This is a genomic window from Pseudonocardia sp. OZ21, assembly GCF_059359135.1.
Map to the genome: position 1 here is coordinate 1 of NZ_JCADBN010000022.1, position 106,496 is coordinate 106,496.

The 106,496-nt window shown below is 72.1% G+C and carries 106 protein-coding genes, 1 tRNA gene and 2 pseudogenes; 74 read left to right on the forward strand and 35 right to left on the reverse strand.

Going from position 1 to position 106,496, the window contains the following annotated elements; genetic code table 11:
- Positions 1-178 precede the first annotated feature (178 nt).
- Together hemW and AC5L35_RS33140 are read left to right on the forward strand one after the other, a co-directional pair.
- Positions 179-1,339, forward strand: a complete 1,161-nt coding sequence (hemW, locus tag AC5L35_RS33135) for a radical SAM family heme chaperone HemW (RefSeq protein ID WP_495063692.1) — start codon at positions 179-181, stop codon at positions 1,337-1,339.
- 357 nt (positions 1,340-1,696) lie between these two features.
- On the forward strand, positions 1,697-2,497 hold the full coding sequence (locus tag AC5L35_RS33140; RefSeq protein ID WP_495063693.1) for an esterase/lipase family protein: 801 nt from the start codon (positions 1,697-1,699) through the stop codon (positions 2,495-2,497).
- A 23-nt stretch (positions 2,498-2,520) separates the two neighbouring features.
- Here AC5L35_RS33140 and AC5L35_RS33145 read toward each other — a convergent pair whose 3' ends face one another.
- Complete coding sequence (locus AC5L35_RS33145; RefSeq protein ID WP_495063694.1) at positions 2,521-2,835, reverse strand: hypothetical protein; 315 nt, start codon at positions 2,833-2,835, stop codon at positions 2,521-2,523.
- Positions 2,836-2,921: 86 nt separating this feature from the next.
- On the opposite strand from AC5L35_RS33145, the gene AC5L35_RS33150 reads away from it, so the two are divergent.
- The gene (locus tag AC5L35_RS33150) at positions 2,922-3,110 is read left to right on the forward strand and encodes a helix-turn-helix domain-containing protein (protein ID WP_495063695.1); all 189 of its coding nucleotides are present in this window, start codon (positions 2,922-2,924) and stop codon (positions 3,108-3,110) included.
- Positions 3,111-3,234: 124 nt separating this feature from the next.
- A complete protein-coding gene (locus AC5L35_RS33155; protein WP_495063696.1) occupies positions 3,235-3,957 on the forward strand; it encodes a DUF2306 domain-containing protein in 723 nt (240 codons plus the stop codon).
- Between the two features lie 2 nt (positions 3,958-3,959).
- Here the strand turns inward: AC5L35_RS33155 and AC5L35_RS33160 are convergent, their stop codons facing one another.
- From AC5L35_RS33160 to AC5L35_RS33190, 7 genes are all read right to left on the reverse strand, one after another.
- Positions 3,960-4,742 carry a methyltransferase domain-containing protein gene (locus AC5L35_RS33160; protein WP_495063697.1) on the reverse strand — a complete coding sequence of 261 codons (783 nt, stop codon included), beginning with the start codon at positions 4,740-4,742 and terminating at the stop codon, positions 3,960-3,962.
- 24 nt (positions 4,743-4,766) lie between these two features.
- Entirely contained in the window at positions 4,767-5,597 is an 831-nt protein-coding gene (locus tag AC5L35_RS33165; protein WP_495063698.1) for an ABC transporter permease, read from the reverse strand.
- Positions 5,594-6,523, reverse strand: a complete 930-nt coding sequence (locus tag AC5L35_RS33170) for an ABC transporter ATP-binding protein (protein ID WP_495063699.1) — start codon at positions 6,521-6,523, stop codon at positions 5,594-5,596. Before AC5L35_RS33170 ends, AC5L35_RS33165 begins: the two co-directional genes overlap by 4 nt.
- Entirely contained in the window at positions 6,520-7,629 is a 1,110-nt protein-coding gene (locus AC5L35_RS33175) for a hypothetical protein (RefSeq protein WP_495063700.1), read from the reverse strand. Before AC5L35_RS33175 ends, AC5L35_RS33170 begins: the two co-directional genes overlap by 4 nt.
- Positions 7,630-7,682: 53 nt before the next feature.
- On the reverse strand, positions 7,683-8,285 hold the full coding sequence (locus tag AC5L35_RS33180) for an ASCH domain-containing protein (protein ID WP_495063701.1): 603 nt from the start codon (positions 8,283-8,285) through the stop codon (positions 7,683-7,685).
- A gap of 22 nt (positions 8,286-8,307) precedes the next feature.
- Positions 8,308-9,177 carry an alpha/beta hydrolase gene (locus tag AC5L35_RS33185; protein WP_495063702.1) on the reverse strand — a complete coding sequence of 290 codons (870 nt, stop codon included), beginning with the start codon at positions 9,175-9,177 and terminating at the stop codon, positions 8,308-8,310.
- A 182-nt stretch (positions 9,178-9,359) separates the two neighbouring features.
- Positions 9,360-9,923 carry a hypothetical protein gene (locus tag AC5L35_RS33190; RefSeq protein WP_495063703.1) on the reverse strand — a complete coding sequence of 188 codons (564 nt, stop codon included), beginning with the start codon at positions 9,921-9,923 and terminating at the stop codon, positions 9,360-9,362.
- 317 nt (positions 9,924-10,240) lie between these two features.
- Here AC5L35_RS33190 and AC5L35_RS33195 point away from each other — a divergent pair, with 317 nt between their 5' ends.
- The 6 genes from AC5L35_RS33195 (at position 10,241) to AC5L35_RS33220 (ending at position 16,531) form a co-directional block, all read left to right on the forward strand.
- The gene (locus AC5L35_RS33195) at positions 10,241-10,714 is read left to right on the forward strand and encodes a MarR family winged helix-turn-helix transcriptional regulator (protein WP_495063704.1); all 474 of its coding nucleotides are present in this window, start codon (positions 10,241-10,243) and stop codon (positions 10,712-10,714) included.
- Positions 10,715-10,789: 75 nt separating this feature from the next.
- Positions 10,790-12,226, forward strand: coding sequence for an MFS transporter (locus AC5L35_RS33200; RefSeq protein ID WP_495063705.1), 1,437 nt, complete (start codon positions 10,790-10,792; stop codon positions 12,224-12,226).
- Positions 12,227-12,352: 126 nt separating this feature from the next.
- On the forward strand, positions 12,353-13,372 hold the full coding sequence (gene hrcA / locus AC5L35_RS33205) for a heat-inducible transcriptional repressor HrcA (protein WP_495063706.1): 1,020 nt from the start codon (positions 12,353-12,355) through the stop codon (positions 13,370-13,372).
- A gap of 67 nt (positions 13,373-13,439) precedes the next feature.
- Positions 13,440-14,600: a molecular chaperone DnaJ gene (gene dnaJ / locus AC5L35_RS33210; protein ID WP_495063791.1), complete on the forward strand. Its 1,161-nt coding sequence runs from the start codon at positions 13,440-13,442 to the stop codon at positions 14,598-14,600.
- An 84-nt stretch (positions 14,601-14,684) separates the two neighbouring features.
- Positions 14,685-15,428 (forward strand): 16S rRNA (uracil(1498)-N(3))-methyltransferase, encoded by a 744-nt coding sequence (locus AC5L35_RS33215; protein WP_495063707.1) that lies wholly within the window; start codon positions 14,685-14,687, stop codon positions 15,426-15,428.
- A 296-nt stretch (positions 15,429-15,724) separates the two neighbouring features.
- Positions 15,725-16,531, forward strand: a complete 807-nt coding sequence (locus AC5L35_RS33220; protein ID WP_495063708.1) for an alpha/beta hydrolase family protein — start codon at positions 15,725-15,727, stop codon at positions 16,529-16,531.
- 17 nt (positions 16,532-16,548) lie between these two features.
- Here AC5L35_RS33220 and AC5L35_RS33225 read toward each other — a convergent pair whose 3' ends face one another.
- The gene (locus AC5L35_RS33225) at positions 16,549-16,809 is read right to left on the reverse strand and encodes a hypothetical protein (protein ID WP_495063709.1); all 261 of its coding nucleotides are present in this window, start codon (positions 16,807-16,809) and stop codon (positions 16,549-16,551) included.
- Positions 16,810-17,040: 231 nt separating this feature from the next.
- On the opposite strand from AC5L35_RS33225, the gene AC5L35_RS33230 reads away from it, so the two are divergent.
- Together AC5L35_RS33230 and AC5L35_RS33235 are read left to right on the forward strand one after the other, a co-directional pair.
- Positions 17,041-17,814: a cyclase family protein gene (locus AC5L35_RS33230; RefSeq protein ID WP_495063710.1), complete on the forward strand. Its 774-nt coding sequence runs from the start codon at positions 17,041-17,043 to the stop codon at positions 17,812-17,814.
- Entirely contained in the window at positions 17,811-19,463 is a 1,653-nt protein-coding gene (locus tag AC5L35_RS33235; RefSeq protein WP_495063711.1) for a thiamine pyrophosphate-binding protein, read from the forward strand. The genes AC5L35_RS33230 and AC5L35_RS33235 overlap by 4 nt, the downstream gene beginning before the upstream one ends.
- 15 nt (positions 19,464-19,478) lie before the next feature.
- Here the strand turns inward: AC5L35_RS33235 and AC5L35_RS33240 are convergent, their stop codons facing one another.
- Positions 19,479-21,383 carry a vWA domain-containing protein gene (locus AC5L35_RS33240; RefSeq protein ID WP_495063712.1) on the reverse strand — a complete coding sequence of 635 codons (1,905 nt, stop codon included), beginning with the start codon at positions 21,381-21,383 and terminating at the stop codon, positions 19,479-19,481.
- A 94-nt stretch (positions 21,384-21,477) separates the two neighbouring features.
- The gene (locus AC5L35_RS33245; protein WP_495063713.1) at positions 21,478-24,501 is read right to left on the reverse strand and encodes an alpha-mannosidase; all 3,024 of its coding nucleotides are present in this window, start codon (positions 24,499-24,501) and stop codon (positions 21,478-21,480) included.
- Between the two features lie 174 nt (positions 24,502-24,675).
- Here AC5L35_RS33245 and AC5L35_RS33250 point away from each other — a divergent pair, with 174 nt between their 5' ends.
- Positions 24,676-25,701, forward strand: coding sequence for a PhoH family protein (locus tag AC5L35_RS33250; protein ID WP_169397322.1), 1,026 nt, complete (start codon positions 24,676-24,678; stop codon positions 25,699-25,701).
- Between the two features lie 58 nt (positions 25,702-25,759).
- The gene (locus AC5L35_RS33255) at positions 25,760-27,340 is read left to right on the forward strand and encodes an alpha/beta hydrolase (RefSeq protein ID WP_495063714.1); all 1,581 of its coding nucleotides are present in this window, start codon (positions 25,760-25,762) and stop codon (positions 27,338-27,340) included.
- A gap of 90 nt (positions 27,341-27,430) precedes the next feature.
- Here the strand turns inward: AC5L35_RS33255 and AC5L35_RS33260 are convergent, their stop codons facing one another.
- Entirely contained in the window at positions 27,431-28,678 is a 1,248-nt protein-coding gene (locus tag AC5L35_RS33260) for a D-arabinono-1,4-lactone oxidase (RefSeq protein ID WP_495063715.1), read from the reverse strand.
- 71 nt (positions 28,679-28,749) lie between these two features.
- Here AC5L35_RS33260 and ybeY point away from each other — a divergent pair, with 71 nt between their 5' ends.
- Genes ybeY through era form a run of 5 tightly spaced genes read left to right on the forward strand, consistent with a single transcriptional unit; the run spans position 28,750 to position 33,272 of the window.
- Positions 28,750-29,286 (forward strand): rRNA maturation RNase YbeY, encoded by a 537-nt coding sequence (gene ybeY / locus AC5L35_RS33265; protein ID WP_495063716.1) that lies wholly within the window; start codon positions 28,750-28,752, stop codon positions 29,284-29,286.
- A gap of 48 nt (positions 29,287-29,334) precedes the next feature.
- Entirely contained in the window at positions 29,335-30,726 is a 1,392-nt protein-coding gene (locus tag AC5L35_RS33270) for a hemolysin family protein (protein WP_495063717.1), read from the forward strand.
- Positions 30,710-31,096, forward strand: a complete 387-nt coding sequence (locus AC5L35_RS33275; protein ID WP_495063718.1) for a cytidine deaminase-like protein — start codon at positions 30,710-30,712, stop codon at positions 31,094-31,096. Before AC5L35_RS33270 ends, AC5L35_RS33275 begins: the two co-directional genes overlap by 17 nt.
- Positions 31,093-32,346: an L-2-hydroxyglutarate oxidase gene (gene lhgO / locus AC5L35_RS33280; protein WP_495063719.1), complete on the forward strand. Its 1,254-nt coding sequence runs from the start codon at positions 31,093-31,095 to the stop codon at positions 32,344-32,346. Before AC5L35_RS33275 ends, lhgO begins: the two co-directional genes overlap by 4 nt.
- Positions 32,343-33,272, forward strand: coding sequence for a GTPase Era (gene era, locus AC5L35_RS33285; protein ID WP_495063720.1), 930 nt, complete (start codon positions 32,343-32,345; stop codon positions 33,270-33,272). Before lhgO ends, era begins: the two co-directional genes overlap by 4 nt.
- Positions 33,273-33,350: 78 nt before the next feature.
- Here the strand turns inward: era and AC5L35_RS33290 are convergent, their stop codons facing one another.
- Positions 33,351-34,037 (reverse strand): TetR/AcrR family transcriptional regulator C-terminal domain-containing protein, encoded by a 687-nt coding sequence (locus tag AC5L35_RS33290; RefSeq protein ID WP_495063721.1) that lies wholly within the window; start codon positions 34,035-34,037, stop codon positions 33,351-33,353.
- Positions 34,038-34,114: 77 nt separating this feature from the next.
- On the opposite strand from AC5L35_RS33290, the gene AC5L35_RS33295 reads away from it, so the two are divergent.
- The 3 genes from AC5L35_RS33295 to recO are packed head-to-tail and all read left to right on the forward strand — an operon-like array spanning position 34,115 to position 36,681.
- On the forward strand, positions 34,115-35,071 hold the full coding sequence (locus AC5L35_RS33295) for an ATP-binding cassette domain-containing protein (RefSeq protein WP_495063722.1): 957 nt from the start codon (positions 34,115-34,117) through the stop codon (positions 35,069-35,071).
- Positions 35,068-35,886, forward strand: coding sequence for an ABC transporter permease (locus AC5L35_RS33300; RefSeq protein WP_495063723.1), 819 nt, complete (start codon positions 35,068-35,070; stop codon positions 35,884-35,886). The genes AC5L35_RS33295 and AC5L35_RS33300 overlap by 4 nt, the downstream gene beginning before the upstream one ends.
- 18 nt (positions 35,887-35,904) lie before the next feature.
- Complete coding sequence (gene recO / locus AC5L35_RS33305) at positions 35,905-36,681, forward strand: DNA repair protein RecO (protein WP_495063724.1); 777 nt, start codon at positions 35,905-35,907, stop codon at positions 36,679-36,681.
- A 21-nt stretch (positions 36,682-36,702) separates the two neighbouring features.
- On the opposite strand, the gene AC5L35_RS33310 is transcribed toward recO, so the two are convergent.
- Genes AC5L35_RS33310 through AC5L35_RS33320 form a run of 3 tightly spaced genes read right to left on the reverse strand, consistent with a single transcriptional unit; the run spans position 36,703 to position 39,360 of the window.
- Positions 36,703-37,347 carry a response regulator gene (locus tag AC5L35_RS33310; RefSeq protein ID WP_495063792.1) on the reverse strand — a complete coding sequence of 215 codons (645 nt, stop codon included), beginning with the start codon at positions 37,345-37,347 and terminating at the stop codon, positions 36,703-36,705.
- A gap of 2 nt (positions 37,348-37,349) precedes the next feature.
- A complete protein-coding gene (locus AC5L35_RS33315; protein ID WP_495063725.1) occupies positions 37,350-38,579 on the reverse strand; it encodes a sensor histidine kinase in 1,230 nt (409 codons plus the stop codon).
- A 10-nt stretch (positions 38,580-38,589) separates the two neighbouring features.
- Positions 38,590-39,360 carry a DedA family protein gene (locus AC5L35_RS33320; protein ID WP_495063726.1) on the reverse strand — a complete coding sequence of 257 codons (771 nt, stop codon included), beginning with the start codon at positions 39,358-39,360 and terminating at the stop codon, positions 38,590-38,592.
- Positions 39,361-39,456: 96 nt separating this feature from the next.
- Here AC5L35_RS33320 and AC5L35_RS33325 point away from each other — a divergent pair, with 96 nt between their 5' ends.
- Complete coding sequence (locus AC5L35_RS33325; RefSeq protein WP_495063727.1) at positions 39,457-40,242, forward strand: isoprenyl transferase; 786 nt, start codon at positions 39,457-39,459, stop codon at positions 40,240-40,242.
- Positions 40,239-40,643 (forward strand): hypothetical protein, encoded by a 405-nt coding sequence (locus tag AC5L35_RS33330; protein ID WP_495063728.1) that lies wholly within the window; start codon positions 40,239-40,241, stop codon positions 40,641-40,643. Before AC5L35_RS33325 ends, AC5L35_RS33330 begins: the two co-directional genes overlap by 4 nt.
- Before the next feature lie 21 nt (positions 40,644-40,664).
- Here the strand turns inward: AC5L35_RS33330 and AC5L35_RS33335 are convergent, their stop codons facing one another.
- The 3 genes from AC5L35_RS33335 to AC5L35_RS33345 all read right to left on the reverse strand — a co-directional run bounded on the left by AC5L35_RS33335 (position 40,665) and on the right by AC5L35_RS33345 (position 42,180).
- Positions 40,665-41,276 (reverse strand): hypothetical protein, encoded by a 612-nt coding sequence (locus AC5L35_RS33335; protein ID WP_495063729.1) that lies wholly within the window; start codon positions 41,274-41,276, stop codon positions 40,665-40,667.
- A gap of 74 nt (positions 41,277-41,350) precedes the next feature.
- A complete protein-coding gene (locus tag AC5L35_RS33340) occupies positions 41,351-41,770 on the reverse strand; it encodes a Fur family transcriptional regulator (RefSeq protein ID WP_495063730.1) in 420 nt (139 codons plus the stop codon).
- Entirely contained in the window at positions 41,767-42,180 is a 414-nt protein-coding gene (locus AC5L35_RS33345; RefSeq protein ID WP_495063731.1) for an ArsR/SmtB family transcription factor, read from the reverse strand. Before AC5L35_RS33345 ends, AC5L35_RS33340 begins: the two co-directional genes overlap by 4 nt.
- Before the next feature lie 98 nt (positions 42,181-42,278).
- Here AC5L35_RS33345 and AC5L35_RS33350 point away from each other — a divergent pair, with 98 nt between their 5' ends.
- Positions 42,279-42,605, forward strand: a complete 327-nt coding sequence (locus tag AC5L35_RS33350) for an antibiotic biosynthesis monooxygenase family protein (RefSeq protein ID WP_495063732.1) — start codon at positions 42,279-42,281, stop codon at positions 42,603-42,605.
- 70 nt (positions 42,606-42,675) lie between these two features.
- On the opposite strand, the gene AC5L35_RS33355 is transcribed toward AC5L35_RS33350, so the two are convergent.
- On the reverse strand, positions 42,676-43,596 hold the full coding sequence (locus AC5L35_RS33355) for a type IV toxin-antitoxin system AbiEi family antitoxin domain-containing protein (protein WP_495063733.1): 921 nt from the start codon (positions 43,594-43,596) through the stop codon (positions 42,676-42,678).
- A gap of 241 nt (positions 43,597-43,837) precedes the next feature.
- On the opposite strand from AC5L35_RS33355, the gene AC5L35_RS33360 reads away from it, so the two are divergent.
- From AC5L35_RS33360 to AC5L35_RS33395, 8 genes are all read left to right on the forward strand, one after another.
- Positions 43,838-45,235, forward strand: coding sequence for a glycine--tRNA ligase (locus AC5L35_RS33360; RefSeq protein ID WP_495063734.1), 1,398 nt, complete (start codon positions 43,838-43,840; stop codon positions 45,233-45,235).
- A 139-nt stretch (positions 45,236-45,374) separates the two neighbouring features.
- Positions 45,375-46,307 carry an ABC transporter ATP-binding protein gene (locus AC5L35_RS33365; protein ID WP_495063735.1) on the forward strand — a complete coding sequence of 311 codons (933 nt, stop codon included), beginning with the start codon at positions 45,375-45,377 and terminating at the stop codon, positions 46,305-46,307.
- Positions 46,308-46,309: 2 nt separating this feature from the next.
- Positions 46,310-47,035, forward strand: coding sequence for an ABC transporter permease (locus AC5L35_RS33370; RefSeq protein WP_495063736.1), 726 nt, complete (start codon positions 46,310-46,312; stop codon positions 47,033-47,035).
- Positions 47,036-47,069: 34 nt separating this feature from the next.
- A complete protein-coding gene (locus AC5L35_RS33375) occupies positions 47,070-48,227 on the forward strand; it encodes a sensor histidine kinase (protein WP_495063737.1) in 1,158 nt (385 codons plus the stop codon).
- Positions 48,224-48,829: a response regulator gene (locus tag AC5L35_RS33380; RefSeq protein ID WP_495063738.1), complete on the forward strand. Its 606-nt coding sequence runs from the start codon at positions 48,224-48,226 to the stop codon at positions 48,827-48,829. Before AC5L35_RS33375 ends, AC5L35_RS33380 begins: the two co-directional genes overlap by 4 nt.
- Before the next feature lie 55 nt (positions 48,830-48,884).
- Positions 48,885-49,928, forward strand: coding sequence for an XdhC family protein (locus AC5L35_RS33385; RefSeq protein ID WP_495063739.1), 1,044 nt, complete (start codon positions 48,885-48,887; stop codon positions 49,926-49,928).
- Positions 49,929-49,990: 62 nt separating this feature from the next.
- Positions 49,991-50,644 carry a YdcF family protein gene (locus tag AC5L35_RS33390; protein WP_495063793.1) on the forward strand — a complete coding sequence of 218 codons (654 nt, stop codon included), beginning with the start codon at positions 49,991-49,993 and terminating at the stop codon, positions 50,642-50,644.
- A 3-nt stretch (positions 50,645-50,647) separates the two neighbouring features.
- The gene (locus AC5L35_RS33395) at positions 50,648-51,916 is read left to right on the forward strand and encodes a deoxyguanosinetriphosphate triphosphohydrolase (RefSeq protein ID WP_495063740.1); all 1,269 of its coding nucleotides are present in this window, start codon (positions 50,648-50,650) and stop codon (positions 51,914-51,916) included.
- 4 nt (positions 51,917-51,920) lie between these two features.
- Here the strand turns inward: AC5L35_RS33395 and AC5L35_RS33400 are convergent, their stop codons facing one another.
- The gene (locus AC5L35_RS33400; RefSeq protein WP_495063741.1) at positions 51,921-52,316 is read right to left on the reverse strand and encodes a PPOX class F420-dependent oxidoreductase; all 396 of its coding nucleotides are present in this window, start codon (positions 52,314-52,316) and stop codon (positions 51,921-51,923) included.
- 128 nt (positions 52,317-52,444) lie between these two features.
- On the opposite strand from AC5L35_RS33400, the gene AC5L35_RS33405 reads away from it, so the two are divergent.
- Positions 52,445-53,011, forward strand: a complete 567-nt coding sequence (locus tag AC5L35_RS33405; protein ID WP_495063742.1) for a carboxymuconolactone decarboxylase family protein — start codon at positions 52,445-52,447, stop codon at positions 53,009-53,011.
- 96 nt (positions 53,012-53,107) lie between these two features.
- On the opposite strand, the gene sigJ is transcribed toward AC5L35_RS33405, so the two are convergent.
- Entirely contained in the window at positions 53,108-53,995 is an 888-nt protein-coding gene (sigJ, locus tag AC5L35_RS33410; protein ID WP_495063743.1) for an RNA polymerase sigma factor SigJ, read from the reverse strand.
- 56 nt (positions 53,996-54,051) lie between these two features.
- Here sigJ and AC5L35_RS33415 point away from each other — a divergent pair, with 56 nt between their 5' ends.
- The 8 genes from AC5L35_RS33415 to AC5L35_RS33450 all read left to right on the forward strand — a co-directional run bounded on the left by AC5L35_RS33415 (position 54,052) and on the right by AC5L35_RS33450 (position 62,620).
- The gene (locus AC5L35_RS33415) at positions 54,052-54,735 is read left to right on the forward strand and encodes an ABC transporter ATP-binding protein (protein WP_495063744.1); all 684 of its coding nucleotides are present in this window, start codon (positions 54,052-54,054) and stop codon (positions 54,733-54,735) included.
- Positions 54,732-56,126, forward strand: a complete 1,395-nt coding sequence (locus AC5L35_RS33420) for a DUF6297 family protein (RefSeq protein WP_495063745.1) — start codon at positions 54,732-54,734, stop codon at positions 56,124-56,126. Before AC5L35_RS33415 ends, AC5L35_RS33420 begins: the two co-directional genes overlap by 4 nt.
- Before the next feature lie 259 nt (positions 56,127-56,385).
- The gene (locus AC5L35_RS33425; protein WP_495063746.1) at positions 56,386-56,604 is read left to right on the forward strand and encodes a hypothetical protein; all 219 of its coding nucleotides are present in this window, start codon (positions 56,386-56,388) and stop codon (positions 56,602-56,604) included.
- 97 nt (positions 56,605-56,701) lie between these two features.
- Positions 56,702-58,567 (forward strand): DNA primase, encoded by a 1,866-nt coding sequence (gene dnaG, locus AC5L35_RS33430; protein ID WP_495063747.1) that lies wholly within the window; start codon positions 56,702-56,704, stop codon positions 58,565-58,567.
- Complete coding sequence (locus AC5L35_RS33435) at positions 58,564-59,112, forward strand: hypothetical protein (RefSeq protein ID WP_495063748.1); 549 nt, start codon at positions 58,564-58,566, stop codon at positions 59,110-59,112. Before dnaG ends, AC5L35_RS33435 begins: the two co-directional genes overlap by 4 nt.
- A gap of 10 nt (positions 59,113-59,122) precedes the next feature.
- On the forward strand, positions 59,123-59,890 hold the full coding sequence (locus AC5L35_RS33440) for a trans-aconitate 2-methyltransferase (protein WP_495063794.1): 768 nt from the start codon (positions 59,123-59,125) through the stop codon (positions 59,888-59,890).
- A 73-nt stretch (positions 59,891-59,963) separates the two neighbouring features.
- Positions 59,964-61,571: an SLC13 family permease gene (locus AC5L35_RS33445; protein ID WP_495063749.1), complete on the forward strand. Its 1,608-nt coding sequence runs from the start codon at positions 59,964-59,966 to the stop codon at positions 61,569-61,571.
- The gene (locus AC5L35_RS33450; RefSeq protein WP_495063750.1) at positions 61,568-62,620 is read left to right on the forward strand and encodes a tartrate dehydrogenase; all 1,053 of its coding nucleotides are present in this window, start codon (positions 61,568-61,570) and stop codon (positions 62,618-62,620) included. Before AC5L35_RS33445 ends, AC5L35_RS33450 begins: the two co-directional genes overlap by 4 nt.
- 24 nt (positions 62,621-62,644) lie before the next feature.
- Here AC5L35_RS33450 and AC5L35_RS33455 read toward each other — a convergent pair whose 3' ends face one another.
- Entirely contained in the window at positions 62,645-63,136 is a 492-nt protein-coding gene (locus AC5L35_RS33455; protein ID WP_495063751.1) for a protein-tyrosine phosphatase family protein, read from the reverse strand.
- A 124-nt stretch (positions 63,137-63,260) separates the two neighbouring features.
- On the opposite strand from AC5L35_RS33455, the gene AC5L35_RS33460 reads away from it, so the two are divergent.
- The 6 genes from AC5L35_RS33460 (at position 63,261) to AC5L35_RS33485 (ending at position 70,035) form a co-directional block, all read left to right on the forward strand.
- Entirely contained in the window at positions 63,261-63,734 is a 474-nt protein-coding gene (locus AC5L35_RS33460; protein WP_495063752.1) for a hypothetical protein, read from the forward strand.
- A gap of 181 nt (positions 63,735-63,915) precedes the next feature.
- Complete coding sequence (locus AC5L35_RS33465) at positions 63,916-64,836, forward strand: fumarylacetoacetate hydrolase family protein (protein ID WP_495063753.1); 921 nt, start codon at positions 63,916-63,918, stop codon at positions 64,834-64,836.
- On the forward strand, positions 64,833-66,296 hold the full coding sequence (locus AC5L35_RS33470) for an aldehyde dehydrogenase (NADP(+)) (RefSeq protein WP_495063754.1): 1,464 nt from the start codon (positions 64,833-64,835) through the stop codon (positions 66,294-66,296). The genes AC5L35_RS33465 and AC5L35_RS33470 overlap by 4 nt, the downstream gene beginning before the upstream one ends.
- A 226-nt stretch (positions 66,297-66,522) precedes the next feature.
- On the forward strand, positions 66,523-68,181 hold the full coding sequence (locus AC5L35_RS33475) for an FAD-dependent oxidoreductase (protein WP_495063755.1): 1,659 nt from the start codon (positions 66,523-66,525) through the stop codon (positions 68,179-68,181).
- Positions 68,178-69,608 (forward strand): ATP-binding protein, encoded by a 1,431-nt coding sequence (locus AC5L35_RS33480; RefSeq protein WP_495063756.1) that lies wholly within the window; start codon positions 68,178-68,180, stop codon positions 69,606-69,608. Before AC5L35_RS33475 ends, AC5L35_RS33480 begins: the two co-directional genes overlap by 4 nt.
- Positions 69,609-69,618: 10 nt before the next feature.
- Positions 69,619-70,035 (forward strand): OsmC family protein, encoded by a 417-nt coding sequence (locus AC5L35_RS33485; protein ID WP_495063757.1) that lies wholly within the window; start codon positions 69,619-69,621, stop codon positions 70,033-70,035.
- A 6-nt stretch (positions 70,036-70,041) separates the two neighbouring features.
- On the opposite strand, the gene AC5L35_RS33490 is transcribed toward AC5L35_RS33485, so the two are convergent.
- Positions 70,042-71,046 carry a LacI family DNA-binding transcriptional regulator gene (locus tag AC5L35_RS33490; RefSeq protein ID WP_495063758.1) on the reverse strand — a complete coding sequence of 335 codons (1,005 nt, stop codon included), beginning with the start codon at positions 71,044-71,046 and terminating at the stop codon, positions 70,042-70,044.
- A gap of 151 nt (positions 71,047-71,197) precedes the next feature.
- Between AC5L35_RS33490 and AC5L35_RS33495 the strand changes: the two genes are divergently transcribed.
- The 8 genes from AC5L35_RS33495 to AC5L35_RS33530 are packed head-to-tail and all read left to right on the forward strand — an operon-like array spanning position 71,198 to position 78,207.
- Entirely contained in the window at positions 71,198-72,037 is an 840-nt protein-coding gene (locus AC5L35_RS33495; RefSeq protein ID WP_495063759.1) for a BtpA/SgcQ family protein, read from the forward strand.
- Between the two features lie 13 nt (positions 72,038-72,050).
- Complete coding sequence (locus tag AC5L35_RS33500) at positions 72,051-72,953, forward strand: carbohydrate kinase family protein (RefSeq protein WP_495063760.1); 903 nt, start codon at positions 72,051-72,053, stop codon at positions 72,951-72,953.
- 32 nt (positions 72,954-72,985) lie between these two features.
- Positions 72,986-74,002: a substrate-binding domain-containing protein gene (locus AC5L35_RS33505; protein WP_495063761.1), complete on the forward strand. Its 1,017-nt coding sequence runs from the start codon at positions 72,986-72,988 to the stop codon at positions 74,000-74,002.
- 4 nt (positions 74,003-74,006) lie between these two features.
- A complete protein-coding gene (locus AC5L35_RS33510; protein WP_495063762.1) occupies positions 74,007-74,756 on the forward strand; it encodes an ATP-binding cassette domain-containing protein in 750 nt (249 codons plus the stop codon).
- Complete coding sequence (locus AC5L35_RS33515) at positions 74,753-75,787, forward strand: ABC transporter permease (protein WP_495063763.1); 1,035 nt, start codon at positions 74,753-74,755, stop codon at positions 75,785-75,787. The genes AC5L35_RS33510 and AC5L35_RS33515 overlap by 4 nt, the downstream gene beginning before the upstream one ends.
- Positions 75,784-76,821, forward strand: a complete 1,038-nt coding sequence (locus tag AC5L35_RS33520) for a phosphotriesterase family protein (RefSeq protein WP_495063764.1) — start codon at positions 75,784-75,786, stop codon at positions 76,819-76,821. The genes AC5L35_RS33515 and AC5L35_RS33520 overlap by 4 nt, the downstream gene beginning before the upstream one ends.
- 1 nt (position 76,822) lies before the next feature.
- A complete protein-coding gene (locus tag AC5L35_RS33525) occupies positions 76,823-77,572 on the forward strand; it encodes a glutamine amidotransferase (protein ID WP_495063765.1) in 750 nt (249 codons plus the stop codon).
- The gene (locus tag AC5L35_RS33530) at positions 77,569-78,207 is read left to right on the forward strand and encodes a TenA family protein (RefSeq protein ID WP_495063766.1); all 639 of its coding nucleotides are present in this window, start codon (positions 77,569-77,571) and stop codon (positions 78,205-78,207) included. Before AC5L35_RS33525 ends, AC5L35_RS33530 begins: the two co-directional genes overlap by 4 nt.
- Positions 78,208-78,241: 34 nt before the next feature.
- Here AC5L35_RS33530 and AC5L35_RS33535 read toward each other — a convergent pair whose 3' ends face one another.
- Entirely contained in the window at positions 78,242-78,865 is a 624-nt protein-coding gene (locus tag AC5L35_RS33535; protein WP_495063767.1) for an FMN-binding negative transcriptional regulator, read from the reverse strand.
- Positions 78,866-78,987: 122 nt separating this feature from the next.
- Between AC5L35_RS33535 and AC5L35_RS33540 the strand changes: the two genes are divergently transcribed.
- From AC5L35_RS33540 to AC5L35_RS33595, 12 genes and pseudogenes are all read left to right on the forward strand, one after another.
- Entirely contained in the window at positions 78,988-79,383 is a 396-nt protein-coding gene (locus tag AC5L35_RS33540) for a hypothetical protein (RefSeq protein ID WP_495063768.1), read from the forward strand.
- A 241-nt stretch (positions 79,384-79,624) separates the two neighbouring features.
- On the forward strand, positions 79,625-80,050 hold the full coding sequence (locus tag AC5L35_RS33545; protein WP_495063769.1) for a hypothetical protein: 426 nt from the start codon (positions 79,625-79,627) through the stop codon (positions 80,048-80,050).
- Positions 80,051-80,617: 567 nt separating this feature from the next.
- Entirely contained in the window at positions 80,618-81,277 is a 660-nt protein-coding gene (locus AC5L35_RS33550; RefSeq protein WP_495063770.1) for a hypothetical protein, read from the forward strand.
- Positions 81,270-82,541, forward strand: a complete 1,272-nt coding sequence (locus AC5L35_RS33555; protein WP_495063771.1) for an SRPBCC family protein — start codon at positions 81,270-81,272, stop codon at positions 82,539-82,541. Before AC5L35_RS33550 ends, AC5L35_RS33555 begins: the two co-directional genes overlap by 8 nt.
- Before the next feature lie 3 nt (positions 82,542-82,544).
- Positions 82,545-82,976: a gas vesicle protein GvpJ gene (gene gvpJ, locus AC5L35_RS33560; protein WP_495063772.1), complete on the forward strand. Its 432-nt coding sequence runs from the start codon at positions 82,545-82,547 to the stop codon at positions 82,974-82,976.
- Complete coding sequence (locus tag AC5L35_RS33565) at positions 82,973-83,755, forward strand: GvpL/GvpF family gas vesicle protein (RefSeq protein ID WP_495063773.1); 783 nt, start codon at positions 82,973-82,975, stop codon at positions 83,753-83,755. Before gvpJ ends, AC5L35_RS33565 begins: the two co-directional genes overlap by 4 nt.
- 4 nt (positions 83,756-83,759) lie before the next feature.
- Positions 83,760-83,990: a gas vesicle protein GvpG gene (locus tag AC5L35_RS33570; RefSeq protein WP_495063774.1), complete on the forward strand. Its 231-nt coding sequence runs from the start codon at positions 83,760-83,762 to the stop codon at positions 83,988-83,990.
- Between the two features lie 110 nt (positions 83,991-84,100).
- Positions 84,101-84,586, forward strand: coding sequence for a gas vesicle protein GvpO (gvpO, locus tag AC5L35_RS33575; RefSeq protein WP_495063775.1), 486 nt, complete (start codon positions 84,101-84,103; stop codon positions 84,584-84,586).
- A 17-nt stretch (positions 84,587-84,603) separates the two neighbouring features.
- Positions 84,604-84,927 (forward strand): annotated as a pseudogene (locus tag AC5L35_RS33580) (gas vesicle protein); the annotation flags it as partial.
- 340 nt (positions 84,928-85,267) lie between these two features.
- Positions 85,268-86,029, forward strand: coding sequence for a GvpL/GvpF family gas vesicle protein (locus AC5L35_RS33585; RefSeq protein WP_495063776.1), 762 nt, complete (start codon positions 85,268-85,270; stop codon positions 86,027-86,029).
- 34 nt (positions 86,030-86,063) lie between these two features.
- On the forward strand, positions 86,064-86,237 hold the full coding sequence (locus AC5L35_RS33590; protein ID WP_495063777.1) for a gas vesicle protein: 174 nt from the start codon (positions 86,064-86,066) through the stop codon (positions 86,235-86,237).
- Entirely contained in the window at positions 86,234-86,530 is a 297-nt protein-coding gene (locus AC5L35_RS33595) for a gas vesicle protein K (RefSeq protein WP_495063778.1), read from the forward strand. The genes AC5L35_RS33590 and AC5L35_RS33595 overlap by 4 nt, the downstream gene beginning before the upstream one ends.
- A 74-nt stretch (positions 86,531-86,604) precedes the next feature.
- Here AC5L35_RS33595 and galK read toward each other — a convergent pair whose 3' ends face one another.
- The 7 genes from galK to AC5L35_RS33630 are packed head-to-tail and all read right to left on the reverse strand — an operon-like array spanning position 86,605 to position 94,792.
- Positions 86,605-87,735 carry a galactokinase gene (galK, locus tag AC5L35_RS33600; RefSeq protein WP_495063779.1) on the reverse strand — a complete coding sequence of 377 codons (1,131 nt, stop codon included), beginning with the start codon at positions 87,733-87,735 and terminating at the stop codon, positions 86,605-86,607.
- Positions 87,732-88,820, reverse strand: coding sequence for a galactose-1-phosphate uridylyltransferase (gene galT, locus AC5L35_RS33605; protein WP_495063795.1), 1,089 nt, complete (start codon positions 88,818-88,820; stop codon positions 87,732-87,734). The genes galK and galT overlap by 4 nt, the downstream gene beginning before the upstream one ends.
- 29 nt (positions 88,821-88,849) lie before the next feature.
- Entirely contained in the window at positions 88,850-89,617 is a 768-nt protein-coding gene (locus tag AC5L35_RS33610; protein ID WP_433556146.1) for a DeoR/GlpR family DNA-binding transcription regulator, read from the reverse strand.
- Positions 89,617-91,599 (reverse strand): beta-galactosidase, encoded by a 1,983-nt coding sequence (locus tag AC5L35_RS33615; protein WP_495063780.1) that lies wholly within the window; start codon positions 91,597-91,599, stop codon positions 89,617-89,619. The genes AC5L35_RS33610 and AC5L35_RS33615 overlap by 1 nt, the downstream gene beginning before the upstream one ends.
- A gap of 1 nt (position 91,600) precedes the next feature.
- Positions 91,601-92,518, reverse strand: a complete 918-nt coding sequence (locus tag AC5L35_RS33620) for a carbohydrate ABC transporter permease (protein WP_495063781.1) — start codon at positions 92,516-92,518, stop codon at positions 91,601-91,603.
- The gene (locus AC5L35_RS33625) at positions 92,515-93,438 is read right to left on the reverse strand and encodes a carbohydrate ABC transporter permease (RefSeq protein WP_495063782.1); all 924 of its coding nucleotides are present in this window, start codon (positions 93,436-93,438) and stop codon (positions 92,515-92,517) included. The genes AC5L35_RS33620 and AC5L35_RS33625 overlap by 4 nt, the downstream gene beginning before the upstream one ends.
- A gap of 13 nt (positions 93,439-93,451) precedes the next feature.
- A complete protein-coding gene (locus AC5L35_RS33630) occupies positions 93,452-94,792 on the reverse strand; it encodes an ABC transporter substrate-binding protein (protein WP_495063783.1) in 1,341 nt (446 codons plus the stop codon).
- 301 nt (positions 94,793-95,093) lie between these two features.
- On the opposite strand from AC5L35_RS33630, the gene AC5L35_RS33635 reads away from it, so the two are divergent.
- Both AC5L35_RS33635 and AC5L35_RS33640 read left to right on the forward strand, forming a co-directional pair.
- On the forward strand, positions 95,094-95,309 hold the full coding sequence (locus tag AC5L35_RS33635; RefSeq protein ID WP_495063784.1) for a hypothetical protein: 216 nt from the start codon (positions 95,094-95,096) through the stop codon (positions 95,307-95,309).
- A 93-nt stretch (positions 95,310-95,402) separates the two neighbouring features.
- Positions 95,403-95,475 (forward strand) — tRNA-Asn (locus tag AC5L35_RS33640).
- A gap of 62 nt (positions 95,476-95,537) precedes the next feature.
- Here AC5L35_RS33640 and AC5L35_RS33645 read toward each other — a convergent pair.
- Positions 95,538-96,428 (reverse strand): tyrosine-type recombinase/integrase, encoded by an 891-nt coding sequence (locus AC5L35_RS33645; protein ID WP_495063785.1) that lies wholly within the window; start codon positions 96,426-96,428, stop codon positions 95,538-95,540.
- Positions 96,429-97,260: 832 nt separating this feature from the next.
- On the opposite strand from AC5L35_RS33645, the gene fdh reads away from it, so the two are divergent.
- The 3 genes from fdh (at position 97,261) to nrfD (ending at position 102,576) form a co-directional block, all read left to right on the forward strand.
- Positions 97,261-100,458, forward strand: coding sequence for a formate dehydrogenase (gene fdh / locus AC5L35_RS33650; protein ID WP_495063786.1), 3,198 nt, complete (start codon positions 97,261-97,263; stop codon positions 100,456-100,458).
- Between the two features lie 143 nt (positions 100,459-100,601).
- Positions 100,602-101,465 (forward strand): 4Fe-4S dicluster domain-containing protein, encoded by an 864-nt coding sequence (locus tag AC5L35_RS33655; RefSeq protein ID WP_495063787.1) that lies wholly within the window; start codon positions 100,602-100,604, stop codon positions 101,463-101,465.
- Positions 101,466-101,490: 25 nt separating this feature from the next.
- A complete protein-coding gene (gene nrfD, locus AC5L35_RS33660; protein ID WP_495063788.1) occupies positions 101,491-102,576 on the forward strand; it encodes an NrfD/PsrC family molybdoenzyme membrane anchor subunit in 1,086 nt (361 codons plus the stop codon).
- A 710-nt stretch (positions 102,577-103,286) separates the two neighbouring features.
- Here the strand turns inward: nrfD and AC5L35_RS33665 are convergent.
- A pseudogene (locus AC5L35_RS33665) lies at positions 103,287-103,658 on the reverse strand (transposase); the annotation flags it as partial.
- A 234-nt stretch (positions 103,659-103,892) separates the two neighbouring features.
- Complete coding sequence (locus AC5L35_RS33670; RefSeq protein WP_495063789.1) at positions 103,893-105,629, reverse strand: RecQ family ATP-dependent DNA helicase; 1,737 nt, start codon at positions 105,627-105,629, stop codon at positions 103,893-103,895.
- Between the two features lie 268 nt (positions 105,630-105,897).
- Between AC5L35_RS33670 and AC5L35_RS33675 the strand changes: the two genes are divergently transcribed.
- A complete protein-coding gene (locus AC5L35_RS33675; RefSeq protein ID WP_495063790.1) occupies positions 105,898-106,422 on the forward strand; it encodes a hypothetical protein in 525 nt (174 codons plus the stop codon).
- The last annotated feature ends 74 nt before the right edge of the window (positions 106,423-106,496 follow it).

Genomic DNA, 106,496 nt, shown 5'->3' on the forward strand with positions numbered 1-106,496 from the left:
CCCCCGCCCGCCCCCCACCCGCCCCCCCGCTCCGCGAGTCGCCGTTTCCGCGTGCGCGAGTCGCCCCCTTTTCGTCCGCGAGTCGCCCGTCTCGTGTGCGCGAGTCGCCCTTCTCCGCGGCCCGCGGACGTACCGGGCGAACTCGTGGTCGGGGGCGCGAGTGGCAGACTGGGATGTCGTGTCCCCCCAGTCGCCGTTCGGCATCTATGTCCATGTGCCGTTCTGTGCGTCCAGGTGCGGTTACTGCGACTTCAACACCTACACACCGTCCGAGCTGGCGGGCTCCGGGGCGTCGCCGGACGGCTGGTTCGACGCGGTGCGGCGCGAGCTGGAACTCGCCGCCCGGACGGTAGGAACGCGACCGGTCGACACCGTGTTCGTGGGCGGCGGCACACCGTCGCTGCTCGGGGCCGAGCGGCTCGGCCAGGTGCTCGCCGCCGTCCGGCAGACGTTCGGGCTCGCCCCCGGCGCCGAGGTGACCACCGAGTCCAACCCCGAGTCGACGTCGCCGGAGTTCTTCGCGGGCCTCGCGGAGGCCGGGTTCACCCGGGTGTCGCTGGGCATGCAGTCGGCCGCGCCGCACGTGCTGCGGGTGCTCGATCGCCGGCACACCCCCGGCCGGGCGGTCGCCGCCGCGGGGGAGGCGAGGGCCGCCGGGATCGCGCACGTCAACCTCGACCTCATCTACGCCACGCCGGGCGAGACCGACGACGACCTGCGGGCCTCGCTCGACGCGGTGCTCGCGGCGGGTGTGGACCACGTGTCGGCCTACGCGCTCATCGTCGAGGACGGCACGGCGCTGGCCCGTCGGGTGGCGCGCGGCGAGCTGCCCGCCCCCGACGACGACGTGGCCGCTGCCCGCTACGAGCTGATCGACGACCGCCTGGCGGCTGCCGGGCTGCACTGGTACGAGGTGTCGAACTGGGCCGCGTCGGAGCCTGCGGTCTGCCGCCACAACCTCGGGTACTGGCTCGACGGGGACTGGTGGGGGCTCGGGCCGGGGGCGCACTCGCACCTGGCCGGCGAGCGGTGGTGGAACGTCAAGCACCCGGCGCGGTACGCCACGCTGCTGTCCGAAGGGACGCGGCCGGAGGCGGGCCGCGAGGTGCTGGCGGAGTCCGAGCGCCACATGGAACGCGTGATGCTGCAGCTACGCCTGGCTGTGGGGCTCCCGCTCGACCTGCTCGACGGCGAGGGCCGCACCGCGGCCGCCCGTGCCGCCGAGGACGGCCTGCTCGATCCCACTGCTCTCGCCACGGGCCGCGCGGTGCTGACCCGCCGCGGCCGTCTCCTCGCCGACGGGGTGATCGGGAGCCTGCTCGCAGGAGCCCCGGCGTGACCCTGCACCGCGGGACCGGTCACCCCGGGCCGGTCGACTCATGCGCGTGAATCGGGCGACTCGCGGGTCGTCGGGTGTCCTCGCAGACCGGGTGTGCTCGTCGCAGGGTCTGTGGGGTCTGCGAGGAGCACGGCGGCTCTGCGAGGACGCGGCCGGGGCGGGTGGAGTGCGGGTGCGGCCCGGGCGACTCGCGCGCGTGAACCGGGCGACTCGCGCTCCCGGAACGGGCGACTCGCGGGTGGTTGGGACGGGGGCGACTCGCGCTCCCGGAACGGGCGACTCGCGGGGGGGTCCCTTGCCGTGCGCGAGTCGCCCCTTTTTCGTGCGCGAGTCGCCTGTCGGCGGGGGCTCTCGGTCGTGAGCCCTCGTCGGCGGCTGCTGGTGGCGGTGGTCGGGGTACTCGTGGTGGTGCTCGGCGTGGTTGTCGGGGTGCGGCTGGCCGGCGGGCGCGGCCAGGCCGTCGACCCCGCGGCGCGGCCGTCCCAGGACCGGCTCGGCCCGGTGCTGCTCGTGCCCGGCTACGGCGGGTCCCGCGACAGCCTGCTCACTCTCGCCGGGCGGATCGAGGCCACCGGCCGCACCGCCCAGGTGCTCACCCTCGTCGGCGACGGCACGGGGGACCTGTCGGCACAGGTCGACGTGCTCGACCGCGCCGTCGACGCGGAGCTTGCAGCGGGCGCGCCCTCGGTCGACGTGATCGGGTACTCGGCGGGGGGCGTGGTCACCGGCCTCTGGGTCGCCCGCGACGACGGCGCCGCGAAGGCGCGCCGGGTGGTCACGCTCGGCGCGCCCCTGGCCGGCACGACGCTCGCTGCGGCCGCGGCGGCGGGCGCGCCGGACGCCTGCCCGGAGGCGTGCCGGCAGTTGGCACCGGGCAGCGCCGACCTCTCCGAACTGGCCGGGGCGAACGTCGGTGCCGCCCTGCCGTGGCTCTCGATCTGGACCGTCGACGACGAAACCGTCACCCCGCCGGACTCGGCGCGGCTCGCGGGCGCGGTGAACGTGCCGGTCCAGTCGGTCTGCCCCGGCGCGCAGGTCAGCCACTCCCAGCTACCGACCGATGCCGCCGTCACCGGGCTCGTGCTGGGGGCGATCTCCCGGGGCGCGTTGCCCGCGGGCGGGGACTGCGCCTCGTTGCGCGCCGCGGGAGCGGGCTGAGCCGCCTCCGGTCGGCCGGGAGATCACTCGTCCGCCGGCAGTGACCACCGGAGCCGGCCGCCGATCATCCGGTGCGGAACCGCGCGAGGGCTCTTCGCCAGCGCGATGGCCAGTAGCGCCGCCGGACGCGACTCCGCCCAGCCGTGGTGCGTCTTGCCACCGTCGACGACCAGCGTCCATCGCCACCGCTGCCGCTCCGGATGCCACGACACCGACGCTCGGCCCTGCTCCCGCTCGATCATCCGCCGCGCCTCCGCCTCGTCCGCTGCCTCACCGATCACCTGCCGGCCGTCGGGTAGCTCCGCCATCCACATCGCCACGGTCCCAAGATAGGCCATTCTCGCCATATTTGCCTAGTTCGCCGTTTCGGCCGTGCTCGCCATTGCGGCTGCATCGGCCAACTCGCACGACGTAGCGTCCGGCCATGGCGGCGGAACGACTGCTCTCGACGAAGCAGGCTGCCGATGCTCTCGGGCTGGCTGAGCGGTCCCTGTCCCGGTGGGCGCGCGAGGGGCGGCTGACCCCGACGATCGAGACCCCTGGTGGACAGTTCCGGTGGGACCTCGAGGACCTACGGACGCAGCTCCGGGCACTCCGCAGGAAGAACGACTGATCCAGGCACGCCGCCGCTGCCGGCGGTAGGGGTCGCCCTACCGCCCAGACGGTGGCGCAGCGGCATGTCGGGAGGGTCGGTCCGGGCGAGGGTGATCACACCCGCCCGATCCCGGAGGTTCCCGGTGTCATCCAGCACCCCCGTCGCCCGCCACGTCCGGACGCTCGCCCTGCCGTTGGGCGTGCTGACGATCGCCTTCCTCGCCATCGCGCTCCCGCCCTACCTCGGGCTCGATCCCGCCCAGGCGCGGCTGGCCGTGCCCGAGGACGTCCCGTGGTTCTATCCCGCGCTGGTGACGCACATCGGGTTCGGCTCGATCGCCCTGCTGACGGCGGTGCTGCAGGTCTGGCCGTGGCTGCGGCGGACGCATCCCGCCGTCCACCGCTGGAGCGGCCGCGCCTACCTCGCTCTGGGTGTCCTGCCCGGCGGGGTGGCCGTGCTGGCCATCGCTCCCTTCGCCACCACGGGCGGCGCCACCGGTCAGGTCGGGAACACCATGCTGGCGCTGCTCTGGCTGGGTACGGCGGTGGCCGGCTACCGCGCCGCCCGGGCCCGGCGGTTCGACCAGCACCGCGAGTGGATGGTGCGCAGCGTCGCCCTGACGTTCTCGATCGTCATGAACCGGCCGTGGAGCATGCTCTGCATCGCGGTGTTCGCCCCCGAGGTGATGAGCGGTGGCCCCTTCGACCCGGCAGCGCTGGCCCAGGCCGCCGGGGTGTCCATGTGGCTGAGCTGGGTGGTGAACCTGCTGATCGCCGAGTACTGGCTGAACCGGACCCGGAACCGGCGGGCCGCGCGCCGGGTGCCACCCGCCGGGGACCGGCGACCGGTGCCCGCCACCTCATGACGTCAGGCGGCGGTCGCGAGGAAGACGTACCGGGTGAGGCTGAAGAGGTAGTCGCCCTCGTCGGCGCGAGCGCGCAGGTCGCCGAGCCAGGTCGCGGCATCCTCGGCGGTGACGCCCTGACGGCCGACGGCGAACTCCGCGATCAGCTCCATCATGTTGGCGCTGAACGTCTGCGCGTGCAGCTGGGGGTTGAACAGCACCACCACACGCTGCTCGGGCACGGTGAAGCCGGCGCGGCGCAGCAGGCCCGCCAGCAGGCACGGCAGGTGCGGATGGACGACGTGCTCCTCCCATGCCGCGATGACCCGCCGGTGCAGTTCCCGGTCGGCGGTGTGCCACACGAGCGAGTCCCAGTCGGTGTCCAGGACCAGTGTCCGCCCGCCCGCCCGCAGCACCCGCCGCAGTTCGGCCAGCGCCCGGGGCATGTCGGGCACGTACTCGTACACCTGCGTGGCGACGGCGACGTCGAACGACGAAGCCGGGTAGGGCAGGGCCACCGCGTCGCCGTCCTCGATGCGGATCCAGGGCCTGGTGGCGATGCGGGCCCGGGCGATCGCGTTCATCGCCGGGCTCGGATCCAGCCCGAACACGCTGCCCGTGGGGCCGACGGCGTCGGCCAGCGACACCGCCAGGTAGCCCGGCCCGGACCCGATGTCGAGCACCCGCTCACCGGGTTGGGGTGCGAGCAGCGCGAGCACCTGCGCCCGCTGTGCCACGACGTCAGGCGTCGCGTAGGTCCGTTCGACGCGGCGGGCGCCCTCCTCGTCGAACTCGAGCGTCGCCATCGCGAAAGGTTAGGCCCGGACGGGTCAGCTGGTGACGTCCTTCGTGGCGAAGTTGGCCCACGCTGCTCCGAACGCCACGAGCACGTAGGCCGCCTGGACCTCCGCGCCCTGCCGGACGGCGGTCCACAGGATCGGGACGCGGTAGAGGTCGATCCAGGCCAGCCAGTGCGTGGTCGGGAGGTAGAACCGCAGCGCGGCGGCGGCGTCCAGGGGAAGCAGCGACGCGCTGGTGACGACCACGGCGAGCACCCCCAGCGCGGCGGCGAGCGGGGAGTCGGTGAGCGTGGAGAAGAACAGACCGATCGCCCCCAGCGCGAGCATGCAGAGCGCCAGGTACCCGACGACGGCCGCGGTGCGGACGGCCAGCTCGCCCGGGGTGATCACCGCCCCGGACAGCGACGTGATGCCGCCTGCGCCGCCGAGCGCGGCCCCGGGACCGAACCCGAACGCCGCCACGCCGACGACGTAGCTGGTGAGCGTCACGAGTGCCACGGCGATCAGCACGAACGCCGCCGTCGACACGAGCTTGGCCACCAGCAGCCGCAGGCGGCCGACCGGACGGACCAGCAGGTAGCGCAGCATCCCGCTGCTCGCCTCGCCCGCGACGGCGTCGCCTGCCACCACGGCCACCGTGATCGGCAGGAACACGGGGAGCACCAGGGCCAGCGCGGCCGCCGGGAACAGCTGGCCGTTGCTGACGACGGCCGAGAGGAACGCCGGGCCCTGGCCGGGCGCCGGGGCCAGCCGGGTGGTGGCGAGCAGTACCGCCACGAGCGCGGGCAGCGCGCAGAGCAGCACCCAGCACAGCCACACCCGGCGGCGGCGCAGCATCAACCCCAGCTCGACGCCGATCACCGCGCCCTCCCGTCCATCCGGTCCGAACCCGACCCCGTCAGCCCCAGCACCACCTGTTCCAGGGTGCGGCGCTGCGGAGCCAGTTCGGTGACATGGATCCCGGCGCTCACCAGGCGCGTGTTGAGCGCGGCCGGGTCGTCCTCCCGGACGACCAGCACGTTCCCGGTGCGCTCCACCACCTGCCCGTCGAGCAGCCCGATCACGGCGGTCGGGTCCGGGGTGCGCAGCAGCACCCGGCCGGTCGGGACGCGCAGCGCGTCGAGGTCCTCGGTCAGCACTAGCCGTCCCGCGTCCATCACGCCGACGCGGGTGCACAGCGCCTCGACCTCGGTGAGCAGGTGGCTGGACAGCACCACCGTCGTCCCGCCCTCGTTCAGCGCCACCAACAGGTCCCGCATCTCGCCGATGCCGCGCGGGTCGAGGCCGTTGGTCGGTTCGTCGAGCAGCAGCAACTCGGGGCCGCGCAGCAGCGCCGCCGCGATCCCCAGCCGCTGCCGCATGCCCAGGGAGTAGGCCCGCACCGGCCTGCGGTCGATGCCGCCGAGCCCGACCCGCGCCAGCGCGTCCTCCACCCTGCCACGCCGGCCGCGGCGCCTGCCTCCGCGTCCCGCGGCGTCCAGCAACCGGAGGTTGGTCCGTCCGGACAGGTGCGGCCACGCGGCGGGGTTCTCGACGAGCGCTCCGACGCGGGGGAGCACGGTGGCGGCGTGACGGGGCATCGCGTGCCCCAGCACCTCGGCCGAGCCCGACGTGGGGTGCACCAGGCCGAGCAGCATCCGCACGAGAGTGGTCTTGCCCGAACCGTTGGGGCCGAGCAGCCCGAACCGCGCGCCGGCCGGCACCCGCAGGTCCACCCCGTCGACGGCCCTGACACGGCCGAACCGCTTGGTGAGCCCGGTCGTGCGGATCACGTCACCGGTCGTCATGCCCGCCTCCGCCGTGCGGGGAGCTCACGGACCGCCTGCTCCAGCAACTCGGGCACGACCGTCCCGATCAGCAGCACGCCACTGCGCCTGCTGGTCCGGGCCGCCACCGACACCAGCGGGGTGGCCAGCCGGACCGCGCGACCGGACGGCACCTCCACCGTGGTCCCGCCCGCCACGGCCGCGTTGTCCACCACGCGACCGGCGAGGTCGGCCGTCGCGGGGATGAGCGCGAACGCCGCGAGCCCCGTCCCGTAGATCCCCACGCCGGGCAGGCGGGCGTCCGGCGTGCCGGACAGCGGCATCCGGGTGCGGCCCGCGAGCTGCGCGGGCGGCGGTGGCGCGTCGAGCTGGCGCAGGGCACCGCTGACGTCGGCCGCCGACGTGGACACCGACGACGCCCCTGGCGGGACGGCCGGGGTGAGCTCCGCGGGGTCGGGGGTGCGGTCATCCACCTCGAGCAGCTCGCTGGTGAGCAGGGGTGGCCCGGCGTGCGGGGCGACCTCCACCCGCAGCGGCAACGCGGTGGCCGGGTCGGCCCAGATGTCCACGGTGCCGATGGTGGTGGCCGGGTCGGACGGCGTGAGCCGCAGCCCCGCGGCGGTCCGGCCGGCGATGCGCCTGGCCGGGAGCGTGGTGACGGGATCGGCCGGGGCGAGGCGCAGCAGCCGCCGGGCGAGCTCGGGCGGGAGCAGGTCAGCGGCGCGGGGCAGCCGGATCGGTGCCTCCCCGGCCACCCGGGTGAGCTGGTCGCCCCCGAAGTCCCAGACGTACTCCACCCCGTCGAGGCGGTAGGTGTCGCGTTCCCCGGCAGGCGTCAGCTGATCGATGCGCCAGCGGTCGGTGCCGGCGACGAACGCCCGAATGCGCGTGGTGGAGGTGAACAGCGCGATCGCCGACTCCAGCTGGGGGATCTGGGGCAGACCGAGTCTGCCCGTGCTCTCGGCGTAGCCGACGTGGGGAGGGACGCTGCCGAGGATCCGGCTGCGCAGGGCGGTGGCGTCGACGTCGACCGCGCCCGCCGGCCACGGGACCGCGCCGGCCGCGACCAGACCTGCGGCACCGGCGGCGACGAGGAGCCAGCGCCGGCTGAAGCGTTGCGCGGCCACGTGACGCCACACTGCCATCGCCGAGGTGACCCCGGGGTGAGGACCCCTCGCGGTCAGCCCAGGAGGAACGCCTGCCCGCGCGGAGAGAGCCGGTAGCCGACCGGCAGGCTCTCGGTCAGCCCCAGCTCCTTGAGCTTGCGCACGTCACGCTTGAACGGCAGCGTCTCCCGGCCCAGCCGTTCGGCGAGCTCGGGCGCGCGGGTGCCGGGGTGGACGGCGATCAGGTCCAGTACCACGGCGGTCCACGGACCGTGCCGCGACGCCCGGTCCAACCGGTCGAGGCGCAGGGCCAGGTCCGCGCGTTCCTGGGCGCTCAGCGTGGCCTGCGCCCGCAGAGCCACCCGCGGATCCGGGCCGGCCGGTCGCACCCGGATCCGGTAGAGCTGCCCGTCGCGCTCCTGCGCCTTCCGCAGCGCGGCGAGGTCGGCGAAACCGGCGGCGCGGGCGTCCTCCGATGTGAGAGCGGCGAGGTCGACCGGCTCGACGGCGGTGAACTCCAGCACGCCGACCGAGGTGCGCTGCGTGCCGCCAGGGCGCACGCGGGGCCGGTCCCAGCGCCGGAACACCATCGTGACGGCGCCTGCCGCGATGGCCTCCAGGATGGGCTGCCGGATCAGCACGTACGCATCGTCCCAGCTCCGCGCGTGCGTCGGCACTCCTCCGACCGTGCACGAGCGCTCAGGCGAAGGAGGCTCTCTGGTCCCGGGTGACCGCGTTCAGCGCACGCCGGGACTCCCGGTTGAAGTAGGGGAAGTTCGCGAAGCCGTGCGGCATCGCGGGGTACTCCTCGAGCGTGACCGGCACCCCGGCTGCCTGAAGTGCCCGCGCATAGAGCACCCCGTCGTCGCGCAACGGGTCGTGCGCGGCCACCGCGATGGTCGCCGGGGGCAGCCCGGCGTGGCTGGCTGCGTGCAGGGGGGACACCCGCGGGTCGAGCGGGTCGGCGCCGCCCAGGTAGTAGCGGTAGAAGTCCTTCATGTTCTCTGCGGTGACGATCGGTGCCTCGCTGTTGACGCGGTAGGAGTCGGTCGACATCGAGCCGTCCGTCGCCGGGTACAGCAGGGCCTGGTGCCGGATGGCCGGTCCGGAGCGTTCGCGGGCGAGCAGGGCCGTCACGGCCGCGAGGTTGCCGCCCGCGCTCTCTCCCATCACGCCGATCCGGGTGGCGTCGGCCCCGAGCACAGCGGCGTTCTCGGCCGCCCACAGCAGTGCGGCGTAGCAGTCCTCGAGCCCGGCCGGGAAGGGATGTACCGGAGCCAGGCGGTAGTCCACCGAGACCACCACCGCGTCGACGTCGTGCGCGACGGTGCTGCACATCCAGTCGGTGCCCTGTGCGGTGCCGAACACCCACCCGCCGCCGTGGAACTGCAGCACCAGCGGCCGCAGCCCGTCCCGTCCCGATCTGCTCGGCACGTGGACGCGGACCGTGATCTCGCCGTCCGGCCCCGGGACCTGCTGTTGACGCACCTGCACACCGCGCCGGATCCGGCCGGCGAGCAGGGCCGGAGCCGGCGTCGCCTGGATGCTGACGAGCCGTTCGGGCGTCATCGTCGAGACCGAGGGCGTCCGGTGGACGAGTGCGCTGACGAGCCGCATCCTCAGTGGTATCGGAGTGGTCGTGCCCGGGCCTCGATCGGGCTGTGGGTGGTTCTGCCTCGCCATGATCGACACCTCAGCACACCCGGGTCCGTGCGCGGTGACGGGTGTGGGCGCCCGTCACCGCGCACGCCTCAGAACTCCTCGCCGCCGAAGTCGCCGCCGAAGTCCTCGGCCGGCTCGGGCGCGGCCATCTCCTCGCCGCCGTCGGGCTCGTCGCCTTCGAACATGTCGTCGTCGAACAGTGCATCGGCGATCGCGGTGCCGATGAAGGCGCCCGCCACGCTCGCCAGCAGTGTGCCGGCGATCATGCTGCCCATCCCCGGGCCCTGCCGGCCGCCGAGGCTGCGCTCCATCGTGCCGGGGTGGCGCATCTCCGCACGGGTGGCCATCCGCGCCATGTCGCGCGGGTCGGTGGAGCGGGCCCGCTCGGACTCGGGCACGGAGGTGCTCATCTCGGCGAGAACCTGCTGCCGCTGCTCGGGCGTGAGCTTGGCAAAGGCCTCGGCGTGGGCCTGTTCGATCGTCTCGGGAGGTGCCGTCTTCAGCATGTACCGGTATCGCTCGACGGCGACCTCGTCGGGGTCGCGCTCAGGGGAGGCCGGGTGCCGGGAGCCGGTGTGGGACGACCCGGTGTGGTGAGGCGCGGTGTGCGAGGAGGGAGCGAAGCGCTCCTTCAGCTTGTCGAACAGGCCCATCAGCGCGCCGCTCCCGGTCGGTCTTCGCGAAGTTCGCGAAACGGATGATCACTCACGCTGCTCCAAACGATCACCAGGGTCCCCGGGTTCCGCTCCGTCCGGAGCCGCAACCCGAGCGTGACCAGGCGTCGCGTCCCCGTCGCGGCGTCGGCCGTCCAATCCCGCCGCGGAGCGGTTAGCGGAATTCATGAAATATGGTCGGATTGTTCTCTTTGGTCATTTACGGTTTCTCTGATCAAGCTCTTCCGAGAAGCCGGTCACACCAGTACGCTCACCGTCGGACATCATTTCGGGCACCGGACAGTGCGGATACCAAAGTGATCAATGACGACACCGAGACCTTCGACGAGATCGGCCCCGACGCGGGTATCGGAGAAGTGCTCCTGGCCCTCGGCGGCCGGCTCACCAGGCTGCAGACCGAAATTCTCGCCGGACTGGACCAACCCCTCACCATTCGGCAGTACCGGATCCTGTCCAGGGTCGGGAGCGGGCACACCTCGCTCACGGCACTGTGCAAACTCGCGCACCGCAACCCGTCCACGATGTCGGAGAGCGTCGACAAGATGGTCACCCGCGGATTCCTCTCCCGCGGCACCTCCGACACCAGTCGCCGCACCATGCGGCTCGATCTCACGCCACTGGGCCTGAGCGCCCGGGACGCCGCCCGGCGGGCGCTGGAGAAGTTCGCCGCCGAGCTCACGACCGGACTGCCGCCGGAGATGCGCTCCCCGCTCCTCGCCGCGCTCCGCCGGATCTACTTCGACATCCAGGGCAACCTGGACGACCGGTAATCGCGACGGGCGCGCCCGACAACGGCGGCGCCCCGCGAATCTCCAGTTCTCGAGCCACAAGGAGGTGGTCCTCTCATGCCCCATTACCCGGCGACCGCGCCCGGTGCCAGCCCGCTCCTCGGCCGGCTGGACGACTCGGGATTCACCGCGCGCCATCTGCGGATCTATCTGACGGTACTGGCCGGGCATTTCCTGGACGGTTTCCTCATCAACGTCACCGGGGTGACCCTCCCCGGAATCGTCGGCACGTTCCATCTCGGCAGTGAGCAGGCGGGCTTCTACTCCTCGGTGCTGTTCGCGGGAATGCTGGTGGGTGCGGCGATCGCGGGCACCGTCTCCGACAGGTTCGGCCGCCGGATCCCGCTGGCACTGTGCCTCCTGGTCTTCGCGGTGTTCAGCCTCGCCGCCGTCTTCGCGTGGAGCTACCCCTCGCTGCTGGTCTTCCGGGCGCTGCAGGGCGTCGGACTGGGCGCGGAGATCGCGGTGGTGCTGCCCTACATCGCCGAGTTCGCCCCCACCCGCCACCGCGGCCCGATGGTCACCATGGCGACCTCCGCGTGGCTCATCGGCCTGCCCGTCGCCGCGGCGATCGGTGCGCTGATCGTGCCGGCGCTGTCGTGGCGGGCCATGTTCGTGGTGGGGACGGTGCCCGTCCTCGTCAGCCTGTTCATGCTGGCGTGGCTGCCCGAGTCGGTGCGCTACCTGCTCCGCCGCGGCCGTGTGCACGACGCGAGGAAGATCGTCGACTCGCTCTGCCCGGGAACGCCCGGCGCCCCGGGAGAGCCCGCCGCTGTCGACGGTGCCCCGACCCACTCCGGCGGATCGCTGCAGACCCTGGTGGCCCGGCCCTACCTCCGCTTCACGATCGCCATCTGGCTCATGGAGGTGTGCGCAGGTGCCTTCCTCTACGGCCTCTCGAGTTGGCTGCCCTCCGTGCTCGAAGGCCAGGGCGCCGGCCTGCTCAAGAGCTTCGGCTACACCGCGATCATCACCTCGGTCGGCGTGGTGGGCGCCGTCCTCGCGGGCCAGCTGATCAACCGGATCGGGCGCCGCGTGGTGCTCGGCGTGTCGTTCCTGGCCAGCGGCCTGCTCTGCCTGGTGTGGGGCACCACGTCCGCCGCCGTCGCCGTGGTGGTGCTCGGCTCGGCCGCCACCTTCTTCGGCAGCGGGCTGGGCGGGGCCACGCTCTTCGCCTACGCCAGCGAGCTGTACCCCACGGCGAGCCGCGGCACCGGGATCGGCTGGGCCGCCGCCTGGCAGAAGGTGGGCGGCCTCGTGATGCCGGCACTCGTCGGCTTCGTGCTGGCCATGCACACCTCGGGGTACGCCTTCTTCCTGCTCTTCGGCGTCATCTCGATCATCGCCGGCCTCGTCGCGCTGGTGGGCACCTTCGAGACGAGGGGCAAGACCGTCGAGGAGGTGACCAGCGCGATCGTCGCGGGGCGCGGGGCGCCACTCGTCACGACGCCGTCACTGGCCGGGGCCACCGACGCGGGTTCAGCAGGTAGCTGAGGCGCGTGATCGCCTCCCGTTCTCCTCCGGAGCGCCTGTCCGCCACAAGCGGAGAGACGACGACGGGCTCCTCCCGTGGAGAACACCTAGACTGGTGGGAACACCACGACGGGGGAGGAACGCCGCGTGAACGCCGACGAGCGCCGCTTCGCGGTCCTGCGTGCAATCGTCGCCGACTACGTCGCGACCCACGAGCCGGTGGGCTCGAAGATGATCGTCGAGCGCCACAACCTGGGCGTCTCGAGCGCCACTGTCCGCAACGACATGGCCGTCCTCGAGGAGGACGGTCTCATCGCGCAGCCGCACACCAGCGCGGGCCGGGTGCCCACCGACAAGGGCTACCGCCTGTTCGTCGACCGGCTGGCCCAGGTCAAGCCCCTGTCGGCGGCCGAGCGGCGCGCTCTGCAGGCGTTCCTCGACGGGGCCGTCGACCTCGACGACGTGCTGCGGCGCAGCGTCCGGCTGCTCGCGCAGCTCACCCGCCAGGTGGCTGTCGTGCAGTACCCCACGCTCACCCGTTCCACCGTGCGCCACTGCGAGATCGTGGCGCTCACCCCGGCCCGGCTGATGCTCGTGGTCATCACCGACAGCGGGCGCGTCGACCAGCGGGTCGTCGATCTCGGCGAGGTGCTCTCCGACGACGAGGTCGCCCAGCTGCGCTCCCTGGTCAACGGGGCACTCGCGGGCCGCAGGCTCGCGGCCGCGTCGGTGGCGGTTGCCGACCTGCCCGACTCCGTCCCGCACGAGCTGCGGGAGGTGGCCATCACGATCTCCACCGTGCTCATCGAGACCCTCGTCGAGCACCCCGAGGAGCGGCTGCTGCTCGGAGGCACTGCCAACCTCACGCGCAACGTGGCCGACTTCCCGGGCTCCCTGCGGCAGGTGCTGGAAGCGCTCGAGGAACAGGTGATCGTCCTCAAGCTGCTCGCCTCCGCACAGGACCCCGGCACCGTCACCATCCGGATCGGTGAGGAGAACGAGGCCGAGGAGATGCGCGACACGTCGGTCTTGTCGATCGGTTACGGGCCCGGCACCGTGCTGGGCGGTATGGGCGTGGTGGGACCCACCCGCATGGACTACCCCGGCTCGATCGCGGCGGTCCATGCGGTCGCCCGCTACGTGGGTGAGATCCTGGCAGGGCGCTGACGCGGCATTATCGATCCGGCACGAGTTCATGAACGGCTGAGCGAGAAGGACCATGGGGAACGCCAGGGTGGCACGGGACTACTACGGGATCCTGGGTGTCGACAGCGACGCCGGGCCCGACGACATCAAGCGGGCCTACCGCAGGCTCGCGCGCGAGCTGCATCCCGACGTCAACCCCGACGCGGCGGCGCAGGAGCGGTTCGCCGAGGTCAGCGCGGCGTACGAGGTGCTGTCCGACCCGGAGAAGCGCCGGATCGTCGACCTCGGCGGCGACCCGCTGGGCAACGGCGGCGGGGCGGGTGGACGCGGTGGCGGCGACCCGTTCAGCGCCTTCGGCTTCGGCGACATCATGGATGCCTTCTTCGGCGGCCAGGCAGGCGGCCGCGGGCGCGGCCCGCGCAGCCGGGTGCAGCCGGGAGCCGACGCACTGATCCGGATGCACCTCACGCTGGAGGAGTGCGCCACCGGCATCACGCGCGACCTCGCCGTCGACACCGCCGTGCTCTGCTCCGAGTGCACCGGCTCGGGTTGCGCGCCCGGCAGTGCGCCCACGATGTGCGACATCTGCAACGGCCGCGGCGAGGTGCAGAGCGTGCAGCGCTCGTTCCTCGGCCAGGTCGTCACGTCCCGGCCGTGCCCCAACTGCCGCGGCTTCGGCGAGGTCATCCCGGAGCCCTGCCGGCAGTGTGGCGGCGATGGGCGGGTCCGCTCGCGGCGCTCCGTCGCCGTGCGGATCCCGCCGGGCGTGGCCGACGGCATGCGCGTCCGGCTGGCCGGGCAGGGCGAGGTCGGCCCCGGCGGCGGCCCGGCCGGTGACCTGTACGTGGAGGTCGAGGAGGAGGCGCACGAGCTGTTCACCCGCGACGGCGCCGACCTGCACTGCACCGTGGAGCTGCCGATGACCGCAGCCGCGCTGGGCACCACCCTGCCGCTGCCCACCCTCGACGGTCTCGAGGAGCTCCACGTGGAGCCGGGCACACAGGCAGGCACGGTGCGCACGCTGCGAGGCAAGGGAATGCCACGGCTGCGGTCCTCTGGCCGGGTGGACGGGCACGGTGACCTCATGGTGCACGTCGACGTCGCCGTCCCCACGAAGCTCGACGCCAAGCAGACCGAACTGCTGCGCCAGCTCGCCGAGCTGCGCGGGGAGGAGCAGCCCGACCTCGCGGCGGGCAACCGCAACGGGCACGGCATCTTCTCCCGCCTGCGCGACTCGTTCGGCCGCTGACCGTGCGTCCGCTGATTGCAGCAAAGCCACTTTCATGCCATCTCGTTGCGTGAAAGTGGCTTTGCTGCAACGGGGTGGGCGCTCGTGAGCACCGCACCCCTGTTCCTCGTCGACGCCCTGCCGGCCGGGGACCACGCGCTCCTCGACGGGCCGGAGGGCCGCCACGCCGCCACGGTGAAGCGGCTGCGCGCGGGGGAGCACGTGCTGCTGGCCGACGGCCGCGGTGGGCTCGCACAGGCGGTGGTCACCGCAACCGGCCGGGACACGGTGGAGCTTGCGGTCGGCGAGCGTGACACCGTCGCTCCGCCTGCCCCGCGCGTGGTGCTCGCGCAGGCGCTGGTGAAGGGCGACCGGGGAGAGCTGGCCGTCGAGATGGCCACCGAGGCCGGGGTGGACGTGATCCTGCCGTGGCGGGCGGCGCGGTGCGTGGCGCGGTGGGACGACGGCCCGCGCGGGGAGAAGGCGTTGGCCCGATGGCGCAGCACGGTCCGCGAGGCCGCCAAGCAGGCGCGACGCCCGTGGCTGCCGGTCGTGGAGGAGCCCGTGACGACGGAGGCGTTGGCGCGCCGCGTGGCCGGCGCCGCCGGGGCTCTGGTGCTGCACGAAGGGGCGGCCGCGCGGCTCGCGGAGCTCACCGGTGAGCTGCCGGCGGCCGGGGACCTGCTGCTCGTGGTCGGCCCCGAAGGCGGAGTCAGCGATGCCGAGATCGAGGCCCTCACGGCAGCGGGTGCGCGGCCCGTGCGGCTGGGCCGGGAGGTGCTGCGGGCGTCCACGGCGGCGACCGTGGCCCTCGGGGCACTCGGCGTGCTCACCGACCGCTGGCGCTGAGCTCCTGATAGCACTGCTATCGAGCGTGTCATCCGGGGTAGGGACGGTGCGCCCGCCATCGTCCGGCTGGCCGGACTCGCTCGTCATCCGGGTGAGGTACGCCTCCGTCACGCTCCCGCGGCATTAGTGTCGGAGCGATCCGGTCGTTGACAGGGCCGGGCCGGGCCGTGAGCGTCCGCGTTCACGGGGCCGCCGGAGAGTTCCCCTCTGCCGGCGGAGCCACGTCGCGGTGGGTGTCCCCCCACGTCCGCCGCGACGTGGCAACCTGGCGTCCGGATCGTGTCATGATCCCCCTCGTGTCCCTTCGGCGTTTCGACTACGGCAGCCACCCGAGCCAGTTCGGCGAGCTCACCCTGCCTGCGGGCGGAGCGCCCGTGCGCGGGCTCGTCGTCGTCGTGCACGGCGGGTTCTGGCGGCAGGCGTACGGCCTCGAGCTGGGCAGGCCGTTGGCCGCCGACCTCGCCCGGGCCGGCCTCGCGGCCTGGAACATCGAGTACCGGCGGGTGCCGCCCGACGACGGCAGCGCCCCCGACCCCGCCGCCGCGGGTGGCGGCTGGACGGGCACGTTCGACGACGTCGCCGCCGCGGTGGACCTGCTGGCCGGCCCCGTGCAGGACGCAGTGGGTGGCGTGCTGCCGCTGGACCGGGTGGTCGCGGTCGGCCACTCCGCCGGTGGGCACCTCGCGGCGTGGCTCGCCGCCCGCCCCGGCCTGCCCGCGGGCGCGCCCGGCGCGACCCCCGCGGTGCGGCTGCGTGGCGTGGTGAGCCAGGCCGGCGTGCTGGACCTCGTCGACGCCGCGGAGCGCGGGGTCGGCGGGGGCGCGGTGGAGCGCCTGGTGGGCGGGCCACCGTCCGCCGTCCCGGACCGTTACGCGCTCGCGTCGCCCATCGCCCTCCTGCCGATCGCCGCGCACGTGGTGTGCGTGCACGGCACGGAGGACGTCAACGTGCCGATCCGGCAGAGCGAGCGGTTCGTCGCGGCGGCGGGAGCCGGGGCCGAACTCGTCACGTTGCCGGGTGTGGACCACATGACGCTGGTCGACCCGGCAAGCGACGCGTGGCGCGTGTGCCGCGAGGTACTGGAGCGCCTGCTGGTCGGCTGAGCGAAGCCGGCCACCCTTCAGCGGTCGCGCGACTGCTCCAGGACGCGGCCGACGACGTCGAGGGCCTGGTCGATGTTCTCCGCGATCTCCATCAGGTCCACGAAAACGTGGTCCACAGAGTGGAAGGCGACGGGAATCGTGCTGCCACCGCCGTAGCCGACGGACGGGTGCACCGGGGCGAGCAGCCGGTCGCCCACCCACAGGCTGTCCGCTCCCCGCTGCTCCGCCTGCTGCGCGAAGCGCGCGACCTCCCGCGGGTAGTGCGCGAGGGCGCCCATTTGCGGAAGTGTGAATCCAATACGCACGGAAGCGCCGATTCAGAGGGTTCGGGAGGCCGCGACATTGCGTACCGCAACTTCGTCGATCTTCCGGGCGCATCGGCGCCAGCACCGCTGATTCACCGCGCCGGTGATCGTGTATGGCGAGCTACTGGGCCGGGCATGCGGTCATGCGCAAGGATCAGCGGGAGGACCAGGCCCGCCGATCAACGACTTCCGAGGAGCCTCACCATGCCGGTGCTGCAGGATCTGCTGGACGCGCTGCGCGCCCGCACCATCGAGGTCGTCGACCTCACCGCGCCGCTGCACAGCGGAACGCCGATCCTCCAGCTACCACCCCCGTTCGCCAACGCGTCGCCGTTCGCGCTCACCGAGATCAGCCGCTACGACGAGCGTGGCCCGGCCTGGTACTGGAACGACATCCAGACGTCCGAGCACTCCGGCACGCACTTCGACGCGCCGGTGCACTGGATCTCCGGGAAGGACGGGGAGGACGTCGCGCAGGTGCCGCCGGCCCGGCTGCTCGCCCCGGCCGTGGTGCTGGACTTCTCCGCGGAGAGTGCGAAGGACCCGGACTTCCTGCTCGAGGTGGACCACATCCGGGCCTGGGAGGCCGAGCACGGGTCGCTCCCGGAGGGCGGCTGGCTGCTCTACCGGACGGGCTGGGACGCCCGCAGCGAGTCCGCGGCCGCGTTCCTCAACGCCGACGACACCGGACCGCACACGCCGGGCATCTCCGTCGAGTGTGCGAAGTGGCTCGCCGAGGAGGCCCCGGTGCTGGGGCTCGGCGTCGAGACCGTCGGTACGGACGCGGGTGGGGCGCACTCGTTCGACCCGCCGTTCCCGTGCCACTCCTTCCTGCTCGGCGCGGGCAAGTACGGGCTCACCCAGCTGCAGAACCTGGCCCGGCTGCCCGCCACCGGCGCGGTGGTGATCGCGGGCCCGCTCCCGATCGTCGGGGGGTCGGGCAGCCCCGCGCGGGTGCTGGCGTTGGTGGAGTCGTGACGGCCGGGGAGGTCGGGCCGGTCACCGTGGCGGAACTGGTCGGAGGCGTGCTGGCAGAGCTGGGGGTCGGGCAGGCCTTCGGCGTGGTGGGCAGCGGGAACTTCCACGTGACCAACGCGCTGCGGGCAGGCGGCGTCCCGTTCGTCGCGGCGCGGCACGAGGGCGGTGCCGCCACCATGGCCGACGCGTACAGCCGCACGAGCGGGCGGGTCGGCGTGCTGTCGGTGCACCAGGGCTGCGGGCTCACCAACGCGATGACCGGGATCACGGAGGCGGCGAAGAGCCGCACCCCGATGCTCGTGCTCGCGGCGGACACGGGCGGCGCTGCGGTGCGGTCGAACTTCCGGATCGACCAGGACGCGCTGGTCGGCGCCGTCGGAGCGGTGGCGGAACGCGTGCACTCGCCGTCGTCGGCGGTCGCCGACACCGTGCGGGCCTACCGGACGGCCGTGGAGCAGCGGCGCACGGTGGTGCTCAACCTGCCCCTCGACGTGCAGGCCGCCGAGGCGCCGCAGCAGTGGCAGGTCCCGGTGCTTCCTGCGCTCGTGCCGGTGCGCCCGTCGGCGACGGCGGTGGCGGAGCTCGCGGCGCTGCTGGCGGCGGCCCAGCGCCCGGTGTTCGTGGCCGGTCGGGGTGCGCGCGGAGCGCGGGAGGAGCTGCGGGCGCTGGCCGAGCGGTCCGGCGCGCTGCTGGCCACGTCCGCCGTGGCCAACGGGCTGTTCCACGACGAGCCCTGGTCGCTGGGGATCTCCGGCGGGTTCGCCTCGCCCCTGGCCGCCGAGCTGATCACGGGTGCCGACCTCGTGATCGGGTGGGGCTGCACGCTCAACATGTGGACCATGCGCCACGGCGCGCTGATCGGGCCGGGCGCCCGGGTGGTGCAGGTGGACCTCGAGGCCGACGCGATCGGCGCGAACCGGCCGGTGGACCTCGGCGTGCTCGGCGACGTCGCCACGACCGCCTCCGACGTGCTGGCACTGACAGGCGAGCAGCGCGGCGGTTACCGCACCGCCCAGGTGCGGGCGGCGATCACCGAGCACGGCCGCTGGCACACCGTCGGCTACGACGATCTCAGCGGCCCGGACGGCATCGATCCCCGCACGTTGTCGATCGCGCTCGACGCGCTGTTGCCAGCGGAGCGGACCGTGGCCGTGGACTCCGGGAACTTCATGGGCTACCCGAGCGCCTACCTGCAGGTTCCCGACGAGCACGGGTTCTGCTTCACGCAGGGCTTCCAGTCGATCGGGCTGGGGCTGGCCACGGCGGTCGGCGCCGCGCTCGCCCGCCCGGACCGGCTCGCCGTCGCGGCGCTGGGCGACGGCGGCGTGCTGATGGCGGCGGCGGAGCTGGAGACGGTGGCGCGGCTGGGGCTGGCCATGGTCGTGGTGGTCTACGACGACCGCGGTTACGGCGCCGAGGTGCACCACTTCACCGGCGAGGACCACACCACCGTCGCGTTCCCGGACACCGACATCGCCGCGATCGGACGCGGGTTCGGCTTCGACGCCGTGACGGTCCGCGGGCCGGACGACCTCAAGGCCGTGGCCGAGTGGGTGGACGGCCCGCGCACCGCGCCGCTGCTGATCGACGCCAAGATCGCGTCCGACGGGGGCGCCTGGTGGCTGGCGGAGGCGTTCCGGGGGCACTGACGAACCCGCGACGGCCTACCGGTTCGCCGAGCGCGCGCGGCGGCGGCCCCGGACCACCAGTGCCGTGGCGACGGCCACCACCAGCACGGCCACCGCCCCGGTCACGGTCCAGCCGAGGGGCGAGACCATGGCGACGGTCGTGGCGTGGCCCTGCGCGGCCGCTTCCGGGGCGCCGGCGCCTGGTGCCGGTGTCCCGTCGGACGGCGGGGTGACGACGGTGGCGTAGCGGGGCCCCGCCTCCGGTGTGCCGGTGACGGAGAGGTCCACCTGGATCGGCACGGGTGCGGGACCGATGTCCTCGCGGGACGGGCCCAGCTGCACGGAGATGTAGTACCAGCCGTCCTCGCTCTGCGTGCGGAGCTTCTGGTCCTCGGCCGTGCGGTTGGCGTAGCGCACCGGGACGGTGCTGAAGGCCGGCTGGTTGGCCGGGAAGTGGTAGACGGAGCCGTTGTACATGGAGAAGTCCCCCGCGATCTCCTTGCGCGACGGCGCGTAGAGCCGCGTCGTGGCGAGGGAGAGTCCCGCCACCCCCCGGGACGGGGTCTCCCCGAACCGGACGCGGTAGGCGAGAGCCTGTCCCCAGTCCAGGTGCACCCGGTAGAAGACGAACTCGCCGCGCTGCAAGGTGTCGGTGTAGCGCCCGGACCCGTCGAGGGTGCCTGCCACGTTGAGGGAGCCGCCGCCGACCGCTGGGCCAGGTGCGCCGGTGGGCTCGGTGAGCACGGCGGGCGGCAGGACACCGGCGGGCCCGGCGTCGAGGACCGGCGGCTCGACCTGCACCAGTAGCTCCACCGGCATCCGCGCGGGAACGCCGTCGGACACCCGGTCCCACTGCAGCGCGAAGTAGTAGCGGCCACCGCCCTTGCAGCGGTCGCCGCTGGTGCTGCCGGTCTTCTTCTCGGTGGCGCCGTCCCAGGTGGTGGAGACGGTGAGCGCGGCCCCGTCGCTCGAGTTGGTGGCCTGCTCGAACTCGAACTCGTTGCAGTCCTCGCCACCGGCGTCGTACGTCCGCCACTGGAGGACGTTGTTGTCGTTCTGCGGCTCGATGCTGCGCAGGTGCGGGTAGGAGACGGTGGCGCTGACGTACGCGGTGGCGCCGTCGGGGACGTCCACGGCGTAGTAGCGCTTCTCGTGCTGCCCGATGGTGTCGAGGTGCTGGCCCGGGGCGGCGACGGGCGCCGCATCCGAGGTGGGCGTACCGGTGATCGGTGTTCCGGCGGGTTCGTAGTTGCGCATCGCGGCGGCGGTGACCCGGGGGAGTATCCGCTGCAGCGCCTCGGCGTCCGGGGCGTCGCTGTAGGTGCCACCGGTGGTCTGGGCGATGCAGGACAGCTGGGCGCGGGCGGCGTCGTCGACGCCGAAGCCGACGGCGTGCACGACGAGGTCGACGCCCTGCCCGGCGAGCGTGCGCACCACGTCGCAGGCCGGGGGCGGCGCGCAGGTGTCCTCGCCGTCGGAGACGAGCACGATCGCCCGCGGCCCGGACGGGGGCAGTTGCTCGGCCGCGACCTGCAGCGAGCGGCCGATGGGTGTGTACCCGCGCGGGACGATGCCGTCCACCGCCGAGCCCAGCGCCGCCTTGTCGACGGGGACGGGGCCACGCAGCACGGTGATGTCCTGGCAGCCCCGCTCGCGTTCGGCGGCCGAGTTGCCGGTGGACGTGCCGTACACGGCGAGGCCGATCGACGCCTGTGCGGGCGCGGCGTCCACCAGTGCGTGCACGGCCCGCTTGGCCGCGTCCATCTTCGTGCCGCCCGCGGGGTCGGCGCCGGTCATGGATCCGGACGCGTCGAGCACGACCATGGTGGGCGCGAGCCCCGACGGCGCGGTGGTGCTCTGCGCATGCGCGCTCGGCGCGAGCGGCGCGAGCAACAGGCCGCCGGCCAGAGCAGCGATCATGATCCTGGTCAGCGTGCGCATCTCGCCGCTCGTCCTATCGCCGTGCCGTGCACCGGTCGTCCTGCCGGTTACCGGCGCAGAAGGTAACCCACAAGGGGGACGGTCCCGGCAGCGGTCACGCGCTGCCGAAACGCAGGGTGACGATCTGGAACGGGCGCAGCGTGAGCTGCGCGCCGTCCGCCGAGAGCGCCACCGGCCGGGGCACCGGGCGTTCGAGGAGGTCGGTCTCCACGACCGACCCGTGCCGGAAGTCGGTCGTGATCCGCGCGCTCGCCCGCGTCCCGAGCGCCTCGTAGAGCCGCACGACGACATCCCCGCTGCCGTCCTCGGCGAGCTTCACCGCCTCGACGACGACGGCGGGGTCGTCGACGTGGAGCAGCGGGGCGACGTCGTGGGCGCCGCGGACGGTCCGCAGCGCCACGTTCAGCCGATAGCCCGCCGCCACCGCGTCCCCGATCGTCGAGCCGACGCGCAGCGCGACCGTGAGCCGGTGCTCGCCCTGGTCGGCGGTGGGGTCGGGGAACAGCGGTGCACGCAGCAGGGACAGCCGCACGGTCGTGGTGGTGCCGCCGCCCGGCCGGGTGCTGCGCAGCGTGTCGTGCCCGTAGGTGGAGTCGTTGGCGACGGCCACCCCGTAGCCCGGCTCGCCGACGTGCACCCAGCGGTGGGCGACCGTCTCGAACCGCGCCGCGTCCCACGAGGTGTTGACGTGGGTGGAGCGGTGCACGTGCCCGAACTGGATCTCCGAGGTGGCCCGGTCGGCGTGCACGTCGAGCGGGAACGCGAGCTTCAGCAGCTTCTGCTTCTCGTGCCAGTCGACGTCGGTGACGATGTCGACGTCCGGGGAGCCGGCCGCCACGGTGACGACCTGGGTGATCGTGGACGAGCCGGTCGACCGGACGACGCGCACCGCGCCCCGGGACGGGCCTCGCTCCACCACCGCCAGCTCGTCGACGTCGACGAGGTCGCGCACGGTGCGCCGGTAGTGCTCGTCGATGTCCCAGGCGTCCCACTTCGTCGGGGTGTCGCGGTGCAGCTGCAGCAGGTTCGCCGCGGCGCCGGGGGCGACGAGCTCCCGGTCGGCCACGAGGTCACGGACCGAGGTGAGCAGGCCCCGTCCGTCGACGACCACGCGGACGGCGGCGTTGGCCAGCACCACACCCTCGGCGGTCTCGGTGACGGTGACGTCGCCACCGGGCTGCTCGTCGTCGCGCACGGCCCCGCCGAGGGCCGGGACACCCTCGCGTGCGTACGGGCCGGCGTTGACCATGACCTCCCGCTCGCCCTCGCCCGCCAGCGCCGCGAGCGAGCGCGCGATCACGTCCTCCAGCTCCGCGGCGACCCTCGCGTAGTTGCGCTCCGCCTCCTGGTGCACCCAGGCGATCGAGGTGCCCGGGAGGATGTCGTGGAACTGCTGCAGCAGGACCGTGTGCCAGCAGCGCTGCAGCACGTCGGCGGGATAGGCGGCCCCGGTGCGGACGGCGGCGGTGGTGGCCCACAGCTCGGCCTCGCGCAGCAGGTGCTCACTGCGCCGGTTGCCCCGCTTCGTGCGGGCCTGCGAGGTGTACGTGCCGCGGTGGAACTCCAGGTACAGCTCGCCCGACCACACCGGTGCCTGCGGGTACTCGTCCTGCGCCGTCGCGAAGAACTCGGCAGGCGTGGTGATCCGGACGGTCGGCGAGCCCTCCAGGTCGCGGGTCCGGGCGGCCGCGGCCAGCATCTCCCGGGTCGGCCCGCCGCCGCCGTCACCCCAGCCGAACGGCACCAGCGAGGTGTTGGCCCGGCCCTGCTCCGCGTACTGGCGCTGGGCGCGGGCCAGCTCGGCGCCCGACAGCTCGGCGTTGTAGGTGTCGACCGGCGGGAAGTGGGTGAAGACCTGCGTGCCGTCGATGCCCTCCCAGCGGAAGGTGTGGTGCGGCATCACGTTGGTCTCGTTCCACGAGATCTTCTGCGTGAGGAACCACTGGGCGCCTGCCCCGGCGATGATCTGGGGCAGCGCGGCGGAGTAGCCGAAGGAGTCGGGCAGCCACACCTCCAGCGGGTCCACGCCCAGCTCCTCGCGGAAGAACCGCTTGCCCATGACGAACTGACGCACCAGCGCCTCGCCGCCCGGCATGTTGGTGTCCGACTCCACCCACATCCCGCCGACGGGCACGAACCGGCCGTCGGCCACCCGGGCCTTGACCCGCTCGAACAGCTCCGGGTAGTGCTCCTGCAGCCAGGCGTACTGCTGCGCCGACGAGGCCGCGAACACGAACTCGTCGTCCTGGTCCATCAGGTCGAGCACGTTGGAGAAGGTGCGCGCCACCTTGCGCACGGTCTCGCGGACCGGCCACAGCCAGGCCGAGTCGATGTGCGCATGCCCCACCGCGTGCACCCGGTGTGCGCTGGCGTGGGCCGGAGCGGCCAGCGTCGCCGCGAGCTCGGCCCGGCCGAGATCCGCCGTGCCGGCCACGTCCTCGGGGTCCACCACGTCGACCGTGCGCTCCAGAGCCCGCAGCACCTCGGCACGCCGCGGCAGGCCCACCGGGAGCTCGCCGACCAGCCCGCTGAGCGTCCAGGCGTCCTGCACCAGCTCCCACACCCCGACGTCGAGCAGCCCGATCTCCAGCGCCACGAGCCGGTAGAGCGGGTCGGACCCCGCCGTCGAGAGGTCGCCGAACGGGGTGGGGGCGAACGTCCAGGCGCCCGCGGTACCCGGGTTGGACGCCGCCTCGATGTAGAGGTCGACCGGCGAACCCGGCCCGCCCGGGAGCGGAACGTGGGCGTTGCGTGGCTCGACCGCCGTGACCACGACGCCGTCCGGCGTGAAGGCGAGGCCCTCGGCCTGGAACCCGGGCTGGACGCCGGCGAACCCGAGGTCGACGACGAGCTCGGGTCGCGTCCCCGGATCCGTCCACTCCGGCGGGACCGATCCCTCCGCGTGGAACCAGACGGTGCCCCACGGCCTGCCCCACGGCGCTCCGACCGCGAACGGGCGGAACTCCTGCCGCGCGGCCTCCGCGAAGGGCACCGGCTCGCCGGGCGCCTCCCATGCGGTGATCCGCACGGGCACGCGGGCGCGGTACAGAGCGGGATGGAGGCGCTCACGGACGAAGCGCGCGATCCGCGCGAGGACGAGGTCGGAGTCGTCGTGCACGGGTCCATTGGAGCAACGTGCGCCCGGAGGGGAACCGCCGGGCGGGGATCGCCGACAGCGGAATCAGCGGGCGCACAACGGGGCACGCGCGGTAGCATCGCTGGGTCCCACGAGCAGAGACGTAGGAAGCAGGCGGCACAGCCCTTGACCCATCCGGACCCAGTCCAGTCCCGCATGGCCGTTCCGGACGCCGCTCTGCTCGCGCTGCTGGGTTCGCGCGACGAGAGTCTGCGCGTCGCCGAGGACCTGCTCGAGGCCGACGTCCATGTGCGTGGCAACGAGCTCACCCTGTCCGGCACCCCCGCCGACGTGGCCTTCGCGGAGCGCGTCTTCACCGAGCTGATCACCCTGGCCGAGCGTGGCCAGCAGGTCTCCACCGACGCCGTGCGGCGCACCGTGGAGATGCTCGGCGACGGCGGGGCCGACGAGCGCGCCCGCATCGGTGAGTCGCCCGCCGAGGTGCTGAGCCTCGACATCCTGTCCCGCCGTGGCAAGACCATCCGGCCCAAGACGCTCAACCAGAAGCGCTACGTCGACGCCATCGACGCGCACACGATCGTCTTCGGCATCGGACCGGCCGGTACCGGCAAGACCTACCTCGCCATGGCCAAGGCCGTGCAGGCGCTGCAGGCCAAGATGGTCAACCGGATCATCCTCACCCGGCCGGCCGTCGAGGCGGGGGAGCGGCTCGGGTACCTGCCCGGCACGCTCTTCGAGAAGATCGACCCGTACCTGCGCCCGCTCTACGACGCGCTGCACGACATGATCGACCCCGAGTCGATCCCCAAGCTGATGGCGGCGGGCACCATCGAGGTGGCGCCGCTGGCGTACATGCGAGGGCGCACGCTCAACGACGCGTTCATCATCCTCGACGAGGCCCAGAACACCACGCCGGAACAGATGAAGATGTTCCTGACGCGGCTCGGGTTCGGCTCGAAGATCGTGGTCACCGGTGACGTCACGCAGGTCGACCTGCCGGGCAGCACCCGGTCCGGGCTCACAGTCGTGCGCGACATCCTCGGCGACGTCGACGACGTGCACTTCTCCCAGCTCACGAGCACCGACGTGGTGCGCCACCGCCTGGTGGCCGACATCGTCGACGCCTACGCGCGCTGGGACGCCGACAACGAGCGGCCCAACCTCCGCTCCGCCGCGCCGCGCACCGGCCCGCCGCAGGATCGGCGATCACGCAGGCGTTGATCGACACGGGCCCCGGCCGGTAGTTGCCCGTGAGACGGATCACCGTCACTATCCCTTCGTGAGAGTGTCCCGTCGCGCGGTGGTCGCGAGCTTCATTCCCGTTCTGGCCGCTCTGTCGATCGCTGTGCCGCCCGCGGCGTCGGCGGCGCCTGCCGCGCCGGCCCAGCCGGGACTCGATCGGTTCCTCGACCAACAGCTCTCGTGGGGCTCGTGTGCCGACTTCGCGCGCACCGACGCCGACCGGCAGGCCTACGCCGACCCGAAGTTCGACTGCACCTACCTCGAGGTCCCGCTCGACTACGCGAACCCCGACGGGAAGACCGCGCGGATCGCGATGCTCCGGCAGAAAGCGCTCGACCCGGCCGCCCGGATCGGTTCGCTGTTCACCGACCCCGGCGGTCCCGGTGGTTCCGGCGTCAGCTTCCTGCCGTCGCTCGCCGGCCTGATCGGCACCGGTGAGGTGGCCCAGAAGTTCGACCTCATCGGGTTCGACCCGCGCGGCGTCGGCGTCTCCGAGCCGGCGATCGACTGCTCCGACACGAAGGAGATCGACGAGGAGCGCGCCGACCTCGACATCGACACCTCGCCGGCGGGCGTGGCGCAGACCGAGACCGAGTACAAGGACTTCGCGCAGCGCTGCGCCGACCGCGTGGGCCTCGACGTGCTCGCCAACGTCGGCACCCGGGACGTGGCCCGCGACCTGAACGTCGCCCACCAGGTGGTGGGCGACGAGAAGCTGAGCTACGTCGGCTACTCCTACGGCACCAGCATCGGCGCGGAGTACGCCGAGCAGTTCCCCGGCTCGGTGCGCGCGATGGTGCTCGACGGCGCCGTCGACCCCGCGCTGAACCCGGTGGAGTCGCGGCTGACCCAGGCGCGCGGCTTCCAGCGGGCCTTCGACAACTTCGCCACGTCCTGCGTCGCGCAGCCGGGATGCCCGCTGGGCACCGACGGACAGGGTGCGTCCAAGAGGCTGCAGGAGCTGCTGCGTCCCCTGATCACCACGCCGGTCGCGGTGGGCGACCGCACGCTGGGCTACAACGACGCGATGACCGGCGTGCTCACCGCGCTGTACTCCGAGTCGCTGTGGGGCTTCCTGCAGGACGGGCTCGTGCAGGTCACCCAGGGCAACGGCACCAACCTGCTGCGGCTGGCCGACGCCTACTACGAGCGGGCACCCGACGGCAGCTACAGCAACCTGCTGGAGGCCTTCCCGGTGATCAACTGTGTCGACTCCGACCGGCTCACCGACCGGCAGGTCGCGCTCGAGATCAGCGAGGAGTCGCTGCAGATCGCGCCGTTCTTCGACCCGGGCACCGGTCCGTCGAACGCGCTGGAGCAGTGCTCGTTCTGGCCGGTCCCGCCCACCAGCGAGCCGGGCCCCGTCAAGGCCCCCGGCCTGCCCACGGTGCTGGTCGTCTCCTCGACCGGTGACCCCGCCACCCCGTACGAGGACGGCGTCTCGCTGGCCCGGCAGATGCAGGCCCGGCTGCTCACGGTGGAGAACGACGGGCACACGGTCGCCCTGCAGGCCGCCAACGCCTGCGCAGACACCACCGCCACCCGCTACCTCGTGGACCTGGCGCTCCCGGCCCAGGACACCACCTGCGCCCGCCAGGCGCCCGCCGCGGGCGGCTGAGGCAGGAGGGCACTTCCGCTCGCCGGGTGTGGTCCTCGCAGGGCCTACGGGGTCTGTGAGGAACCCACCCGGCGCGCGTGCCGGCCGGGCTCAGCCCGGGAGGTAGCGGTCGAGCATGTCGTTGCGGAACTTGCCTGCCGGGTCGTGGCGGCGCAGCAGCCGCTCCACGTCGGGCAGGCGCGGCCAGAGCGCCCGGACGGCCTCGGGCCCGGTGGTGAAGACCTTGCCCCAGTGCGGCCGTGCGGCGAACGGCTCCAGCGCGGCCTCCACGGCGGCCACGACCGGGAGCACGGCCTCGGTGTCGGCGACCCAGGTGAAGTGCAGGGCGTGGCTGTCGCGGTCGTGGGCGAGGGAGAGCCACAGGTCGTCGGCGGCGATCGAGCGCACCTCGCAGACCTGCAGGACGGGCGCGATCGTGTCGCGGATCCGGTCGAGCGCGTGCAGTGCGTCCACGAGGGCGGCCCGCGGGATCAGGTACTCCGACTGCAGCTCGTCGCCGCTGCTCGGGGTGAACTCGAGCCGGAAGTGCGGCAGCCGCTCGTGCCACGGCCCGGGCTCCCCGAGCTGCGTCGTGCAGTGCACCGGATCGACCCCCCGCACCATGTGCCGCGGCCCGTCGGCCCGGGTGGCGCCGAGCCAGCGCGCCGGGTGCTCGGGTTCGGTGTCGCGCTGCTTGACCCACACCTGGTCGAATCCGGCACCCGTCCAGTAGGTGAACAGGCTGACGCTGTAGGCGCTCGCGAGCGCCTCCTCGACGTCGTCGAACCCGCGCAGGCCCTCGTACACCCACTGCCGCATCCCGAACGTGGGACGCAGGTCCAGCGTCAGGGCCGTGACGATGCCCAGCGCGCCGAGTGCGACCACCGAACCGGGGAAGTCGGCGTCCCCGCGGCGCACCGTGCGCAGCTCGCCATCGGCGCCCACCAGCTCCACGGCGGACACGGCCGTCGCCAGTGCCCCGTTGCCGACGCCGGAGCCGTGCGTACCGGTGGAGCAGGCGCCCGCGATCGAGATGTGGGGAAGGGAGCCGAGGTTGGGAAGGGCGAACCCCGCCTCGTGCAGCAGCCCGGTGACCTCGCCGTAGCGCAGGCCTGCCGACACCGTGACGGTGGCGGCGTCCTGGTCGATGGCCGTGACCGGCGGGAGACCCGCGAGCGACACCAGGTCGGCCGTGGTGTCGGCGATCGGGCTGAACGAGTGACCGGTGCCGACGGCCCGGATCCGCTCGCTGCCTGCCACCAGTTCCTGTAGCTCCGCCACCGAATCCGGCCGGTGGAACCGGCGAGCCCGGAAGACGATGTTGCCTGCCCAGTTGGTGACGGTTGCCGCAGTGCCCATGCAGCCGAACCTACAGAGGGCCACGGTCTACGCTTGCCCCTGTTCATCATCGGGCGGATCAGGGGTAACAGGTGTCGATCGAGGTCTGCAACGAGTCCGGCGTCACCCTGGACGAGTCGCTCATCGCCTCGGTGGCGCGCTTCGCGCTGGACGCGATGCACGTCAACCCCGCCGCGGAGCTGAGCATCCTGGCCGTCACCACGGAGGTCATGAGCGAGCTGCACGAGCGCTGGATGGACGAGCCGGGGCCCACCGACGTCATGTCCTTCCCGATGGACGAGCTCACCGAGGAGTCCCGCCGCCCTGACGCGCCCGAGATGGGGCCCGCGCTGCTCGGCGACATCGTGCTCTGCCCCGAGTTCGCCACCGAACAGGCCCGTAAGGCCGGCCACCCGCTGTCGGACGAGCTCCACCTGCTCACCGTGCACGGCGTGCTGCACCTGCTCGGCTACGACCACGCCGAACCCGACCAGGAACGCGAGATGTTCGCCCTCCAGAACAAGCTTCTCGGCGACTGGCGTGCCGCGGTGGCGGAGACCGCCGCCCGCGAGGCCCAGCGCCGCAGCGACTCCGCGGTGCTCGGCACCGTCGGTCTCGAAGACAGCTGACCGGACCGTCATGACCGGCACCGCGCGGAGCACGTCGGAACGGACGTCATGAACCTCGAGCTGATCGTCATCGCCGTCCTGCTCGTCCCGCTGGCCGGCCTGTTCGCCGCGGCCGACGCCGCGCTCAACTCGGTCTCCCGGGCCAGGGTCGACGCGCTCGTGCGGGCGGGTCGTCCCGGGGCACGGGCTCTCGCCACGGTGGTGGCCGACCGGCCCCGGCACGTCAACCTGCTGTTGCTGTTGCGGCTCGCCGCCGAGACCGGCGCCACCGTCCTGCTCACCGTGGCACTGGTCGACACGGTCCGGCCGCTGTGGGGTGCGGCGCTCACCGCGGGCGGGATCATGCTCGTGGTCAGCTACGTCCTCATCGGCGTGGGCCCCCGTACCCTCGGCCGCCAGCACCCGTACCGCGTCGGGATGCTGGTCGCCGCGCCGATCCGGGCACTCGCCACGCTGCTGGGCCCGCTCACGAAGCTGCTGATCGTCATCGGTAACGCGATCACTCCCGGCCAGGGTTTCCGCCAGGGCCCGTTCTCCTCCGAGGTCGAGCTGCGCGAGCTGGTCGACATGGCGAGCACCAGCGGTGTGGTCGACGAGGACGAGCGCCAGATGATCCACTCGGTGTTCGAGCTGGGCGACACGCTCGTGCGCGAGGTGATGGTGCCGCGCCCGGACGTGGTGTGGACCGAACGCGACACGGCCGTCGACAAGGTGCTTCGGTTGGCGCTCAAGAGCGGCTACTCCCGCATCCCCGTGCTCGGTGAGAGCGTTGACGACATCGTGGGTGTCGCCTACCTGAAGGATCTCGTCCAGGCGGTGCAGGCCGCCGACTCCGACGAGGCGGACACGGACGAGCCGGTCGCCCCGCTGGAGTCCGTGATGCGGGCCGCTGTCTTCGTGCCGGACACCAAGCGCATCGACGAACTGCTCAAGGAGATGCAGCGCACCCGCAGCCACATGGCGATCGTCGTCGATGAGTACGGCGGCACGGCAGGCGTGGTGACGATCGAGGACATCCTGGAGGAGATCGTCGGCGAGATCACCGACGAGTACGACTCCGAGGAGGTGCCCGACGTCCAGGAGCTCGACGGACGTAGGCTCCGGGTCTCCGCGCGGCTGCCGGTGGAGGACCTGGTGGAGCTGTTCCCCGGGGCCGACGGGGTCGACAGCCTGCTGACCGACGTGCTGGAGGCCGCCGACGTCGACACGGTGGGCGGCCTGCTCGCCCATCGGCTCGGCCGGGTGCCGCTACCGGGTGCCCGTGCCGAGGTGCCCGGGCTGCGGCTGCTGGCCGAGGGCGGCAAGGACGCCCGTGGCCGGATCCGGATCAACACGGTGCTGGTCGAGCCGGTGGAGGCAGGCGAGGACGACGAGGAACGGGACGGTGCTGGCGCCGAGCGCGCCGACCGTCGGGAGGAGAGCGATGTCCGTCCAGGGTGACCCGTCCCCCGAGGCCCTCGCCCCGGAGGACGCCAAGATCGTGACGCTGGCCCGCTCGGCGCGGGCCCGCACGGGTGCCGCCGAGGGTGCCGCCGTCCGCGACACCGACGGGCGCACGTACGCGGCCACGTCCGTCGCGCTCCCGTCGCTGTCGCTCAGCGCGCTGCAGGCCGCTGTCGCCGCCGCGGTGTCCAGCGGGGCTCCAGGGCTCGAGGCGGCCGCGGTCGTCACCGCAGCCGACACGGTGGACGCCGCCTCGCTCGCCGCCGTCCACGACCTCGCCCCCGCCGCCGCCGTCCTGCGCGCCGACGTCACCGGTGCCGTCCAGCAGATCCACTCCCCGATCACCACCACGGAGACGTCCGCATGACCTTCCCCGCCACTCCGAAGTTCGACGTCGTCGTGGTCGGCGGCGGCATCGTCGGCCTCGCCACCGCCCACGCCGTGGTCCGCAGCGGGCGTTCGGTGGCCGTCGTGGAGCGCGAGCAGCGCCTCGCCACCCACCAGACCGGCAACAACTCCAACGTCATCCACTCGGGGCTCTACTACGCGCCCGGTGGCCTCAAGGCGCGCCTCGCGGTGGCCGGTTGCGCGGAGACCGTCGCCTTCTGCCGGGAGCACGACCTCCCGCACGAGGTCACCGGCAAGCTCGTCGTCGCCACCGAGCCGGAGGAGCTGCCCCGGATGGCGGAGCTGGCCCGCCGCGGCGTCGCCAACGGGGTGGAGGCGCACGAGCTCGACCAGGCCGGGATGCGCGAGCACGAGCCGCACGTCCGGGGCATCGCCGCGCTGTACGTGCCGTCCACCGGCATCTGCGACTACCGGCTCGTCGCCGAGAAGATCGGTGAGCTGGTGGCGAAGGAGGGTGGCGAGATCCACCTCGGCACCTCCGTGCTGCGGCTGGTGCGCCGCCGCGAGGACGTGGTGGTGCGCACCGACGGCACCGACCTGCTCGCCAAGCAGGTGGTGGTCTGTGCCGGACTGCGCTGCGACGAGGTGGCCAGGGCGTCCGGCGCCGATCCCGGCATCCGGATCATCCCGTTCCGCGGGGAGTACTCCGGCTTCAGCGACCGGGCCGCCGGTCTGGTCAAGGGCCTGATCTACCCGGTGCCCGACCCCGCGTTCCCGTTCCTGGGCGTGCACGCCACGCGCGGGATCGACGGGCACGTCCACGCCGGCCCCAACGCGGTGCTGGCGCTGGCCCGCGAGGGCTACTCGTGGGGCACGATCAGGCCGAAGGAGCTCGTGCAGTCGCTGGCCTACCCCGGCATGCTGCGGCTGGCCCGGCAGCACTGGAAGTACGGGCTCGGCGAGGTGCACCGGTCCCTGTCGAAGAAGGCCATGGTCGAGCAGATCCAGCGGATGCTGCCGGACGTGCGGGCCGAGGACCTCTCGCCTGCTGGTGCCGGGGTGCGCGCGCAGGCCGTGAAGCCGGACGGCTCACTGGTGGACGACTTCCTGTTCGTCGAGCAGGCCGGGGTGAGCGGCACACGGGGCGCAGGCTCGGTCCTGCACGTGCTGAACGCGCCGTCCCCCGCGGCCACCGCTGCCATGCCGATCGGCCGGGAGATCCTGGAGCGCCTCACGGGCGAGCGGATCGCCCCGCTGAGTGCGGCGTGACCGGCTTCAGCGCGGTCCCCGAGGGGTTCCGGTCCGGGTTCGCCTGCTTCGTCGGGCGGCCCAACGCGGGGAAGTCGACGCTCACCAACGCCCTGATCGGGCAGAAGATCGCGATCACGTCGAGCCGGCCGCAGACCACCCGCCACGCCATCCGAGGCATCCTGCACCGGCCCGACGCCCAGCTCGTGGTGGTCGACACCCCGGGCCTGCACAAGCCGCGCACGCTGCTCGGCAGCAGGCTCAACGACGTCGTCCGCGAGACCTGGGCCGAGGTCGACGTCATCGGCTTCTGCGTGCCGGCCGACGCGCCGGTGGGCCGGGGCGACGAGTTCATCGTCAACGAGCTTCGGTCGGTCGCGGGCCGCACGCCCGTGCTCGGCGTCGTCACGAAGACCGACCTCGCGCAGCCCGAGCAGATCGTCGAGCGGCTCACCCAGCTCACGAACCTCATGGACTTCGCCGAGGTGGTGCCCTGCTCCGCCGTCGACGGGTTCCAGGTCGACCTGCTGTCCAACCTGCTCGTCGACCGGCTGCCGGAGGGCCCCCCGCTCTACCCCGACGGCGAGCTCACCGACGAGCCCGAGGAGACGCTGGTCGCGGAGCTGATCCGCGAGGCAGCGCTCGAGGGCGTGCGCGACGAGATGCCGCACTCGATCGCCGTGGTGATCGAGGAGATGGTGCCGCGCGAGGGCAGGCACGAGAAGGCCGCGCCGATGCTGAACGTGCACGCCAACATCTACGTGGAACGGCAGAGCCAGAAGGGCATCATGATCGGGAAGGGCGGGGAGCGGCTGCGGCAGGTCGGCACCGACTCCCGCCGCCAGATCGAGGCGCTGCTCGGCACGAAGGTGTTCCTCGACCTGCACGTCAAGATCGCGAAGGACTGGCAGCGCGACCCGAAGCAGCTGCGCAAGCTCGGCTTCTGACCCTCCGAACCGCCGCGAGTCGCCCGCTTGCGGCGGTTGAGTCGCCCGAACCGGTCCCGCCGGTGAGGCGCAGTCCACTCACGGACGGTCGCGGCCCGTGTCGAGCAGGCCGGTCAGCACGCGGGGTAGCACGCCGTCGAGCAGGTCGGCCGCGGGCGGTGCCGGGGGAGTGGCGAACGCCGCGGCGAGGTGCGGGTGGCGCCCTGCGGTGACCACCGAGGCGAGGAACTCCGCCTGCGTCTCCTGCCATTCCGTCGTCGCACCACCCATCGCCCTCTCGGTGCGGACGAGGAGCGCGACGAAGCCGTTCATCAATGCGAACGCCTCCATCTTCGTGCCGGGCGGCACGTCCAGGTCCCGCATCACGGCGAGCGCGTACTCCAGGACGTCCACGGTGCTGGGGCCGAAGGCGACCCGTCCCGGTGCGATGTCGAGCATCCACGGGTGGCGCCGGTACACCTCCCGGATGCCGTGCGCGAGCGCGACGAGGTCGGCCCGCCAGTCGCCCGACGGGGCCCGCGAGATGTCGATCTCTCCGGCTGCCGTGTCGGCCATGAGCTCCAGCAGTTCGTCGCGGGTCTCGACGTACCGGTAGAGCGATGCCGCGCCCGCCCCGACGGCAGCGGCCACCTTGCGCATGGACACGGCGTCGAGACCACCGGCGTCGGCCAGTTCCACCGCGGCCGCGGCGATCTGCGCCCTGCTGTGCTCGGGTGCGGGCCCGCGGCCCGACCGTTCCTGGCGCAGCCAGATGCTCCGGGCCATGACGCCTCCTTTGCGAACATTGTACTCAGTCAGCTACTCTTCGAACTGCGAACACTGGTTGCAGTTCGGGAGGGCCGATGACGGATGCAGTGGTAGCAGAAGGACTCGTGCGGGCGTACGGCCCGGTGCGGGCGCTCGACGGGCTCGACCTCGTGGTCCCCCGCGGCAGCGTGTGCGCGGTGCTCGGTCCGAACGGGGCGGGCAAGACCACCGCGATCCGCGTACTGGCCACGCTCACCGTGCCCGACGCCGGACGGGCCACGGTGCTCGGCCACGACGTCGTGCGGGACGCGGCGCTGGTGCGCGGCTCGATCGGCCTCGCCGGGCAGCACGCCGCCGTGGACGACGATCTCACCGGCCGCGAGAACCTGGAGATCCTCGGCCGGATGCTCCACCTGGGCCGGCGCGAGGCCCGCCGCCGTGCGGGGGAACTGCTCGACCGCTTCGACCTCGCCGACGCCGCCGACCGGCTGGTGAAGACGTGGTCGGGCGGCATGCGACGGCGCCTCGACCTGATCGCGAGCGTCGTGGTCGCCCCGCCCGTGCTGTTCCTCGACGAGCCGACCACCGGCCTGGACCCGAGCAGCCGGAGCGAGATCTGGGCGACCGTGCGCGAGCTCGTCGGAGGCGGTACCACGGTGCTGCTCACCACCCAGTACCTGGAGGAGGCCGACCGGCTCGCCGACGACATCGTGATCATCGACGGCGGGAAGTCCGTCGCCACCGGCAGTCCGGACGTCCTCAAGAACTCGATCGGCGCCCGCGTCGACGTCCTCGTGGAGACGTCAGGGGAGCTGCCCGCCGCCGCTGCCGCTCTCGCCGCGTACACCGGCGGCGATCCCGAGATCGACGCGGTGGCCCTGCGGATCAGCGCCCCGGTGGTCGGCACCGCCGTCTCCGTGCCCGCCGTCGTGCGCACGCTCGACGCGGCGGGCGTCGCGGTGATCGACGCCGGGATCCGCCGCCCCACCCTCGACGAGGTGTTCCTCCATCTCGTCGGCCGACGTCCCCGCCACGAGGAGGCAGCAGCGTGACCACCACTGCCATGACCAGCACCGTTCCGGCCCGCAGCCGCCCACTCGTCGACGGCGCCGCCGCGGCGTCCCGCGTGCTCGCGAAGCTGCGGCACGACCCGGCCGGGATCGCCCTCACCCTCGCCGCGCCGGTGATGTTGGTGCTCGTGTTCGGCTACATCTTCGGCAGCGCCATCGCCGTGCCCGGCTCAGGTGACTACCGGGAGTTCCTGGTGCCCGGGCTGTTCGTCACGATCGCGTTCAACCTGATCCCCGCCATGATCACCATGGCGCGCGACTCCGGGCGCGGCGTCGTCGACCGGTTCCGCTCGATGCCCATCTCGCGGGTCGCGGTGCCGTTCGGGCAGGCGGCGGCGACCGCGCTGTACGGGCTGGTGTGCCTGCTCCTCATGGCCGCCTGCGGGCTGCTGGTGGGCTGGCGGATCCGCACCGGGATCGGTCCTGCCTTCGGCGCGCTCGGGCTGCTCGTGGCGTTCCAGTTCGCGGCCACCTGGATCGGCATGTTCCTCGGGCTGGTGATCAGGAACGAGGAGACGGCCGCGCAGCTGTCGGTGCTCGTCTTCCCCGTCGGGATGCTGTCGAACGTGTTCGTCCCGACGGCCGGGATGCCGGCCTGGCTGCGCACGATCGCCGACTGGAACCCGGTGAGCGCCGTGACCGCGGCCGTCCGCGAGCTCTGCGGCAACCCGGTGGCACCCACCAACGGGGCCTGGCCGCTGGAGCACCCCGTGCTCGCCTCGCTGCTGTGGACGGCGCTCCTGCTGGCCGTGTTCGTGCCCCTTTGCACGGCCCGGTACGCGCGGCCGCGCGACTGACCGCCGTAGGCTTGGACGGTGAGCCTCTACCGCGACACCGGACTGGTGCTGCGGGTGCAGAAGCTCGGCGAGGCCGACCGCATCGTCACGCTGCTCACCCGCCGCCGCGGCAAGGTGCGCGCCGTGGCCAAGGGGGTGCGGCGCACGAAGTCGCGCTGGGGCGCTCGGCTGGAGCCGTTCAACCACGTCGACGTGCAGTGCTACACCGGCCGCTCGCTCGACATCATCACCCAGGCCGAGACCGTCGACGCGTTCGGCGTGGGCATCATCGGCGACTACCCCCGCTACACCGCGGGCTGCGCGATCCTCGAGACCGCCGACCGTCTCGTCGCGGAGGAGGGCGAGCCCGCGATGCGGGTGTACCTGCTGCTGGTGGGGGCGATCCGGGCCCTGTCCGGGCGGGAACGCGACCCGTCGCTCGTGCTGGACGCGTTCCTGCTGCGCGCGATGACCCATGCCGGCTGGGCCCCCGCGATCAGCGACTGCGCCCGCTGCGCCGAGCCCGGCCCGCACCCGGCGTTCAACATCGCGGCCGGGGGAGCGGTGTGCCCGCGCTGCCGCCCGCCCGGCTCCGTGACGCCATCACGCGAGACGTTCACCCTGCTCGACGCCCTGCTGCACGGCGACTGGGAGACCGCGGACGCGATGAGCGCCGTCACCCGCCGCGACACGAGCGGGCTGGTGGCCGCGCATCTGCAGTGGCACATGGAGCGCCAGCTGCGGTCCTTGCCGCTGGTGGAGCGGCGTCACTTCGTGCCGGCCGTCGAGCGTGCAACCGATCCGGCGCCGAGCTGAACCGGTGCACGTCCGCGCTCCTCACGAGCCCAGGTAGCGCAGCACCGCCAGCACCCGCCTGCTGTACCCGGCGGCATCACCGATCCCGAGCTTCCCGAAGATCGACGCCACGTGCTTCTCCACGGCGCTCACCGACATCCGCAAGCGCTCCGCCGTGCCCGCGTTCGTCAGCCCCTCGGCCATGGCGTCGAGCACGTCCCGCTCCCGCGGGGTGAGCCGGGTGAGCGGGTCGGCGTGGCTGCCGCGGGCGAGCAACTGCCGCACCACCTCGGGGTCGAAGGCCGCCCCACCCGCCCCCACCCGCTCCAGCGCGTCGAGGAACTCCCCGACCTGCGCCACCCGGTCCTTGAGCAGGTAGCCGACCCGCCCGCCGTCCCCGCCGATGAGCTGAGCGGCGTGCCGGCGCTCGACGTACTGCGAGAGGACGAGCACCCCGACCCCGGGCCAGCGGCGGCGGATCTCCAGGGCCGCGACGATGCCCTCGTCGCTGTGGGTCGGCGGCATCCGGACGTCGGCGACGACGACGTCCGGCTGGTCCTGCTCCACGGCGCCGAGCAGGGCGCGGGCGTCCCCGACGGCGGCGACGACCTCGTGCCCCTCGTCGACGAGCAGCCGGACGAGCCCCTCGCGCAGCAGCGCGGAGTCCTCGGCGATGGTGATCCGCAGGCTCACCCGGGCCTCCGCGGGTGCACCGACCCCATTGCAGCAAAGCCACTTTCATGCAACGTGGTTGCCGCATCGTGGCTTTGCTGCAACTCGGCGTCCGGGAGGTGCGCCCCGACCAGCGTGCCGGCGCCGGGCAGGCTCTCCACCCGCAGCGTGCCGTCGGCGGCCTCGACCCGGCGCGCCAGACCGGCCAGGCCGCCGCCCGTGGGGTCGGCGCCGCCGCGCCCGTCGTCCTGGACCGCGACGTCCAGCGCGCCGTCCGTGGTGCGCACCTCGATCGTCACGCCCGACGCTCCCGAGTGCTTCGCCGCGTTGGTGACGGCCTCGGAGACGACGAACCAGGCGGCGGCCCGCGCCGCCGCGGACGGTTCCCGGTGGATCGAGCACGCGATCCGCACCGGCAGCGGAGCCCGTTCGGCCACGGACTCCAGCGCGGCCTCGAGGCCCTCGGTGTCCAGCGCGGCCGGGTAGACGCGCCACGACACCTCCCGCAGCTCCCCGAGGGCCCGCTGGGCCTCCTCGTGGGCCTGTGCGACGAGCTCGTCGGCGCGGTCGGGATGCCGCCGCGCCCGCCCCAGCAGCATGCCGAGGGCGACGAGCCGCTGCTGCACGCCGTCGTGCAGGTCGCGCTCGATCCGCCTGCGCTCGTCGTCCACGGCGGCGACGACGGCGTCGCGGGTGCCGGCCAGCTCCGTGACGCGGCGGGCGAGCTGCTCCTCGCGGGACGGCGCGAGCAACCGGGCCAGCAGCGTGCGTTCCCACCGGACGACGCCGGTGGCCCCGGCCAGGCCGAGATAGAGCAGCACCGCACCGGAGGCCGCGTAGTAGGCCACGATCTGACCGGTGACCACGGCGGCCGGTTCGTCGTCCAGCAGCCACGGCGTGCCGGTGACCCAGGACCACAGGATCGTGGCCGCGAACCCCGCGCCGAGCACGAGCAGGAGCAGCACGACCCCGCCGAGGAGCCCCACCAGCGCCCGGGCGGCCAGGTAGCGCAGAGCTCGCGGGGTGGAGGGCGCGGCACCAGCCGGGTCGACCTCGCCCAGCAGCGTCGTCACCCGGGCGCGCTCGATGGCGACCAGCCGCCGGCCCGCAGCCGTCACCGCCGGCCGGGCGGCGGGGACGAGCAGGGCCCCGGCGGCCGGCAGCAGGAGAAGCACGTGCGCCGTGGCCGTGAGCGCGCCCGCGGCGAGCCCGGTGGCCCTCCGGGTCGCCCGCACGATCGTCGTCACCGGCCGGAGGCTACTGGTGCGGCCCGCGCCGCGGCGGCGGCCGGAGCGGGCCCGGCTGGACCACCGGGATCCGCTCGGTGGGCGCAGCCGCGGAGACCACGGGGATCTGCTCGGTGGGGCTGTCGTCGGTCAGCGCGGCAGCCTCGTCCTGGCCGCCCTGCTGCCTGCGTCGCGACACCCGTTTCGCGACGAACACGATCACGGCCAGCACGATCGCCACGAGCACCACCTTCGAGGCGATCCCGGCGTAGCTCTCGACGATGTGCCAGTTCTCGCCGAGCGTGTACCCGGCGAGCACGAACGCGGTGTTCCAGATCAGGCTCCCCGCTGCGGTGAGTGCGGCGAACAGCGCGGGGTTCATGCGCTCGACCCCGGCGGGCACCGAGATGAGGCTGCGCACCAGCGGCACCATCCGGCCGAGGAACACGGCCTTCGCGCCGTGCCGGGCGAACCACTCCTCGGCCTTGTCGACGTCGCGCAGGTTCACCAGCGGCATCCGGTCGACGATCGCGCGCAGCCGGTCGCGGCCGAGCGCGGCGCCGATGCCGTACAGCACCAGGGCTCCGGCGAGCGAGCCGAGCGTGGTCCACACGATGGCGGCGACCACGCTCATCTCGCCTCGAGCAGCGGCGAAGCCGGCGAGTGGGAGGAAGACCTCGCTCGGGAGCGGGGGGAAGACGTTCTCGAGGGCGATGGCAAGTCCGACGCCAGGGGCGCCGAGGGCGTCCATCAGAGCGACGACCCAACCGACTATGCCGCCGGACTCAGGGGAGCTGGTCATGGATGAATGGTAGGAAAGTCCGATCCGCCGGTTACTGCGGCAATCGCCGGACGCGCCCTGCGGTGCGCCACACCCCCCGACGTAGGGTTGCCCGCCGTGGCCCGATTCCAGCCTCCGCCGCCGCATCCCTCGGGTGCGCGGCCCCCGGCGATCCCCTCCGAGTTCGTGCCGAACCACGTCGCCCTCGTCATGGACGGCAACGGTCGCTGGGCCAACGCCCGCGGACTACCCAGGATCGAGGGCCACCGGCGCGGCGAGGCATCCCTGATGGACGTCGCCCGCGGAGCGATCGACATCGGTGTCCGCTGGCTCTCGGCCTACGCCTTCTCCACGGAGAACTGGAAGCGCAGCCCCGACGAGGTGCGCTTCCTCATGGGCTTCAACCGCGACGTCATCCACCGTCGCGTCGACGAGATGCACGAGATGGGTGTGCGCGTCCGGTGGGCGGGCCGCCGGCCCCGGCTGTGGCGTTCGGTGGTCAAGGAACTGGAGATCGCCGAGGAGAAGACGAAGGACAACGACGTCCTCACCCTCACCATGTGCGTCAACTACGGCGGCCGCGCCGAGATCGCCGACTCCGTGCGGCAGATCGCCCGGCTCGTCGCCGACGGGCGGATCAAGCCCGACAAGATCGACGAGCGGACGATCGCGCGGTACCTCGACGAGCCGGACATGCCCGACGTCGACCTGTTCGTGCGGTCCTCCGGAGAGCAGCGCACGTCGAACTTCCTGCTCTGGCAGTCGGCCTACGCCGAGATGGTCTTCCTCGACACGCTGTTCCCCGACTTCGACCGCCGGCACCTGTGGGAGGCGATCGAGATCTACGCCCGCCGCGACCGCCGCTTCGGCGGAGCGCTCGACAAGCCGGGCACCGCGTCATGACCAGCGGCGGGATCCCGGAGATGCTCGACATCGCCCGCGCGGCGCTCGAGCGCTTCCACGACGTCACCGTCGACGACGACGGCGCTCTCACGTTCGCGCACGGCGGCGTCGTGTGCGCGCTGCAGGGCCTCGAACTGGAGGAGGGCCTGCCGGTTCTCAACCTCACCTGCGTGGTGGCGTGGGATCTCCCGGCGGAGTCCGACGTCCCGACCCGGGTGGCACTCGGCGCCGGTGAAGGGCTGTTCGGCACCCCGAGGGTGATCCGCGGCCAGAGCGGCTGGGACGTGACCCTGCGCTACGCCTTCCCGGCGAGCGGGCTCGACGAGAAGGCCATGGGCACGCTGTTGATGCTGGTCGTCAGCAGCGCGTCGAGCATGCGCACGGAGCTGACCGCCGACTGACCAGGCTCCCACCGGGATGCGTCAGGTCGACAGGTGCACCAGCGGCAGCGCGCTGAGCTGTGCAGGCGAGAGCTTCCCGGCCGCGCCGAGCACCCGGCTCTGGGCCTCCTGCATCCGCGCGTCGACGAGCCCGCTCAGTGCGTAGGCCACCCGGCCGAGCAGGCGCACCGTGGTGTCGTCGACGAGCGGGCGCGGCGCCGAGACCACCGCGACGCCCGTGGGCCTGCCGTCGTTGGCCTGCGCCGCGCCGATCGTGAACGACTCACGCGGGTTGACGTGCCGCGACGCGTAGTGGTCGCGCAGCTTCTTGACCATCCCGTGGAACTCGCCGACGTCGCCGTCGAGTTCGAGCCTGCCCAGGTCGTCCTCGGTGAGGAGACCCGCCCGGCCGGAGAAGCACCGGACGTAGCCGATCAGCGCTCCCGTCCACAGCGCCTCGACCAGCGCCGGGTCCGGCCGCGGCGCGGCCAGCGCCGAGACCAGGTGCTCGCAGCAGCGCAGCACGTACTGGAGGTCCTCGAACACCGCGGCGAGACCGGCCAGCTCCGCGGACTCCGCACCGTCGAGCCTGCGCACCGTGCTCGGTGCGGTGGCTGTGGCCGTCCCGTTGCCGCCTGCCACGTCGTCCGCCATGAGCGCCTCCTTGCGTCGCCGCGGACGCTAGCGGCCGCGGGACGCGCCGGATGTGTCGTTCTGAGACGAGACGCTCAGCGGGTGCCGCAGTCCTTGCACAGGCCGAAGATCTCCGCCGTGTGGCTGAGCTCCACGAACCCGTGGCTGTCGGCCACGCGCTGCGCCCAGCTCTCCACGTCGGGGCCCTCGATCTCCACCGTGTAGCCACAGCGGCGGCACACCAGGTGGTGGTGGTGGTCGGCGGTGTCGCACCGCCGGTACACGGCCTCGCCGGTGCCGGTGCGCAGCACGTCCACCTCGCCGCCGTCGGCGAGCGTCTGCAGCGTGCGGTAGACGGTGGTGAGCCCGATCCCCTCACCGAGGCGGCGGAGCTCCTCGTGGATCTCCTGGGCCGAGCGGAAGTCGTCGAGCCGGTCGAGCAGCGCCGACACCGCGGCTCGCTGCCTCGTGGCCCGCAGCGCCCGCGTCGTAGGCGCCTGCCCCGTCACACTCATCGGTCCCCCTCCTCGACGTGAGCCACCGCGTCGACGACGATGTGCGCGAGGTGGTCGTCCACGAGCGAGTAGACCACCTCGCGGCCCTGCCGGTCACCCTGCACCACACCGGCCGACTTGAGCACCCGCAGATGCTGACTGATGAGCGGTTGGGTGACCCCCAGCGCGTCGACGAGATCGTGCACGCACCGGTCGGACTCCAGCAGTTGGAGCACGATGGCGATGCGGACGGGAGCGGCGAGCGCCCGCAGCAGGTCGCCTGCTGCCGAGAGGGTGCGCGGGGTGTGCACGGGTGCGGGCGCAGTGGTGCCGTGTGCCGTGGGGTGCACAGCCGACCGGTCACCGACCTGGGCGTACGCGGCCTCATCGGCGGACGCGCCGGCCGGCCCGGCACCAGCGACGATCGACATTGGTCCCCATCCCCGGAAGCGGCGGCCACGCCCCCCGATGGTCCTGCACTCCGGTGGCCGCTGGCTCCATCGTAGGCGTCCGGTGGCATGCTCCGTTCGTGCTGCTCGTCTGCCGGTTCGTGGCCGCTCCCACCGCCGCTCCCGCGCTCCTCGCGCGGGCCGGCCGGGCGCTGGAGCTCCTCACCGCAGCCGACGGCTGTCTGGGCGGGGAGCTGGGTCGCTCGGTGGACGAGCCCGACCAGTGGGTGCTGGTCGTCCGGTTCGCATCGGTGCACGCCTACCGCCGCGCACTGAGCCCGTTCGAGGTGCGCGAGCACGTGGTGCCCCTGCTCTCGGAGGCGGAGACGACCACGGAGTCGACCTTCGAGACACTGCTGGAAGCAAAAGACGGCACCACACAGACCCACAGCAGCCTCCTGGCCTGAGCCGCGCGCTGGGTGTGTTCGTCGCAGAGGCCGTGGGCCCTGCGAGGAACGCAGCGAGCGCGCGTTGCGCTCAGCCTGCGTCGAACGCGAGCCGCAGCCGCTTGGCCACGGGCTCGAAGTGGTCCAGGTCGTCCCAGCCCCACCGCCGCACCCGCAGGTCCTCGTCACGGATGGCGTCCTCGCGCCGCTTCTCCGCCACGACGACCTCGGCCGGAACCTGGCCGGGTTGCAGCAGCCTGCCGTACTTCACCAGCCCGTCGAACTCGCCGACCGTCCTCAGCTTCGGCCACCCGAAGTCGACCCGCGCGATCGCCGTCCCGCCGGCGGACAGGACCACGTACTGCGGAACGGGCGCCGGCAGACCCGCCCGCTGAAGCGCGACGCGGCTGCGCGACTCGCCAGGGCTCTCGCTCCGCCCGTCGGCGAACGCGACGACCCGCCGCGCCGCGGTGTTGCCGCGACGGTGGGACGACCGCTCCACAGCATCGGCCAGAGCCGCCCGCGTGACGAGCCCGCGGTGCAGGGCGGCATCGGCCGACACCACCGCAGGCTCGAACGGCAGGTGGCGGGCGAGGTCGGCGATCGTCCTCGCCACCGAGGTGACGGCGATGCCGTCCACGAGGACGATCTCGTCGGGCTCGAGAGCGGCCGCGTGGAGGTGCAGGAACCGGCTGCGGCGGCCACCGGAGCGGCGGTTGCGGGTGACGTGGACCCGGTCGAGCGGTGCCGACCACAGCGGCAGGCCGTGGAGCACCGCGGCGGACACGTGGCTCATCACCGCACCAGGAGCGATCTGCTGCACCGCAGCCCGGATCGCCAGCTCGTGCCGCGTCGCCGGATCGTCCGGCCCCGCATCGGTGGCCCGTATGTAGACGCCCGGGCGCACGGTGACCAGCCGGCCCTGCGCCCGCCACCGGCGCAGCTCCTCGTCGGTGAAACCGGCCGCCAGCAGGCGGGGCCGGACGACGAGCGCCGGGTTCTCCCTCTGCATGATCCCCAGCTTGGGGCGTCGGCAGCCGGTCCAGAACCCCCACGTGCCCGCCTGTGGACAACCGGCCGGAACGCGCTTCCCGGGGAAAGTCCGCTCCGCGCGCCGGATACGGTCTGCACACGGCCCACGGGCTCTGCGAGGAGCACGCGCCCCCTGCGAAGACCGTGTGGGAAAGCCGCTGGCACTGCCTCGCTACCCTGGAGGCTCGTTCGCCCTTTCCCCCGCCCAGGAGTACAGCCTCGTGGCCAGCAAGCCGAGCTCCGCCAAGATCGACACCATCGTCGCGCTCGCGAAGCGCCGCGGCTTCGTCTTCGCCTCCGGTGAGATCTACGGCGGTACCCGTTCGGCCTGGGACTACGGGCCCCTCGGCGTGGAGCTGAAGGAGAACATCAAGCGGCAGTGGTGGCGGTACATGGTCACCGGCCGCGAGGACGTCGTGGGCCTCGACAGCTCGGTGATCCTGCCGCGCCAGGTGTGGGTGGCGTCCGGCCACGTCGGTGTCTTCACCGACCCGCTGGTGGAGTGCCTGAGCTGCCACCGCCGGTTCCGGGCCGACCAGCTCGCCGAGGAGTACAGCGAGCGCACCGGCAAGGACGTCGCCGAGGACGACCTGTCCGACGTGCCCTGCCCCAACTGTGGCACGCGCGGCCAGTACACCGAGCCCCGCGACTTCAACATGATGCTCAAGACCTACCTCGGCCCGGTGGAGTCCGAGGACGGTCTGCATTATCTGCGGCCGGAGACGGCGCAGGGCATCTTCGTCAACTTCCTCAACGTGCAGACCACGTCGCGCAAGAAGCCGCCGTTCGGCATCGGCCAGATGGGCAAGAGCTTCCGCAACGAGATCACGCCGGGCAACTTCATCTTCCGCACGCGCGAGTTCGAGCAGATGGAGATGGAGTACTTCGTCGAGCCGGGCACCGACGAGGAGCTGCACCAGTACTGGATCGACGAGCGCACCAACTGGTACACCGACCTGGGGATCTCGCCGGACAACCTGCGGCACTACGAGCACCCCAAGGAGAAGCTGTCCCACTACTCGAAGCGCACCGTCGACATCGAGTACCGGTTCGGCTTCACGGGCCAGGAGTGGGGCGAGCTCGAGGGCATCGCCAACCGCACCGACTTCGACCTGACCACGCACTCCAACCACTCCGGCGTCGACCTGTCGTTCTACGACCAGGCGTCGGGCACGCGGTACCGGCCGTACGTGATCGAGCCGGCGGCGGGCGTCGGTCGCTCGATGATGGCGTTCCTCATCGAGGCCTACACCGAGGACGAGGCACCCAACGCCAAGGGTGGCGTCGACAAGCGGGTGGTGCTGCGGCTGGACCGGCGGCTCGCGCCGGTCAAGGCTGCCGTGCTCCCGCTGTCGCGCAACGCCGACCTGTCGCCCAAGGCCCGGGACCTGGCCGCCACCCTGCGCAAGCACTGGAACGTCGAGTTCGACGACGCCGGCGCGATCGGGCGCCGCTACCGCCGCCAGGACGAGATCGGCACGCCGTTCTGCATCACGGTCGACTTCGACACGCTCACCGACCAGGCCGTCACCATCCGCGAGCGCGACTCGATGACGCAGGAACGGGTGGCGCTCGACCAGGTCGAGAGCTACCTGGCCGCCCGCCTGCTGGGCTGCTGACCGGCCTCTGAACCAACGGCGCGCTCGTCCGGCAGGTCCGGGCGGGTGCGCCGTTCGTCGTTCTCCCTGACATTCGTCATGATCAGCTCATGACGGGCGATCCGGGTCCGGGCAGGGACGCGGCGGCAGTCTCATCCGCATGACGAGATCCGCTCCCGCACGACCCCCGACGGCCGTCACCGCCGGTGCGGCCGTGTCGATCCAGGACCTGCACCGCAGCTACGGCGGGGTGCGCGCGGTCGACGGCGTCGACCTCACGATCGCCCCCGGCGAGGTGGTGGCGCTGCTCGGGCCCAACGGTGCCGGCAAGTCGACGACGATCGACATCCTGCTCGGGCTCTCCCGCGCCGACTCCGGCGACGTCCGGCTGTTCGGGCGGACGCCGCGGCAGGCGGTGGTCGACGGGCTGGTCGGGGCGATGCTGCAGTCCGGCGGCATCCCGGACGACGTGACGGTGGCGGAGGTCGTGCGATTGACGGGCGCGCTCTTCCCGAAGCCGCTGTCCGTGGCGGACGCGCTGGGCCGGGCCGGCGTCGCCGACGTGGCCGGCCGGCGCTACGGGCGGCTCTCGGGCGGGCAGAAGCAGCGGGTGCGGTTCGCGGCCGCACTCGTCTGCGATCCGGACCTGCTCGTGCTCGACGAGCCGACCGTCGCGATGGACGTGCAGGCCAGGCGCGAGTTCTGGACGGCCATGCGCAACTACACGCGAACCGGGCGCACCGTGCTGTTCGCCACGCACTACCTCGCTGAGGCGGAGGAGTATGCCGACCGGGTCGTGCTGCTGCGGAAGGGCAAGGTGGTGGCCGACGGCAGCGTGGCGCAGGTCCGGGCGCTCGCCGCCGGCCGGATTATCGCCGCGACCGTGCCCGGGACCGTCCCGGCTGCGCTGGCCGCTCTGCCCGGGGTGACGCAGGTGCATGTCGACGGACCGCGGGCCCGCCTGGAGTGCTCCGACTCCGACACCACGCTCCGCGCACTCATCAGCGCCTACCCGCAGGCCTGTGACATCGAGGTCTCCGCGCGTGGCCTCGAGGACGCGTTCGTCGCCCTGACCACATCGGAGGAGAACTGACCATGGCTGCTCTGTTGCTCTCCGAGGTGCGCAGGCTCCTGCGGTCACCGCGGTTCCTGATCTTCACGGTGGGCTTCCCGGTCGTCTACCTGATCGTCTTCACCGGGATCTTCGCCACCGGGCCGGACGCGGCGGCCGCCACCGTCGTCCTGATGGTCAACATGGCTGCGTTCGGCGCGATCTCGGCGTCGATCAGCACGGGTGGACGGGTGGCGGTGGAGCGCAGCATCGGCTGGAACCGCCAGCTGCGGCTGACCCCGCTGCCCGCATGGGGGTACGTCGCCACCAAGGCGGCTGTCGCGATGCTGGTGGCACTGCCCGCGCTCCTGCTGGTGTTCGCGGTGGCAGGGGTGGCGGAGGGGGTGCACCTCGACGTGCTCACCTGGGTCCGGGTGTTCCTCGCCGCGTGGATCGGGGTGCTGCCGTTCGCCGCGATCGGGCTGCTACTCGGCCTGGTCGCCACGCCGGACTCGGCGCAGGGCATGTCGACGGTGACGATGCTCCTGTTCAGTCTGCTGGGTGGGGTGCTGATCCCGGCGCAGGTGCTGCCGTCGGGGATGCTCACCGTGGCCCACCTGTTGCCCAGCTACTGGCTCACGACGATCGCGCAGGGACAGGCGTCCGGTAGCGCCCTGCCGATCGAGGGCGTGGCCGTCGTGCTGGGGTGGCTCCTGGTCGCGGGGGCTGCTGTCGCGGTCCGGTATCGGCGTGACGCCCTCCGGGTCTGATTCCGGGGCAGGGGACCGGGCTACGGTGATCGGCATGTCCTCGATCACCGGGGACGCGGACGAGCCGGTCCGCGATCCCACCCGGTTGAACCCCAAGCGGTGGTACCTGATGGCAGGCGGGTGGTCGCTCCTGCTCACACCGTGGCTGTACATCGGCGCCACGTCCGACCACTCGCTCCTCGTCCGGGTGCTGCTGGTGGCGACGGTCCTCGCCTACATCGCCTGCTACGTGCAGGGGCTGTTCGTGGCGATGCGCCGCAAGCAGCCGGCTTTCTCGGCAGCGCTCGTGCTCGTGATGGCCGCGCTCTGGGCGGTCATGGCGGCCGAGTTCGGGCCGCAGGACGGTGCGGTCTACACCGTCAGCTTCGTGATCGTGACGGTCATCGCACTGGTCCCGGCTCCGTGGACCGTCGCGGCGGCTGCGCTCGCGCTCGGCTGCGCGGTGGGGTTCGACTGGCTGGTCGGGGAGGGATTGACCGGCCCGGACATCGCCGGCATGGCCGCGATCAGCGTCGCGATGATGGTGCAGTTCCAGCTGATCCGGGCGAACTCCGAGCTGCGCGAGGCGCGTGAGGAGCTGGCCCGGCTGGCTGTGACGACGGAGCGGGAGCGGATGGCTCGGGACCTGCACGACGTGCTCGGGCACAGCCTCACGACGATCACGGTGAAGGCCGGGCTGGCCCGGCGGCTGCTGGAGAGCGGGGACGCCGGGCGGGCCGGTGAGGAGGTGACCGACGTCGAACAGCTCGGCAGGCAGGCACTGGCCGAGGTGCGCTCCACCGTGTCGGCCAACCGCGTGGCGTCGCTCGGTCGTGAGCTGGCCGGCGCCCGGGAGGCCCTGCGCGCCGCAGGAATCGAGGCCGACCTGCCGGCCGCCGTGGACGACGTACCGCCGGACCGGCAGCAGGCCTTCGCGCACGTGGTGCGGGAGGGCGTCACCAACACCATCCGGCACAGCGGGGCAGGCCGCTGCGCGGTGCGTCTCACGCCGACGTCGGTGGAGGTCGTCGACGACGGCGTCGGCAGCCCGCCCGGTACTCCCGAGGGCCACGGGATCAGCGGGCTCACCGAACGGCTCGCCGCTGTCGGCGGCCGCATCGATGCCGGCCCGGGGCCCACCGGCGGCTACCGCCTGCTGGCCGAGGTCCTCCCGCGAACCGCCGCCGTCCGGCTGAAGGAGTTGACCGGATGATCAAGGTGCTCCTCGCCGACGACCAGGCGCTCGTCCGGGGCGCGCTGGCGGCGATGCTCGGCCTGGAGCCCGACATCGAGGTGGTGGCCCAGGTCGGTTCGGGCACCGAGGTGGTGCCCGCCGCGCTGCGGACCGGGCCGGACGTCGCACTGCTCGACGTCCAGATGCCCGGTGGTGACGGCCTCACCGCCGCGGGCGCGCTGGGCTCGGCGCTTCCGGCGTGCCGCGTCGTCGTCCTCACGACCTTCGGCAGGCCCGGCTACCTGGCCCGCGCCATGCGTGCCGGAGCGTCGGGGTTCGTCGTGAAGGACGCCCCGCCCGAGCAGCTCGTGGACGCCGTCCGGCGGGTGCACGCCGGGCTGCGGGTGGTCGACCCGATCCTTGCCGCCGAGTCGCTCTCCAGCGGCACCAGCCCGCTCACCGACCGCGAGCGTGATGTCCTCGTCGCAGCCGCCGACGGATCCACGGTGGCCGCGGTGGCGGCGCGGCTGCACCTCTCGGAGGGCACGGTCCGGAACCACCTGTCCGCCGCCATCGGCAAGACCTCCGCCCGCACCCGCGCCGAGGCGGTGCGGCTCGCCGACGAACGCGGGTGGTTGTGACACGGCGCCTTCACGCGCCGCCGCAGCGTCGGTGCCTGTCGCTACCCTGGCGATCGTGACCGACGTGAGTACGGGCGCTCCGACCGCCTCGACCCGCACTTCCTCGCTCCACGAGCTCGGTGCCGCCCTACAGCGCTGGGCAGCCGACGGTGTCGGTGTCGTACGAGTGCTGGAGCGGCACGGGTTCGGCACCGTCGAAAGCGGTCAGCTGGTGGCCGCCACCGCGGCGGGGTCCGCGGCCGGAGTGGTCTACCGCGGCACGCTCGACGCGGCCGTGGTTCCCCTGGCCGCGGCGGCGGTCGACCGGGCTCACACGCGGGAGGCACACGTCAGCGAGGCCGACGCACTGGGTGCGGGGCTGGCCTGTGCCGGAGGCGCCACGCTGCTGGGCCATCCGCTACCGGCCGAGCAGGCCATCGCGCTGGGCGAGGCGCTGGAGCGTGGCACGTCCGCCGCCCTGATCTCCACCACCGACGGCGTCGGTGCACTCGTGCTCACCGGCCCCGAGCTGGAAGGGGTACACGGCGGCCTCGGCTCGCCCCGGCTCGACGCGGCGGCGGTGGAGGCGGCCCGCGGGCTGGTGCGGCGGGGGGCCACCGTCACCGAGCGGGTGGCGGCCGAGGGCGACGAACTGCTGGTCGACCTGTGGGTGCCGGTTCCCTCGGTGCTGGTGGCCGGGGCAGGCGCGATCGGCGACGCGTTGGTCGCCCAGTCCGAGCTGCTGGGGTGGAGCGCCCGCACCGAGACGGAGCTGTCCGCCGTCCGCGCTGCCGTCGCCGCCTTCACCGACGCCGACGTCCTCGTGCTGCTCGACCACGCCCCGTCGTTCGACGCCGTGCTCATCGACGGGCTGCGCCGCGGGCGCGGTTTCATCGGGGCGCTCGGCTCGCGGCGCACCCAGGCCGCGCGGCGGCAGCGGCTGCTGGCGGCCGGGCTCACCGAGCACGACCTGGCTGCGCTCCACGGACCCGTCGGGCTCGACCTGGGAGCGCGCACCCCGGCCGAGACCGCGGTGTCGATCGTCGCGCAGGTGGTGGCCGCCCGCTCCGGTCGCGCCGGCACGGCTCTCGCCGCCACAGAGAGCCGGATCGGCGGATGACCGAACCCGTCACGAGTCGGGTGCGCTCCCGCTCGGAGGCTCCGACCGAACCGATGCGCGGGATGCGCGATCTCGCGCCGGCCGAACGCGGCAGGCGCGGTCGCTGGGTGGTCCGGCTGCTGGTCGGGGGCCTCCTGATCGGCGGGATGATCATCGGCGGGACCGCGTTCCGCATCTGGCAGGTGGCGCGGGTCGACAACCGGCACCCGGTCGACGCCGTGGTGGTGCTCGGCGCCGCCCAGTACGACGGCGACCCCAGCTCCATCTTCGCGTCGCGGCTGCGGCACGCCGAGACGCTGTACGAGGACGGGCTGGCCCCGCGCATCATCACCACGGGGGGTGGGCGCCCTGGCGACGTCTACACCGAGGCCGAGGCCGGGCGCCGCTTCCTGATCGACCGGGGCGTGCCCCCGCAGGCCGTCATCGCGGTCGGGGAGGGTTCCGACACCCTCCTCAGCCTGCAGGCCGTCGCCGCGCGGGCGAAGCAGGACGGCTGGCACACCGCGGCGATCGTCAGCGACCCGTGGCACTCCCTGCGCGCCCGCATCATGGCCCGCGACAGCGGGCTGCAGGCCGAGACGTCGCCCACCCGCAGCGGACCGGTGGTGCAGACGCGCGAGACGCAGCTGCGCTACATCATCCGCGAGACCGGCGCGCTGCTGTACTACCGGCTCACGCACGCCTCCGCCGACACCCAGACCAGCGGGCTCGGCTGACCTGTGGCCGAGCGTCTACCTGGCTCCGGATGCGGCGGGTACACCGAGCACGACCGGGCCCGGCGCAGCACCGAGTCGCCCAAGGGCACCGGACACACCGAACGCCGCAGCCCGTTCTCGCGCGACCGCGCCCGGGTGCTGCACTCGGCCGCCCTGCGCAGGCTGGCCGGTAAGACGCAGGTCGTGGGCCCGGGGGAGGGGGCGGAGATCACCGGCGTGCCCCGCACCCGGCTGACCCACTCCCTGGAGGTCGCCCAGATCGGCCGCGGGGTCGCCGAGGAGCTGGGCTGCGATCCCGACATCGTCGACACGGCCGGGCTGGCCCACGACATCGGCCATCCGCCGTTCGGGCACAACGGTGAGCGGGCGCTCGACGAGTTCGGCGCGGCCTGCGGCGGGTTCGAGGGCAACGCGCAGACGCTCCGCATCCTCACCCGGCTGGAGCCGAAGATCGGCGGCAGCGGGCTGAACCTCACCCGCGCGTCGCTCGACGCGTCGTGCAAGTACCCGTGGGTGCGGCGGCCGGGCGACCGGAAGTACGGGGCCTACGTCGCCGACGCCGAGGTGTTCGCCTGGGTACGCGACGGCGCCCCGGGCGACCGGCGGTGCCTCGAGGCGCAGGTCATGGACTGGTCCGACGACGTCGCCTACTCCGTGCACGACGTCGAGGACGGCATCGTGAGCGGCCGCATCGACCTCGCCGCCCTCGGGTCACGCACGGAGCGCGCCGCCGTGGTGGAGCTGGCGGCCACCCACTTCGGGGTCTCCACCGCCGCGCTCGCCGAGGCCGCCGACGCGCTGCTCGCCCTCCCCGTGGTGGCCGCGGTGCGCGGCTTCTCGTCGGCCACGGCCACGGGGGTCGCGCACATGGCGCTCAAACGGCTCACCAGCGAGCTGGTCGGCCGGTTCGCTCTGGCCGCCATCGACGCCACCCGAGCGGCGCACGGGGCCGGCGAGCTGTCCCGCTACGGCGCCGACCTGGTGGTCCCGTCCCCCGCCGCGGCGGAGGTGGCTCTGCTCAAGGCCGTGGCGCTGCGGTACGTGATGAGCGACCCCGAGCGGCTCGCGATGCAGGCCCGGCAGCGGGAGCTGCTTGCCGAGCTCGGCTCGGCCCTGCTGGCGAAGGCCCCGGACTCGCTCGACCCGCTGTTCGCCGAGGACTGGGCCGGCGCCGCCGACGACGCCGCGAGGCTGCGCGTGGTGCTGGACCAGATCGCGGTGCTCACCGACCAGCAGGCGGTGGCCCGCCACCTCGCGACGTCCCGCCGCTGACCGCCTACTCGAAGCTCACCGACTCCGGACGGACGACGAGCACCACCCGGGACGGGGCGTCCGCCGGCGGCTCGTCGAACGTCATCGAGTAGCGGTCGGCGAGCTCGCCGAAGAACGCGGCCGTCGGGTCGGGATCGACCCTTTCCACCTGTCCCCGGATCTCCAGGTGACGCGGCGGCCGCTCCGGGTCGTCGATCGAGAAGGCCACCCGCGGGTCGGCCTGCACGTTGCGGTACTTCTGCCGCCGCGAGGTGTGGGTGAACCGCAGGTAGGTCCCGTCCCAGGAGAACCACATCGGGCTCACCTGTGGTGCCCCGTCCGCCCGGACGGTGGCCAGGTGCCCGATCAGCGGGCGTGCCAGCAGGTCGAGGTGGGTCTCGGGAATCACGGAACCGGTCATGACGACAACGCTAGGAGCCTCGACGGCTGGACACCGCGTGGAACTGCGGTGATGCCGCTCTCGTCACGGATCGCGACGCTGCCTCGTCCCACTGCTGACGAGCCGCATCGGACGGTCCAGGAGGACACATGAGCGCACGAATCCCGGGAGTTCCTACCGAGGAGGCCGGACCGGTGGGCCGGCTGCTGTACCGCCTGATGCGACGGCGGTTCGGGGACGTCCCGGAGCCGTTCGCGGTGCTGCGCCACCACCCGCGCCTGTTCCGGGCCTCCCTGGTCGCCGAACTGGCCTACGAGCGGGCGGCGACGGTGCTGCCCGCCCGGCTCCGCGAGCTCGCGGTCTACCGGGTGGCGACCGTCGTAGGCTGCTCGTGGTGCGTCGACTTCGGCACGATGCTGCAGCGGCTGGACGGGCTCGACGTCGAACGGCTCGAGCACATCGACGAGTACCTGACGCACCCGCTCTACGAGCCGGTCGAGCGGCTCGCGCTCGCCTACGCCGACGCGATGACGGCCACCCCGCCGACCGTCACCGACGCGCAGGTCGCCCGCCTGGAGGCCGAGCTGGGGCGGGCCGGGCTGGTGGAGCTCACCCACTCCATCGCGCTGGAGAACATGCGTGCCCGCGCCTACCACGCCCTCGGCATCGTCGACCAGGGGTTCGACACGGCGTGCCAGGTACGCCTGCCCGGCTGACCGCCCCGCCCCGCCCCGCCCCCACCCCCGCGAGTCGCCCGTTCCGTGCCCGCGAGTCGCCCGTTTCGCGTGCGCGAGTCGCCCGTCTCAAGGGGGTCAGGCCGGGAGGCGTTCCAGCTTCTCGGGGTTGAGCATCAGGTAGACGGCCGTGATCAGGCCGTCCTGGATGGTGACGACCGTGATCCCCTGCCCGGTGTCTCCGTAGGCCGGGGTCCGGAACCCGAGGTCGCCGTTGACCTCGACCGGGCTCCAGCCGGTGGCCAGTTCGTCGCCGTAGCGGTCGAGCAGGCCGAGCAGCAGGCGGGTGAGCTTGTCGGCGCCGACGATGGTGCGGCGAGCGGCCTTGGTCTTCCCGTTCGAGTCGGTGACCCACTGGGCGTCGGGGTGCAGCAGGGCGAGCAGCGCGGGGCCGTCGGCGCGGGAGATCGCCTCGGCGAAGCGGCCGAGAACAGCGCGCTGCTCGGCCGTGGCCACCCGTGGCGGCGGGTCGGCCGCGGCCACGAGGCGCCGGGCCCGCGTCGCGTGCTGGCGTGCGGTGGCCTCCGAGCAGCCGAGCACGTCGGCGATCTGGGAGAAGGGCAGCGCGAGCGCGTCGTGCAGCACGAACGCCACCCGCTGCGGCGGTGACAGCCGCTCCAGGACGACCATCGCGGCCATCCGCACGCCCTCGTCGCGCACGACGGCGGCGAGCGGTTCGTCCGAGTCACCGCTGGTCAGGAGGGGCTCGGGCAGCCACGGCCCGACGTAACGCTCACGCCGTACGGCGGCGGAGCGCAACCGGTCGAGGCAGAGCCGCCCGACCACGGTGGTGAGCCACGCACGTTCGTCGCGCAGTTCGGTGCGGACGTCGTCGTCCAGCCCGGCGAGGCGCAGCCACGCCTCCTGCACGGCGTCCTCGGCGTCGGCGAGGCTGCCGGTGATGCGGTACCCCACGCGGATCAGGTGTGCCCGGTGCTGCTCGAAGCTCTCGACCCCCGTGTCCACGCCACGAGAACCTACGCGGGTCCGGCCTCCCGTTGCAGCAAAGCCACGATCATGCAATGACGTTGCCGCAACGTGGCTTTGCTGCAACGAGGGACGCGGCTGCTACCGTCGCGGCCCGGGGGGTGAACCGCGTGCTGGTGGTGGACGGCCTGGTCCGGCAGTTCGGCACAGCCGTGGTGCTGGCGGGTGTCGGCTTCTCGCTCGGCCCCGGCCGGGCGGCTGCGGTCGTCGGCCCGAACGGCGCGGGCAAGACCACGTTGCTGCGCTGTGTCGTCGGCGCCGACCGGCCCGACCACGGCGAGGTGCTCCTGGACGGCAACGAGCTGCGGGAGGACGACCCGCGCTCCAGGGCAGCGGTCGCGAGCGTGCTCGACGACGTCGAGTTCTTCCCGGACCTCTCGGTCGCCGAGCATCTCGACCTGCTCGCGCGGGCGCACGGCGTGGAGCCCGACACCGAGCCGGTGCTCGCCGAGCTGGGTCTGGAGGCGCTGGCCGACCGCACGCCGGTGGGGCTTTCCAGCGGGGAACGCAGGCGGCTGGCCCTGGCCTCCTGCTTCGTCCGCCCGCGCCGGCTGCTCGTGCTGGACGAACCCGAGCAGCGGCTCGACGCCGCGGGCCGGCAGTGGCTGGTGGAGCGGCTCGAGCGGGAGAAGGCCGCCGGCTGTGCGGTGCTGTTCGCCTCGCACGACGCTGCCGTCGTCGAGGCGGTGGCCGACGAGACGGTCGAGCTGGGCGCGTGACAACGGCCCCGCTCGTGCACGTGCCCCCAGCCAGGCAGCTGCGCGCGGAACTGGCCCGTGTCCGGCGCGCCCGGCGGGCGGCCACCAAGGACGGGCCGGGGAGCGACTGGTACACGCCGCTGCTCGCCGTGTTCGTGCTCGGTGGGTTGCTGGTGCAGGGCCTGCGCCGGGTGATGGGGGCCGAGGCATCCCCGCTGCCGCACGCGCCACACGTCGGGCTGCTGCTCGGTGCCGTCGGACTCGTGCTGGCGGGCATGGTGCTGCGGGCGGCCCTGGCCCTCGGCCCGATGCTGGCCGGCCCGGCGGTCCGGCACTGGGTGCTCTCCGGCGTCGTCGACCGCGGGGCGATGCTCAGGCCGCGGCTCGCCGCCGCTGCTGCGGGCGGGGCGGTGGTCGGAGCCGGCGTCGGAGCGCTCGCGGCGATCGTCGTGGCCGGGACGGTGCCGCCGTGGTGGATGGCGGTGTGGTGGTCGGCCACCGGGGCAGGGGTCGCGGTCGCGCTCGTCGCCGCGGCCGTCGTGTGGCAGGCCGGCAGCCCCCGTGCCGGACGCGCCACAGGCGTCGGGCTCGTGGCCGCCGGGGGCGTGCTCGCCGTGATCGCGCTGCTGGTCCCGCGCTCGACCACGGTCCCGTCCGTCCCGGCCACCGACACGGCCGTCGTCGCGTGGGCAGCGGCGGTGGTCCTGTTCGTCGTCGCGCGGCGGCGGCTCACCGTCCTGGACCGCGCGGCACTGGGCGCGGGAAGCGGCCTCGCCGCCGCCGTCCAGGCGGCGGGAACGTTCATCGAGCCGGGGCTGCTGCTCGGCCTGCTGGAGGAGCGGCGGTGGCGGTCCGCCCGCCGCGGCCGTTCACGCCGCGGCCTGGGCCACCGATCCCTCGCGCTGCTGCACTCCGACCTGCGCCGCGCACTGCGCACCCCCGGCGCGCTGACGCTCGGGGCGGGCCTGCTGGTCGTGTCCTACGCCGCGGCCGCGATCCTGCCCCACGTGGCCGTGGGACCCGTCGTCGCCATCGCCGCCTACGCGATCGCCAGCCGGGTGGCCGCGGGGCTGCGTGCCGTCACCCGCTCCGCCGCGCTACGGCGCGCACTCGGCGGCACCGACGGGACGCTGACCCTGCTGCACCTCGTCGCGCCCCTCGTGGTCGCCGCCCTGTGGACCGCGGCCGTACTGCCCGCGCTGCTCCCGGTGAACCCCCTCGCCGTGGTCCTGATCCCCATCGGGGCGGTTGCCGTGGTCGAACGGTCGGCCACCCGGCCGCCGCCCGACTACGGCGCGGCAGTGTTCGACACCGGGTTCGGCGCGGTGCCGATCGACCTGGTGCGGCAGTTGGTGCGTGGCCCCGCGTTGCTGGCAGGACTCGCCGCGATCCAGCTGCTCCTGGCGGTGTGAACGCACCCGGCGGGACCAGCTGGGTGGTCAGCAGGCGCGGCGACCCGGCGAGTCGCCCGTTTCGGGCGCGCGAGTCGCCGTTTCCTGCTGCCGCCCGACCACGGTGACAGCGATGTGGTCCCGTAATGCTGTTTTGTGGCCGCAGCTACCGCGTTATGTGTCCATGACGCGGCGGGGTCGGCCGAAGGGCCGAGGATTCTCGGCGGATCCGTACCTCCGGCCGAGGTGCTTCTCAGGTTCCCCGGCGCAGGGTGGAGGTATGAGCTTCTCGGTCGTCCTCGCCATCATCGGCGTTGTGGCGGGCATCGGGTTGATGCTGGTCATGGCCGTTGTGCCGCTGCTCACCGACCGGCACCGGCCCCACTCCGACCGGCCGGCGGCGGCGAGCACCACCGTCCCGGTCCCGGTCCCGCGTGGGTCGAACGGCTGCATGCCGATCTCCACCCGCCCGGCCGGGTTGCGCGCGGCGCCGCGCTGACCCCGCCCGGGCGCCGTTCGCGGCGCGTGGTGATCTCGGGCGGGGACGGAGCGCGGTGCTCGCGGGACGGTGCGTGGGGCGGGCCTACACTCGGCCCGTGGCAGGGCGGATCCGGGACAGCGACATCGCGGAGGTCCGCGACCGGACCCGGATCGACGAGGTCATCGGCGAGTACGTCGCCCTGCGTCGGGCCGGTGCCGGTTCGCTGAAGGGCCTGTGCCCGTTCCACGACGAGAAGTCGCCGTCGTTCAACGTCCGGCCGAGCCACGGCACGTTCCACTGCTTCGGCTGCGGCGAGGGCGGGGACGCTGTCGCGTTCATCATGAAGATCGAGGTCGTCGGGTTCGTCGAGGCCGTGGAGCGCCTCGCCGACCGTGTCGGCTACCGCCTCACCTACGAGGGCGGCGGCAGCTCCGTGCAGCGCGACCGGGGGACGCGCAGCCGGTTGCTGGAGGCCAACAAGCGGGCCGCGGAGTTCTACGCCGCGCAGCTGCGCACGCCCGAGGCCGCGCCTGCCATCCAGTTCCTCACCAGCCGCGGGTTCGACGCGGCCGCGGCGCAGACGTTCGGCTGCGGCTACGCGCCCGCCGGCTGGGACTCCCTCACCAAGCACCTGATCGCGGCCGGGTTCACCTTCGACGAGCTGGTGAAGGCCGGGCTGTCGAAGGAGGGCCGTCGCGGTCCGATCGACCGGTTCCACCGGCGGCTGCTGTGGCCGATCAAGGACCTCGGTGGGGACGTCGTGGGGTTCGGGGCGCGCCGGCTCTTCGACGACGACGGCATCGAGGCCAAGTACCTCAACACGTCCGACACGTCCGTCTACCACAAGACGAAGGTGCTGTTCGGGCTCGACCTGGCCAAGCGGGAGATCGCGAAGCGGCGCCAGGTGGTGGTCGTCGAGGGCTACACCGACGTGATGGCGATGCATCTGGCCGGGGTGCCCACGGCCGTCGCGTCCTGTGGCACGGCCTTCGGCTCCGACCACGTCGGGGTGATCCGCCGGTTGATCGGCGACGACTCGTTCGACCTCGGCGAGGTGATCTACACCTTCGACGGCGATGCGGCCGGGCAGGCGGCGGCGCTCAAGGCGTTCGAGGGTGACCAGAACTTCGCCGCCCAGACGTTCGTGGCGATCGCGCCCGACGGGCAGGACCCCTGCGAGCTGCGCCAGACCCACGGCGACACGGCCGTTCGCGACCTGGTGGCCCGGCGCGAGCCGCTGTTCGAGTTCGCCATCCGCAGCATGCTGCGTGAGCACAACCTCGACACGGCAGAGGGCCGGGTGGCGGCGTTGCAGCGTTGTGTGCCGCTCGTGGCGCAGATCCGCCGGGAGGACCTGCGCGACGAGTACGCCCGCAGGCTCGCCGGCTGGACCAGCTGGGACGACATCGGGATGGTGGTACGGCGGGTCCGGGAGTCGGCCGGCGCGCCTGCCGAGGCGGCGAAGGGGCGGGGCGGCAACAGGCGCGAGGCACCGACTCCGCCGCGCAAGGACGACCCGCGGCTGCACCGGCAGCGGGAGGCGCTCAAGGCCGCCCTGCAGATGCCCGCGATCGCCGGTCCGAGCTACGACGAGCTGCCCGAGCAGGTCTTCACCCACCCCGCGTTCGCCCTGGTGCACCGCGCGGTGCAGGCAGCGGGCGGGGTGTGCAGCGGGCGCACCGGGCAGGCCTGGTTGGAGGCCGTGCTCGTTGAGTGCACCCCGGAGACGCGTTCGCTGGTCACGGAGCTCGCGGTGGAACCGCTGCAGCTCCCGCGGCGCAACCCGGAGGAGGCCCGCTACGTCGGGAGCATCATCGCCGGGGTGCGGCTGGCGCTGGTGGAGGCGCAGGTGGCGGAGCTGAAGTCACGCCTGCAGCGCATCAACCCCGTGGAGGAGCTCGACGCGTACATGCAGGCGTTCGGCGATCTCGTGCCACTCGAGCAGTACGGAAAGGCACTGCGGGAAAGGGCACAGGTGTGAACCTGCTGAAGGCGGTGCGCCGCCTGCTGGGGCGCGACGAGCTGCCCGAGAGCTTCGCCGGCACCCTCGACGCCGACGAGCAGGTGCTCGGCTCGGCGTCGCTGCAGGGTGGGGGGCATCTGGTCGTCACCTCGCTGGGGATGTGGCTGCCCACCGCGGACGGCGCGCGTCGGCTGGGCTGGCACCTGGTCAGCAAGGCGTCGTGGCAGAACGGCTCGATCGTGCTCGTCGAGGCCGAGGAGCAGGACGTCGTCGACGGTGCGGTGCTGATCGCGGATCTCACCCCGCGGCGGTTGCGCCTAGCCGAGCCGGGCGCGGTGCCGGAGGTGGTGCACGCGCGCGTCACGTCCTCGATCAAGAGCAGGCACCACCGCGACCTGCCCGGGGGCGGCGCGTGGTTCGTGCAGCGCAAGGTGCCGGGACGCGACGGGATCGTGTTGCAGGTGCGTGCCGACCCGGGCACCGACGACGCGGCGGTGCGCCAGGTGGCTGGTGACGTGGCGCGCACGCTGAAGCTGGGCGGGGCCGGTTCGAGGCAGAGTTGAGCGCATGGCGATGAGCACCACCACCTGGGACCCAGCTCTCTACCTGCGTTTCGACGACCATCGCTCCCGTCCGTTCCACGACCTGCTCGCGCGGGTGGGCGCGGTGGACCCGCGCCGGGTGGTGGACCTCGGCTGCGGGCCGGGCCACCTCACCGCCCTGCTGGCCACGCGCTGGCCCGACGCCGAGGTGGTGGCCCTCGACTCGTCGGCGGAGATGGTGGCCGCGGCTCGGGAACGGGGGATCGCGGCGGAGCAGGCCGACGTCGCCGACTGGGTGCCGCCGCCGGACACCGACGTGGTGGTCACCAACGCGGTGCTGCAGTGGGTGCCGTCGCACCGGCAGTTGCTGCCGCGGTGGATCGAGGCCCTGCCGTCCGGTGCGTGGTTCGCGATGCAGGTGCCGGGCAACCTCGGGGCGCCGTCGCACGCCCTGATCCGCGAGCTGGCGGCGCAGGAGCCGTGGCACGGACGGGTCGATGTGCGCGGTGAGCTGGCGGTGGCCGAACCGGCCGAGTACGCCGAGCTGCTGGCCGGCGCGGGCGCCGAGGTCGACGTCTGGGAGACCACCTACCAGCAGCGGCTCACCGGCCCCGACCCCGTGCTGGAGTGGATCAGCGGCACGGCGTTGCGGCCGGTACGGGACGCGCTCTCCGCGGACGGGTACGCCGCGTTCCGGTCGGAGCTGGCCCCGCGCCTGCGCGCCGTCTACCCCGCTCGGCCGGACGGCACCACGTGGTTCCCGTTCCGGCGGATCTTCGCGGTGGCGCGCACCCGCTGAGGTAGCAGGACTGGCGCCACGGCGTGACGGCTGTCACTCTCTGCGAGTTGATCCCGTCGTCGTGGAGGGGACCATGACCGCCGAGAGCCAGCGCACCCGCACCGACGTCGACAAGGCCCTGCTGGGGCATGCGACCTATCGCAGCCTCGGGGAGCAACGGCTCTCCCCGGCGGAGGAACGGTTCGAGAAGGGCCGCCGCACGGTCGGGCTCTTCCTCGCGCCGATCGTGACCATCGTGTTCCTGGCGCTGCCGCTGAATCTCCAGCCTCAGCAACAGGTGCTGGCCGGGATCCTGCTCGGCGTGATCGTGCTGTGGGTGAGCGAGGCGGTGCCCATCCCGATCGCGGGGCTGATCGGCGTGGCGCTGATCGTGATCCTGCAGGTGGCCCCGGCCGACGACGTGCTGGCCAACTTCGGGTCGAGCACGGTGTTCACGTTCATCGGCGCGTTCATCCTCGCCCAGGCGATGCTCAAGCACGGCGTCGCGCGGCGCTTCGCGTTCCGGATACTGGCGCTGCCGCGGGTCGGGCAGTCGAGCGTCGGGGTGATCATCGCGTTCGGTGCGGTGACGTGCCTGCTCTCGGCGTTCGTGTCCAACACCGCCACGGTGGCGATGCTCCTGCCCACCGCGATGGGCATCCTCAGCGTGATCGCGAAGCTGATGCAGGACCGCGGGCTCGTGGCGGAGGACTTCGACCCGCTGCGCCTGCGCGTCGGCGCCGCGCTGATGCTGATGCTGGCGTACGGCGCGAGCGTGGGGGGCCTGCTGACGCCGGTGGGCAGCCCGCCCAACCTGATCGGCCGGGGCCTGATCGAGGAGGCCACCGGGGAGCGCATCAGCTTCGCGCAGTGGGTGGCGGTGGCGGTGCCGATCTGCCTGCTGATGTTCGTGGCGCTGGCCGTGGTGCTGCTACTGCTCAACAAGCCGGAGATCCGCCGCATCGACGGCGTCGCGGAGTACGTGGTGGAGCAGCGCGCCCAACTGGGGCCGCTGTCGCGTGCCGAGAAGAACACGTTGATCGCGTTCGGCGTCACCGTGTCGCTCTGGATCCTGCCCGGCATCGTCGCGCTCGTGGCGGGCAACGACTCGGCCGCCTACGACGCGGTGAGCGAGCGGCTCGACGAGGGCATCGTCGCGGTGTTCGGGGCGGCACTGCTCTACCTGCTCCCGACGGACTGGGGAAACCGCGAGTTCACGCTCCGCTGGAAGGACGCCCAGCAGATCGACTGGGGCACGATCCTGCTGTTCGGCACCGGCATCATCTTCGGTGCGCTGCTGGCGGACACCGGGCTCGCGCGGACGCTGGGTGAGGCCGTGTCGTCGGGGCTGGGGCTCGCGAACGTCGTCACCATCACGGTCTTCGCGGTGCTGCTGGCGATCATCGTGTCGGAGACCACGAGCAACACGGCATCGGCTGCTGTGGTGGTGCCGATCGTCATCCCCATCGCGGTGGCCGCGGGGGTCAACCCCTTCGTGCCCGCGCTGGCCGCCACGTTCGCCGCGTCGTTCGGGTTCATGCTGCCGGTGTCGACGCCGCAGAACGCCATCGTCTACGGGTCCGGCGTTGTGCCGATCACCACGATGATTCGCTCCGGCGCGGCCTTCGACGTCATCGGGGCGATACTCATCGTCGTGTTCCTTCCCGTGATGGTCGCCGTCCTCGGGCTCGGCGTCGCATGACCGCGCAGACGATCGCCGTGATCCCGGGCGACGGCATCGGAACCGAGGTGATCGACGCCGCCCGCACCGTGCTGGACGCCGCCTGCGCCCGGCACGACGTCGCCCTCGATTACACCGAGTTCGACTGGTCGTGTCAGCGCTACGAGCGTGAGGGCGCGATGATGCCGCCCGACGGGATCGACACGCTGCGCCGGTTCGACGCGATCCTGCTCGGCGCCGTGGGCTGGCCGGGCGTGCCGGACCACGTGTCGCTGTGGGGGCTGCTGATCCCGATCCGGCGCGCGTTCCGCCAGTACGTCAACCTGCGCCCGATCCGCGTGTTCGACGGCGTGCAGAGCCCGCTGCGCGGGGCCGAGGACGTCGATTTCGTCGTCGTCCGCGAGAACGTCGAGGGCGAGTACAGCGAGGTCGGTGGCCGGGTGAACCGCGGGTTCCCGGACGAGATGGCCGTGCAGGAGTCGATCTTCACCCGCGTCGGCGTGAGCCGGATCGCCGACTTCGCGTTCGACCTCGCGGCCTCCCGGCGCGGGTATCTCACGTCGGCGACGAAGTCGAACGGGATCGTGCACACCCTCCCGTTCTGGGACGAGGTGGTGGCGGAGCGCGCGGCCCTGCACCCGGACGTGCGGTGGGACAGCGAGCACATCGACGCGCTCGCCGCGAAGTTCGTGCTGCAGCCCGGGCGGTTCGACGTGGTGGTCGGCTCGAACCTGTTCGGCGACATCCTCTCCGACCTCGCCGCGGCCGTCGCCGGCTCGATCGGGATCGCGCCGTCGGCGAACCTGGACCCGACCAAGGAGTTCCCGTCCATGTTCGAGCCGGTGCACGGGTCGGCGCCGGACATCGCGGGGCGGGGCCTGGCCAACCCGGTCGGCGCGGTCTGGTCGGCGGCACTGATGCTGGAGCACCTCGGCCACGCGGCAGCGGCCGCCGACGTGCTCGCCGCGATGGAGGCCACGCTCGCGAAGCCGGAGACCCGCACCGCCGACCTCGGCGGCACGGCCACCACGGCGCAGGTGACGGCGGCGCTGGTGGAGCACCTGAGCTGATCGGTTCTCCGATCGAGGCCGCGGTCAGGGCCGGGCGTCGCCGCGGGCGAGGTACTGCGTGGCGAACCAGGTGATCCAGCGTCGCTGGCCGCGGGTCTCCACCGCGTGACGCCGGTAGTGCTGCCGGACCCACCCGACGGCGTCGTCGACCGGGTGGCCCGCGAGGATCGCCATGCAGGCGATCACCGTGCCGGTGCGCCCCGTGCCGCCGCCGCACGCCACCTCGACGCGTTCCCCGGACCGCGCCACCGAGTAGGCGTGCTCGATCTGTGCGGCCGCCGCCCTGCCGTCCCGGGGGACGCGGAAGTCGGGCCAGTCGATCCAGTCGGCGGCCCAGTCCGGATGCCAGGCGGGCTTGCGGCGCCCGAAGAACCGAAGGTCCGGCGCATCGGGGGAGCGGCCCAGGTAGAGGCCGTACGTGGGAAGCGGGCCGGGCGGAAGGGGCCGCCGACGGCCACGCCCGCGCACCTCGGTCCCGTCGGGGAGCGCGATCGCGCCGGCGAACTGCTCGGTCATCCGGAGCATTCTGCCCATTCCGGCACTTTCGGTGTGATCAACCCCTCAATCCGGTACCGCTAACGGGCGTCCCCCGGTCGCCGAGTTACTGCGCGATCGACTTCGCAACGGGAAGGACGACCGAGTGCACGCCAAGAGACTCGTGGACATCGCCCGGGAGGTCGTCGCCGCCGTGCATCCGGACGAGCTCGACGACTTCGACCGGGCCGCCGAGGCGTACGGCGCCGAACCAGGAGCGGTCGCGTACGCGCGCGGCCCCTCCTCGGAGCGCGCGCCGTCCGGGGTGCGGACGGTGACCGGCTTCTCCGAGCTGGTCCTGGACGTCACCGCCGGTGCGTGCCGCAGCGTGCTCCCGGCCGAGGGTCCCGCCCCCGTCGCGAGGAACCGCGGCTGGCTCGCCCGCAACCGGGGCTGGCTGGTCCGGTCCCGCTGCGTGGGCTCGCACCTCGGCATCGCCACCGTCCTGCCGCCGATCACGGACGCCAAGGCCGCCGAGATCGAGGTGACGGCCTGCGCCGCGGCCGTGGTGCGCGGGGCGTCGGGCGACGATGCCGCAGCGCTGGCGAAGGCGCTGAGCGACCGGTGGACGCGCCGGTAGGAAACCCGGTGCCGGGGGGCGAGGTCGCCCCGAGGGTCGAAGACCGCCGTGCTCACCGGTGATCGTTCCGTCCAGCGGCAGGGCCGAGGCCCGTCGTCGCGATCTGGGGCGGCGCCTGTCGGATCTGCGCCATAGGATCAGTTCCCGTTCGGGGGTCGCCGAGGCCCGCGCCAGGATGGGAGTGCGCACGAACATGGAGATCGTCCGCTACATCGAGCCGGGGGGCCCCGGCCCCCGTGTCGGCCTGCGAAGCGACGCCACTGTGGCGCCGTTGCCGTGGGGCAGTGTCGCCGAGCTGCTCCGCGAGTCCCGCGACGAGCTGCGTGAGCGGCTCGCGTCCGCTGCCGGCAGCGCCGTGGACGCCGCCGACGTCACGTTCCTGCCTCCCGTCGACGGTCGCACCGAGGTGTGGGCGGCCGGCGTCACCTACGAGCGCTCGCGCAGCGGTCGCGTCGAGGAGAGCAGCGAGGCCTCGGTCTACGAGAAGGTGTACGACGCGGAGCGCCCCGAGCTGTTCCTCAAGTCGGTGGCCTGGCGCGTGGTCACCGACGGCGAGCCGGTGGCGCTGCGCTCGGACTCCACCGTGGACGTCCCGGAGCCGGAGCTCGCGCTCGTCGCCAACCGGTTCGGGGAGATCGTCGGCTACACGGTCTGCAACGACATGAGCTCCCGCTCGATCGAGGGCGAGAACCCCCTGTACGTACCGCAGGCCAAGATCTTCAGCGGCTGCTGTGCCCTCGCCACCGGCATCCGGCCCGTCTGGGAGGTGCCCGACGCCACCGACCTGGCCATCACCATCCGGGTGCAGCGTGGCGCGGACACCGTCTTCACCGGCGACACCAGCACCGCTCGCCTGCACCGCACGCCGGAGGAGCTGGTCGCGGCGCTGTTCGCGCCCACCGACTTCCCCGACGGCGCGATCCTCGCCACCGGCACGGGCATCGTGCCGGAGCTGAGCTTCTCCCTCGCCGAGGGCGACCGGGTCGAGATCGAGATCGCCGAGGTCGGCACACTGACCAACCCCGTCGTCCGGGGTCGCGAGCCGATGTCCTGGCTGGTGGACGCCCTCGACCGGCCCGACGCGAGGAAGGTTCAGCTGTGAACGACACCACCCCCGAGGAGCTCGACGCCGTTCTCGCCGCGGCCGCGCGTGCAGCGGGCCCGCTGGCCGCGCTGCGCCCCGCCGAGCGCGCGGCCCTGCTGCGCGCCGCCGCCGACGCGCTCGACGCCGCCGCAGGCGAGCTCGTGCCGATCGCCATCGCCGAGTCGGCGCTGCCGGAGGCCCGGCTGACGGGCGAGGTGGCGCGTTCCAGTGGCCAGCTGCGGCTGTTCGCCGACGCGCTCGAGGAGGGCTCCTACCTCGAGGTGATCATCGATACGGCCGATCAGGACGCCGCGCCCGTCCCGCGCCCCGACCTGCGCCGCATGCTGGTGCCGCTCGGCCCGGTGCTGGTGTTCGCGGCGAGCAACTTCCCGTTCGCGTTCAGCGTGCCCGGTGGCGACACCGCGGCGGCGCTGGCGGCGGGCTCTCCCGTGGTGGTCAAGGCTCACCCCGGGCACCCGGAGCTGTCGCAGCGCACGGGCGAGGTGCTCGCCGACGCGCTGCGCGCCGTCGGCGCACCCGACGGGACGCTCGCGGTGGTGCACGGCATGGATGCCGGCACCTCGGCGATCATCGACCCGAGGATCAAGGCGGCGGCGTTCACCGGCTCGGTCCGTGGCGGGCGGGCCCTGCTCGACATCGCCTCCGCCCGCCCCGAGCCGATCCCCTTCTACGGCGAGCTGGGCAGCCTCAACCCGGTGTTCGTCACGCCTGCCGCGGTGGCCGCGCGGGGCGAGGCCATCGCCGACGGGTACGTGGGCTCGTTCACCCTCGGCACCGGGCAGTTCTGCACGAAGCCCGGGCTGCTGTTCCTCCCCGAGGGTCACAGGCTGGAGGAGCGGCTCGTCGACGCGGTCCGCGGCACGGGAGCCGCCGGGATGCTCAACGACCGTATCCGCGCCGCCCACGCGGAGGAGCGCGACCGGCTCGAAGGGCTCGGCCCGGTGCGCACGCTCGTCCACGGCGACGAGGTCCAGGCGGGGGTGGCCCCCACGCTCCTGGCCACCACCGCCAAGGAACTGCTCGCCGACCCCGATCCGCTGCTGCAGGAGTGCTTCGGGCCCACGTCGATCGTGGTCTCCTACACCGGCCCGGACGAGCTCCACGCCGCAGCGGAGGCGTTCGGCGGCAACCTCACGGCCACCGTCCACGCCGAGGACGCCGACGCGTCCACGTTGCCGCCGCTGCTCGACCTGCTGCGCGAGCGCACCGGCAGGCTCGTCTACAACGGCTGGCCCACCGGGGTGGCCGTGGCCGCGGCGATGCACCACGGCGGCCCGTACCCGGCCACCACCGCCTCGGTGCACACGTCGGTGGGCACCACCGCGGTGCGGCGGTTCCTGCGGCCCGTCTGCTACCAGAACACACCCCAGGTTCTGCTGCCCGAGGCGTTGCGCGACGACAACCCGCTGGGCCTGCCGCGGCGGATCAACGGGACGGTCACCACGGACGCGCTCTGACGCATCGCGGCCCGAGCGGGCCGCGGATCCCTGTGCACCGGCCGTCCGCTCACCCACGTGACGGTCCTGGTGCCGCCGCGCGGAGCAGCCACCGGACCAGAGCCTCGCGGCGGCGGCGGCTCCGGGGTTAGGTTCAACGGGTGTGTTCGCCGTCGGCGGACGACACCGGCACCGCGCATCGTGGCGCGGGCACTATCGAGGGAATGGCACGTCCGGCAGGAGCCTCATGACCAAGCCCGTCCTCATGACCGTCGACGATGACCCGGGAGTGAGCCGATCGGTGGCTCGCGACCTGCGTCGCCGCTACGGCCAGGACTACCGCGTCGTCCGTGCGGAGTCCGGCCGGGAGGCGCTGGAGGCACTGCGCGAGCTGACGCTGCGTGGTGAGCCCGTCGCCGCGATCCTGGCCGACTACCGGATGCCGGAGATGAACGGCATCGAGTTCCTCGAACAGGCGATGGACGTCGCGCCGCATGCGCGGCGGGCGTTGCTCACCGCCTACGCCGACACCGACGCCGCGATCCAGGCGATCAACGTCGTCGACGTCGACCACTACCTCCTGAAGCCGTGGGACCCACCGGAGGAGAAGCTCTATCCGGTGATCGACGCGCTGGTGGAGACGTGGCGTGCGGTCGGTATCCGGCCCGTCGAGGAGATCCGCGTCGTCGGGCACCGGTGGTCGGCGGAGTGTTTCGCGGCGCGCGACTTCCTGGCGCGCAACTCGGTGCCCTACCGCTACTACTCGATCGACGAGCCGGAGGGTGCGCGCCTGCTGGAGGCGGCGGGTGCCTCGCCCGACGACGTGCCCCTGGTGATCACCGCCGACGGCACGGCGTTGCGGTCCCCGTCGGACTCCGAGATCGCCTCGGCCTGCGGGCTCACCACCGACCCCGTGTCGGACTTCTACGACCTGATCGTGATCGGTGGTGGTCCTGCCGGTCTCGGTTCGGCCGTCTACGGGGCCTCGGAAGGGCTGCGCACCGTGCTGGTGGAGCGGCAGGCCACGGGCGGTCAGGCCGGGCAGAGCTCGCGGATCGAGAACTACCTCGGCTTCCCCGACGGTGTCTCCGGCGCGCAGCTCACCGACCGGGCGCGGCGCCAGGCCGCGAAGTTCGGCGCCGAGGTGCTCACCGCGCGCGACGTGGTCGCGCTCGAGGCACGGGGATCGGCCCGCGTCGTGCGGTTCGGCGACGGCAGTGAGATCGCCGCCCACGCCGTGGTGCTGGCCACCGGGGTGTCCTACCGGAACCTGAACGCGCCGGGCATCGCCGACCTCACCGGCCGCGGCGTGTTCTACGGCTCCGCGGCCACCGAGGCGCCCGGCTGCAGCGGCGAGGACGTCTACATCGTCGGCGGCGCCAACTCCGCCGGTCAGGCTGCGGTGTTCTTCTCCAGGCACGCCGCTACCGTCACGGTCCTGGTGCGCGGACCGGACCTGGAGGCGTCGATGTCGACCTACCTGATCAAGCAGCTGGACGCGATCGACAACGTCTCGGTGCGCACCAGGACAGAGGTCGTGGAGGCGCACGGCGACGGCCACCTGCAGTCCCTCACCATTTTCGACCGCCAGAGCGGGGCCGTCGAGGCGGTGAAGGCGGCGTCGATGTTCGTCTTCATCGGGGCGGCACCGCGCACCGAGTGGCTCGACGGCGTCGTCGAACGCGATGAGCGCGGTTTCGTCCGCACCGGCCCCGACCTGGTGGTCGACGGCCAACGGCCGCCGGGCTGGCCGCTGGACCGGGACCCGTACCACCTGGAGTCGAGCGTGCCCGGCGTGTTCGTGGCGGGGGACGTGCGCGCCGACTCGGTGAAGCGCGTGGCCTCAGCCGTCGGGGAGGGCGCCATGGCCGTCACACTCGTTCACCGTTACCTGGCGGAGCAGTGAGCGCGCCGGTTCGGCCGTCGCCCGACGAGCTGCGCGAGCTGTTCCTGTTCGCCGAGCTCGACGCGGACCAGCTCGCCTGGGTGGTCGGGAACAGTGACGTGGTGGAGGTGCCCCGCGGCGAGGACATCGTCGTCGAAGGAGAGCCCGCCCGGTGCTTCCACGTGCTGCTGTCGGGCACGATCGCGATGAGCCGGCTGATCTCCGGCGATGTGGTGGAGACGGGCCGCACGGAGCAGCGGGGCGTCTACTTCGGGGCCGTGCAGTTCTACCTCGAGGACGAGACGGCCAGGGACTACGCGATGACGGTGCGCGCCGTCACCGACTGCGTCGTGCTCGCCCTCCCGGCCCCGGAGTTCGCGAAGGTCTTCGCGCGGTGGTTCCCGATGGCGGTGCACCTGCTCGAGGGCATGCTGCTGGGGTTGCGCCGCAACAGCGCCCTCGTTTCGGAGCGGGAGCGGCTGCTCGCGCTGGGCAAGCTGTCGGCGGGCCTCACCCACGAGCTGAACAACCCGGCCGCCGCGGCGGGCCGGGCCGCCGACACCCTGCGCGACAAGGTCGCCGGGATGCGCGCGAAGCTCGCCATGATCGCCGACGGGAAGATCGCGGGTGACCAGCTGAAGAAGCTGGTGATGGCCCAGGACGAGTTCGTCAAGAAGGTCCGCAACGCGCCCTCGCTCTCCGCGATCGAGGCCAGCGACCGTGAGGACGAGCTGGGCGACTGGCTCGACGACCACGGCATCGACGGCAGCTGGGACCTGGCGCCGGTCTTCGTCGCCGGTGGCCTGGGCGTGGAGGACCTGGACGCCCTGCACACGGCCACCAACGAGACCACGCTGGAAGGCGCGATCCGCTGGCTCGCCTACACGGTGGAGACCGAGAGCCTGCTGCGCGAGATCCTCGACGCCACCACACGCATCTCCAACCTCGTGCTCGCGGCGAAGCAGTACTCGCAGATGGACCGGGCGCCGCACCGCTTCATCGACGTGCACGAGGGCCTCGACGCCACGCTGGTGATGTTCGGGCGGAAGCTGGGGGAGGAGAGCGGGATCGGCATCGCCAAGGACTACGACCGGACGCTGCCGTTGATCCCGGCGTACCCGGCCGAGCTCAACCAGGTCTGGACCAACATCATCGACAACGCGATCGACGCCATGGACGGCGCGGGCACGCTCACCGTCCGCACCAGCAGGGTCGAGGACTGCGTGCTCATCGAGATCGGCGACACGGGCACCGGCATCCCGCCCGAGGTCCGGCAGCGGATCTTCGAGCCGTTCTTCACCACCAAGCCGGTGGGGCGCGGCACGGGGCTCGGCCTGGACGTCAGCTACCGGGTGATCGTCACCCGTCACCACGGCGACCTGCGCGTACAGTCCGAGCCGGGCGACACCCGCTTCCAGGTGCTACTGCCGATCACCGAAGAGCCGTGATACTGCCGCGATGACAATGCAGATGCCCCTCGCATCGGCGGACGCGCGGCTGGCGGCCACGGCAGGCCGGGCCGTCGACGTACAGCTCGGCTCGCACGAGGTGGTGTCCGACCACCCCGACGACGGCGAGGGGAAGGGCCCCACCCCGCTGGAGCTGCTCACGGCCTCGCTCGCGGCGTGCAGCGCGATGACGGTGCGCGCCCAGCTGGAACGCGACGGCGACCCGGGGGACATCGAGGTGGTGGTCACGCTGGACGCGGGTCCGCCCACGTTGTTCTACCGGCGGGTGGTGCTCGGGTTCCGGCTGGAGGCCGACGCGGCCCGCCGGTTGGCCGACGCGTTGGAGCGCACCGAGCTGACGATGATGCTCACGCCCGCGTTCAGCATCCGTACCCAGATCGAGCACGCGGGCTACCCGCTGGTCTGACGCGCGTCAGCCGCCGGTACTGGCCCGCACCACGAGGCTCGGGGCGAGGGCCAGCCGCACCGGCTCGGGCGGCGACACCCGGAACGCCTGCGACAGCAGGCGCACCGCCTCGGTCGCGATGGTGACCTGCGGCTGGCGCACGGTGGTCAGTGGTGGGTCGCTGAGCGCGGCGAACGGGATGTCGTCGAAGCCGGTGACCAGCACGTCCCCCGGCACGGACACCCCGGCGGCGCTGCACGCCTGCAGCACGCCGAGCGCGATGAGGTCGTCGGCGCACACCACCGCGTCGGGCAGCGGTCCGGCCGCCAGCAGCCGCTGCATGGCGGTGCGGCCCCAGTCGATCGAGTACTCGCCCAGCAGCAGCCCGCCGGGGACGACGGCGATGCCCAGCCGTGCGGTGTGCGACTGGAAGCCGGCCACCCGCAGCTCGGTGGAGGAGCTGGTCAGGCGCGAGCTGATGAATGCCGCCGTGCGCACGCCCCGGTCCGACAGGTGCTCCACCACGAGGCGCAGCGCCTCGTCGTCGTCGACGCCGACCCAGTCGCTGTCCACCCCGGTCACGTACCGGTCGACCTGCACGAGTGGCAGCTCGCCCGCGGCCCACGAGATCGCCGCGGTGCTCCCGGTGCCGTGTACGGGGCTGATCACGATCCCGTCGACCTGCCGGGCGACCAGGCTCCGCAGCCGTTGTTCCTCCAGCCGGGGGTCGGAGCGTGACGAGCAGAGGAAGAGCTGGCGTCCCTCGTCCTGCAGGGCGTGCTCCACGCTCTCCACGAGCGAGGTGAAGAACGGGTTGACGATGCTCGGTACGATCATGCCCACCGTGTCGGTGCGGCTGCGGCGCAGTGCGCTGGCGATTCCGTTGCCGGAGTAGCCGAGCTCCTGGACGGCGCGCCGGACCTGGTCCTCGACCGCAGGCGACACGCGTTTGGCGCCCGAGAGCGCTCGCGACACCGTCGCCGTCGACACGCCCGCGTGTTCGGCCACGTCGCGGATGGTCACCTTCGCCACCGGACCTCCGTTCGCTTCGTTCCGCCCGAGGACCGCGGCGGCCGCCGCAACATGAATGTAAACGATTGCCTCTTCCGGAGCGCAGGGCTACGGAGCTAGCTTCGTCGGTAGGTAATCGATTACCCAGCACCATGGACGACAGGAAGTGAACGTGACCGCACCGCTCGGGGTCTATCCGCGCAAGCCCTCGGCGATCGCCGAGCTCTTCGCCACGCGACCCGTGCTCATCGGAGCAGTCCACCTGCCTCCGCTGCCAGGTAGTCCGGCGTACCGCGGGCAGCCCGTCTCGGAGCTCTGCCGCTTCGCGGTGGAAGAGGCGCGGGCCTACGTCGACAACGGCTTCGACTCCGTCATCGTGGAGAACCACGGGGACCTGCCGTTCCTCAAGCCCGGCCAGCACGGCTACGAGGTGGCCGCCGGCATGGGCGTCGTCACCGCGGCCGTCGTGGCCGAGCTCGGGCCCCGGGTCGGGGTCAGCGTGCTCTCCAACGCGGGCGAGTGCTCCGTCGCCGCCGCCTGGTCCGCCGGGGCCGGCTGGGTGCGGGTCAACCAGTGGGTCAACGCCTACGTGGCCAACGAGGGCGTCATCGAGGGCCAGGCCGCGCGTACCACGCGATACCGGCACACGATCGGCGCCGACGAGGTCAAGGTCTTCGCCGACGTCCACGTCAAGCACGGCGCCCACGCCATCGTCGCCGACCGCACGCTGGCCGAGCAGACCGAGGACGCCGAGTTCTTCGACGCCGACGTGCTGATCGCCACCGGCTCCCGAACCGGACATGCCACGTCGGTGGCAGAGGTCGTCGGGATCCGCGGCGCCACCCAGCTGCCGGTGATCGTCGGCAGCGGTATCAGCCCCGACAACGTGGGGTCGCTGTTCGCCGAGTGCGACGGGGGCATCGTCGCGTCGGCCGCCAAGGAGAACGGCCGCTGGTGGGGGCGGGTCGCACCGGAGAAGGTGCGGGCCGTCGCGCGCGCCGCAGGCAAGTGACCGGTCGGCCCCGATGATCGTGTTCTGCGGATACGCCAACCTCGACGTGGTCGGTCGCGTCCCCCGCTTCCCCCGGCCCGACGAGCGGCTGCACGCGTCCGCCGTGGAGCACCTGCCGGGCGGGATGGCCGCCAACGCCGCGGTCGCCGCCGCGCGGGCAGGCGCACAGGTCGCCTTCGCCGGCGTCGTCGGTGCCGACCCGCTCTCCGACCGGTTCCTCGCCGAGCTGGCCGCCGACGGCGTCGACCCGAGCTGGACCGACCGATCGGCGTTCCTGTCGACCGCGATCGTGCTGGTCGACGCGCTGGGCAGGCGGTCGGTGATCAGCGAGGACGACGCGCTCGGCGCCACGCACGTCTCGGCCGTCGCCGACCGGCTGACGTCGGCGGGGCGCAACGTGCTGTACCTCGACGGCTACCGGGCCGGCGAGATCGCCGCCGCGGTCCGTCCCGCGCTGACGCTCGCGGTCGACCTCGACGGGTGCGACGACCGTGATGTTGCCCTCGAAGCGGTACGCCACGCCGGTCATGTCGTGGTGGGGCGGCGCAGGCTCGAAGGCATGCTCGACGTTCCGGAGCACCGCTGGGCCACGTTGGCCGCGGTCTCGGGCACCGTTCTGGTGGTCACCGACGGCCCGCGTGGCTGGACGCTCTGCGCTCCGGACGGAGCCACCGTGTCCGGTGCGGCGCTGGCCGTGGAGGTGGTCGACGACACCGGTGCCGGTGACTGCTTCACCGGCACGTACCTCGCCGGGGTCGAGGCCGGCCTGTCCCTGGCCACAGCGGCCACGCGGGCCGGGATCGCCGCGAGCCTGTCCTGCACCGTTCCCGGCGCGCGCGGCGCGCCTGCCTCGCACGTCGTCGACGCCGTCCTGCGTCCACCGATCACCGCCGTCCCGGGGAACCGCACGCCCTGATCCCCCCGTCCACCCATCCTGTTGGAGGCTCGATGAAGCGCGTGCTCGCCCTGGCTGCCGCCGCCTGTCTGTTCACCCTCGCCGCCTGCGACAGCGCGCCACCGGCGGGTTCGGCGTCGGCGCCGGGCTCACCGTCGAGCGCGCCTGCCGCCTCGCTGCCGCCGCCGAAGTCCCAGCCGGTGGGCTGCCAACCCGACCACCCGCTGCGCGTCGGGCTCGTGACGATCAACCTGCAGGCGCTGTTCTTCAACCAGATCAACTCGGCGGCGCAGGCGATGGCCGACCAGCACGACGTCTCGCTGCAGATCATCTCCGGCAACGACGACTCGGTGACCCAGGCCAACGCCGTCGACAACCTCGTGGCCTCGCACGTCGACGCGATCATCGTCGACGCCGTCGACACCGAGGGCATCAAGCCCGCGCTCCGGGCCGCCCACGCCGCGGGCATCCCGGTGGTCGCGGTCGACGCGGTCGTCGACGATCCCGCGGTCGACACCCAGGTGGGCACCGCGAACGCCGACGGCGGAGCCCAGGTCGGTCAGGTGCTCCTGTCGGAGTCCGGCGGCAAGGGCGAGGTCGGCGTCGTCGGGGCTCTCAACAGCACCATCCAGCTCGAACGCCAGAAGGGCTTCACGGACAAGGTGACCGCGGGAGGCATGACCGTCGGCACCGTCGTCGACGGGAAGAACGTCCAGGAGGACGCCCAGACCGCCGCCGAGAACCTGCTCACCGGCAACCCCACGCTGCCCTACGTCTACGCCACCGGTGAGCCTGCGCTGATCGGGCTGGCGGCCGCGGTGCGCAGCCAGGGAGCGCAGGACCGGGTGAAGGTGGTGGGCTGGGACCTCTCCGACCCGGCCGTCGACGGCCTCAAGGCCGGCTGGATCACCGCCGTGGTGCAGCAGGACAGCTTCGAGTTCGGGTACCGGTCGATGGCTGCGGCGATCGACCTGTCCTGCCACAACCCCGTGCCGAGGCAGAACCCCGTCGACATCCACATCGTCACGCCGCAGAACGTCGGCGACTACACCGTCTACCTCGGGAAGTGACCGGATGACCGACGATCTCCTCGTCGAACTGCGGGGAATCACCAAGTCCTTCGGGCCGGTGCGGTCGCTGCGGGGCGTCGACCTGACCCTGCGCCGCGGAGAGGTCCTCGGCCTCGTCGGTGACAACGGCGCAGGCAAGTCCACGCTGATGAAGGTGCTCGCCGGCGCCGTGCAGCACGATGACGGCGAGATCCGGGTGCGCGGCCGCGCCGTCCGGTTCGCCAACCCGTCGGACGCCAGGGCCGAGAAGATCGGCATCGTCTACCAGGACCTGGCCCTCTGCGACACGATCGACGTGGCCGGCAACCTCTTCCTCGGCCGTGAGCCGCGGCGGGGCCCGTTCATCGACCGCACCACGATGCACACCGAGGCCGCGCGGATCCTGGCCGAGCTGGACGTCAAGGTGACGAGCACCCACCAGGAGATCGGCACCCTCTCCGGCGGCCAGCGTCAGACGGTGGCCATCGCCAGGGCCGTCTCCTTCGCGCCCGACGTGCTCATCCTCGACGAGCCGACGGCGGCGCTGGCGGTGGCCGAGGTGGAGTCGGTGCTGCGGCTGATCGGCGAGGTCGCGGCGCGCGGCGTCGGGGTCATCCTCATCACCCACCGGCTGCAGGACCTGTTCCGGGTCTGCCACCGGATCACCGTGATGTACGAGGGCACGAGCGTCGACGACGTGCCGATCGGCGAGCTGGACATCGAGCGGCTCGTCGGTCTGATCACCCGGTCCGAACAGCGGGAGGCCTCGGCATGACCACCACCACGTCCACCGGTTCGCCCGCGCCCACCGCCGCGGTGCGGCTCGCCCGGCCACCGTCCTGGTGGGCCCGCACCAACAAGGCGACCCTGGTCATGGCCGGGGTGACGCTGCTGGTCTTCGTGTTCTTCTCGGTGGCCGACGCCGACTTCCTGACCTTCGCCAACGTCTCCAACCTGGCCACGCAGGTGGCGCCGACGCTGATCGTGGGCGTCGCGATGACCTTCGTGATCACCGCGGGGCAGATCGACCTGTCGGTCGGGTCGATCGTCGCGTTCGTCTCCGCTGTCTGTGCCCAACTGCTGCTGGCCGGCTGGGACTCGTCGGTCGTCCTGCTGGCCGGGCTGCTCATGGGCCTGGGCTGGGGTCTGGTCAACGGGTGGTTCACCGCCTACCAGGGCATCCCGGCGTTCATCGTCACCCTGGCGTCGCTGTCGGTGGTGCGCGGTGTCGCGCTGCTGCGCACCGAGGGCTTCTCCGTGCCCATCGCGTCGACCACCTTCTTCGCCCGGCTGGGCGAGGCCAAGTGGCTCGGCTTCTCGCTGAGCGCGTGGATCGGTCTGGTGGTGACCGCGCTCGGGCTGGTGCTGCTGCACCACACCCGCTTCGGGCAGTACGTCATCGGGATCGGCGCCGCCGAGGAGTCGGTGCGCCGGGCCGGGGTCAACGTCCGGCTGGTCAAGATGGCCGCGCTCGGCTTCTCCGGCCTGGCGGCCGGGGTCGCCGGCATCCTCATCGCCGCCCGGCTGGGCTCCGGATCGGCCAACTCCGCGCAGGGGTTCGAGCTGACCGTCATCGCCGCGGTGGTGCTGGGCGGCACGAGCCTCCTGGGTGGCCGCGGCACGATCGTCGGCACGCTGATCGGCGCGATCCTCACCGGGATGATCGCCAACGGGCTCACGCTGATGAGCGTCAGCCCGTACCTGACGCCGATCATCACCGGCGCGGTGCTGATCCTCGTGATCTGGATCAACCTGCGCGGAAAGGGCATCGGGCCGCTGCTGGGCAGGCTCATGAGCCGGCCGTGACCGCCGTCCGTACCGTCACCGGTGCCGTCGACTCCGCCGACCTCGGGCTGGTCCTGCCGCACGAGCACCTGGCGAACGACGTGGGCGTCGCGTTCCGGCAGGCGGCCGACCCGCGCGTGGCCGCTCTGCTGGCCGGCCCGGTGCGTCCCGACACGGCGTGGGTCCTCGCCGAGCACCCCTACGAGAGCAGGGACAACTGCCGCCTCGACGACGACGCCGCGATGGCCGCCGACCTGGCCGGCTTCGCGTCCGTCGGCGGCCGGACCGTGGTCGACCTGACCCCGCCCGGGATCGGGCGTGACCCCGGCCGCCTGCGGCGGCTCTCCCTGGCCACCGGCGTGCGCGTGGTGATGGGCTCGGGCTGGTACCTGGAGGCGACGCACCCGCCCGGCCTCGCGACGACGCCGGTCGACCGGCTCGCCGCCGACCTGGTGGCCGAGTTCGACCCGGCCCGGGAGCTGCGGCCGGGTGTGATCGGCGAGATCGGCGTCTCCCCGGCCTTCACCGCGGCCGAGCGTTCGGCCCTGCGCGCAGCCTGCCGGGCGCAGCGCGAGGTGGGGGTGCCGCTCTTCGTGCACCTGCCCGGCTGGCAACGCCGGGCGCACGAGGTGCTCCGGGTCGTGCTCGACGAGGAGGGGGTGGCGCCGGGCGCCGTCGTGCTCTGCCACATGGACCCCTCCGGCGCCGACCGCGAGTACCAGCGCGCCGTCGCCGACCGGGGCGTGTTCCTCGAGTTCGACATGATCGGCATGCCCTTCCACTTCCCCGGAGAGGGGCAGTCGCCGCCTCCCGCCGACACCGCCGCCGCCGTGGCCGCCCTGGCCGAGGCAGGCCACGCGGGGCGGCTGCTGCTGTCGCACGACCTGTTCCTCAAGGCCATGCTCACCCGCTTCGGCGGCAACGGCCTCGCCTACGTCCCGCTCGTGTTCGCCGACCGCCTGCGCCGCAGCGGGCTGGCCGACGACGTGGTGAGCGCCCTCATGACCGACAACCCGCGCGCCCTGTTCGACAACGCTGCAGCGGAAGGACGTTGAATTGGCCCGGATCCTCATCGCAGGCGAGAGCTGGATGACCACCTCGACGCACGTCAAGGGGGTCGACGAGTTCACCGTGCACTCCTATGTGGAGGGTGTCGGCCCGTTGCGGGACGCGCTCACGGCCCGCGGTCACGACGTGGTGCACCTTCCGGCCCACCGCGTCCCCACCGACTTCCCGGGTGACGCGACGAGCCTGGGTACCTACGACGTGGTGGTCCTCTCCGACATCGGGGCCAACTCCATCCAGCTCTCACCCGGTGTCTTCGAACGGGGTGAGCCGGGGCCGGACCGGCTCGCCGCGCTGCGCGACTGGGTGGGTGGCGGCGGGGCGGTGCTGATGATCGGCGGCTACCTGTCCTTCAGCGGGTTCCAGGCCCGGGCGGCGTTCCGGCAGACCGTGCTGGCCGACGTGCTGCCGGTGGAGATGCTCGCCGAGGACGACCGGGTGGAGTGCCCGGCAGGCGCCGTCCCGCTCGTCATGGACGCCGCGCATGCCGCGCTCGGTGGTGCCGGCGCGGCCTGGCCCCCACTGCTCGGCTACAACCGTGTGGTGGCCAAGGACGGGGCCGAGGTACCGGCTCTGATCAACGGCGACCCCCTGGTGGCGCTCGCCCCCTACGGCTCCGGCCGAGCCGCCGCGTTCACCTCCGACTGCTCCCCGCACTGGGCGCCCGCCGCATTCTGCGAGCAGTGGCCGGGTTACGCCGACCTGTTCGACGGCCTCGTCCGCTGGCTGGTCCGGGTATGAGCGAGGCCCGCTCGGTCGCACTGGTGGGGCGGCACGCCGCGCTGCTCGACGAGGCGTGCGGCGTCCGGTTCGTGCGCGAGGCGGTCGAGGGCACGCTCGACGCCGCCGACTTCGCCCGTTACCTCCTGGTGGAGGAGGCGTTCGTGCTGACGGCCGCCCGGGTGCTGGGCCGGGTGATCTGGGAGTCGGACGCCTGGGAGGTGGTGCTCCCGCATGCTCGCTCGCTCACCAACCTGGTGACCGAGCAGCGTGACTACTTCGCCGGGCTGCGCGGGCGCTGGCCCGTGCCCGTCGGCTCGGACGGGCCGACGCTGCGCCGCGCTGCGGTGCTGTCGGACGTCGTCCTCGCGCAGGTGGGGTCGGACGGCCGCGCAGCCGCGGTCGCCGGGATGTTCGCGGCCGAGACGATGTACGCGCGCTGGTGCGCCTCCGCGGGAGAGATCTCGGCCCGCCGTGCACCCGACCTGCAGGAGTGGATCGATCTCCACACGGGCCCCGCGTTCCTCGCCCAGGTGGACGCGCTGCGTGCCGACATCGACCAGCTGGACCCGGCCGATGTCGGCGACACCGAGCTGGACCGCTGGTTCAGCGGTGTGCTGCGAGCGGAGATCTCCTTCCACGATGCCGTGTACTGATGCCGTGTACTACTGAGGTGTGGCACGGGACGGATCAGTCCGGGCGGGCGGCCCGCACGGCGGTGGACATGGGCGAGTCGCCGCGTGCCTCCAGCCCCGCCATCACGCCGTCGACGTCCGCGGCGGGCCGGTTCTGGCTCATCTTCACCTTCGCCTCGATGCGGCTGATCACCACCTCGACGCCGACGATCGCGCGCAGCTGCCCGGCCACGAACGCGGCGGGTGCGTCGTCGACCGACCACGGGGCGGGTTCGCGCGACTCGTGCAGGTCGGTGAGCCTGCGCACCAGCGCATCGAGCCACGCCGGGTCCTCGTGCGTCCGGAGCTCCCCGTAGACGTGAGCGGTGAGGTAGTTCCACGTCGGCACCACGCGGCCGTGCTCGGCCTTCGAGGCGTACCAGTTCGGCGTGATGTAGGCGTCCGGGCCGTGCACGATCACCAGTGCCTCGCCGATCGGCTGTCGTCGCCACTGGTCGTTGGTGCGGGCGACGTGGCCGCGCAGGACGCCGTGGTCGCCGTCGTCCGGGTCGAAGAGGTAGGGAAGGAAGGTGGCCAGCATCCCCTCGTCGGTCATGGTGATCAGGTCGGCGGCCTGCGGGCGATGAAGCAGCTCCCGCACGGTGGCGGCATCGGCGGCGAAGTGCGTGGGGACATACACGCGGCCCAGTCTTCCGGGAGGCGGCCGCTGATGTGTGGGGTTTTGCCCCCCGACCGATCGATCGTCCCGGTCCGCGTGGTCTCAGGGACCCGACGGTCCGCACGAGATGGCATTGTTTGATCATGCAACGAGAGTCGGACCCGGCCCGTCGGCCCGGCGGATCCCTCCCGCGGGTGTGCCTCGCCCTGCTGGCGGTACTGGCCGCGCTGCTGATGATCCCCATCGCGCTCGTCGCGTGCCCCGCTTACCGCACCGAGAGTTGGGGCGCCGACGTGGCCGCCGTCGTGGAGGCCATCGAGCTCTCCGAGGCCGCCGGTCGGGGTTACTCCGCGGTGCGGTTCGCGGCGCCGCTGCCGGCGGAGGCGCTGAACGCCGCCGCCACCGGCGACCTGGTCTCCGAGATGCCGGCCGATGTGCAGGTCGGCGAGAGGGTCGTCTGCCGGGTTCGGCAGACGTTCACGATGGACACCGACTTCGACCGCGGCGCCCAGACCAGCATCGAGAGGTGTTGGCGCTAGTGCGGCCGGAAGAACGGGTCACGGTCGCCCACGGAATGACCATTCCGGTCCCGGCCGGAAATTACGACGCCCAGCGGTTGTGCTTGATCGGATTTCGTGACATGTGCTCATCGAGCACGGCGCCGAACCGCGTCTGATCGAGTAGAAGCACGAGGGGACGGGTATCTGACGAACGCGGTCGCACCATCCGTCGGGCAGTTCTGCTCGAACGGAGAGGTGGACGGAGAAGGGGGACGGGCTGATGGTCGAGACGACAGGGCGCGCGGCGCCGAGGGCTCAGGCCGATATCAGCGCCCCGCCCACGGAGCAGGCTCTCGAGGATCTGAAGGCCAGCCTCCGCAAGCTGCTCGCCACGGTGCTCGAGCGGGCGTTCGGGCTCGCGTTGGAGAAGGTCGAGACGCTGGCCAAGAGCTTCGACGAGATCGCGGCCCGCGGTGGTGTCCCCCTGAACGCGCTGCTCGGTGGCGTCAAGGCGGGGATGCAGGGCCGCAACCCGGTCTGGGGAGCGATCAAGGGTGCGTTCGGCGCACTGAGCCCGGCGATCAGGGTGGCAATCATCGTGGCGCTGGTACTCGCGCTGGTCCTGCTGCCGGTGACGGTCGTCCTGCTCCTGCTCGTGCTGATCGTCGTCGCCGTCTGGCTGGCTGTCCGGGCCGCTTCGCGGTGACGGCAGGGCGCTGACCGAGCGACCGCCCGACGGCTCGCCGAGCGCTCGTCCGCGTGCCGCCGAGCGCGGACCATCCGGGGCAACGGGCGATCGACCGGGCGGCTGCCCGCGTGGCTGTCCGGAACGTCACCGGGGTCCGGTGCTGGGCCGGGTCCCCTGGCGGTCCGGTGGACCGGTCCTCTTGGCGCCGCGGTGCGCGCGACCTGCATCGGAAGGCGAACAGCGCGCGTCGTGCCCCGATCCAGCCACCGCCGATCGTCTTGTCCGGAGCGGGAACTTCGACCGATGACGGTCATTGCAGCGAATTCGTGGCGGTCCCGACGGCTTTACTCCATCTGTGTTCCGGCACTCGGCGGCGCTCTCTGCGCCGAACGGCCTAATTTCGCGAAGATTCTTCCGTGAACGACCCACAGGTGTGTGTGCGGCCTTCACCGGGGGTAGTCGATGAGGCGGCCGTCAGGAGGCGCGCATTGCGCCGAAATGGTGTGGGCGCGATGGTTGTCGTTTCACGCGATTGCCGAAACCAATGAATACCTGACAACCGCGACTACGGACAGAGGAGATCCAGTGAAGTGTGGAGCCCGAGTAGCCCTCGGCGTGGTCGGCGGCTACTTTCTCGGACGAACCAAGAAGATGAAGCTCGCCATGATGCTGGGCGGGATGGCCGCCGGGCGGCGGGCAGGAGGTCCCGGAGAGCTACTGAAGACCGGGACGAAGCTCCTGAACAGCTCGCCCGAGTTGTCGCGGCTCACCGACGAGGTGCGCGGCCGGCTCCTGGAGGCAGGCAAGAGCGCCGCACTGGCGGTGGCCGCTCGCCAGGTCGAGTCGCTCACCGACCGGGTCGGCAAGAGGGTCGAGACCCTGGGGGACGTCGCCGCCGCCCCGCGCCGGCGGAAGGCTGATGACGAGAAGCCCGAGACGGACGAGTACGACGACGAGGACGTCGTCGACGACGACGAGCGCGCGCCCGCGGCGGAGGACGAGGACGACTACGAGGACGAGCCCGAACCCGAGCCTGAGCCCGAGCCGAAGCCCGCGGCCCGGCCGAGGACGCGTTCGGCGAAGGCGGCGCCTGCCCGTGCCGGCAAGAACGCCGCCTCCGCCACGGCGACGCTCAAGCGGACGGCGGCCCCGGCTTCGGGTGCGGGTCGCGGCGCGGCCAAGTCCACGGCTGGTCGCAAGACCGGCCGGACCGCGCGGACCCAACGGAGCGACGGCGATGGCTGAGAAGACCGACAAGCCGAGTCTCACCGACGCGCTGCCCACGGACGCGCTGAAGGACGCCGGACAGCGCCTGCTCGGCCTGCTCGTGCAGCGTGCGGCCGAGGCCGCGACCGATCGGGTGAGCGGCCTGTCCGAGCGCCTGACCGGCGTCGCCGAGAACGGCGGGCAGGGCCTGCGGACCGCGCTCGGCGGCAAGGAGCGCTCCGAGAGCGACGAGGACGACGAAGACGGCGAGGGCGAGGAGGGTGACGACGGTGAGTCGCGCCCCGGCTTCCTGAAGCGAGGCTTCACCGCCCTCAAGGACAAGATGAAGAACGCCTTCGGTGGTGGCGGCGGGGGCTCGGGCGGCCAGAAGAAGCTGAAGGTCACCGTCATCAGCGAGAGCCAGGACGTCGGCCTGCCCCTGCGCACGACCTACGACCTGTGGACCCAGTTCGCCGACTTCCCGACCTTCATGAAGAAGGTCGAGAGCGTCGAGCAGGCGTCCGACGAGAAGATGAACTGGAAGGCGCAGATCTTCCTGTCCCACCGGACGTGGGAGGCGACGGTCGTCGAGCAGGTGGCCGACTCGCACATCGTCTGGCGGTCGAAGGGGCCGAAGGGCCACGTCGACGGCGGGGTCAGCTTCACCGCTCTCGGCCCGAACCTGACCCACATCGCGCTGATCCTCGAGTACTACCCGCAGGGTCTGTTCGAGCGCACCGGCAACCTCTGGCGCGCCCAGGGCCGCCGGGCCCGGCTGGAGTTCCAGCACTTCCGCCGGCACGCGATGAGCAACGTCCTCATCCACCAGGAGGACGTCGAGGGCTGGCGTGGCGAGATCCACGACAGCGAGGTCACCAAGACCCACGAGGAGGCCATCGAGGAGGAGCAGCGCGCTCAGGAGGAGGAGGACCAGGCCGCCGAGGACACCGCCGGTAGCGAAGGCGCCGACGAGGAGACCGAGGGCGACGAGGACACCGAGCGCGCGGCCGCCGAGGACGAGACGGACGAGGGCGACGAGAGCGACGAGGACTACGCCGCCGAGGACTCCGAGGACTCCGAGGACGCCGAGGACGCCGACGGCGGTGCCGTCAACGGCCAGGCGTACGAGGAGGAGGACGAGGCCTACGACGAGGACGACGAGGACGCCGACACAGGCGACGAGGACGAGTACGCGGACGACCAGCCGGAGGAGGTCGCCGAGGCCGACGAGGACTCGGACGACGACCGGCCCGCTAAGGGCCGCCGACCGGTGGCAGCGTCGAGATCACGACGGGGGCGATGACGAATGACAGTGTCGGCACAGAGGGGCGGCGGTGGGGGTGGCGTCGTCGAGAGAGGCGGCGGCGGTCCCGGAGGCGGCCTCGCGGACGTCATCGAGCTCATCCTCGACAAGGGGCTGGTGATCGACGTGTTCGTGCGTGTGTCCCTGGTCGGGATCGAGATCCTGACCATCGACGCCCGGATCGTCGTGGCGAGCGTGGACACGTTCCTGCGCTTCGCAGAGGCCACCAACCGCGCCGACCTCTACGGCAAGGGCAAAGGCGGCAAGGACCTGGGCGAGCTGACCCAGAGCATCACCGAGGGTGGCGCCAAAGGGAAGACCTCCGGCGCGCTCGATGCGGCCGTCGACAAGGTCGGCGAGCTGCTCGGCAGTGGGCGGGAGGAACGGGAGGAGGCGCCTCGGCGGCGTCCCCGTCAGCGGGAGCGTGACGCATGAGCGACCTTGTGAGCGAGACGCAGATGCCTGAGGGCGACGAGGAACAGGTAGTCCCCGTGTACGTCTACGGGCTCGTCCGGGTGGGCACGCAGCTGCCCGCCGGTCTGGAGGGCCTCGGACCGTCGGGGCAGGTGTCGACGATGGAGCACGGTGAGGTCGCGGCGATCGTCAGCGACATCCCGTTGGACCGCCCGCTCGGCACCCGCAAGGACCTGCTCGCCCACGAGGCGGTGGTCAATGCCGTGGCGGCGGACGCCGCCGTCCTCCCGATGCGGTTCCCCGCGGTCACCGCGGAGGATGCCGTGGTCGAGGAGCTGCTGGCGCCGAACCAGGACCACTTCCTGGCCGTCCTCGACGACCTCGAGGGCAGGGTGCAGTACACCCTGAAGGGCCGTTACGTGGAGGACGCGGTGCTGGGCGAGGTGCTGCAGTCCAACGCGGAGATCCGGGCTCTGCAGGACAAGATCAGCGAGCTGCCCGAGGACGCGTCCTACTACGACCGCGTCCGGCTGGGCGAGCTGGTCGTCAACGTGCTCGAGGAGCAGCGCGAGGGCGACGCGGCCCAGATCCTGGAGCGCCTGGAACCGTTCGCCGTGTCGATGGTGGCCACACAGCCGGGCCAGCCGGAGGACGTGGTCAACGCCGCCTTCCTGGTGGAGCGCGAACGCCTGGGCGACTTCGACGAGGCGGTGGAGAACCTGGGCAGCGACCTGGACGGCCGGATCCGTCTGCGGCTGCTCGGGCCGCTGGCGCCTTACGACTTCATCCCGGCGGAGTGATCACGTGGGCCTGTTGACCGGTCTGCTCACGCTGCCGCTCGCTCCTGTTCGCGGTGTTCTGTGGATGGCTGAACAGATCCGGGAACACGCTGAGGAGCAGTACTACGACCCGAGTCGGATCCGCGCCCAGCTGGAGCGGATCGACGAGGCGCGCCAGAGCGGCGAGCTGTCCGAGGAGGAGGCCGACGAGCTCGAGAACGAGCTGTTGCAGCGGCTGATGGTACGGCGGCAGTAGGGCCGGTTCGAACCGGGTCCGTCCCGAGGCGCCGCACCGGTCGCCGTGCAGCCGGCTGGATGTCCGATGTCCGACCGACGCGCCGTGGCCAGGCGTGGGATGGAGCCGAGATGGCTGACGAGGAGCAGGTGGCGCCGCGCCGCTTGCGACAAGTGGGCAACGGCAGCGGGTGGGAAGCGAAGCACGCACCACCCGCTGCCGAGCGGGACGAGGAGCACGACGGGCAGAGCAGGCCCCGGCGGCGGGCGGCCGGCGGCCAGCCGGCCCGCCGCAGGCCTGCCCCGGCCACCGACCGGGACGATGGGCCCGACCCGCGCGACCGGCCTGCGGCCGCCATCCGGGCGGCCGCTGCCGCGCGTCTGGCCAGGGAGAACGTTGCAGAGTTCACCGGGCTCGATCCGGAGAACGTGGTCGCGATCGACCGCCGTGACGGCGACTGGTACGTCGAGGTCGAGGTCGTGGAGAGCCACCGGATCCCGGACACCACCGACGTCCTCGCGATCTACGAAGTGCGGCTCGACCGCGATGGTGATCTGCTCTCGTACCGCCGGACCCGGCGATACACGCGTGGCCAATTCGACAAGGAGAGCCGATGACAGCCGGCGGTCTACCCATGTCCAGCCGTGCTCGCCCCATGGAGCGCAAGCAGGAGGCGTCGACCAACCTGGCCGACATCCTCGAACGGGTCCTGGACAAGGGCATCGTGATCGCCGGGGACATCCGGGTGAACCTGCTCGACATCGAGCTCCTGACGATCAAGATCAGGCTGCTCGTGGCCTCGGTCGACAAGGCCCGGGAGATGGGCATCGACTGGTGGGAGCACGATCCGACGCTGAGCTCCGGCAAGAGCAGTGGTGGTCTCATCGAGGAGAACCGGCTGCTGAAGGAACGCATCGCTGCGCTCGAAGCGGGGAGCGCGGCCGAGCTCGACGGCGGCGTGGCCCCTGCGGGGCGGTCGGTCGTGGCACCGCAGGACGTGGTCGAGCCGGCGCCGGAGGTGGTCGATCCGGCCCCGGAGGAGCAGCTGGACGACGAGGAACTGGTCGACGCGGAGGACGGTGAGCCGGCGGACGAGGAGCTGGCGGACGAGGAGCTCGCCGACGAGGAGTTGGCGGACGAGGACGACGAGGAGCTCGCCGACGAGGACGCCGAGGAACAACCGGTCGACGAGGACGACGAGGAGCTGGTCGACGAGGAACCGGAGGAGGCCGAACCGGCTCCCGTGAGGAGGTCCGAGCGGAGACCACGACGTCCGGCCCAGCGGAGGAGGCGCACCGATGGCTGACTCACTCGTCTACGTCTACGGCGTCACCGACGCCGCCACCGAGGAGGTCCCGGCGGTCGCCGGTGTCGACGACGCCTCCGTGCGCCGTGTCGTCTCCGGCGAACTCGCGGCCGTGGTCAGCTCCGTCGACCCCACGCGGTTCAGCGAGGAGGCGCTGCGGCGCAGCGTGGAGGATCTGCAGTGGCTGGAGAGCACCGCCCGCGCCCACCACGGCGTGGTCGCGGCCGTGGCGCAGTCGGGTCCGGTGGCACCGGTGCGGCTGGCCACCGTGTACCTGGACGACGACAACGTCCGGACCCTCCTGGACGACAACGGCCAGGCGTTCGCCGCCGCGCTCGATCGGATCAGGGGACGCACCGAGTGGGGCGTGAAGGCCTTCGCCGCACCGGCACCAGCGCAGGGCGGTGCCGAGTCGCCTGCCGCCGACGACTCCCGGCCCGGCACGTCCTACCTGTTGCGCAGGCGCGCCCAGCGCGACCACGCTGCCCGCGGTCTGCAGGATGCGGTCGCCGCGGCGGAGGCGGTGCACAGCGAGCTCGCGGCGGTTGCGGTGGCGAGCCGCCGATACCCGCCGCAGGACCCGCGGCTCAGCGGGCACCGCGAGGAGATGGTGCTCAACGCCGCGTACCTCGTGGACGAGGCCGGTGCGGCCGCACTGCACCAGCTGATCGAGGGCCGGGCCGAGCCCACCCTGCTGCTCGATCTCACCGGCCCGTGGGCGCCGTACTCGTTCGCCACGCTGGAGGAGCCGTGACCGCCGACGTACTCGTCCCCGCGGAGGCGGCGTCATGACCGCGGCCGTGCCCAACCGTGACGTGGCGCTGGTCGACCTGCTGGACCGGCTGCTCGCAGGCGGCGTCGTGATCACCGGCGACATCACCATCTCGCTGGCCGACGTCGAGCTGGTGCACATCTCGCTACGCGCCCTGATCAGCTCCGTGCAGACCTTGGCTGACTCATGAGCGATCTTCCCTCGAAGATTCAGCTCGACCCCGAGGCGATCGGCCGTGATCTCGGCAGGCTCGTGCTCACCATCGTCGAGCTGGTCCGTCAGCTGATGGAGCGCCAGGCGATCCGCCGGGTCGAGTCGGGGGATCTCCCTGACGAGACGGTGGAGCGGCTCGGGCTCGGGCTGATGCGCCTCGAGGAGGCGATGACCGAGCTCCGGGAGCACTTCGGCCTGCAGGCCGAGGACCTCAACATCGACCTCGGTCCCCTGGGAGATCTGCTCCCGCGCTCGACCCCTCGCGACTAGCCGCACACACCTCGTGGCCACGGTGCACACGTCCCGACGTGTGCACCGTGGCCAGTACGTGTGTGCGGTCGGCGTCAGCTCACCCGCTGCGCCCCGGCCGACGGCTCCGCGGCGCGGATCTCCGGCTCCCGGTACCCCGCCTCCGAGAACGCGGCCCGCACCTCCGACGCGACCGTGTCGACGTGCTCCAGTGGCACCAGCGCGATGGCCGAGCCTCCGAACCCGCCCCCGGTCATCCTGGCTCCGAGCGCACCGGCGCGCCGGGCCGCCCAGCAGGCCAGGTCGAGCTCGTCGGCCGACACCTCGTAGTCGTGGGCGAGCGAGGCGTGCGAGGCGTCCAGCAGCGGGCCGATCTCGGACAGCCGTCCCGCGTCCAGCAGTGCCACGGCCTCGCGCACCCGGGCGATCTCGGTGACGATGTGGCGGGCGCGGGGGAGGAGTTCGGGGTCGAGCGTGGTGACCTCGGCGAGCGTGACGTCACGGAGGCTGGGCCTCCCCAGCGCGGCGGCGGCCTTCTCCACGGCTGCGCGGCGCTTCCCGTACTGGCCGTCGGCGAGCCGGTGCCGGACGCGGGTGTCGATCACGATCAGCGCGAGCCCGGAGTCGGCCGGTGCGAAGGGGACCGCGCGGTCGGTGCCGTCGCGCATGTCGAGCAGGAGCGCGTTGCCCGCCACCGCCAGCAGCGACGTGGCCTGGTCCATCCCGCCGGTGGCCGCGCCGACCACGTCGTTCTCGGCGCTGATGCACGCCGCCGCCAGCTGACGCCTGCCGGAGGGGGTGTCGCCGAGCCCGAGCCCGAACAGGTCGTCGACGGCCAGTGCCGTGGAGCACTCCAGCGCCGCGGACGACGACAGCCCCGCCCCGAGCGGCACGGTGTCGGTGACCAGCAGGTCGATCCCGCCGACCTCGTGCCCGGCCTGCCGCAGCGCCCACAGCACGCCCGCGGCGTAGCCGGCCCATCCGGCGGGGGAGGCGGGGCCGATGTCGTCGAGCGTGCCGCTCCACTCGTCGTCCTCGGCGAGGCTGCGCAGCCGCACGCGGCGGTCGTCACGGGCGGCCACCTCGACCACGGTGCGCTCGGCGATCGCGAACGGCAGGCACAGGCCCTGCGCGTAGTCGACGTGCTCGCCGATCAGGTTGACGCGTCCCGGGGCGGCCCACCGGCCGTCCGGTTCGCGCCCGAACAGCTCCCGGAACGCCCTCACGGCGCGCCCACGTCCCGCAGCCGCTGCGCGATCCGTTCCGGGGCGGCGTCGTTGATCCAGGCGCCTGCACCCGACTCCGAACCGGCCAGGTACTTGAGCTTCCCCGGCGCGCGGCGCAGCGAGAACAACCGCAGGTGCAGCCGGGTGAGGTCACGCCCGGTGTGCACGGGCGCCTGGTGCCAGCCTGCGATGTAGGGCGGCAGCTCGCCGAAGTAGCGGCTGAACCGCTGCAGCAGGTCGCGGTACATCACGGCGAGCTCGTCGCGCTCCGCGCCGTCCAGTTCGGCGAAGTCGGGCACGGCCCGGTGCGGGACGAGGTGCGCCTCCACGGGCCAGCGCGCCGCCGCCGGCACGAAGGCCGTGAAGTGCTCGCCCTCGAGGACGATCCGGACGCCGGCCTTGCGCTCGCTGTCGAGCACGTCGCCCAGGAGGTCGCGACCGGTGCGCTGGCGGTGCTCGGCCGAGCGCGCCAGCAACTGCGCGGTGCGTGGGGTGACGAACGGGTAGGCGTAGATCTGCCCGTGCGGGTGCTCGAGGGTGACCCCGATCTCCTTGCCGCGGTTCTCGAAGGGGAAGACCTCGTCGACCCCCGGGATCGCGGAGAGCGCGGCGGTGCGGTCGGCCCACGCCTCGATCACCGTGCGCACCCGCTCCACGGGCAGCGCCGCGAAGGACGAGTTGTGGTCGCTGGTGAACAGGACGACCTCGCAGCGCCCCACCGCCGGCCGCTGCGGCCACAGCGGGTTGCCGTCCACCTCGGGAGCGATCTCGCCGTCGATCTCCTGAGCGAAGGAGGGGAACCGGTTCTCGAACACGACCACGTCGTAGTCCGACGCCGGCACCTCCGTCGGCTCCCGGCCGGGGCGTGAGGGGTCGAGCGGGCAGTGCTCGGCAGGCGGCAGGAACGTGCGGTCCATGCGGTGCGCCGCGATCGTCACCCACTCCCCGGTGAGCACGTCGAACCGCATGATCGAGCCGTGCGTCACGGACGGGAGGTCGCGCGTGTCGGGCACCACCCGGCTCGCCCCGCCGCTCGCGTACGGCTCGGTGTCGTCGAAGTAGATGAGCTCCCGGCCGTCGGCCATCACGGTCGGGGTGCGGCGGACATGGACGTTCACGCGGCCAGCACCAACCGTCCGCAGCTGTTGTCCAGGATCTTGCGCGCGTCGGAGTCGAGGCCGTCGTCGCAGATCACGACGTCCACCTCGTCCAGAGTCGCGATCGTGCTCAGTCCCACTACTCCCCATTTCGAACTGTCGGCGACCACCGCCACCTGCCGGGCGCTCGCGACCAGCGCCCGGTTCGTCTCCGCCTCCACCAGGTTCGGTGTGGTGAACCCGGCCTCGGCGTCCATCCCGTGTACGCCCATGAGCAGCCAGTCGACGTGCAGCCTCCGCAGAGCAGCGACCGCGACCGGCCCGACCAGCGCGTCCGACGGGGTGCGCTCGCCACCGGTCAGCACCACCGTCAGATCGGATCGGGGCGACTCGTGCAGCACCTCCGCCACCCGCAGCGAGTTGGTGACGACGGTGAGGCGCGGGATGTCGAGCAGCACCGACGCCACGGCGTGCGTGGTGGTGCCGGCCGAGAGCGCCACCGACGCTCCCGGCTCGATGAGCGCCGCCGCCGCGGCCGCGATGGCCTGCTTCGCCGCGGTGTGCAGGCCCGCCTTGGCCGCGAAGCCCGGCTCCTCGACGCTGCTGCCCGCCGCGGTGGCGCCGCCGTGCACGCGCGTGACCAGCCCGCGGGTGGCGAGCACCTCGATGTCGCGGCGCACGGTCATGTCGGAGACCCCGAGCCGTTCCACGAGTTCGGAGACGCGTGCGCCACCGGTGGTGCGCACGGCGTCCAGGATCAGCTCCTGGCGCTGGCGAGCCAGCATCAGGTCTCCTCCTCCCGGACGACGGCGGCGCCTCCCGCCGGCACGTCGACGGTACCGCCGACGTGTTCCCCGGTGAGGAGGTCGAGGCCGCGTGCGGGGACCTTCACGGGATCGTGGCTGCGGTTGAGCACGAAGAGGTGGCGCCCGCGTCGCACCAGCTCCACGCCCGGTTGCGCTCCGGCGAGGCGGGTCACCCCCGCGTCGCGGGTGAGGCGGTCGGCCAGTGCCGCGGTCGCCGGGTCGTCCAGCCGGGTGGCGAGGTACCAGGCGACACCCTCGCCGACGGCGCGGCGGGTGAGCGCGGGTGTGCCCGGCAGCGGCCCGTCGGTGTAGCGGGCGACGACCTCGGCGTCGGGCGCGGTGAGCACCTCGGTCCACAGGTCGGCGGTGCTGCCGTCGTCGAGCGTGACCGTCTCCCCGGGCAGCAGCGGAGCGAACTCCTCGGCCCGCACGCCCAGCAGCTCGCGGAACGCCCCCGGGTAGCCGCCCAGCCGGATGTGGTCGCTCTCGTCGACGATTCCCGAGAAGTACGTGACGAGCAGCTGTCCGCCGCCGCGGACGTACGCGTCCAGCGCGGCGGCCGTGGCGTCGGAGGCCAGGTACAGCGTGGGGACGATCACGAGCCGGTAGCCCGAGAGGTCCGACTCCGGGTGCACCACGTCGGCCGTGGCGCCCAGCCCCGTGACCGCGCGATGCCAGCGGTGCACGGCGTCGACGTACTGCAGCTCGCCGGTGGGGTGCGAGCCGAGGTCACACGCCCACCAGGAGTTCCAGTCGAACAGCAGCGCGACGTCGGCCTCGACGCGGCTCCCGGCGACCTCGCCGATCCGCCGCAGGGCGTCGCCCAGCCCGACGACCTCCCGGAACCGCTGCGAGTCGCGGCCGGCGTGGGGGACGAGCGCGGAGTGGAACTTCTCCCCGCCCGCCCGCGAGGCCCGCCACTGGAAGAACGCGACGCCGTCGGCCCCGCGGGCGACGTGGCGCAGCGAGTCGACCAGCAGCTCCCCAGGCCGTTTCGCGACGTTGACCGGCTGCCAGTTCACCGCCGACGTGGCCGACTCCATCAGCAGCCACGGCTCGCCGCCCGCGACCCCACGCGTGAGGTCGTCGGTGAAGGCCTGCTCGGCGTGCGGGTGGGCCAGCCGCGCGTCGAGGTAGTGGTCCTGCGCGATCAGGTCCAGCTCCGGAGCCCAGCGGAAGTAGTCCTGTTCGGACTGGTGGGAGCTGACCATCAGGTTCGTGGTCACCGGGACGTCCGGCGACAGCCGCCGCAGCAGGTCCCGCTCGGCCCGGTAGTAGTCGAGCAGCTCGTCGGAGGAGAAGCGCGCGAAGTCCAGCTCGTGGGTGGGGTTGGGCACAGCCGGGGTGATCCGCGGCGGCAGCACCTCGTCGAAGCTCGTGTAGTGCTGCGACCAGAACGCGGTGCCCCAGGCGTCGTTCAGCGCGTCGACGGTGCCGTACCGGTCGGCGAGCCAGCGCCGGAACGCCGCGGCGCTGACGTCGCACCAGCACTTGCCGATGTGGCAGCCCAGCTCGTTGCTGACGTGCCAGAGCCGGACGGCGGGGTGGCTGCCGTAGCGGTCGGCCAGCTGCTCGACCAGCCGCAACGCGTGGTCGCGGAAGACCGGGGAGCTCGGGCACCAGGACTGCCTGCTGCCCGGCCAGAGCGTCCTGCCCTCGGCGTCGACGGGCAGCATCTCGGGGTGGGCGTGGGTGAGCCACGGCGGCGGGGCGGCGGTGGCCGTGGCCATGTCCACCGCGATCCCGCCGTCGTGGAGCAGTCCGAGCACCTCGTCGAACCAGCCGAAGTCGTACCGGTCGGGCTCGGGTTGCAGGAGTGCCCAGGAGAACACCCCGAGCGTCACGAACCCGACGCCGGCCTCCCGCATGAGCGCCACGTCCTCACGCCAGACGGAGGGCGGCCACTGCTCGGGGTTGTAGTCACAGCCCAGCGAGATGCCGTCGAACGGGAGTAGCGCCACATCAACCCTTCGTGGAGCCGAGCGTGAGCCCGGAGACGAACTGCTTCTGGAGGGCGAAGAACACGACGAGCACCGGCAGGGCCACCAGCACCGACCCGGCCGAGAGCAGGTTGTAGTCGACGAAGAACTGCCCCCGCAGGTTGTTCAGCGAGCTGGTGATCGGGAGCTTCTGGAAGTCCTGCATCAGGACAGTGGCCCAGAAGAACTCGTTGTAGACCCACGTCGTCTGCAGCACGGCGAGGGCGGCGAGGGCGGGCCGGCAGAGCGGCAGGGTGAGCTGCCAGTACTGGCGCCAGACGCTCGCCCCGTCGATCTCGGCCGACTCGTAGATCTCCTTGGGCACCGTCTTCATGTAGTTGCTCAGCACGAACGTGCAGAAGCCCATCTGGAACGCGACGTTGATCAGGATGAGGCCCCAGTAGCTGCCGAGCAGCGAGCCGCTGTCGCTCAGCCACTCCGGCAGCGGGATCTGCCGGTACAGCCGGAAGATCGGGATCAGCAGCGCCTGCGGCGGCAGCAGGTTCGCGGCGAGGAACACGCCGAGCAACGTGAGGTTGAACGCGTAGCTGAACCGCGCGAGGACGAACGCGGTGCACGAGGACAGGAGCAGCACCAGCACGACGGCGGGCACGGTGATGATCAGCGAGTTGAGGAAGCCCTGCGCGAAGTTCCCCCGCTCCCAGGCCTCGGCGTAGTTGGCGAACGTGTACCCGCCGAACGAGAGGTAGCCGTGCTCCGCGGTGTAGGCGTAGTCGCGGAAGGAGTTGAGCACCGCCCAGGCGAGCGGGAACACCCACGACAGCGACACGACGATGAGGAACGCGTGCAGCAGCGCCCGCGGACCGCGCCGCCGGGGCGGCCCCGCGGTCTTGCCCGGGGTGGCCTGCCGAGCAGGCGGCGCGACCGTCGTCATGCTCATGTCCGGTCCTCCCTCATGACGACGCGCAGGTAGATGGTGATGAACACCGACGAGATCAGCAGCATGATCGTCGCCATCGCCGAGCCGAAGCCGATGCGGCTCGCCTCACCAACGACGTTCGCGGTGACCAGCGCGGCGATGATCTCCAGGCCGTTGCGGCCCTGGTTCACGATCCACACCAGGTCGAACGCGCGCAGCGACTCGATCACCACGACGACGACGACGATCAGGTTGATCGGCCGCATCACCGGCAGGATGATCCGGAAGAACGTGGACACCTCCCCGGAGCCGTCGATCGCCGCCGCCTCCCGCAGCGACGGGTCCACGCCCTTCAACCCGGCCAGGTACAGCAGCATGATGTAGCCGGTGTGGCGCCAGCCGGTGGCGAACAGCACCGCCCACAGGTTGACGTCCGGGTCGCCGTACCAGTCGATCTGCGTGCCGAGCACCGCGTTGAGCAGGCCCTGGTCCCGGCTGTAGAGCAGCTGCCAGATGAAGCCGACGAGCGCCAGCGACAGCACCACCGGCATGTAGAGCGCCGTCTGGTAGATGCGGGTGCCCTTCAGCTCCTTGTCGAGCAGCACGGCGAACAGGACCCCCAGCAGCGTGGGACCGATGATCAGGAACGCCAGCCACAGGACGTTGTGCTGCACCGCGGGCCAGAAGGGCGGGTAGATCGTCGCGATGTCGACGTAGTTGTCGACCCCGACGACCTTGATCCGGTCGAGGCTCCCGATCCCGTTCCACGACGTGAACGACAGCAGCACCGAGCCGATCGCGGGCAGCCAGACCAGGCCGATCACCAGCAGGGAGGGGATCACGACCATCAGCGTGACCACCACCCGGTCGCGCGGTGCCAGCTTGCGCTGCCGTCGCGTGCGCGGCAGGGCCCGTCGCGCGGCGCGCGTATCCGACGTCATCTCCGAGCTCCCGTCAGCTCGAGAAGATCGACTGCTTCTGGGCCTCGATGCTCTTCACGAGGCCGTCGACGTCGTCGGGGTTGCCGATGAACTGCTGGAACGCGGGGATGACCACCGTGGAGGCGAAGTCGGGGCGGGTGTCGCGGTCGAGGAACTGCGCGATCTCCGTGGCCTGGCCCACCAGTTCGGCCGACTTCAGCTGCAGCTGGGAGTAGGGCTTCGTGTCGGCGTCGGAGTTGACCGAGATGATCGGCAGGCCGGTGGTCGCCGCGGCGGCCGCGGCCTGGGGCGAGGCCATGTACTTGAGGAACGCGATCGCGCCCTCCTCGTTCTCCGGGCTCGCGGACATGCAGAAGCCGTCGATCGGCGCGTCGATGGCCGTGGCGCCGATGCGGGAGTCGATCTCGGGGAACGTGAAGAAGTCGAGGTCGTCCTCGTCGTCGGGGAACTGCTCGTTGAGGAACGTCCCGAGGATGTACATCCCGGCCTGCTTCTTCTGCAGGGTCTGCGCTGCCTCCTGCCAGGTGCGGCCCAGCGCGTCGGGCTGGTGGTAGGGGAGCAGCCCGCGCCAGGTGTCGAAGACCGTCCTGACCTGGGGGGAGTCCCACGAGCCCTGACCGGCCATCAGGTCGACGTGGTACTGGTAGCCGTTGATCCGCATGTTGAGCATGTCGAACGTGCCCATCGCGGGCCAGCCGTCCTTGTCGCCGAAGGCGATCGGCACGAGCCCGTCGGCCTGCATCCGCTGGCACAGCGCGCGGAACTCGTCCAGCGTCGTGGGCACCTGGTACCCGGCCGCCTGGAACATCGACTTCCGGTAGAAGACGGCCCACGGGTAGTAGGACTGCGGGACGAAGTACTGCTTGCCGTCGTCGGCGGTGGACTGCGCCTTGAACTTGTCGGCCACGCCCGGCAGCGGCCAGGCCGAGCTGACGTCGCCGATGAGGCCCTGCTCGGCGAAGAACCGCATGCGGTAGCCGGCGAACCAGGAGAACACGTCGTCCGGGTTGCCCTGCAGGTAGGTGTTGATGTTCTCCTGGAACGTGTTGTGGTCGACCGCGTTGATCGCGATGGTCGTCCCGGTGGCCTTCAGGTAGTCGGCCGCCTGGGCGTCGCGCTGCTTGGCGAACGTCGTGCCGCTCTCGTTGGAGCCGAGCGAGACGGTGCCCGGGCCCGCCCCCGCCCCGCCCTGGTCGCCCCCTCCGCCGCAGGCCGCCAGCAGGCTGGTGAGACCGACCCCGGCGCCGACCCCGAGCGCTCCCCGCAGGAGGGCGCGCCGACCGATTCCCCGCGCCGCGACGGACGGCGGGACGGGCCGTGCGAGGTACTCGGCCTGGGTCTGCGGACGTGGCATGTCGTCTCCTTTGACGAAGGGCACAGTGAGGAGCCGTCCGAACACAACACAACAAGTTCGAACAGAACCGGAACGGAGAATGGTGTGATCACCGGCGCAAGTCAAGGTCCAGAAGGTCTCGAAACGATCGCTTCCGGTCGGAAGGACCACGAGACCCCACAACTCCGCACATCGGCCCGGTGTCTGCCATCCGTGCCAACGCGCTGCACCGAATGCACGCTTCCGCGGCACTCGTCCCGCGCGGCGAGAGCCGCTGGTGCAGGATGGCCGCCACACGGAGATCCACGAGCCGGGAGGCGTCATGCTGAAGTTTCTGCTGGGTGCAGCCGTCGGCTATGTGCTCGGTGCCAAGGCGGGCCACGAGCGCTACGAGCAGCTGCGCCGCACCTACCAGCGGGTGGCCGACCACCCCGCCGTCCAGGGAGCAGCCGGCGTCGTCCGCGCCCGCGTCGAGGAGACGATGAACGGCGGCAAGCACACCGCCGACACCCCCGTCACCACCGGCCGGCCGCTCTGACCAGCCCCCGCGGCGGCGGGGGGCCTGTGACGGTGGGTGGGAGCGGTGCGCTAAAGTTCTCCTGCCAGCGGGGGTCGCCCCCGCGCCGAACGGTCCTCCGTAGCTCAATTGGCAGAGCATGCGACTGTTAATCGCAGGGTTACTGGTTCGAGTCCAGTCGGAGGAGCTTCTCCCCAGGCCAGGCGCCTGCAGCGCTGTGGCAGTCAAGATCAACACTTGACTTATCCATCATCTATCGGTGAAGGTCCTGCCGACTGCAACTTGGAGGGCCTCAGCCGTACGGCGGCTCGTCAGCCGCCGGCCGAGGTAGTTGTCCTGAGTCATCGAGACCTTCGCGTGCCCCAACTGGTCGGCGATCTCTCGGGCTGAGAGTTCGCTCTCATCCAGGATGGTTGCGCACGTCTTACGGAAGACGTGGCTCGTGACCCAGGAGAACTCCCCGCTCCCACGGGCTTCGCGAAGGTCTCTGGACGTGTTCGACGGATCGCGCCAGCCGCCGTCCGAATCGGGAAACAGCGGCCCTCCATCCGGTGATGCGAGCTTGCGCCGCTTCAGCATGCGTACACGAAGAGCGGGAGAGGCAGCGTGCGGTGCCCGGCTGTTGACTTGGTGCGCGGAACGCGTTGGAGGCCAACCCCCTTTTACTCGCATGATCTTATGGTCGATGTTGACCAGCTCGTTGTCGAGGTCGATGTTCTCCCAGCCAACTGCGATGGCCTCGCCAATGCGCACGCCTGTGGCGAGAAACCACCGAGTCAGGTCGGGCAGGTCCCGGCGCACTGCCACCTTGTCAGCCTCGAGCTGGCGTAACCATGAGGCACATTCGTCGATAGTGAGACTGCGCGCCTTAACCTTTCCGGAAGAACCCCGGATGCGTCCGATGTCGCGGACAGAATTGCTCGGGAGTGCGCCATGTCGGACTGCAAGCCCCAGAACGCCTGACAAAACGCTACGGCAAGCCTTTGTTACGTCATCTAAGGAGGCGAACCACTCGCGAACTTCCGTCGGGTTGTAGCGGAGGTAGCGACCCACTCGCCGTGCTCGCGGTCCATAGCCGTGCGTCCGCCACTGGTAGAGGGTCTTGACCGGCACTCCGAGAAAATCGGCGACATCCTGCACCCCCCACAGACGGTCTCCTCGAGCCTCCACCGTTCCCCTCCCGACTCGTGACGACGATAGGATCATCAAGTAGCGGGATTGTGACCATGCCGATGTCTGAGACCGTGGTCGCACATCATCTGGTCCGTTGTCAGGGACACGCTGGTCGTGACCCGTCCGCGACCCACCTCTCAATGGTCCTGACCGAGCGTCCCGGGAAGAACCTGTCTGGGCAGATGGGGATGGCAGGCTCGCCGATCGCGCGCGGACGGGTGTGGATGCGGGCCTCGGCCAGGTGTCGCGGGAAGGACACAGGCTGACGGATGATGTCCGCCTTCACCGCATGACCTGAGCCGACGTGATCTGTCAATCAGTGTGGCTTCGGTGCGGTCCAGCCATGCAGACCACGTGGTCACTTTGTGGTCGCCCCGGCCCATCCGGCGAGTACGGGCGGCCTGATGACGACGGGGAACGTCACCACCGCCTACATCGACTCCACTAGATCATCCGTCTGATATGGAACGTGGTCTTCCGGCCGAGTCCCCGAGGGCCGGCCGGTACCGGCCGGCACATGGGAAGAAGGTGATGAAAGGGACGCAGGACGGACGGAGCCGGGGTTCAGGCCACGTCGCAGGGATCCGAAAGGGGGCTTGACAGTTCGAAGCGTCACGGAGATCGTTGGACTGCCTAGTCCAGAGAATCGGTTCGTCTGCCAGCAGGCCGGTCTGATAGCCGCGCACCGCTCGGACGCATGGGCGGTGGGGAGTGGCGACGGAGCCGCGCCCCTTGATCTGTTGAGGGCTCATTGGGGTGCTCCGTCTGCGGGGCGCCGGACGGCTGAGGAGGTCTATTCGTGGGAGTGCGGCAGTGGATCGAGAGTTGGCCGGTCGTCCGGCAGGTGACGGGGCCCGACCACACCGCACGGGGTGACGCCATCCGGTCCGCGCGCAGCGAGCACCTCGCACCGCGGACTGCGGAGGCCGACCGCGTCGTCCAGTCCATCTGCCCCTACTGCGCGGTCGGATGCGGGCAGCGGGTGTTCGTGAAGGATGAGCAGGTCACGCAGATCGAGGGCGACCCGGACTCGCCGATCTCGCTGGGCAAGTTGTGTCCGAAGGGCGCGGCCAGCAAGCAGCTCGTACAGCTCCCCGACCGCGTCACCACCGTCCGCTACCGGCGCCCCGGCGGCACAGAGTGGGAGGACCTCGATCTCGACACGGCGATGCAGATGATCGCCGATCGCGTGCTCGACACGCGGCGCCGGACGTGGCAGGACACCGACGAGGAGGGCCGGCCGCTGCGCCGGGCGATGGGCATCGCCCACCTCGGTGGGGCCACGCTGGACAACGAGGAGAACTACCTCATCAAGAAGCTGTACACGGCGCTCGGCGCGATCCAGGTCGAGAACCAGGCCCGTCTTTGACACTCCTCCACCGTCCCCGGTCTGGGGGCCTCGTTCGGTCGCGGCGGTGCCACGACGTTCCAGCAGGACCTCGCGAAGAGCGACTGCATCGTGATCCAGGGGTCGAACTTCGCCGAGTGCCATCCCGTCGCTTTCCAGTTCGTCATGAATGCGAAACGGCGCGGCGCGAAGATCATCCACATCGACCCCCGCTTCACGCGCACGAGCGCGCTGGCCGACCTGCACGTCCCGATCCGGGTGGGTTCCGACATCGCCCTGCTCGGCGGGCTGATCAACCACGTGCTCACCGAGGGAAAGGAGTTCCGCGAGTACGTGGTGGCGTACACCAACGCCGCGGCGATCATCAATGACGCCTACCGCGACACCGAGGACCTCGACGGGCTCTTCAGCGGCTGGGACGCGGAAAGCTCCCGCTATGACGTCGGCACCTGGGCCTATGAGAGCGCCGACCCGGCCGCCGATGACCCGGTCCAGCAAGGCGGTCACCCGCACGAGATGACCGCGGGCGGCGACAAGTACGGCTCCGGCGGCCCGTCGGTCGGCGCGAAACCGCGGCGGGACGAGACACTGCAGCACCCGCGCTGCGTCTTCCAGATCCTCAAGCGGCACTACGCCCGCTACACCCCCGAGTTCGTGGAAGAGGTCTGCGGCATCCCGCAGCACGCGTTCCTCGAGGTCGCCAGGGCGATCACCGAGAACAGCGGCCGCGACCGGACCACGAACTGGTCCTACGCCGTGGGTTGGACCCAGCACAGCGTGGGCGTGCAGTACATCCGCGCCGCGTCGATCCTGCAGACGTTGCTGGGCAACATCGGCAGGCCCGGCGGCGGGATCATGGCGCTGCGCGGGCACGCGTCGATCCAGGGCTCCACCGACATCCCCACACTGTTCAACGTCCTCCCGGGCTACCTGCCGATGCCGGCCGGATCGATCGGGACGTCACTGGCGGACTACGTCGCCCCCGACACCGGCGTTGCCGGGTTCTGGGGCGACATGCCCAACTACATGGTGAGCCTGCTCAAGGCCTGGTTCGGAGACGCGGCCACCGCCGAGAACGACTACGGTTTCGACTGGCTGCCGCGCCTGACCGGCGACCACGGCAACTACCGCACCGCGCTGGACATGGTCGACGGGAAGGTGCCCGGCTACATCGTGGTCGGGGAGAACCCCGCCGTCGGCAACGCGAACGGCCGCATGCAGCGGCTCGGCATGGCGAAGGCGGAGTGGCTGGTCGTCCGCGACTTCGTCTGCATCGAGACCGCGACCTTCTGGAAGAACTCCCCCGAGATCGAGTCCGGGGAACTGCGCACCGAGGACATCGGCACCGAGGTGTTCCTCCTGCCCGCGGCCAACCACGTGGAGAAGGACGGCACGTTCACCAACACCCAGCGACTGCTGCAATGGCGGCACAAGGCCGTCGAACCGCCCGGTGACGCGCGCAGCGACCTGTGGTTCTTCTACCATCTCGGCCGGATCATCAAGGAGCGCCTCGTCGACTCCGACGACCCGCGCGACGCCCCGCTCAAGGCGCTCACCTGGGACTACGCCACCCACGGGCCGAACGCTGAACCGTCGGCCACGGACGTTCTGAAGGAGATCAACGGTTACGGTCCCGACGGGGAGCTGCTGAGCGAGTACACGCAGCTGCGCGACGACGGTTCCACCCGGTGCGGGTGCTGGATCTACTGCGGCGTCTACGCCGACGGGGTCAACCAGGCCGCGCGCCGCAAGCCGGCGCGCCAGCAGGATTGGGTGGCCGCGGAGTGGGGCTGGGCATGGCCCGCCAACCGGCGACAGCTCTACAACCGCGCCTCCGCCGACCCGGACGGCGAACCGTGGAGCGAACGCAAGGCCCTGGTCTGGTGGGACGGGGAGAAGTGGACGGGCCACGACGTGCCCGACTTCCCGCCGGACACGGCGCCGGACTACGTCCCGCCGCCGGACGCGCGGGCGAGCAAGGCGCTCGCCGGCAACGACCCCTTCATCATGCAGACCGACGGGAAGGCGTGGCTGTTCGCACCCACCGGGTTGGTGGACGGGCCGTTGCCCACCCACTACGAACCAGTAGAGACCCCGCACAAGAACCGGCTGCACCCGCAACAGCCGCGGAACCCGGCAGCCATGCTGTACGACCGGCCAGGCAACCGGCATCACCCGGTCGGCTCTGAAGTCTTTCCGTACGTGCTCACCACCTACCGTCTCACCGAGCACCACACCGCAGGCGGTATGAGCCGGCACCTGAGCCACCTAGCCGAGCTGCAGCCGGAGGCGTTCTGCGAGGTCTCCCCCGAGCTCGCCCTCGCGCGGGGGCTCACCCATCTCGGCTGGGCCACCGTGGTGACGGCGCGCAGCGCGATCGAATTGAAGGTGCTCGTGACCAAACGGATGACACCCCTGCGCATCGAGGGCAACGAGACCCACCAGATCGGGATCCCCTGGCACTTCGGCCCCAACGGGATCGCCACCGGCGACAGCGCCAACGACCTGCTCGCGATCACACTCGACCCGAACGTCCACATCCAGGAGTCCAAGGCGCTCACCTGCGACATCCGCCCTGGACGACGCCCACGCGGCCCGGAACTGCGCACGTTCGTCGAGGACTACCAACGGCGGGCGGGCCTGGCGTGACATCCGCGGAAGAGCGGTCGGCGGTGCACAGCACCGAAGCGCCGGCCCAACCAACCACCCAGATCGGCACCCCGTACGCGCGCAGTGACAGCGATCCGGCGGCCGGTTTCGGGAGCAACGTCGGCACGGCGTACACCACTCCGATGACAGGGCAGACCGAGCGGGCGTCCTACCTGGGCATGCCGGACGAACGCCCGCCGCGGCTGGGCTTCTTCACCGACACGTCGGTCTGCATCGGGTGCAAGGCGTGCGAGGTGGCTTGCAAGGAGTGGAACGACGTACCGGCCGACGCGGGACCGACCGGCAGCGGGACGACGGAGCTGACCGGTATCGACCTGCTCGGCTGGTCCTACGACAACACCGGCGCGCTGGGCGCCAACACCTGGCGGCACGTCGCCTTCATCGAGTCCGAGCACGACAGCGGCCCACGGCAGGGCGACGTTCGGTGGCTGATGTCCTCGGACGTCTGCAAGCACTGCACGCACGCCGCCTGCCTCGACGTCTGCCCCACCGGCTCGTTGATCCGCACCGAGTTCGACACCGTCTACATCCAGCCCGACATCTGCAACGGCTGCGGCTACTGCGTCCCGGCCTGTCCGTACGGCGTGATCGACATCCGTCCCGGCGACGGGCGGGCGTTCAAGTGCACGCTCTGCTACGACCGGACGAAGGACGGGCTGACCCCGGCGTGCGCGCAGGCGTGCCCGACCGAGTCGATCCAGTTCGGCCCGCTCGACGAGCTGCGGGAGCGGGCCGACCGGCGTCTGGAGCAGCTGCACAGCGATGGCGTGACCGAGGCGCGGCTCTATGGTCACGACCCCGACGACGGCGTCGGCGGCAACGGGGCGTTCTCCCTGCTGCTCGACGAGCCGGAGGTCTACGGGCTGCCTCCGGACCCGATCGTCACCACACGGGATCTGCCGAAGATGTGGAAGCGAGCGGCACTGGCGGCGGCCGGGCTGACGGCGGCGGTCGTCGGCTCGTTCCTCGGGAGCAGGTCCAGATGACGGACGCGGCGAAGGGAACAGGCTGATGGCTGGTGGCGGTCAGTATCCGGTGGAGGTGTCGAGGAACGGCCGCGGTGACCGGCGCGAACGGCGGGGCCACAAGCGGATCAAGGGCGCGATGGTGCCGGAGGCGGAGTTCGTCTCCTACTACGGGCGCCCGATCCTCAAGAAGCCGACGTGGAAGAACCCCGACGTGCCGTTGTACCTGTGGGTGGGTGGCATGGCCGGCACCTCGGCGGTGGTGGCGGCGATCGGCGACGTCAGCGGCCGGTCGACGCTGCGCCGTGGCGGCCGGCTCGTCGCCGCGGGCGGCGCGATGGTGGGCACGGTCGCGCTGATCCACGACCTCGGGCGCCCCGAGCGGTTCCTGAACATGTTGCGGGTGTTCAAGCCCACTTCGGCGCTGTCGATCGGCTCCTGGATCCTCAGCCCGTTCGCGGCGCTGGCATCGGCGGCCGCGGCATCCGAGCTCACCGGTATCGCTCCCCCGCTCGGGCGGCTTGCCGGCTGGGGCGCCGCGGCCTTGGGCCCGCCCCTGGCCAGCTACACCGGCGTCCTACTGGCCGACACGGCGGTACCGGCCTGGCATGAGGCCCACGGCGAGCTGCCGGTGCTGTTCGCGGCCAGTGCGGCGGCCGCCGGCGCCGGTGCACAGCTCGTGATCACCGGCCTGACCGGAGCCGGACGGCACGAGCGCATGCCGATGGTCCGGCTCGCCGTGGCCGGGGCCGCGGCCGAGCTCGCCGCAGGCCAGCTCGTGGAGCGGCGCCTCGAGTCGCTCCCCGGTGGCGTGGTCGACGCCTACCGCACCGGCAAGGCGGGGCGGTGGAACCGGTGGGCCCGCATCCTCACCGCGGCCGGCGGCGCAGGCGCCCTGCTCGCCGCGCTCCGCGGTCGGCGCGGTCGGGCTGCCGCTGTCGCCTCAGGGGCGGCGCTCGTGGCGGGTTCGCTGGCCACGCGGTTCGCCGTGTTCGAGGCGGGCATGGCGTCCGCGGCCGACCCCCAGCACGTGGTAGCCCCGCAACGCACCCGACTCATGGAGAACGGCGGCCCCTCGAGTGCCGCGGGCTCGTGGCTCGCCACCGCAGCACCTTCGGTCCCGCCCACCTGAACCGTGATGGACGCTCAGTCCTGCAAGGACGGCCGTGCTAAAAGGCGCGAAGCGACGAGCGATGCGACACGGTGCGGCTGATATCGACGTGAACCCGGCGCGCGAGATCCTCCGCGACCGCATCGGGTTCAGCCTGACGAGCGGCTCGCTCGGCAGGTCTGCGGACGACGAACGCCGGGGCCAGGTGGCAAGGCGCGGGCGCTACCCGAGCGGGTCAACGACGCGCGCCGGGTGCTCTGCTCCAACACCGTCCCGGACGGGCGGCTCACGCTCCGGCTGCGTGTGCTCAGCTACCGCACCCACCGCGCACACGTCGACGAGGCCCTCGAGGTCATGAGCGCCGCAGTCCCGTGCTCGCGGGCAAGCTGAGAGCTGGCGTCTGCCCGGGCGCTTCCCGAAGACGCGACGCTGCCGCGACCACTCAACCAGGGTGGTCAATTACGGAGGATCCACCAGGTCACTCCGCTGGTGGGCCGCGCTGCCGGGCCCGCCGCGGGACCCCGTTCCCCGGGGCTCACGATACGTTTCAGCCATGCGGATCGGCTACGGGCGGATATCTCCACCCGCGACCAACACCCCGAGACCCGCAGCACCGTCCCCACGACGTGAGTCGGAACATCTAGAACACCGCATCGCGCTCGATCTATCCGAGACCGACCGAGCGCCTCGGTGGCCGTCATCCGCCGACGCCGCACCTTCGCTCACGAACGTTATGCGCTGATCGCGGTCGGTGTCACCACCTCCTCAGTGGCTGCGGGCCGTTGTGTCTGGCGGGCTTTGGTCAATACCTCGACGCCCATGTAGCGGCGCTGCTCGGCCCACTCATCGGTCTGCTCGGCCAGCACCGCCCCGACCAGCCGGATCACCGCGGCCCGGTCCGGGAAGATCCCGACCACATTGGTGCGCCGGCGGATTTCCTTGTTCAACCGCTCCTGGGGATTGTTCGACCAGATCTGCCGCCAGATCTCCCGCGGGAACGGCGTGAACGCCAACAGATCCGCCCGTGCGCTGTCCAGGTGCTGTGCCGCGGCCGGGAACTTCGCCTCCAGGCCCTCGAGGACGCGGTCGAACTGGGCATGGACCTACTGGACTGGGTCATCAGGCAGCGGCTGTCCTACCCGGTCGGGGCGAACTGTCATACCCCTGGTCCAGAACCAGCCCCCGAACATCGGCACCGACCGATGACGATCACTCGGGACCGACCCGCGAAAGAAAGATCCGGCTAGCGTGCGACGGCGTCCGCCGCACGGGCTTCCGCTGCGTGCACGACCCTGTCGGCCGCACGTGACCTGAGGCGGGCAACCGCGGCAGGAGCCTCAGCAATGCTCCAGGATTCCGGACACCAGTGTCGACGCGGTCAGGTGCTTATAGCCGACACTGGTGAAGTACACCAGGAGCTCGTGGTCGTCTTGGCTCATCATCCGTCCCTCGCCCCAGAGCCGGTGGCGCACCGGAGTGTCCCCGTTAATCGTTGGGCGCGATGGCTGGGCGGCTTTCGACGCTTGGTCGTTGTCGCAATTGCCGCAGGGTGGTGGGTAGGTCTCCCCGAAGTAGGCGAGCAGTTCCGCGCGCCGGCAGCGGGTGGTCTCCGCGTAGGTGCGGGCGGCGTCCAGGCGGCTTGCCAGCACTGCCTGGCGCCGCTTGTCCTCCATCACGAGCTGCTCGGTCAGGTCCGCCGGGCGCGGAAGGCCGCGCACCGGCTCGACCACCCTGTTGCGGCCGGTTCCGCTCAGGGCGAGAAAGCCCAGCTCGGCTAGCTCGTTGACCACACGCTCCACGGAGTGAGCGGGGACTCCGGCCGCCTGCACCAGGTCCGGAAGTGTGATGTGGCAGCCGGCGTTCTCGATGGCGTCGACCACCTGGTCCAGCGTCACCTCGGCCAGTTGCCTGCGGGCTGCGAGGCTGCGCGGGATGCGGATCGTACGCGGGTCGTGCACCAGGACCGCGCTGGCCGCATCTCCGTCCCGGCCCGCCCTCCCGATCTCCTGGTAGTAGTCGTCGATGCTCGCGGGCACGCCCGCGTGCACCACGGTTCGGATGTCGGGCTTGTCGATGCCCAGGCCGAAGGCGCTGGTTGCCACCACGATGTCGAGGCGCCCGGAGAAGAAGTCGTCCTGCACCTCGGACCGCGTGCGGGCGGGCAGACCACCGTGGTAGGCGGCTGCCCGGAAGGCGCCACGACGGAGCCGGTCGGCGAGCAACTCGGCCCTGGCACGCGTGAGCACGTAGACGAGAGCAGGTGTCTCCTGCCCCATCAGCACGTCGATGCAAGCGTCGTCGACCGCCTGCGCCTCCGGCTTGTCCGACCGGGTGTGCCGCATGGTCAGCGCGATGTTAGGGCGGTCGAAGTCGGCGACCACCACCTCCGGGTCCCGCATGCCCAGGCGCCGTGTGATGTCGGCCTGGACAGGCGGGGAAGCTGTAGCGGTCAACGCGAGCACGGGCGGCCTGCCGAGCTCGATCAGCGCGTCCACCAGCCGCAGGTACTCGGGGCGGAACTCCTGGCCCCACTCGCTGACGAGATGCGCCTCGTCGACGGTGAACAACCCCACGGCACGGGCTCCGGAGCGGATCGCATCCCAGGTCTCCGGATTCGCCAGCTGTTCGGGACCGACGAACAGGAAGTCGAGGTCGCCCCGTACTACCCGCTCCAGCGTGTCCTGCCGCTCCTGGGCGCGCTGCGTCGAGTTCAGCAGAGCTGCACCAACGTGCCGACCGCCGTGGCGACGCGTGCTGAGCGACCGGAGCTGGTCCCGCTGGAGCGCGATGAGCGGCGAGACGACGAGTGTCAGGCCGCCGGTCGCGATCCCCGCGACCTGGTAGATGGCGCTCTTGCCGCTCCCTGTCGGCAAGACGGCCAGCGTATCCCTCCCGTCGAGGACCGCGAGGGCGGACCGCTCCTGGCAGGGGCGCAGGGTGAAGCCGAGCAGCGAGCGTGACACCGCGGACACGGACCCTACCGGTTCGGCCGAGCCTACTGATTGTGGCGAGCCCGCCGATTCCTGAGATCCAGTCACAGTGGGAAATGTACTTTTAGCGGCCCCGCACGTCATTGTCGGACGGGCGTGACGTTGGATGCATGTCACGCCAGACGGCGAGCGACGCGAAGGAGGATCCGAGCCGTGCCGATCCGGTGTCGGGTGGCGTCATCGACGACACAAGGCTGCACTGCTCGCGCACTGGGCCCGGACGGATGAGTCGGCGCGCCAGGACGCGGAGGACATCGACCTGGCATTGCACCTGTGGGTGAAGCAGCACCGGGACCTCGTCGGCCTGCGAACTGGAGCCGACTACCTCGCCTTCATCGACAAGCTGATCAAGATGGCCGGGCACTACGCCATGCTTCTCAGAGCGGCCGGCAAGCCGGACGAGGAGTTCGGCCTCGCGGCGATCTACTACAACCACGTCAACGGCCTACGCAACCAGATGCCCCTGCTCCTCGCCGCCCTGGACCCCAACGATCAGCCTTCGGAGGGGCGTCCGAAGGCGGCCATCGTCGCCAACCTGCTCGACCTCCTCTACGTCGACCGCATCATCGCGGATGAGTCGACGGAGCCACGGAGACTGCAGCCGGCGATCGACGGCCTGATACCTGGGCTCCGCAAGTGCCGGGACCTCGACGAGGTGACCGCTGCGCTCGTCGACAGCCTGCCGACGCGGGATCCGTTCGCCGCCGTACCGATTCTCGGGATGCGTGGCAACAACGAACGCCTGATCAGATATCTGCTCGCCCGCCTGACCACGTTCGTGGAGCGCGAATGCGGGCGCGCCGCCCCGCTGGCGGAGTTCCTCGGTGAGAGCCGGCGGTGGCAAATCGAGCACGTCTTCGCGAACCATCCGGAGTGAAGCGCCCCGGGGTGTCGGGAGGCTCGATCTTGTGAGGAGATGGAGTCATGACACGCCGGTCCCAGCACTACCCA

Bases quoted from the DNA above. Each gene is read 5' to 3' on its own strand.
- AC5L35_RS33145 (WP_495063694.1), bottom strand. From the start codon at position 2,835: ATGGCCTATCTTGGGACCGTGGCGATGTGGATGGCGGAGCTACCCGAC.
- AC5L35_RS33150 (WP_495063695.1), top strand. From the start codon at position 2,922: ATGGCGGCGGAACGACTGCTCTCGACGAAGCAGGCTGCCGATGCTCTC.
- AC5L35_RS33160 (WP_495063697.1), bottom strand. From the start codon at position 4,742: ATGGCGACGCTCGAGTTCGACGAGGAGGGCGCCCGCCGCGTCGAACGG.
- AC5L35_RS33170 (WP_495063699.1), bottom strand. From the start codon at position 6,523: ATGACGACCGGTGACGTGATCCGCACGACCGGGCTCACCAAGCGGTTC.
- AC5L35_RS33185 (WP_495063702.1), bottom strand. From the start codon at position 9,177: ATGACGCCCGAACGGCTCGTCAGCATCCAGGCGACGCCGGCTCCGGCC.
- AC5L35_RS33190 (WP_495063703.1), bottom strand. From the start codon at position 9,923: ATGGGCCTGTTCGACAAGCTGAAGGAGCGCTTCGCTCCCTCCTCGCAC.
- AC5L35_RS33200 (WP_495063705.1), top strand. From the start codon at position 10,790: ATGCCCCATTACCCGGCGACCGCGCCCGGTGCCAGCCCGCTCCTCGGC.
- AC5L35_RS33225 (WP_495063709.1), bottom strand. From the start codon at position 16,809: ATGGGCGCCCTCGCGCACTACCCGCGGGAGGTCGCGCGCTTCGCGCAG.
- AC5L35_RS33230 (WP_495063710.1), top strand. From the start codon at position 17,041: ATGCCGGTGCTGCAGGATCTGCTGGACGCGCTGCGCGCCCGCACCATC.
- AC5L35_RS33240 (WP_495063712.1), bottom strand. From the start codon at position 21,383: ATGCGCACGCTGACCAGGATCATGATCGCTGCTCTGGCCGGCGGCCTG.
- AC5L35_RS33250 (WP_169397322.1), top strand. From the start codon at position 24,676: ATGGCCGTTCCGGACGCCGCTCTGCTCGCGCTGCTGGGTTCGCGCGAC.
- AC5L35_RS33260 (WP_495063715.1), bottom strand. From the start codon at position 28,678: ATGGGCACTGCGGCAACCGTCACCAACTGGGCAGGCAACATCGTCTTC.
- AC5L35_RS33270 (WP_495063717.1), top strand. From the start codon at position 29,335: ATGAACCTCGAGCTGATCGTCATCGCCGTCCTGCTCGTCCCGCTGGCC.
- AC5L35_RS33275 (WP_495063718.1), top strand. From the start codon at position 30,710: ATGTCCGTCCAGGGTGACCCGTCCCCCGAGGCCCTCGCCCCGGAGGAC.
- lhgO (WP_495063719.1), top strand. From the start codon at position 31,093: ATGACCTTCCCCGCCACTCCGAAGTTCGACGTCGTCGTGGTCGGCGGC.
- AC5L35_RS33290 (WP_495063721.1), bottom strand. From the start codon at position 34,037: ATGGCCCGGAGCATCTGGCTGCGCCAGGAACGGTCGGGCCGCGGGCCC.
- AC5L35_RS33295 (WP_495063722.1), top strand. From the start codon at position 34,115: ATGACGGATGCAGTGGTAGCAGAAGGACTCGTGCGGGCGTACGGCCCG.
- AC5L35_RS33320 (WP_495063726.1), bottom strand. From the start codon at position 39,360: ATGACCAGCTCCCCTGAGTCCGGCGGCATAGTCGGTTGGGTCGTCGCT.
- AC5L35_RS33330 (WP_495063728.1), top strand. From the start codon at position 40,239: ATGACCAGCGGCGGGATCCCGGAGATGCTCGACATCGCCCGCGCGGCG.
- AC5L35_RS33335 (WP_495063729.1), bottom strand. From the start codon at position 41,276: ATGGCGGACGACGTGGCAGGCGGCAACGGGACGGCCACAGCCACCGCA.
- AC5L35_RS33340 (WP_495063730.1), bottom strand. From the start codon at position 41,770: ATGAGTGTGACGGGGCAGGCGCCTACGACGCGGGCGCTGCGGGCCACG.
- AC5L35_RS33345 (WP_495063731.1), bottom strand. From the start codon at position 42,180: ATGTCGATCGTCGCTGGTGCCGGGCCGGCCGGCGCGTCCGCCGATGAG.
- AC5L35_RS33355 (WP_495063733.1), bottom strand. From the start codon at position 43,596: ATGCAGAGGGAGAACCCGGCGCTCGTCGTCCGGCCCCGCCTGCTGGCG.
- AC5L35_RS33365 (WP_495063735.1), top strand. From the start codon at position 45,375: ATGACGAGATCCGCTCCCGCACGACCCCCGACGGCCGTCACCGCCGGT.
- AC5L35_RS33370 (WP_495063736.1), top strand. From the start codon at position 46,310: ATGGCTGCTCTGTTGCTCTCCGAGGTGCGCAGGCTCCTGCGGTCACCG.
- AC5L35_RS33375 (WP_495063737.1), top strand. From the start codon at position 47,070: ATGTCCTCGATCACCGGGGACGCGGACGAGCCGGTCCGCGATCCCACC.
- AC5L35_RS33380 (WP_495063738.1), top strand. From the start codon at position 48,224: ATGATCAAGGTGCTCCTCGCCGACGACCAGGCGCTCGTCCGGGGCGCG.
- AC5L35_RS33390 (WP_495063793.1), top strand. From the start codon at position 49,991: ATGCGCGATCTCGCGCCGGCCGAACGCGGCAGGCGCGGTCGCTGGGTG.
- AC5L35_RS33400 (WP_495063741.1), bottom strand. From the start codon at position 52,316: ATGACCGGTTCCGTGATTCCCGAGACCCACCTCGACCTGCTGGCACGC.
- AC5L35_RS33405 (WP_495063742.1), top strand. From the start codon at position 52,445: ATGAGCGCACGAATCCCGGGAGTTCCTACCGAGGAGGCCGGACCGGTG.
- AC5L35_RS33415 (WP_495063744.1), top strand. From the start codon at position 54,052: ATGACGTTGCCGCAACGTGGCTTTGCTGCAACGAGGGACGCGGCTGCT.
- AC5L35_RS33425 (WP_495063746.1), top strand. From the start codon at position 56,386: ATGAGCTTCTCGGTCGTCCTCGCCATCATCGGCGTTGTGGCGGGCATC.
- AC5L35_RS33440 (WP_495063794.1), top strand. From the start codon at position 59,123: ATGAGCACCACCACCTGGGACCCAGCTCTCTACCTGCGTTTCGACGAC.
- AC5L35_RS33445 (WP_495063749.1), top strand. From the start codon at position 59,964: ATGACCGCCGAGAGCCAGCGCACCCGCACCGACGTCGACAAGGCCCTG.
- AC5L35_RS33450 (WP_495063750.1), top strand. From the start codon at position 61,568: ATGACCGCGCAGACGATCGCCGTGATCCCGGGCGACGGCATCGGAACC.
- AC5L35_RS33455 (WP_495063751.1), bottom strand. From the start codon at position 63,136: ATGACCGAGCAGTTCGCCGGCGCGATCGCGCTCCCCGACGGGACCGAG.
- AC5L35_RS33475 (WP_495063755.1), top strand. From the start codon at position 66,523: ATGACCAAGCCCGTCCTCATGACCGTCGACGATGACCCGGGAGTGAGC.
- AC5L35_RS33485 (WP_495063757.1), top strand. From the start codon at position 69,619: ATGACAATGCAGATGCCCCTCGCATCGGCGGACGCGCGGCTGGCGGCC.
- AC5L35_RS33500 (WP_495063760.1), top strand. From the start codon at position 72,051: ATGATCGTGTTCTGCGGATACGCCAACCTCGACGTGGTCGGTCGCGTC.
- AC5L35_RS33505 (WP_495063761.1), top strand. From the start codon at position 72,986: ATGAAGCGCGTGCTCGCCCTGGCTGCCGCCGCCTGTCTGTTCACCCTC.
- AC5L35_RS33510 (WP_495063762.1), top strand. From the start codon at position 74,007: ATGACCGACGATCTCCTCGTCGAACTGCGGGGAATCACCAAGTCCTTC.
- AC5L35_RS33515 (WP_495063763.1), top strand. From the start codon at position 74,753: ATGACCACCACCACGTCCACCGGTTCGCCCGCGCCCACCGCCGCGGTG.
- AC5L35_RS33530 (WP_495063766.1), top strand. From the start codon at position 77,569: ATGAGCGAGGCCCGCTCGGTCGCACTGGTGGGGCGGCACGCCGCGCTG.
- AC5L35_RS33540 (WP_495063768.1), top strand. From the start codon at position 78,988: ATGCAACGAGAGTCGGACCCGGCCCGTCGGCCCGGCGGATCCCTCCCG.
- AC5L35_RS33545 (WP_495063769.1), top strand. From the start codon at position 79,625: ATGGTCGAGACGACAGGGCGCGCGGCGCCGAGGGCTCAGGCCGATATC.
- AC5L35_RS33555 (WP_495063771.1), top strand. From the start codon at position 81,270: ATGGCTGAGAAGACCGACAAGCCGAGTCTCACCGACGCGCTGCCCACG.
- gvpJ (WP_495063772.1), top strand. From the start codon at position 82,545: ATGACAGTGTCGGCACAGAGGGGCGGCGGTGGGGGTGGCGTCGTCGAG.
- AC5L35_RS33565 (WP_495063773.1), top strand. From the start codon at position 82,973: ATGAGCGACCTTGTGAGCGAGACGCAGATGCCTGAGGGCGACGAGGAA.
- gvpO (WP_495063775.1), top strand. From the start codon at position 84,101: ATGGCTGACGAGGAGCAGGTGGCGCCGCGCCGCTTGCGACAAGTGGGC.
- AC5L35_RS33585 (WP_495063776.1), top strand. From the start codon at position 85,268: ATGGCTGACTCACTCGTCTACGTCTACGGCGTCACCGACGCCGCCACC.
- AC5L35_RS33590 (WP_495063777.1), top strand. From the start codon at position 86,064: ATGACCGCGGCCGTGCCCAACCGTGACGTGGCGCTGGTCGACCTGCTG.
- AC5L35_RS33595 (WP_495063778.1), top strand. From the start codon at position 86,234: ATGAGCGATCTTCCCTCGAAGATTCAGCTCGACCCCGAGGCGATCGGC.
- galT (WP_495063795.1), bottom strand. From the start codon at position 88,820: ATGGCCGACGGCCGGGAGCTCATCTACTTCGACGACACCGAGCCGTAC.
- AC5L35_RS33610 (WP_433556146.1), bottom strand. From the start codon at position 89,617: ATGCTGGCTCGCCAGCGCCAGGAGCTGATCCTGGACGCCGTGCGCACC.
- AC5L35_RS33620 (WP_495063781.1), bottom strand. From the start codon at position 92,518: ATGAGCATGACGACGGTCGCGCCGCCTGCTCGGCAGGCCACCCCGGGC.
- AC5L35_RS33625 (WP_495063782.1), bottom strand. From the start codon at position 93,438: ATGACGTCGGATACGCGCGCCGCGCGACGGGCCCTGCCGCGCACGCGA.
- AC5L35_RS33630 (WP_495063783.1), bottom strand. From the start codon at position 94,792: ATGCCACGTCCGCAGACCCAGGCCGAGTACCTCGCACGGCCCGTCCCG.
- AC5L35_RS33635 (WP_495063784.1), top strand. From the start codon at position 95,094: ATGCTGAAGTTTCTGCTGGGTGCAGCCGTCGGCTATGTGCTCGGTGCC.
- AC5L35_RS33655 (WP_495063787.1), top strand. From the start codon at position 100,602: ATGACAGGGCAGACCGAGCGGGCGTCCTACCTGGGCATGCCGGACGAA.
- nrfD (WP_495063788.1), top strand. From the start codon at position 101,491: ATGGCTGGTGGCGGTCAGTATCCGGTGGAGGTGTCGAGGAACGGCCGC.
- AC5L35_RS33670 (WP_495063789.1), bottom strand. From the start codon at position 105,629: ATGACGTGCGGGGCCGCTAAAAGTACATTTCCCACTGTGACTGGATCT.
- AC5L35_RS33675 (WP_495063790.1), top strand. From the start codon at position 105,898: ATGGCCGGGCACTACGCCATGCTTCTCAGAGCGGCCGGCAAGCCGGAC.